At 46.8% G+C, this 115,343-nt stretch carries 87 protein-coding genes (2 of these 87 only partly in view); 2 read left to right on the top strand and 85 right to left on the bottom strand.

The annotated features are described in order from the left end of the window. The 10 genes from BR62_RS0116375 to BR62_RS0116330 form a co-directional block, all read right to left on the bottom strand. Positions 1-7,787, bottom strand: the 5' portion of a protein-coding gene (locus tag BR62_RS0116375) for a type I polyketide synthase (RefSeq protein ID WP_032871523.1). The gene continues 5,641 nt to the left of window position 1, outside the view; 7,787 of the gene's 13,428 nt are visible here — the first part of the coding sequence; its start codon is at positions 7,785-7,787; the stop codon falls past the left edge of the window. Between the two features lies 1 nt (position 7,788). Continuing rightward, positions 7,789-22,740: a non-ribosomal peptide synthetase gene (locus tag BR62_RS0116370; protein WP_032871521.1), complete on the bottom strand. Its 14,952-nt coding sequence runs from the start codon at positions 22,738-22,740 to the stop codon at positions 7,789-7,791. A 39-nt stretch (positions 22,741-22,779) separates the two neighbouring features. After that, the gene (locus BR62_RS0116365; RefSeq protein ID WP_003154094.1) at positions 22,780-23,529 is read right to left on the bottom strand and encodes a polyketide synthase; all 750 of its coding nucleotides are present in this window, start codon (positions 23,527-23,529) and stop codon (positions 22,780-22,782) included. 9 nt (positions 23,530-23,538) lie between these two features. Continuing rightward, a complete protein-coding gene (locus BR62_RS0116360; protein WP_032871520.1) occupies positions 23,539-24,312 on the bottom strand; it encodes an enoyl-CoA hydratase/isomerase in 774 nt (257 codons plus the stop codon). Then, the gene (locus BR62_RS0116355; protein ID WP_032871519.1) at positions 24,309-25,571 is read right to left on the bottom strand and encodes a hydroxymethylglutaryl-CoA synthase family protein; all 1,263 of its coding nucleotides are present in this window, start codon (positions 25,569-25,571) and stop codon (positions 24,309-24,311) included. Before BR62_RS0116355 ends, BR62_RS0116360 begins: the two co-directional genes overlap by 4 nt. A gap of 51 nt (positions 25,572-25,622) precedes the next feature. Further along, positions 25,623-25,871, bottom strand: a complete 249-nt coding sequence (locus tag BR62_RS0116350; protein WP_007409841.1) for an acyl carrier protein — start codon at positions 25,869-25,871, stop codon at positions 25,623-25,625. Positions 25,872-25,936: 65 nt separating this feature from the next. Next, complete coding sequence (gene fabD, locus BR62_RS0116345; RefSeq protein ID WP_032871517.1) at positions 25,937-28,177, bottom strand: ACP S-malonyltransferase; 2,241 nt, start codon at positions 28,175-28,177, stop codon at positions 25,937-25,939. A gap of 1 nt (position 28,178) precedes the next feature. Beyond that, positions 28,179-29,153 (bottom strand): acyltransferase domain-containing protein, encoded by a 975-nt coding sequence (locus tag BR62_RS0116340; protein WP_012117590.1) that lies wholly within the window; start codon positions 29,151-29,153, stop codon positions 28,179-28,181. Positions 29,154-29,289: 136 nt separating this feature from the next. After that, entirely contained in the window at positions 29,290-30,159 is an 870-nt protein-coding gene (fabD, locus tag BR62_RS0116335) for an ACP S-malonyltransferase (protein WP_020955843.1), read from the bottom strand. Positions 30,160-30,473: 314 nt separating this feature from the next. Next, a complete protein-coding gene (locus tag BR62_RS0116330) occupies positions 30,474-31,151 on the bottom strand; it encodes an MBL fold metallo-hydrolase (RefSeq protein ID WP_032866035.1) in 678 nt (225 codons plus the stop codon). A gap of 963 nt (positions 31,152-32,114) precedes the next feature. On the opposite strand from BR62_RS0116330, the gene BR62_RS0116325 reads away from it, so the two are divergent. Then, positions 32,115-32,324, top strand: a complete 210-nt coding sequence (locus tag BR62_RS0116325; protein WP_020955841.1) for a hypothetical protein — start codon at positions 32,115-32,117, stop codon at positions 32,322-32,324. A gap of 1,224 nt (positions 32,325-33,548) precedes the next feature. Here the strand turns inward: BR62_RS0116325 and BR62_RS0116320 are convergent. Next, positions 33,549-33,851, bottom strand: coding sequence for a hypothetical protein (locus tag BR62_RS0116320; RefSeq protein ID WP_007409833.1), 303 nt, complete (start codon positions 33,849-33,851; stop codon positions 33,549-33,551). A 437-nt stretch (positions 33,852-34,288) separates the two neighbouring features. Between BR62_RS0116320 and BR62_RS0116315 the strand changes: the two genes are divergently transcribed. Then, a complete protein-coding gene (locus tag BR62_RS0116315; protein WP_050498187.1) occupies positions 34,289-34,906 on the top strand; it encodes a site-specific integrase in 618 nt (205 codons plus the stop codon). Between the two features lie 51 nt (positions 34,907-34,957). Here BR62_RS0116315 and mutL read toward each other — a convergent pair whose 3' ends face one another. The 74 genes from mutL to fliY all read right to left on the bottom strand — a co-directional run. Further along, a complete protein-coding gene (gene mutL, locus BR62_RS0116310) occupies positions 34,958-36,832 on the bottom strand; it encodes a DNA mismatch repair endonuclease MutL (RefSeq protein ID WP_032871514.1) in 1,875 nt (624 codons plus the stop codon). Between the two features lie 15 nt (positions 36,833-36,847). Further along, a complete protein-coding gene (gene mutS / locus BR62_RS0116305) occupies positions 36,848-39,433 on the bottom strand; it encodes a DNA mismatch repair protein MutS (RefSeq protein WP_032871511.1) in 2,586 nt (861 codons plus the stop codon). Positions 39,434-39,550: 117 nt separating this feature from the next. Beyond that, on the bottom strand, positions 39,551-40,096 hold the full coding sequence (cotE, locus tag BR62_RS0116300) for an outer spore coat protein CotE (RefSeq protein WP_003154111.1): 546 nt from the start codon (positions 40,094-40,096) through the stop codon (positions 39,551-39,553). A 252-nt stretch (positions 40,097-40,348) separates the two neighbouring features. Further along, on the bottom strand, positions 40,349-40,780 hold the full coding sequence (locus BR62_RS0116295) for a regulatory iron-sulfur-containing complex subunit RicA (protein ID WP_003154113.1): 432 nt from the start codon (positions 40,778-40,780) through the stop codon (positions 40,349-40,351). A 2-nt stretch (positions 40,781-40,782) separates the two neighbouring features. Next, positions 40,783-42,312, bottom strand: coding sequence for a tRNA (N6-isopentenyl adenosine(37)-C2)-methylthiotransferase MiaB (gene miaB, locus BR62_RS0116290; RefSeq protein WP_007409828.1), 1,530 nt, complete (start codon positions 42,310-42,312; stop codon positions 40,783-40,785). 142 nt (positions 42,313-42,454) lie between these two features. Then, a complete protein-coding gene (locus BR62_RS0116285) occupies positions 42,455-43,633 on the bottom strand; it encodes a glycine C-acetyltransferase (RefSeq protein ID WP_113629803.1) in 1,179 nt (392 codons plus the stop codon). Positions 43,634-43,645: 12 nt separating this feature from the next. Further along, positions 43,646-44,692, bottom strand: a complete 1,047-nt coding sequence (gene tdh, locus BR62_RS0116280) for an L-threonine 3-dehydrogenase (protein WP_032871509.1) — start codon at positions 44,690-44,692, stop codon at positions 43,646-43,648. A gap of 257 nt (positions 44,693-44,949) precedes the next feature. Beyond that, entirely contained in the window at positions 44,950-45,210 is a 261-nt protein-coding gene (gene spoVS, locus BR62_RS0116275) for a stage V sporulation protein SpoVS (protein WP_003154135.1), read from the bottom strand. 199 nt (positions 45,211-45,409) lie between these two features. Beyond that, positions 45,410-46,204, bottom strand: a complete 795-nt coding sequence (locus BR62_RS0116270) for a TIGR00282 family metallophosphoesterase (protein ID WP_003154137.1) — start codon at positions 46,202-46,204, stop codon at positions 45,410-45,412. Positions 46,205-46,264: 60 nt separating this feature from the next. After that, entirely contained in the window at positions 46,265-47,824 is a 1,560-nt protein-coding gene (gene rny / locus BR62_RS0116265) for a ribonuclease Y (RefSeq protein WP_003154140.1), read from the bottom strand. A 292-nt stretch (positions 47,825-48,116) separates the two neighbouring features. Next, positions 48,117-49,298 carry a serine hydrolase domain-containing protein gene (locus BR62_RS0116260; protein ID WP_007409824.1) on the bottom strand — a complete coding sequence of 394 codons (1,182 nt, stop codon included), beginning with the start codon at positions 49,296-49,298 and terminating at the stop codon, positions 48,117-48,119. A gap of 167 nt (positions 49,299-49,465) precedes the next feature. Continuing rightward, complete coding sequence (gene recA / locus BR62_RS0116255) at positions 49,466-50,509, bottom strand: recombinase RecA (protein WP_003154145.1); 1,044 nt, start codon at positions 50,507-50,509, stop codon at positions 49,466-49,468. A 170-nt stretch (positions 50,510-50,679) separates the two neighbouring features. After that, positions 50,680-51,930 carry a competence/damage-inducible protein A gene (locus BR62_RS0116250; RefSeq protein ID WP_007409822.1) on the bottom strand — a complete coding sequence of 417 codons (1,251 nt, stop codon included), beginning with the start codon at positions 51,928-51,930 and terminating at the stop codon, positions 50,680-50,682. A gap of 17 nt (positions 51,931-51,947) precedes the next feature. Beyond that, positions 51,948-52,529: a CDP-diacylglycerol--glycerol-3-phosphate 3-phosphatidyltransferase gene (pgsA, locus tag BR62_RS0116245; RefSeq protein ID WP_007409821.1), complete on the bottom strand. Its 582-nt coding sequence runs from the start codon at positions 52,527-52,529 to the stop codon at positions 51,948-51,950. Between the two features lie 72 nt (positions 52,530-52,601). Then, on the bottom strand, positions 52,602-53,498 hold the full coding sequence (locus BR62_RS0116240) for a helix-turn-helix domain-containing protein (RefSeq protein WP_007409820.1): 897 nt from the start codon (positions 53,496-53,498) through the stop codon (positions 52,602-52,604). 18 nt (positions 53,499-53,516) lie between these two features. After that, a complete protein-coding gene (locus BR62_RS0116235; protein ID WP_007409819.1) occupies positions 53,517-54,308 on the bottom strand; it encodes a DUF3388 domain-containing protein in 792 nt (263 codons plus the stop codon). Positions 54,309-54,435: 127 nt separating this feature from the next. Then, positions 54,436-54,693 (bottom strand): DUF3243 domain-containing protein, encoded by a 258-nt coding sequence (locus BR62_RS0116230; RefSeq protein ID WP_003154150.1) that lies wholly within the window; start codon positions 54,691-54,693, stop codon positions 54,436-54,438. Positions 54,694-54,768: 75 nt separating this feature from the next. After that, the gene (gene ymfI / locus BR62_RS0116225; protein ID WP_007409818.1) at positions 54,769-55,497 is read right to left on the bottom strand and encodes an elongation factor P 5-aminopentanone reductase; all 729 of its coding nucleotides are present in this window, start codon (positions 55,495-55,497) and stop codon (positions 54,769-54,771) included. A 59-nt stretch (positions 55,498-55,556) separates the two neighbouring features. Then, positions 55,557-56,843, bottom strand: a complete 1,287-nt coding sequence (gene yfmH / locus BR62_RS0116220) for an EF-P 5-aminopentanol modification-associated protein YfmH (protein ID WP_007409817.1) — start codon at positions 56,841-56,843, stop codon at positions 55,557-55,559. After that, on the bottom strand, positions 56,840-58,120 hold the full coding sequence (gene yfmF / locus BR62_RS0116215) for an EF-P 5-aminopentanol modification-associated protein YfmF (protein ID WP_007409816.1): 1,281 nt from the start codon (positions 58,118-58,120) through the stop codon (positions 56,840-56,842). The genes yfmH and yfmF overlap by 4 nt, the downstream gene beginning before the upstream one ends. A gap of 151 nt (positions 58,121-58,271) precedes the next feature. After that, the gene (locus BR62_RS0116210; protein WP_032871506.1) at positions 58,272-61,391 is read right to left on the bottom strand and encodes an MMPL family transporter; all 3,120 of its coding nucleotides are present in this window, start codon (positions 61,389-61,391) and stop codon (positions 58,272-58,274) included. Further along, positions 61,391-61,846, bottom strand: coding sequence for a MarR family winged helix-turn-helix transcriptional regulator (locus BR62_RS0116205; RefSeq protein ID WP_003154157.1), 456 nt, complete (start codon positions 61,844-61,846; stop codon positions 61,391-61,393). Before BR62_RS0116205 ends, BR62_RS0116210 begins: the two co-directional genes overlap by 1 nt. A 106-nt stretch (positions 61,847-61,952) precedes the next feature. Further along, a complete protein-coding gene (locus BR62_RS0116200) occupies positions 61,953-63,182 on the bottom strand; it encodes a bacillibactin exporter BcbE (protein WP_032871502.1) in 1,230 nt (409 codons plus the stop codon). Positions 63,183-63,293: 111 nt separating this feature from the next. Beyond that, a complete protein-coding gene (locus BR62_RS0116195; protein WP_007409813.1) occupies positions 63,294-64,019 on the bottom strand; it encodes a GntR family transcriptional regulator in 726 nt (241 codons plus the stop codon). Between the two features lie 124 nt (positions 64,020-64,143). Then, a complete protein-coding gene (locus BR62_RS0116190; RefSeq protein WP_007409812.1) occupies positions 64,144-66,504 on the bottom strand; it encodes an FtsK/SpoIIIE family DNA translocase in 2,361 nt (786 codons plus the stop codon). A 134-nt stretch (positions 66,505-66,638) separates the two neighbouring features. Further along, complete coding sequence (locus BR62_RS0116185; protein WP_003154161.1) at positions 66,639-66,848, bottom strand: YlzJ-like family protein; 210 nt, start codon at positions 66,846-66,848, stop codon at positions 66,639-66,641. Next, positions 66,845-67,582: a ClpP family protease gene (locus BR62_RS0116180; RefSeq protein ID WP_003154162.1), complete on the bottom strand. Its 738-nt coding sequence runs from the start codon at positions 67,580-67,582 to the stop codon at positions 66,845-66,847. The genes BR62_RS0116185 and BR62_RS0116180 overlap by 4 nt, the downstream gene beginning before the upstream one ends. A 115-nt stretch (positions 67,583-67,697) precedes the next feature. After that, positions 67,698-69,365, bottom strand: coding sequence for a ribonuclease J2 (gene rnjB, locus BR62_RS0116175; RefSeq protein WP_007409811.1), 1,668 nt, complete (start codon positions 69,363-69,365; stop codon positions 67,698-67,700). A 178-nt stretch (positions 69,366-69,543) separates the two neighbouring features. After that, positions 69,544-70,413, bottom strand: coding sequence for a 4-hydroxy-tetrahydrodipicolinate synthase (dapA, locus tag BR62_RS0116170; protein ID WP_003154166.1), 870 nt, complete (start codon positions 70,411-70,413; stop codon positions 69,544-69,546). Positions 70,414-70,443: 30 nt separating this feature from the next. Continuing rightward, positions 70,444-71,658 (bottom strand): aspartate kinase, encoded by a 1,215-nt coding sequence (dapG, locus tag BR62_RS0116165; RefSeq protein WP_003154168.1) that lies wholly within the window; start codon positions 71,656-71,658, stop codon positions 70,444-70,446. A gap of 87 nt (positions 71,659-71,745) precedes the next feature. Then, positions 71,746-72,786, bottom strand: coding sequence for an aspartate-semialdehyde dehydrogenase (asd, locus tag BR62_RS0116160; RefSeq protein ID WP_012117572.1), 1,041 nt, complete (start codon positions 72,784-72,786; stop codon positions 71,746-71,748). Between the two features lie 134 nt (positions 72,787-72,920). Then, entirely contained in the window at positions 72,921-73,511 is a 591-nt protein-coding gene (dpaB, locus tag BR62_RS0116155) for a dipicolinate synthase subunit B (protein WP_015239869.1), read from the bottom strand. A 2-nt stretch (positions 73,512-73,513) separates the two neighbouring features. Beyond that, a complete protein-coding gene (gene dpaA / locus BR62_RS0116150) occupies positions 73,514-74,404 on the bottom strand; it encodes a dipicolinic acid synthetase subunit A (RefSeq protein WP_032871500.1) in 891 nt (296 codons plus the stop codon). Between the two features lie 157 nt (positions 74,405-74,561). Next, entirely contained in the window at positions 74,562-74,819 is a 258-nt protein-coding gene (locus BR62_RS0116145; protein WP_003154176.1) for a YlmC/YmxH family sporulation protein, read from the bottom strand. Between the two features lie 78 nt (positions 74,820-74,897). Further along, positions 74,898-76,133, bottom strand: a complete 1,236-nt coding sequence (locus tag BR62_RS0116140; RefSeq protein WP_007409807.1) for a M16 family metallopeptidase — start codon at positions 76,131-76,133, stop codon at positions 74,898-74,900. A gap of 39 nt (positions 76,134-76,172) precedes the next feature. Continuing rightward, positions 76,173-77,132, bottom strand: coding sequence for a polysaccharide deacetylase family protein (locus BR62_RS0116135; RefSeq protein ID WP_012117569.1), 960 nt, complete (start codon positions 77,130-77,132; stop codon positions 76,173-76,175). Between the two features lie 112 nt (positions 77,133-77,244). Then, positions 77,245-79,368: a polyribonucleotide nucleotidyltransferase gene (gene pnp / locus BR62_RS0116130; RefSeq protein WP_007409805.1), complete on the bottom strand. Its 2,124-nt coding sequence runs from the start codon at positions 79,366-79,368 to the stop codon at positions 77,245-77,247. Between the two features lie 174 nt (positions 79,369-79,542). Further along, a complete protein-coding gene (rpsO, locus tag BR62_RS0116125; RefSeq protein ID WP_003154182.1) occupies positions 79,543-79,812 on the bottom strand; it encodes a 30S ribosomal protein S15 in 270 nt (89 codons plus the stop codon). Between the two features lie 165 nt (positions 79,813-79,977). Beyond that, complete coding sequence (gene ribF, locus BR62_RS0116120) at positions 79,978-80,919, bottom strand: bifunctional riboflavin kinase/FAD synthetase (RefSeq protein ID WP_032871498.1); 942 nt, start codon at positions 80,917-80,919, stop codon at positions 79,978-79,980. A gap of 19 nt (positions 80,920-80,938) precedes the next feature. Next, complete coding sequence (truB, locus tag BR62_RS0116115; protein WP_017417788.1) at positions 80,939-81,868, bottom strand: tRNA pseudouridine(55) synthase TruB; 930 nt, start codon at positions 81,866-81,868, stop codon at positions 80,939-80,941. 84 nt (positions 81,869-81,952) lie between these two features. Further along, positions 81,953-82,306 (bottom strand): 30S ribosome-binding factor RbfA, encoded by a 354-nt coding sequence (rbfA, locus tag BR62_RS0116110; RefSeq protein WP_003154185.1) that lies wholly within the window; start codon positions 82,304-82,306, stop codon positions 81,953-81,955. Positions 82,307-82,322: 16 nt separating this feature from the next. Beyond that, positions 82,323-82,601, bottom strand: coding sequence for a DUF503 domain-containing protein (locus BR62_RS0116105; RefSeq protein ID WP_003154188.1), 279 nt, complete (start codon positions 82,599-82,601; stop codon positions 82,323-82,325). Further along, positions 82,598-84,748 carry a translation initiation factor IF-2 gene (gene infB / locus BR62_RS0116100; RefSeq protein ID WP_015417484.1) on the bottom strand — a complete coding sequence of 717 codons (2,151 nt, stop codon included), beginning with the start codon at positions 84,746-84,748 and terminating at the stop codon, positions 82,598-82,600. Before infB ends, BR62_RS0116105 begins: the two co-directional genes overlap by 4 nt. Before the next feature lie 19 nt (positions 84,749-84,767). After that, positions 84,768-85,070 carry a YlxQ family RNA-binding protein gene (locus BR62_RS0116095; RefSeq protein WP_003154192.1) on the bottom strand — a complete coding sequence of 101 codons (303 nt, stop codon included), beginning with the start codon at positions 85,068-85,070 and terminating at the stop codon, positions 84,768-84,770. A 1-nt stretch (position 85,071) separates the two neighbouring features. Next, positions 85,072-85,347, bottom strand: a complete 276-nt coding sequence (gene rnpM / locus BR62_RS0116090; RefSeq protein ID WP_032866046.1) for an RNase P modulator RnpM — start codon at positions 85,345-85,347, stop codon at positions 85,072-85,074. Positions 85,348-85,360: 13 nt separating this feature from the next. Continuing rightward, positions 85,361-86,482, bottom strand: a complete 1,122-nt coding sequence (gene nusA / locus BR62_RS0116085) for a transcription termination factor NusA (protein ID WP_003154195.1) — start codon at positions 86,480-86,482, stop codon at positions 85,361-85,363. 39 nt (positions 86,483-86,521) lie between these two features. Then, a complete protein-coding gene (rimP, locus tag BR62_RS0116080) occupies positions 86,522-86,992 on the bottom strand; it encodes a ribosome maturation factor RimP (protein ID WP_007409801.1) in 471 nt (156 codons plus the stop codon). Positions 86,993-87,231: 239 nt separating this feature from the next. Then, a complete protein-coding gene (locus BR62_RS0116075; RefSeq protein WP_025284735.1) occupies positions 87,232-91,545 on the bottom strand; it encodes a PolC-type DNA polymerase III in 4,314 nt (1,437 codons plus the stop codon). A gap of 111 nt (positions 91,546-91,656) precedes the next feature. Then, complete coding sequence (gene proS, locus BR62_RS0116070; RefSeq protein ID WP_032871496.1) at positions 91,657-93,351, bottom strand: proline--tRNA ligase; 1,695 nt, start codon at positions 93,349-93,351, stop codon at positions 91,657-91,659. A 31-nt stretch (positions 93,352-93,382) separates the two neighbouring features. Beyond that, complete coding sequence (rseP, locus tag BR62_RS0116065) at positions 93,383-94,651, bottom strand: RIP metalloprotease RseP (RefSeq protein ID WP_007611459.1); 1,269 nt, start codon at positions 94,649-94,651, stop codon at positions 93,383-93,385. Between the two features lie 6 nt (positions 94,652-94,657). Further along, the gene (gene dxr / locus BR62_RS0116060; RefSeq protein WP_032871494.1) at positions 94,658-95,809 is read right to left on the bottom strand and encodes a 1-deoxy-D-xylulose-5-phosphate reductoisomerase; all 1,152 of its coding nucleotides are present in this window, start codon (positions 95,807-95,809) and stop codon (positions 94,658-94,660) included. A gap of 55 nt (positions 95,810-95,864) precedes the next feature. Then, positions 95,865-96,662 (bottom strand): phosphatidate cytidylyltransferase, encoded by a 798-nt coding sequence (locus BR62_RS0116055; protein ID WP_007409796.1) that lies wholly within the window; start codon positions 96,660-96,662, stop codon positions 95,865-95,867. 3 nt (positions 96,663-96,665) lie between these two features. Continuing rightward, the gene (locus BR62_RS0116050; RefSeq protein WP_007409795.1) at positions 96,666-97,448 is read right to left on the bottom strand and encodes an isoprenyl transferase; all 783 of its coding nucleotides are present in this window, start codon (positions 97,446-97,448) and stop codon (positions 96,666-96,668) included. A gap of 125 nt (positions 97,449-97,573) precedes the next feature. Beyond that, positions 97,574-98,131: a ribosome recycling factor gene (gene frr, locus BR62_RS0116045; RefSeq protein WP_003154212.1), complete on the bottom strand. Its 558-nt coding sequence runs from the start codon at positions 98,129-98,131 to the stop codon at positions 97,574-97,576. A gap of 2 nt (positions 98,132-98,133) precedes the next feature. Then, the gene (gene pyrH, locus BR62_RS0116040; RefSeq protein WP_003154213.1) at positions 98,134-98,856 is read right to left on the bottom strand and encodes a UMP kinase; all 723 of its coding nucleotides are present in this window, start codon (positions 98,854-98,856) and stop codon (positions 98,134-98,136) included. Between the two features lie 145 nt (positions 98,857-99,001). Beyond that, a complete protein-coding gene (gene tsf / locus BR62_RS0116035) occupies positions 99,002-99,883 on the bottom strand; it encodes a translation elongation factor Ts (protein ID WP_007409794.1) in 882 nt (293 codons plus the stop codon). Between the two features lie 99 nt (positions 99,884-99,982). Continuing rightward, entirely contained in the window at positions 99,983-100,723 is a 741-nt protein-coding gene (rpsB, locus tag BR62_RS0116030) for a 30S ribosomal protein S2 (RefSeq protein WP_003154215.1), read from the bottom strand. A 143-nt stretch (positions 100,724-100,866) separates the two neighbouring features. Continuing rightward, positions 100,867-101,331, bottom strand: coding sequence for a DUF6115 domain-containing protein (locus BR62_RS0116025; RefSeq protein WP_032871491.1), 465 nt, complete (start codon positions 101,329-101,331; stop codon positions 100,867-100,869). 27 nt (positions 101,332-101,358) lie between these two features. Beyond that, entirely contained in the window at positions 101,359-102,123 is a 765-nt protein-coding gene (sigD, locus tag BR62_RS0116020; RefSeq protein ID WP_003154217.1) for an RNA polymerase sigma-28 factor SigD, read from the bottom strand. A 26-nt stretch (positions 102,124-102,149) separates the two neighbouring features. Next, the gene (cheD, locus tag BR62_RS0116015; protein ID WP_003154219.1) at positions 102,150-102,650 is read right to left on the bottom strand and encodes a chemoreceptor glutamine deamidase CheD; all 501 of its coding nucleotides are present in this window, start codon (positions 102,648-102,650) and stop codon (positions 102,150-102,152) included. Further along, positions 102,647-103,276, bottom strand: a complete 630-nt coding sequence (gene cheC, locus BR62_RS0116010; protein ID WP_003154222.1) for a CheY-P phosphatase CheC — start codon at positions 103,274-103,276, stop codon at positions 102,647-102,649. Before cheC ends, cheD begins: the two co-directional genes overlap by 4 nt. A gap of 15 nt (positions 103,277-103,291) precedes the next feature. Next, positions 103,292-103,765 (bottom strand): chemotaxis protein CheW, encoded by a 474-nt coding sequence (cheW, locus tag BR62_RS0116005; RefSeq protein ID WP_003154225.1) that lies wholly within the window; start codon positions 103,763-103,765, stop codon positions 103,292-103,294. A gap of 22 nt (positions 103,766-103,787) precedes the next feature. Beyond that, complete coding sequence (cheA, locus tag BR62_RS0116000; protein WP_007409792.1) at positions 103,788-105,806, bottom strand: chemotaxis protein CheA; 2,019 nt, start codon at positions 105,804-105,806, stop codon at positions 103,788-103,790. 5 nt (positions 105,807-105,811) lie between these two features. Next, entirely contained in the window at positions 105,812-106,879 is a 1,068-nt protein-coding gene (locus BR62_RS0115995) for a protein-glutamate methylesterase/protein-glutamine glutaminase (protein ID WP_007409791.1), read from the bottom strand. Then, complete coding sequence (locus tag BR62_RS0115990) at positions 106,876-107,769, bottom strand: MinD/ParA family protein (RefSeq protein ID WP_032871489.1); 894 nt, start codon at positions 107,767-107,769, stop codon at positions 106,876-106,878. Before BR62_RS0115990 ends, BR62_RS0115995 begins: the two co-directional genes overlap by 4 nt. Further along, on the bottom strand, positions 107,766-108,857 hold the full coding sequence (gene flhF, locus BR62_RS0115985) for a flagellar biosynthesis GTPase FlhF (protein ID WP_007409789.1): 1,092 nt from the start codon (positions 108,855-108,857) through the stop codon (positions 107,766-107,768). Before flhF ends, BR62_RS0115990 begins: the two co-directional genes overlap by 4 nt. Further along, complete coding sequence (flhA, locus tag BR62_RS0115980; protein ID WP_007409788.1) at positions 108,857-110,890, bottom strand: flagellar biosynthesis protein FlhA; 2,034 nt, start codon at positions 110,888-110,890, stop codon at positions 108,857-108,859. The genes flhF and flhA overlap by 1 nt, the downstream gene beginning before the upstream one ends. 33 nt (positions 110,891-110,923) lie before the next feature. Continuing rightward, entirely contained in the window at positions 110,924-112,003 is a 1,080-nt protein-coding gene (gene flhB / locus BR62_RS0115975; protein WP_032871486.1) for a flagellar biosynthesis protein FlhB, read from the bottom strand. After that, positions 112,003-112,782 (bottom strand): flagellar biosynthetic protein FliR, encoded by a 780-nt coding sequence (fliR, locus tag BR62_RS0115970; protein ID WP_003154233.1) that lies wholly within the window; start codon positions 112,780-112,782, stop codon positions 112,003-112,005. Before fliR ends, flhB begins: the two co-directional genes overlap by 1 nt. A 6-nt stretch (positions 112,783-112,788) precedes the next feature. After that, the gene (fliQ, locus tag BR62_RS0115965; protein ID WP_003154234.1) at positions 112,789-113,058 is read right to left on the bottom strand and encodes a flagellar biosynthesis protein FliQ; all 270 of its coding nucleotides are present in this window, start codon (positions 113,056-113,058) and stop codon (positions 112,789-112,791) included. 14 nt (positions 113,059-113,072) lie between these two features. Next, positions 113,073-113,738: a flagellar type III secretion system pore protein FliP gene (gene fliP / locus BR62_RS0115960; RefSeq protein ID WP_032871484.1), complete on the bottom strand. Its 666-nt coding sequence runs from the start codon at positions 113,736-113,738 to the stop codon at positions 113,073-113,075. After that, on the bottom strand, positions 113,731-114,384 hold the full coding sequence (fliZ, locus tag BR62_RS0115955) for a flagella biosynthesis regulatory protein FliZ (RefSeq protein WP_003154237.1): 654 nt from the start codon (positions 114,382-114,384) through the stop codon (positions 113,731-113,733). Before fliZ ends, fliP begins: the two co-directional genes overlap by 8 nt. Before the next feature lie 14 nt (positions 114,385-114,398). Then, on the bottom strand, positions 114,399-114,761 hold the full coding sequence (cheY, locus tag BR62_RS0115950) for a chemotaxis protein CheY (RefSeq protein WP_003154238.1): 363 nt from the start codon (positions 114,759-114,761) through the stop codon (positions 114,399-114,401). 26 nt (positions 114,762-114,787) lie between these two features. Then, positions 114,788-115,343 carry the 3' end of a flagellar motor switch phosphatase FliY gene (fliY, locus tag BR62_RS0115945; protein WP_032871481.1) on the bottom strand. It continues 581 nt past the right edge of the window, so 556 of the gene's 1,137 nt are visible here — the last part of the coding sequence; the start codon falls outside the window, past its right edge; its stop codon occupies positions 114,788-114,790.

Genomic DNA, 115,343 nt, shown 5'->3' with positions numbered 1-115,343 from the left:
TCTGCGTCGATATCGTCGGCATCCATATATAAAACGTCTGCCAAACTTTCGGTCAATACGGCACTTACTTTTTCAGCGGAAACCGCCGGACGGGAAGCGGGCTGTACGGTTCTTTTCGGTTTCGCGCCGCTCAAAGACTGCAGTGTAATATTTGACGGTTTTTCTTTGGCAGTCTCGTCGTGAAGAGTTGTTACTTCAATGACCGGTTCCGGGGCGGCCGCCGGTGCGAGCGGCGCAGACTGTGTTTCGGCCGGTCTTTTGACAGCTGCATCTGCTGATATGTCGATCCAATAACTGTCTTTTGCAAACGGGTAGGCCGGAAGACTGATTTTTTGCGGTCTGCCCATTTGATACAGCTTATCCCAATTCAGCGGAAGGCCCTTCACCCAAAGCTCTAATACCTTTGCGGCTTTGCCTTTTTCAAGCCACGTCTCAATGGTTTTTTCCATGTCCTCATCAGCCGCAAACAGCGCCATCGTGTCTTTATTCTGTTTGACTTGTCCGCGGTAGAGCTGGTCAATTGACTCCTTGCCGCCCGTAAATTCGTCAAGCTTCTCTTCAAGCTCGCGCAAATTGCTGACAATCATTCCGAGACGCTCTTCCATCGGTTCACGGCCGATTTGAAGCGTATATGCGATCCGGCTCAGATCTGCTTCCCGGTAACGCCCGCTCCGCAGTGCATCAAGAAGACGTTTCGCCTGTTTTTGAAGCCGTTGCTCATTTTTCGCAGAAAGGACGATCATCGACGGATGAGGCGCAGCATAAGCCGTCTCCTTATCCTCATCAGCGGAATATTCTTCGATGACAATATGAGCGTTGACGCCGCCGGCTCCGAATGAGGAAAGCCCCGCGGTTCTCGGCAATTCTTTATTTACTCCGTTTTCATTTATGACCGGTCTTTTCCACTCTTCAAGCGTCTGCTGCACTTTGAACGGCGTACTCGGAAAATCAATATTCGGGTTAAGCGTCCGGGAATGCAATGACGGTGCGAGCTGCTTATGCTTCATTTGCAGGAGCACCTTCGTCAGCCCGGCGATGCCCGCCGCGCTTTCACAGTGGCCGATATTGGATTTCGCTGAGCCGATGGCACAAAACTGTTTATCTTGTGTTTGTTCTGAAAAGGCTTTTGTCAGACCCGTGATTTCAATCGGATCGCCGAGTGAAGTCCCGGTGCCGTGGGCTTCGATGTAGCTGACCGCCCTCGGATCGGTTCCCGCGTCTTTTAACGCCTGTTTGATCACCGCGGCTTGGGCGTTCGGATTCGGTACGGAATACCCGTTTGTTTTTCCATCATGGTTCACGGCCGTTCCTTTGATCAGGCCGTAAATATGATCACCGTCCGCTTTCGCTTTAGAAAGCGGCTTAAGGAGTACGGCGCCCACTCCTTCACCGGGCACATAACCGTCTCCGCCTTCTCCGAAACTTTCACATCTGCCTTTGCTTGATAAAAATCTGTTCTGGCCGAGCATCAAATATTTATTCGGATGAACGGATACATTGACACCACCGGCAAATGCTGCCTCGCATTCCCCGTTCCGCAAGCTTTGGCATGCCAGATGAATGGCTGTTAAAGAAGAAGAGCACATCGTATCCAGAGCCATGCTCGGGCCGTTAAAACCGAATACATAGGAAGCCCTGTTCGCAATTGATGACGGATTTCCGGTCAGCGCAAGCGATTTTCCGCGCGCCTGTTCTTCGGCTCCGTAAAGCTGATATTCCTCGTACATGACGCCGACGTAAACACCGACATTGGCGCCAAGCAAATCACCCGATTTTTCCGTGAGCTTTTTGCGCGTGTAACCGGCATCTTCCATCGTTTCGTAGACACATTGCAGGAATAACCGCTCCTGCGGGTCCATCAATTTTGCATCCCGGGGCGAAATAGAGAAGAATTGCGGATCAAATTTGTCCACGTCTTTCAAAAATCCTCCCCATTTTCCGTACGTCTTGCCTTCTTTATCTTTATCAGCGTCGTAATAAAGACTGTGATCCCAGCGATCGTTTGGAATTTCGGTTATGCAGTCAGTGCCTTCACTCAAATTCTTCCAAAATTCCTGAAGATTTTCGGCCTGCGGATATCGTCCTGATATACCGATAATTGCGATATCTTCACGCTCTGTCAGCTGCTGATTTTTCCGCGTGTCTGGACGGACTTGCGCAAAGCCTTTTTTGCCTTCATTCCGTTTGAAAACGGGCTTTACTTTCGCTTTCTCAGACAGCGCAGGTTTGGCTGCAGGGGTTTCTTCTGTTTTCATCCCGGTCACTTCCAGCAGCGTGTCCCGGTGTGCTTTCATAAAATACTGCGCCAGCGATTCGATATTCTGGTACTCGAAAAACAATGTTTTTGATAATGAGCCGAAGCTCTTTTCCAGCCGGCCCGTCAAATGCATAATCATAATCGAATCAATTCCGTAATCTTCCATAGGCGCCTTGGCATCAATTTTGCCGACAGGAAGTTTGGTCACTTCCGAAAGCACTTGTTTCAAGAAATGCTCCGTTTTTTCTGCAAACATGTTCTCTCCGCCTGCTGTAAGACCTGCCGTTTCTTCCGTTTCGCTGCCCTTATCCGGCTGATCATCCGCTGATTTTTTCAGAAACGCCCGGATTTTTGCGGCGTAGCCTTCCGTCACCATGACTTGGGATGTGTTTGCCGCCCACCCGCGGTATAAAGCCTGAATGCCGTTTTCTGTTTGCATAGGGACCATGCCGCTTTCTTTTGTCAGCATGGCTTCCGTTTCAGCATCAACCGTCATGCCGCCGTCTTTCCAAAGCGGCCAGCAGATTGAAAGGGTATGTCCATAGCGTTCATTTCGGGCTTTTTTACGGTTTCTTTTTTCACTGAAGGCGTTCATAAACGCATTGGCCATCGCATAATCAGCCTGGCCCGCGCTTCCGGCGCTTCCGGCTCCGGAAGAGAAAAGAATCAGAAAATCAAGCTCAATGTCCTTTGCCGCTTCATCAAGATGAACCAGCCCGGAGACTTTCGGCGCCAGTACATCACGGATTTCATCTTTGTGTTTTTTCAGAATATAGTTGTCTTTTATCGTTCCGGCGCTGTGTATGATACCGTTTAATCCGCCGTACTGCCGACAGATGTCCGCTGTGAGCGATTGAACTTCTTGTTTTTCCGTTATGTCCGTTTGTTTGTACACGGCTTGCGCGCCGAGATCGGACAGTTCTTGAAGCTGGGCTTTTTTACGGTTATCCAACAGAGAACGCCCCGTTAAAATAAGAACGGCGTCTTTTGCATGCCGGGCGATTTCTTTGGCGAATAAAAATCCGAGTCCGCCCGCACCGCCTGTGATCAGATAAACACCTTTATCCTTCCACGGCTTTTCGGCGCCGAACTGTTCAAGCCCTGTTTCCTGCCATTGTGCCGTATAGCGCTTGCCGTTTTCATAGCGAATATGCTTGTCATCAGGATGAGCGCTGCATTCTTTTACATATCGTGACAGCGTGTCTGCCTTGACGTCCGGCTCCAATTCAATCAGCTGGCCGGTCAGGTTCGGGTTTTCAAGCGCCGCTGTTTTCAAAAGCCCCGTTAAGCCGCAAAGGAGCTGCGTATCCGCTTCTTGAGGCACGACAATCTGTATGAGCTCGCGCCCGCCGGAATTTGAAGAAAGGATTTTCTTCACTTCTTCGAACGCCTGAAGCGCACAAGCTTCAAACCGTTCGTCTTCACTCTTATGCTGATCACGGAGCACATGACAGCTGAAGTCCGTCTGTATGCTGTTCATTTGATCCGTAAACCTGTCAGATATCATCACGTGACGGGCTTTGAAATGGATCGGCGCTTTTTCATGTACAGCGGCCTTCTCTTCCCATACGTGTTCAAAAAATAGTGTATCTGATTTATCCGTTTCAATTTCCCGTGCGGAATAACCAGTCATTTTCACACATACATTGCCTTGTTCGTCACATACATCAATATCCAGCTTCTGCACGGCATCTTCAGGCTTGCTTTCGCCGCTGTACGCAATGGAAACCCACATATCGCTTTTACAGCTTTTCAACACATCAATCTGTTCGAGAGCAAACGGCAGCATCGGCCGTATGTCAGTCCCGTCTCTGTCAAGCATTAACCCGATTGTCGCGTGGAAGGCCGCATCCAAAAGGCTCGGATGGAGGACAAACTGATCTTTTGTATGAGAAATAGATGACGGGAGTGAGAGCTTCGCGAGCACTTTGCTGTCTTTTGCATAGATTTCCGTGACCGCTTTGTGAGCATCCCCGTATTCAATCCCCATCTGTTTGTATGCCTGATAGCAAGCGTCAGGTGTGATCAGACGGCGTGACTCTCTTAATTTGTCAATCTCGATTTTGGCCGGTTCGCCCGCTCGGACAAACGCTGCGCTTCCTTGCGCATAGAGTACGGGTTCTTCTTCCGAGGAAGCCGATTCACTGTAAACCGTAAATCCCATCTCTCCATTTTCTTCGTCATAAAGGCGGAGATACAGTTCTGAGGACTCATCCGCCGCTGTAAACGGACGTATCCATACGACATGTTTCAGACGGACTGTTCCTTCTTCCTTCGTTTCTGCCGCGTGTTCAACGGCCGCCCGGACCATTTCCAGATAAGCCGCGCCCGGTAACGTCCGCTCGTTTTTGACGACGTGATCTTTTAGGAAAAATTCTCCGCCGCTAAACGAGGACCGAAAACGGACGCCTGACATGTTTGATACATTTTCATGCAGGAGCGGATGCAGCATGCCTGCATTTTTTTGCGGCAGCGATTCTCTTTTCTCCGCCTTCGGCACCCAATACCGGATTTTTTCAAACGGATACGTCGGCAGGCTGATCCGATTCGGTTTGTTTTCACCGTACAAGAGATTCCAATCCATCGTTCCTCCGCCGGCCCACTTTTCGGCAATCATCTCCAGTCTCCCGGAAGAAAGCCATTTATGTATCAAGTCCGGAGCAAGCTCTGCCTGTTTGCTTTTATCGGCTCGGTTCCGCCAGCACCCGCTGACCGTTTTACCCGCCAGAAAGCCTTCCAGCCGCTCTTTGAGCTGTGTCATATTCTGAGCGGTGAACGCAACCCGCTCCTCCATCTGTTCACGGCCGATCTGAAGTGTATACGCCGCATCCTCAAGCGGCAGGCCGGGATGAATAAATGCAGACAGCTTCGCAACATACTCTTTTAGCCGTTCTTCATTCCGGGCTGAAACCGGGAAAATGAATGTCTGTTCTTCTGCCGGTTCAGCATTTGTTCCGTGTGATTCTTCAGGGATAAATTCCTCCAGAATGAGATGCACGTTTGAACCTGTCGCCCCGAAAGAGCTGATGCCCGCACGCCGGGGATATACGGTTTCGGTTCCGTTTTCCGTCACTGATGGCTGCTGCCATGCTTCGGTATGATGCTGGACGTAAAACGGTGATTGTTCAAAATCTAAATACGGATTCAGCTCCTCCGAATGAAGAGACGGCACCAAAGTTTTATGGTGAAGCTGCAGGGCAACCTTGCTTAAGCCGCTGATGCCCGCAGCCGATTCCGCATGGCCGATATTGGACTTCACTGATCCGATCGAACAGAACTGTTTGTCCTGTGTGTACTGGCGGAACGCCTTGACAAGGCCTTGAACCTCAATCGGATCGCCGAGAGAAGTTCCCGTCCCGTGCGCCTCAATATAACTGACCGTGCGCGGATCGATGCCCGCTTTGTCCAGGCATTCTTCAATCAAATCAGCCTGCGCGACAGGACTCGGCACGGAAATTCCGCTCACTGTCCCCACGTGATTGACGGCACTGCCCTTTATCACCGCATAAATCCGGTCGCCGTCTTTTACCGCCTCTCGCAGCGGTTTTAATAAAACGGCACCGATTCCTTCAGCCGGTACATAGCCGTCTCCGTCTTTCCCGAATGTATGACAAACCCCGTCTGTTGAAAACATGTCCCATAAACCGTATGTCAGATATTTATTCGGATGCAGCGACAAATTGACCCCTCCGGCAACCGCCGATTCACATTCCCCGCGCCGAATGCTTTCCGCAGCAAGGTGAACCGCAGTCAGCGAAGATGAACAGACCGTATCGACCGCCATGCTCGGCCCGTGAAAATTGCAAAAATATGAAACTCTGTTTGCGATTTGCGCATAATTAAGAGAAAGCGGGAATACATGATCTTCAGAAGAAGCTTCAGCCCCGACCAACGTATAATCCTTATGCATCACCCCTGCGAAGACGCCGACGCGCTGTCTCTTATTCCGTCCGCGCGCCTCTGCGAGCGACTTCGGCGTATATCCGGCATCCTCAATCGTTTCCCAGCATGTTTGTAAAAACAGCCGTTCCTGAGGGTCCATTGTTTCAGCTTCCCGCGGCGTAATCCGGAAAAATTGGGGATCAAAGCAATCCGGATCATCAATAAATCCGCCCCATTTTGAAATGCTCTTTCCGGAAGGCGACTTTACATTTTCAAACCGGCGCCAGTCCCAGCGAGACTCCGGAATTTCGGTGACACAGTTTTTTCCTTCTTTCAGGTTTTCCCAGAATTGATGAATATTTTCGGCCTGCGGGTAGCGGCCGGCCATGCCGATAATCGCGATATCTTCATCTTGCGGAACACTGCTTTTCCGTCTTCTCTCTGTTTGCGGCTCAACCGGCTTCTCCATTTTTGCCGGAGACGCGCTGAAATGGCTCCCGTACTGCTCAGTCAGGAAAGCTGCCAGCTCTGCTGCCGTCGTATATTCAAACAGCAAAGTCGGAGAAAGGGTTTCGCCGATTTTTTCGCTGATCGTTTCGACGACGTCAAGCAGTCCGGACGATGTCAGCCCCATTTCATAGTAGCCGACTTGAGAATCAATCTGTTCAAGCGGCTTGCCGATTTTTTCCGCCATCAGATTCATGACATACCGCTCTGCTTCCTCATGCGGGTGTCCGCCTTCAAGCGATGCCGCAACTTCCGGTAAACCGGCTTTTTCAGGAGACTTCTCAGCAGTCTTTCGTTCTGTATTGATCAGCTCGGCATCCCGCACGAGCTTGCTTGTGAAATCTTTCAGCTCGGCTACTTTTCGGCCGGATGCGTTAAAAAACTCCAGTGTAATGTAAATGAGCTCCTTTTCCTGCCGAAGCGACGAACGTTTGATTCTCGTGATGCAGCCGGCCTGCAAAGGTTCGGAAGCTGTAAAAGATTCGTAGAAAAGAGGCAGAAACAGCCTCTTTTCCCCATTTAACAGCGATGAGATCAATAGGTTTGCGCCGACGCCGCTTCCGTCAAGGAGAGTCGGATGGAACAAAAACCCCCCGGCCTGTCCCATCGCGTCTTTTCCGAGCGATACATCAAAGATGACGCCGTCCCGCTCCTCAAACACTTCTCCTTCTGCTTTCATATATCCGCTGTGAACCAATTCCTGGCTTCTGCATTGTGCATACAGCTCATTTAAATCGATGGTGCGTTCCGCCTCGCGTTTGACAGAGTCAAGATCAAGCGTGTCACTGAAAATTGCGGGTGCCGTCTCGTGCATTTCCGCTTTGACGTAAATACGTTCTTCCGGCTGTACTCGTCCGCCGCTGACCTCAGCCCCTTTTGCGGTAAGTTTCCAGCGCCCTTCTTTTACCTTTGTACATTCAACCGTAAGCTTGACGGCGCTGTCTTCTTTCGCAATAAGCGGCTGATATATGGATAAATGGCGCAGCTGAAGCCCGTCGTATGAATAGCCGCGCTCTTTGAAAATCTGATAAAACATATCAATATAAGCCAATCCCGGAAGGACTTTTTGTCCGTAAACGTCATGATGTAAAATAAACGGATTTTTCAGCGATAAAGTGATTTGCTTATTGAAGTTCTTCACGTTAAACCTCCACTTCATAGGTATCCCAGATGTTTGCCGCAGCTTTTTCGTTCGTTTCTTCTTTGCTGTCCGGCGAAATCAGCCGCTTATTTAATGCAGGCGGTGTTAAAGGATGGCGCTTGATTCGGCGCCCTTCGTCTTCCTGCCACGCTTCCACAATGACGTGAGCGTTTGTTCCGCCGTCGGCAAAGCAGTTAATTCCTGCCGCCGGCATTGGTGACGGCCAGTCTGCCAGAGTGCGGCTGAACTGAATATTGGCCTTTTCTCTATCAAAATGTGTATTTTCATGCTCGCCTGATAAAAACGGGATAAAGCTCTTTTCTTTCAGCATGAGAACAACTTTTATGAAACTTGCAATTCCTTCCGCGCAAAGCGGGTGCCCGATGTTCGGTTTCACAGATCCGATTCCGAGCGGGCCGGCGTCTTTTGAACGGTAGACGGATTGAATGGCCTTCAGTTCTAACAGATCCGTCACGACCGTGCCTGAACCGTTCGCTTCAATATGAGTAATGTCTTCCGGCTGTTTTCCGCTTTTTTCAAGAGCCGTCTTCATGACGGATTTTTGCGCTTCCAGACTCGGCGTAGCCGGGCCTGCCGTTCTTCCGTCATTATTGACGGATGCCGCCTTCACTACGGCATAAATAGAATCTCCGTCTTCAATCGCCTGAGACACGGTTTTTAATAGAACCATTCCGACACCCTCGCCCAGCACGACTCCATCGGCGCGTTCGTCAAATACATGGAACGACTGCGCTTTACTTAATATGCCGCGCTGTTCAAATAATTTATGGGTTTCTTCTGATTCAAACAGGCTCACGCCGCCGACGACGGCCGCTTTTATTTCTCCTGTTACAAGAGCCTGCACGGCCATATTCATTCCGACTAAAGCAGAAGAACAAGCCGTATCGAGGACAACACTCGGGCCGCGCATATCAAAGTATTGAGAGAGATTGGCGGCCAAATAATTCTGGCCAAGCGCGACGATCGGGTTTTTCGCGTCCAGCAGTTTCTCTTCACCCGGTCTGTGACGGCTGCGTCCGCCGAGATACACACCTATTGCTTCTCCCTTTATCTCATCCGGCGTATAGCCCGCGTGATACCACAGGTTAAGGCATTCTTCCAGAGCGGCCAAAGCTTGAGGGTCCATTGCCTTTACATCTTCTTCTGCCAGTAAAAAGAAGTCCGGATCAAATTGATGAATTCCATCAAGCATTCCCGCGTAATAAGGCGTCTTCAACCCCCATCGTTCAGCCGGAACAGGACCGATAGCCGAACGGCCTTCAGCCAAAAGCGACCAGTACGCCTCTAAAGAAGCCGCCCCCGGAAACCGGCAGGACATGCCGACGACCGCGATATCTTCCCGGTGAATCTGTTTTCCGTCCGGCTCTTCTTGCATCTTAACGGCTTGTGTTTCAATTACCGGCTCAGCCGGATTCTTCTTAACAGGCTCCGCCGCCAAATCAAACCGTTCCGACAAAACTTCTGTATATCCTTCGAGAAGCCAATTTGCGAAAGATTGAATCGTCGGATATTCATACAGAATGGACGGGTCAAGCGATGCCGAGAGATTCCGATTGATCCGCTGCAGAAGCTGAGCAAGAATAATGGAATCCACTCCGTAATCTTGGAATAATACGTCTGTCTCAAGCTGGTCCTGGTCAATCCGCAGCTCTTCAGAAAATAATTCTTTCAGCCATTCTTCTGTTTTCCTTGTTAATTGAGCGTTGTCTGCGGCAGCATAAGCGGTTTTTTCCGCCGGTTTTACCATAGCCGGACTCATTGGCTGATCCTGCCTGCTCCGCCGCAGGAATCGCTCCGGCTTCCACAGCTTAGGATTCAGAACGGCCGGCAGCACCGGGCCCCTTGCTGATTCAAGAAGTATGCCGTCAAGGAGCTGTAATCCTTCTGCATTCGTGATGCTGTATAGCCCGCTCTCTTTATAAGCTTTGTTCGTTACTTCGCCCATTCCGGTTTCTTTCCAGTTCGGCCACTGAATGCTTACGATCGGCAGCTGCTCTTTGTATGAGTTTGCAAAATAGTCCATATACGCATTGGCCATGGCATAGTCGGCCTGTCCTGCCGAAAGCGCCGGTATCGCAGCTGACACGGAAGAGAACAAGACGAAAAACTTCAGCGGCTCTTCGCTGAGCACACTGTATAACGCCTGAAGCCCGTCTACTTTCGGCTCGAGCACGCGCTGTATGTCTTCATCGGTTTTTCTGATGAATGCGAGCGTCTCTTTATCGGTCACACCCGCGCAGTGAATCACGCCGCCGATAGGTCCGAGCGTCTGTTTTATCTGACTCAGTTCCTGTCTCAGCCCGGCTTCATCAGCTAACGGGACTGACAAAACCTTCACTTGTACACCTTTGGATTCCAAGTCGAGAACAGCTTCAATTTTCGCTTTTACAGAAGCCGTCACCCCATTCAGTCCGCCTGTCCACTCACTTCGCGGCGGAAGGGTCTCACGTCCTGTAAGCACCAGTTTTTTCACTCCGTAATGTTCGGCAAAATGGCGTGCGCATAAAAGACCGATCCCTCTCGTCCCTCCGGTGATCAGAAGCACATGGTTGTCCGGAAAATCAATTCTCTCGCCTTGCATATTCATATTTTCTGAGCCGCTCAATACGGCGCGGTAGCGCAAGCCGTCCCTCCGGCAAACTTCCGCGTCATCAGTACGGGCATGAAACTCATCGGCAATCTGCTTCGCCAGTTTGTCATCAGAAAGCGCTCCTTCAAGGTCGAGATGCCTTGAAGACAGATGACCGTACTCACATGCCAGCATTCTGTACAGACCGGCCCGTTTTGCTCCCGTTATTTGATTGGCCTTTTTCCCCATTGACTCAAGGTCTTTCGTGACACAAAGCAGTGTTATCCCTTTTTTATGCCCATGCTCAATCAATTGCTGAAGCCATTTGATACCGGTCATATCTCCAGAAGCTTCTTCTTTCGCTGCGCCGAGAAGGTCGATGACTCCGCCAAACGCCTGCCAGTCATATTCACCGGTAAGGTCTGATGTTGTGATAATACGGTGATTCGGCATATGCGCTGCGATCTCTTCTGCGAGATTGATCGTGTCCCCGCCTGTCAAAATCGCAACGGAACGTGGGCACGGTTCACGCAGTTCGAGCGGGCTCGGTTCCCATTGTTTCGTCAGAATACGTTTCATCCGTTCCTCTGTATGGACCTTATTTTTGTCAGGATTCTCCGGTACCCAATACGTGTCTTTTGCAAACGGATAAGACGGTAGACTGAGTAAACGCGGCGTACCCTTTTCATACAGCCGGTTCCAATTCAATACGCCGCCTTTCACCCATACCTCTGCCAGCTTGGCGAATTTGCCTTTTTTAATCCAGGCGTCAATGACGATGTCCATATCTTCATCTGCCGTGAACAAGGCAAACGTATCTTTATTGCGGTGAGACTGGCCGGTATACAGCCCGGCGATGTTTTTCTCGTTTTTTGTAAATGCTTCCAGCTTTGTTTCCAATTCCGCCATCGTCGCTGCAAGAATGGCCAAGCGCTCTTCCATTTCGTCCCTTCCGATTTGCAGCGTATAAGCGACGCCCGCCAAGTCTTGATCTGTATACGGCGTTTGACGGATCGCTTTTTGCAGCTGCTGCGCCTGTTCAAACAGTTTTTCTTTTGATTTGGCGGACAAAAGGATGATTGCCGGATTTTCCGGGCTGTGCTCAGGCTGAGCGGCTGCTTTCGGGACATACTCTTCAATGATGATATGGGCGTTGACCCCGCCGATGCCAAATGAGCTGACCCCGGCCCGGCGCGGAATGGCGTTTCCGTTTCTATCTTTTGCTGCCGTCCATTCCTGATTTTCCCGCACGATGTAGAAAGGACTGTCATCAAGCTGAATGTACGGATTGATCGTCTCGCAATGCAGGCTTTTCACCAGCGTTTTGTGTTTCATTTGCAAAAGCACTTTCATGACGCCTGATACCCCCGCGGCAAGCTCTAAATGGCCGATATTGCTTTTGACCGAACCGATGCCGCAGCGGTGACCGGAGACTTCGGGCTCTTGATTTGTTTTCGCCAGCTCGTGAAACGCCGCTTTCAGACCGTTTATTTCAATCGGATCGCCCAATTCCGTTCCTGTACCGTGCGCTTCAATATACGTGACGGTGCTCGGGTCCACTCCCGCTTTCCGGTATGCTTTCACCAATAAATCAGCCTGCAGTTTCGGATTCGGCGAGGTTAACGTATTCGCCCGGCCGCCGTGGTTTTCAGCCGTACCGCGGATCACGCCGTAAATCGGATTGCCGTCACGTTCTGCATCTGTCAGCTTCTTGAGCATCAGAATTCCCGCGCCTTCTCCTCTGACATACCCGTTGGCATCTTTGGAGAAGGTTTTGCATTTTCCGTCTTTGCTGAGCATGCCTGCTTTGCTGTAGCTGATATGCGCTTCTTCCGTCAGAATCGTGTTGATTCCCCCGGCAATCGCCATGTCGCATTCTCCGTTTTCTATAGCGGATACCGCCCGGTGAATCGCCACAAGCGAGCTTGAGCATGCCGTTTCAATCGGCTCGCTCGGCCCGTGAAGATTTAACAAATAGCTCAAACGGTTCGGACCAATGGAAGGAATCATGCTGCCTGTCGCCGCATGTCCTTCCGGCGCAAGACCTGCCCTTGTGAACAAATCTTTATAACCAGTATTTCCGGTGCCGATAAAGACGCCCGTATTTGTGCCGGAAAGGCTTTCCGGCTTACAGCCCGCATCTTCTATCGCCCGCCATGCATAAGTCAATAACAGCCGCTGCTGCGGATCTAAATATTGGGCTTCCCGCGGTGAAATCCCAAAGAACAGCGGATCAAATTCAGCTATTCCGTCGATAAAGCCGCCCCACTTGATATTCGTTTTGTTCCCTTCAAGATTCGGGTCGCCATCAAACGCTTGCCAATCCCAGCGTTCTTTCGGAATGGTTGTGATCGAATCCTTTCCTTCTTTCAAATTGCGCCAAAATTCCTCTATATCCTTTGCACCCGGGAATCGGCCGCTGATTCCGACAATGGCAACCGGGTCCAAGCGTCGCGGCTCTTGTGTCGCTGCCGCAGCGTTCATTACCGTTGCGAAGCGCTTTTTCCGCTGCATTTTCGGTTTTTGGGCTTTTGGCTGCTCTTTTTTCGGAGACTCTTTCTTCTTTTCGCCGAAACGGCCCGGATGCTCTTTTGCCAAATATCCGGCGAGACCGCTGATCGTTCCGTACTCAAAGAAAATCGTCGGCGCCAGCTCCAGCTGATACGCTTCATTTAATTGATTCGTAAAGACGGTAAAGGATACGGAATCAAAACCGTATTCACTCAATTCCGTATCTGTCTCAATGTCCTCACGGTCAACTTTTAAAATGCCGCTTACCATGGCTGTCAAAGCGGTGTGAAGCGTTTGAAGAGATTCTTCTGCATCGTGTTTTTCTTCCGGCTGAGAAGGAAGGCCGGCTTCTGCCTCATCCGTCAAATACTCTGCTAAACTGCGGATCGTCCCGTGTTCGAAGAAGATCGTCGGCGCCAGCTCCAGCTGATACGCTTCATTTAATTGATTCGTAAAGACGGTAAACGATACGGAATCAAAACCGTATTCACTCAGTTCCGTATCAATATCAATCTCGTCTTGGCCGACTTTTAAAATTGAACTGACCAATCGGATAAGCGCACCGTGCCATTTGTCTCCCGAAACGGCGGATACAGGCTCTATACTCTGCACCTGCGGCTTTTCAGTTTCAGAAACAGATAGGAACGACTGTTTTAATTTTGCTGCGTGTCCTTCGGCTGCTAAAAGTTGCGGCTTTTCCTGAGCCATTCCTTCATAAAATGCAGCCAGGCCTGACGCCTTTTGAAGCGGAACCATGCCGAAAGCTTTTTTCATCATTTTCTCCGTCTCGTCTCCCGCCTGCATACCGCCATCTTTCCACAGCGTCCAGTTAAAGGCGACCGTTTTTCCGTGCCGAAGGCCATTCTCCGTAAGGGATTGCCTGTAAGCGGCGTATGCATCCATAAACGCGTTGCCGGCGGCATAATCAGCCTGCCCGACATTGCCGAGAACGCCAGAAACACTGGAGAACAATACGAAAAAGTCAAGATTGCAGTCTTTGCTGGCTTCATCTAAATAAGCGGTTCCGATGACTTTCGGGTCAAGTACTTCTCTGAACTCTTCCTTCGTTTTTTGCAGCAGGAAGCGGTCTTGTATCACTCCCGCAGCGTGAATAATTCCGTTAAGCTTTCCGAATTCCGCCGTAATCTCTTTGATCAGCGCTTCATTTTCCCGCCGGTCTGCCGCATTCAGCTTTTTGTAGACGACATTTGCGCCGGAGTGCTGAAGCATAGCAAGCTCACGCTGTTTGGCTTCTGCCAGATTTGAGCGGCCGGTCAGAATGATTTTCGGGTGTTTTACGCGACCTGCGATTTCTTTTGCGAACATCAAGCCCAGGCTTCCCGCGCCTCCGGTAATCAGATATACACCTTCGTCCTTCCAGACGATGCCGCCCCCTGCGGGATGCATTTCTTCCCAAGCCTTCACATACCGTTTTTCTCCTTTATAACGGATATGTTTATCATGCGGCCGATGACTGTCGTTTTTCAGTTTTTGAGCGACAGCCGGCATTTCGCCGATTGATTCCATTTCGATGAGCTGACAGTCAAGTTTTCCGTATTCCAGCTCGGCTGTTTTTAACAAACCTGTTAACCCCGCAAACAACTGCTGGCTGCCGTCTGCTGAGATAACGGTCTGAATCAGAATGCGGCCCTGCCTTTTTTCGCTGATGATCCGCCGGATGTGTTCGGCGATTGTCTGCGCAAAGCTTTGGAAGCGTTCAGCGGCTGTTTCACCCTCACCTTCTGCAATCAACAGTTCGGCGTCTTTCAGGCCGGATGCCGCTTCATCTTTTATACGGCAGGCATCTTCACAAAGTATGATCAAATGCTCATCAGCATGGACAGAAGCTTTCTCGGATGCGGCGGCTTCTTTCCAGACCGGTGCAAACAAGACCTTTTCCGAGCCTGATAGCCGCTGAGCCGATTCTGCATCGCCTTCAAGCACTCTCGTAGAGAATCCTCTCACCTTCACGCAAAGCGCTCCTGTTTCGTCGAACAGGTCAATGTCGGCTTTCTGCACGGAATCACCGGTTTGATATCCATCGCTGAAACGTGCATGCGCCCGTATAGTCGGCGTGCATGCTTTGATGACTTCAAGATATTCCAGCGCAAACGGCAGAATCAGCTTTTGTCCGGAAAACTCCTGCATAATGCAAATCGTCGCCGTCTGAATAGCCGAATCAATGATGCTCGGATGAAGTGTAAATTGTCCATTCGTGTGAGAAACAGAATCCGGAAGCTGTATGTCCGAGAGCACTTCTTTATCACCGATAAAGGCGGACTTAATGCCTTGGAAATCTCTTCCATGGAACATCCCCCTGCTCCTGCCTTCCCGATAAAAGGCCGCCGGATCAAGAATATCCGCTTTGCATCTGTTTTGTATGGCAGAAAGGTCGGCCTCAGGCTCTTGTTCAGCCTTAATGATTTCGGCCCGTCCTTGGCTGTGCAGCACTTCTTCGCCGTCAGCGTTTACGCTGTAAATGTCATATGAGATGATGCCGTCCTCTTCAGGGAAAAGCGCAATATGGACTTGGCGCTCTTGTTCGTGAACGACGATCGGTTTCATCCAGACCGTATGATGGAGCGTTATTCTGTCTTGGTCTTTTAATAAGCCGCCAAGCGCACGTTTTACCGCTTCATAAGACATTTCCAAATATGCCGCTCCCGGCAGCACCGCTTTTTCCCTGACCACATGATCCTTCAGGAAAAATTCTGAGCCTGTAAACCGTGAGCTGAACCGCTGAACGGCCAAATCTGACGTGTTTTGCTGCACGAGCGGGTGTAAAACTGAGACTCCGGTGTGTGCGGCAGATGTGTTCTTTTCTGCTTTTTTCGGCCAGTACGGCTCCTTTGCAAACGGGTAGACCGGCACGCTGATTCGTTTCGGATGCTTGTCTTTGTAAAGCTTGTGCCAATTGATGGCGACGCCTTTACTCCACATTTCACAGAGCTTCGGTCCTTTTCCTTTCGCAAGCCATTTCTCAATGAGTTCAGCGCTGTCATCATCATCAGAAAGCCAGGCAATATCTTTCGCCTGCTGTTTTTCTCCTCTGAAGCAGCCTGTTACTGCCGGCTTATCATTGATAAAATCGGCAAGCTGCCGCTTCAGCTCCGCAGTGCCGCTTGTGATAAAGGCCGCGCGCTCTTCCATCGCTTCCCTTCCGACTTGGAACGTGTAGGCAAGATCAGCGAGGTCTGTGTCCGTTTTTCTTTCCAGAAAAGCCAGCAGCTGTTTTGCGTACTCCTTCAGACGATCTTTTTTTCTGGCAGACAACGGAATGATGAACGGACCGGCAGCGTCTGCTGCTTCAGATGCATCCGGATATTGTTCAAAAATCGCGTGTGTGTTTGTCCCGCCAAGACCGAAAGAGCTTAAAGCCATGCGGTGCGCTCTGTTCTCACGGGTTAACTCTTTCTTTTCTTCCGCTACGTAAAACGGAGAGTCTTCTAAATGAAGATTCGGATTCGGCTCTTTGTAATTGATGCTCGGCGCGATTTCCTGATGATATAAGCTCATGACAACCTTGATGCAGCCCGCCATTCCGGCCGCTGTATCCAAATGCCCGAGATTTGTTTTGACTGAACCGATGCCGCAGTATTGTTTTTTATCTGTATATCGGCCGTACACCGATTGAAGTGCGGACAGTTCGATCGGATCGCCGAGTTTTGTTCCTGTGCCGTGAGCTTCGACGTACGCGATCGTTTCGGGATGTATGCCCGTCTGATCAATGACCTTCTGAATGACCTCAGCCTGTCCTTTGACGCTCGGCGCATAAAATCCGACCTTATCCGCTCCGTCGTTATTGACGCCGATTCCGCGCAGCAGCGCATAAATATGGTCGCCGTCCTTAACGGCATCCGACGCTTTTTTCAAGAGCACGGCGCCGGCCCCTTCACCGCCGATCATTCCGTCAGCATCCGCGTCAAACGCTTTAATATGCCCGTCGCTCGAAAAATTCAGCCCCGGCTGATGAACATACCCGGCGCTTGATTCCGTATGAAGGGTCGCACCGCCGACAAGGGCGTACTTGGCTTCGCCGGACTGCAGGCTTTGAAAAGCCGAATGCAGGCCGATTAACGAAGATGAGCAGTTGGCATGGACAAAATAGCTCGGCCCTTTCAACCCGAGTTTATGAGAAATCATCGTCGGAATCGTACCGCTTTGGGCAAGCACCCATGACACGTAGCCATCCGGCGTTTCCAGCTGTGCTGTCGTCTCCCCCGGCAGCAGGCTGCGGTAAGAGTTTGTGCTGGCAGACATATACACGCTTGTTTCCGGAATTTCTTTGGAGATATACCCCGCATCCTCGATTGCCTTCCATGAATGGAGCAAAAGCATTCTCAGCTGAGGGTCCATATATTCCGCATCTTTCGGTGAAAAGCCGAAGAAACCGGGATCAAACATTTCTTTCCCCTCTAAAACTGATTTAGCCGGAACGAAGCCGGGATGATCAGCCAGTTCTTCAGAAATACCGAATCGGCGGAGCTCTTCTTTTGAAAAGAAGGTGATGCTTTCTTTGCCTTCTTTGATGTTATTCCAAAATTCATAATGATCTTTCGCTCCCGGAAACTCACAGGATATACCGATAACCGCAAGACTGTCCTCGTAATAATCGGGAAATTCTCCCGCCGGGTGTTCCCGGTCTTCTGCATTCACTTTCTTTTGCGGCACAGGAGCCCAAACGGCTTCTTTCGGTTTTTGTTCAGCGATATACCGGCTGATGTCTTTTACCGTCGCGTATTCAAACAGCTCCGTTACACTGAATTCACAATCCAATTCCTGCGTCATCCGGTCAGTGACAGTCACGGCAAGAAGCGAATCTCCCCCCGCATCAAAAAAGCGGTCATCAAGCTCTATATCTTTGCTTTTCAATACATCCTGCCAAATCGCCAGCACCGCCTGCTGGATATGAGATGATGAAAATGTTTGTGTGTCCGGCTGCTTTTCCGTCAGATCGCGGGCAGCAAGAAGCTTGCGGTCCACTTTTCCGTTCGGTGTGAGGGGCAGCTCTTCAAGACGGATAAACGAAGCTGGCGTCATATAGGCCGGCAGCGCTTGTTTCAAATGATTGCGCAATTCCTTTGCAGACGGAAGCGGCTCTCCGTTTTTCAGGATATAAAATGCGCAAAGCTTTTCATTTCCGGAGTGATTGTTCACAACCACTACGCTTTCCTGTACGGCCGGATAGGCATTCAGCCGGCTCTCAATATCTCCGGGTTCAATCCGGTAGCCGCGGATTTTGACTTGGGTGTCCATCCGTCCCATGTATTCAATGCGGCCGCCGGGAAGAAAACGCGCCATATCGCCTGTTTTATAAAGCTTTGATCCCAGTTCGAGCCGGTGGCTGACGAAAGCTTTATCTGTCAGCTCAGGCTTGTTGAAATACCCTCTTGCCAATCCGTCTCCCGCAATACAAAGTTCTCCCGGCACCCCTTCTAAAACAGGGTTGAGACCGGAATCCATAATATACACACGGGTATTGGCGATCGGGCGTCCGATCGTAAGCGCGTTCTCATTTTCCGTTATCCGCTGCACCGCGGACCAGATTGTCGTCTCTGTCGGCCCGAACATATTCCAAGCCTCACTTTTCGTATCGAGAAACTGCTGCTTCAATTGTTCGCTAAGCGCCTCTCCGCCGCAAAGGATTTTCACATTTTCTTCATTTGACCATCCGGAATGAAAGAGCATTTTCCATGTAAACGGGGTCGCCTGCATGATCGTCGGTTTGTACTCTTGAATCAGCTCTTTCAGCTTCCGTGCGTCTTTTGTGACTTCTGTCTTACAGATGTTGCACTCCGCTCCTTTGATTAAAGGAAGGTAAAGCTCCAGTGCCGCGATGTCAAAGCAATATGTCGTGACGGCAAGCAGTTTGTCTTCGGACGAAAGCCCCGGTTCATTCGCCATCGAGAGTAAGAAATTGGTCAGCGCCCGGTGCGGAATCATCACGCCTTTCGGTTTGCCCGTGCTGCCCGACGTGTAAATGACATACGCCAGATCGTCAGGTGTCACTAACCGCTTCAGCGACGTTCTTTCCGCGGCTGTACTTTCAATATGAGACCAATCGCGGTCAATGGCAGTTGTCTGCACGCCTCCCCAGTTCAAAGAGTGCTCTAAATCAGCTGTCGTCAGGCACATTGAAATCCTGCTGTCGGCGATCATATATTCCAATCTGTCAGCGGGATAAGAAGGATCAAGCGGCACATACGCTCCCCCGGCTTTTAAAATGCCGAGAAGGCCGACAGCCATATGCAATGAACGGTTTGTATAAATGCCGATGAGATCATCAGGGCCTGCACCGTGCGCCTGCAAATAGAGCGCCAGCTTTGTGCTTTTTTCATCAAGCTCACGGTACGTCAGCTTTTGCTCTTCATACACGACCGCACAAGCGTCCGGCGTTTCTGCCGCCTGACGTTCGAATAATTCATGGAAGCAGGCATCCGGATATTCACGGCTTGTCTCATTCCAAGTATTAAGAATCATGTGCTCCTCTCTTTTTGTCATGAGAGAAACGTTCTCAAGCGGCGTATCCGGATTCGCCGTCAAAGCTTCAGCAGCCTGTACAAATTGGCTGAAAAGTCTGGCCGCCCCTGCTTCGTCGAATAATTCGGTGCTGTATTTAATCGTAAGATCCATGCCTGATGCTTCTTCCCACATTTCAAATACAAGATCATATTCCCCCTCTTGATGAATGTCTTTTACAAACTCACAGGAGAATTCCTTGTATTCATCAAGCATCGATTGATAGCTGGAATGCTGCAGAAAGTTCTGATAGAAAAAGGCATTGCTGAAAACAGGCGAACCGTTCTGCCGGGGTTTCGCATGCACATCACGCACCATTTTCGGAAACGGATAAAATGAGTGATCCAGTCCGTCCAGAACGGCATCCTGCACCTTTTGAACAAAGTCAGCAAATGTTTCTTTTCGTCCGGCTCTGCTCCGTATGGGAAGCATGTTGAGGAAATGGCCGACCACTCGGTCAAAACGTTCTTCGGGTCTGACCATTGCAGGCATGCCTGTCACAATATCTTCCTTATCCGTATATTTGCTTAAAAGCACCATATAGCAGCTCAGCATGACGGTAGACAAATGAATCGAACGGGATGCGGCAAACGCCGTTATATTATTCAGCAGCCGTTCGGGAAGACGGCGTGTCAGCGTATCTTCTGTAAACTCCGGAACACTGCTGTCCGTGCGCATCGGCGGAAGCTGAAGGTCAGGCAGATCGCCCTCGAGCTGTTTCATCCAGTAAGCGCGGGCAGCTTTGCTTTCTTCACCCGCTAAATACCGCTTTTCCCAAGCCGCGAAATCGGGATGAATACCGGGAGCGGCAGCTGTAAACTCTTCTTTTCCCTCCAGCAGCGCCTGATAATGATCCAGCAGACTGTGAATAAATGTAATGGATGAAATGCCGTCAAACACGATGTGGTGAATGACCGTCAAAAGATAATGTTCCTCGGCGGATTTTGAAAGCAGCTGCACGCGCAGCAAAGGCCCGCCTTCTTTGACAAACGGCTCTTTCACTTTTTTCCGTATCAGAGCGGATATTTGTGATTCATTGACGTCAGAAATATCTTCTTCCGAGAATACAAAAGGATCTGCCGCTTCTATGAAATAAAACCCGCCGTCTGTTTCATTCACGGCGCTTTTGAGCATCGGATGCTGCTTTAATACGAGCTGAAACGCCTGTTTCAGTTTCTCTTTGTCGATTCCGGATGTGAATCGGAAACAGAGCGGGACATGGTATGCAGTCGTTTCAGGCGACATTTTCTGCAATGTCCACAGCCCTTTTTGGACTTCTGAAAGCGCTGGCGCCGTTTGCCGTCTCTCCCGTTCTGCCGGCGGTTCGGCTTTTTGGGGATGATGGTCCGCTGACATGTTTGCCGCTTTTTCAGCAGTATAAGCCGCTAAAGCGCCAATCGTCGGATTTTTGTGCAGCTCTCTTGCCGTCAGCCGGATGTGATACGTTTTTTCAATTGATCTGGCGAGTTTCATCATCTTGATGGAATTGACGCCAAGACTTTGAAACGGCGTATTTGGATCAACGAGCTCATCCGCGATGGAAAGTTCCTCTTTCAGAAAACGGATAAAATCCCGTTCAATTTCTTTCTCTGCAGAAGCCGTGTCTGAATTGCTGCCTTCTTGTCTGTTATTATGTAATGAATCAAATTGCCCTTGTTCAAATGAATGTTTCAGCTGAGTGCGCTGGATTTTCCCGATCGCCGTCTTAGGAATGTCTTCTTTTGCGACCGGAAGCAGATAATCAGGGGTAACGCCGATTCTCTGTGTCACGTGCTGGTGAATGTGATGAAGAAGCTTCGTCATGCGGTTCTCATCCAACGGAACAGATGTCACAAAGAAAATCGCCAGCTCATCTGTCGTGCTTTGATTCGGCCGGACGGCGCATGCCGCTGTATATGACGTTTCAATTTCCGGCAATTCCTCAACGGCTGATTCAATGGCATGGCTGTAATAATTCACACCGTTGATAATGATGGCATCTTTCGTGCGCCCCGTTATCGTCAGGCGGCCTTCACGCAGAAATCCGAGATCTCCCGTTTCAAACCAGCCGTCTTCTGTAAAGACACTCTCGTTTAAGTCCGGGCGCTCATAATATCCGCTCGTTACAGTCAGACCCGACACTTGGAAGCGGCCGATTTCTCCTTCTTCCACCACTTGATTGCGGTCATCCGTAATTCTCATATTAAATCCCGGGATCGGCAGACCGATCTCGACGAAACGATCGTCGTCACTCGTGTTTTCCAGTGTAAACTCATCTGAGAAAATAACGCCCGAAGACGTTTCGGACATTCCCCATGCGGGACGGATGGCATTAGCCGGCAGACCGTGCGGCTCTAAAAGCTCCATAATTCTGCGTCCGACTTTCGCAACCGCGGCCTCCCCGCCGTTCAGCATGTAACGCATGGAAGATAAGTCCCATTTCCGCGTTTGAATCTCTTCTGCAAAATCAGCAAGCAGCCCAAAGGCAAAATTTGGGGCCCACGTGACCGAAGCGCGGTAATGATCAATCAGGTCGAGCCATTTTAAAGGGTCCATCAAAATGGATTCGCTCGGTATGTTGATTTCCTCACATCCGAGATAAACATCACGCAGATGAAGCATTCCGATGCCGCCGACATGGTCAAAAGGCATCCAGTTAAACGTGACATCCTCACTTGTATAGCCCTGCATCTGAATATTTCCTTTGACCATGCAGACGATGTTTTCATGGCTGAGCATCACGGCTTTCGGCGTGCCTGTGCTTCCCGAGGTCAAAAGCAGCATCGCCAAATCTTCCGGACGGGGATGATGACAGTCCGTATCCATTTCATGCGCACTGAGATCTTCTGCCGCCAAAGCGCAAAACCCGGAAAGCTCCTGCTCCTCCGCCCATTCAGTCATCTCCGGCAGCACGTCACGGCTTGTGATGACATACGGCTGATTCAAAAGCGTCCAGGCGTCTTTCAGTTTTTGCGTCCCGCTGTTCATTTCTGTATAAGCCGGAGCGGCCGCAAGCGGAACCGGGATCGCTCCTAAAAAAACACAGCCCCAAAAAGCAGGAATCAGCTGGGAATTGTCACTGAGCTGTAATATGACTTCATCCTGAGCCTTCACTCCTGATTGGCGGAGCCCTTTCACAATCGAAAGAGCGATCTTTTTCAGGCCGCTGTAAGTCTGGTACACTTTGGTGCCGTCAGGCTGTATATATGTGATGCCCTTTTGATCTCCCGCTGCCGCGGCGGTTTTGTGCAGGACTTCAGGAATCGTCATCGGCTGATCCGCTGAAAGCCGCAATGATTTTCCATAGCTGACAGATGGCTTGAGTAACCCGCTTGCCTTCATATCACTTTTCATAGAGCTGCCTCCATTTCATCTGTATGTAAGATGTATGTCTTATACTCCGTACATCGTCGTGATTCGTTTTTTCACTTCATCATCATGAAACGTCTCATCGTGCATGATTAACTCCTTCTCAATGACGGCCGGAAGCTGCTCGCGAAACGGCGTCACCAAGTGCCTTTTCAATGTAATTAAAGAGTTTCTCGGTTTTTCCGCAAGCTCACGGGCCAATTCCTGCGCATAGTCTAGTACTTCCTGCCGAGGAAGCACCGGAAAAGGCACCCCTCTTTTCTCCAGGTCACCGCCGCGGTAGTGGCCGCCGTTTAACAGCATTTCATGGCCGAGGCTTGCCCCAAGCTTCTCCGGAACGATAAAGGTAGCGCCCATTCCGGGGGTGAAACCGTATTTCATAAAGTTTGCGGTATACACGCTTTCTTTGCTTAAAATGACAAAATCACTGAAAAGCCCCATGACAAACCCGCCTCCGATTCCGTGGCCCTGCATGGCGGAAATGACGGGGATATCACATTCCAGCGCCAAAGAGTACATGCGGTCTTCCGTAAACTTCGTGATGCCCTGCTGAATCCTGAGCAGGCCTTCCTGTGTGCCTCCGGAAGCAAAATAATGGCCGTATCCTGTTAAAATCACAGCTTTATAGACTGACGATTTTTTTATACGAGTGAATGCTTCCATCAATCCATCCGTCAGTTCTTTGGAGAAGGCGTTTTTATGGGCTTTATCCTGCATTGTCACTTGGATAATATCCGGTTCAATTTCGAGCAGTTCAACTGCGGCGTTCGGCATGATATCCTCCTAACTGTTCTCCGTTTCCCAAGGAAGCCGCCCCGTTTCTGCATAACGGAAGATGGCTGATTGGTTATCCGGATCTGAAAACATCGCTTGATTTTCGGCTAGAGCAATGGATTTCGAACGATGAACAAGGTCGTTTAAGGAATCCATGTATTGTTTATAGCGGATGACTGCTTTTTTCGACAGTGGGCGGAGGCGCAGCAAATGCTTTCTCAGCTCTGTTGCTGAGTCCGGGACGCATACGTCACAAAGTCCCCATTCAAGCGCCTGGCGTGCCGGCACGGGCTTTGTCATGATCGTCATATAATGCGCCTTTTGAAATCCGATTCTTTGAATTAAAAACGGCAGAACGCAGGCCGGATAAAGTCCGAATAACAGTTCAGATAAACTGAACGAAGCATTCTCCTCTGCTATGACGATATCGCACGCGGCGGCAAAACCGACACCTCCCGCATTTACTTGTCCGCGGACGCGGGCGATTGTAATGTACGGCCCGGATTTTAATGCCAGCCACAAACGGTAAAGCGGCTCCTGCGATTCCGCATGCTGCATTCCCTGCCTCATTTTCCGGTACATCTCATCAAAATCCGCCCCGAAACAAAATACCTCCGGCTGCCCTTCAAGCACTACGGAGGTCACGGAGTCTTCACATTCAGAAAGAACATGCAGGCATTCCTCCACTAAACGCTCATTAATCGTATTGTTGGCTTCAGGCCGATCAAAGGTGATGAAGCAGACATTTTGCTGAAAACGGACGTTTATCGTTTCATAGGTCACGATATCCACCTGTATTTCCGATGAAATTCCGTGATTTCTTCCAAATATAAACGGGGGCTCCCGGCATGATGGTCTAAAATGTTCGGAACCATATTCATATCCAATTTGACATTCCGGGTACCGAACTTCACCAAACCGCTGCCTTTAAACAGTTCTTCATATTCTTCCATGGACAGCCTGTACCTGTTGTTCAGATGCTCTTCTATTTTGAAAGAATGCTGCCGCGCTTGCCCTTCAGGCGTCACAACGCCGCTGTAAAATTCCGAACAGCATCCGGAGCCGTAGGAGAAACAGCCGATCCGCTTAGAAGTGCCGAATGCCCCTTGGTCAATCGTGCTTGCAAGAGCCAGTAAAGAGGCTGCCCCCATAATGTTTCCGACTCTTTGGCAGTAGCGGAGCCCCGGCTCTACTCTGGTTTGAAAATCTTGTTCGATCTCAGCGTTTTTCGCTTTTGCAAGCTTGCGCATCATCGTCCGGTGGGCCCCTTTGACCATGCCGCCAAACGGTGTATGGAAGGCAAGATAGTGAAACGTCTCTTTGTAGTCAGCGCCCGGCACACGGTTTTTGTACTCGCGAAATGTCTGTTCACAGCAATCGAGGTAAGACATCAATGACAAATCGGCGTCACCGGCTTCACTGTCCGGGATCGGACGGCATGTATCCATCACCTCATAGCCGTAGTAGCCGTTAGCGCCCGCATCCGCCTGAAATACGATTGGATTTTCACCGATCAATAAGGCGACGGCACCCGCTCCGGCGCTCGGTTCTGCGTAAGACCAATCCTCGCTTAACGCATCGCCGCCTTCGGCAATTAAAAACCGGGAGATATCCGTCGCGACGACAAGCGCCTTCGCTCCGGGGGATGTCTGCGACAAAATAAAGTTAAGCGCCATCTGCAAACCCGCCGTTCCTGAATAACAGGCTTGTTTCAGTTCAAATAAACGGCAGTTCCGGTTGAGGCCTAAGTAATCATGAATATATGTACTGAGTGATTTTCCGAAGTCGATGCCGGACTCCGAGCAGGTAATCAGCAGCTCGATTCTGTCTTTTTCAGCCTCTGTCAATCGGTCGATAATCGGCTTTGCCGCGTTAACGCCGAATGTAACGGGGTCTTCGTACGGAAGCGCCACCGCTTTTTCTTTCATCAGTAAATTCTCAAATCTGGCAGGGTCTAAGTTTCTGTACTCCGCCAGCTGCATGACATCAAGGTATGCTGTCCCGCCAAACACATTTATCGCTTCTATTCCGGCAGCCGCCATGAACTTCGCCTCCAATATGAATTTTGAGTTTCCGATTATTTCACCGTTTTATCAGACAGCCTGTACCTTTTCATAAAGCTTTGCCGCCAATTCGCCGATGTTTGACACTCCCGTCAGCTCAACACGCGGGATCTGCAGTGATAATTCTTCAAGCATCATCGTGATAATTTCGGCGCGGTCCACTGAATCCGCCCCCAGATCAACTAACCGGTCTTCCTGCGAAAGCTGTTCGCCTTCTAAATCAGGTAAAACCTCGTAGATTGTGTTCTGCAGCAATTCAAAGATTCTTTCTTTACTCATTGTCAGTTCCTCCCTGTTTCATCTTTTATGAATATTCCATGTTTTCAATCTATCATTTCGTCTTGTCAACACGTTTGCAAAAATGAACCTAACTTCTGATTCAAAAGCGAGGCCGTCTCTTCCATAAGCCGCATGCCGATACCATCGGCATGGCGGTTTTTCCAGGACTCCAGCTCCGTACCTTTCACCCATTGATTAAAGGCGCCTAATGCCGGGCCGCAATGAATCTGGAAGTCTACCTTGGCATCCGGGTCTCCTTTAATCGCCGAAGCAGAGCTTTGCCTGAAATACCATTTGAATATGAGCGCCATTTTCTGTTTCGGATTCCGTTCGGCTTTTGAAATGTCTTCATTCGAATAATGAGCCTTCACTTTGTCATAAATACTGCTTACACTTGCCTTAAAATACTTCTCTTCTATTTGTCTGAGTGTCTTTTCATCAATTTCTTCAATTGAGCGGTGACGCTGATACAGTTCATGCAGCTTAGAGGCGCGGGTCGGAAAGAACAGCCCTTTCTTTAATACCTGCACCTTGCTGCCTGATTCAAACATATCGCCGGCCGGCGCGTAGGCCGTGTCCTGTACATTCATCTGCTGTAGGAGGTCCTTTACGAGGCCGCTCGTCGCTGCTTCAACGGTGCATTGGTTAATAGATCCGGTCACAATAAAATCAGCGCCGAGCATAAATGCGGCCATGGCAGCCTCGGGCGTTCCGATTCCCCCTGCGGCTCCGATGCGGACAGTTTTGCCGTATCGGTATTTTTTCATCATGTCATCTCGTAAACGGATGATCGCCGGCATGAGACTGTAAGCAACTCCGCCGTCAGTGTGGCCGCCTGAATCAGCCTCTACGCAGATGTCATGCGCAACGGGTATTTCTCTCATCAGACTTGCTTCTTCAGCGGTAATTTTGTTTTCGGCTGCAAGTTTCTGCAGAATGTGATCAGGCGCCGGGCTGAGAAACGCTTCCGCTACTTCCGGACGGGACAGCTTGGCGATAATCCGCTGACGCGCTATTATTTGTCCGCCGGCACCGCGTTTTAACCCCTTAGCGCGAAACCTTACTAAAGCGGGAGTAACCGTTAAAAACGCTGATGCTTCCAAGTTCTGAATCCCATGCTTCAGTAAAAGATCAATCATTTTTTCTTCTGAATCTGTATGCTTCATGTTATGTACAACATTTATGCCGAAGGAACCGCCGTCACGAAGCTCATGCTGAATTGACAAAATGGCGTCCTCAACGTCCGCGATGTTCAAACCGCCCGTTCCGAAAAAGCCCATCATTCCTTTTTCAGCCAGTTTGACGACCATTTCCTTCGAAGAAATTCCGCGGTACATGCCGCCGGCCAAGTAGGCGTATTTCAATTGATAATCGCGCTTAAACTCTTCATTTCCTAAAGACGCCGCCGTAATTGAGCTTTTTCCAGCCTCAGCCGGGACTTTGATTTCATCTGTTATCGGCTCCGCTTCAGCCGTAATTCTTTGTATCAGCCCCGTCAGCACTTTTCCGGGGCCGATTTCCTCAAAGCTCATGTTCTTTCTTCCCATTAAGAAACGGATGCTGTCTGTCCAGTTCACCGATCCCGTTATTTGTCCGGTGAGTGTCTCTTTCAGCTCTCTTTGCTCATAGGGTCTTGCCGTCACATTTGAAATGACCGGGATGGACAGCGGCTTAAAATGGAAAGATTCAATAAACCGTGAAAACTCTTCCTTCGCTTCCAGCATGTATCTGGAATGAAAGGCGCCGCTGACATTTAAGCGGTGAACCATTTTTACGCCGTTTACGGCTTCAAAAACGGATGCTGCTTTTTCAATATCTTCTTTATATCCGGAAATGACAATTTGCTGCGGTGTGTTCATGTTGGCGATATCAATCATATCCAAGTGATTTTCTCTTAAAACATCCGTCACCTGCTCATGAGTCAGGCCGATCACCGCTGCCATGCCGCCTCCTTTTGCGCGGCTCATCAGTTCGCCCCTTTTTTTGACCAACTGTAAGCCTTCTTCAAAATCAAAGGCGCCCGAAGCGTATAACGCGTTATATTCGCCCAAACTGTGTCCGGCGGTAAAATCCGGTTTCAATCCGGTTTCTTCTGTTTTTTTCAAATAACTGAGGGCATTGACGACATAGAGCGCCGGCTGAGTGAATTGAGTCTGATTGAGACGTTCTCCGTCCCGGCACAGCTCCTGAATGGAATATCCGAGAATGTGATCGGCCTTTGCGGTTAATTCAGGATAGCGGCCGAACAGGTCCTCCCCCATCCCTATTCTTTGCGAGCCTTGGCCTGGAAAAACAAAGCTGATCATCTTACAGTCTCCTTCCGGGCGGTGATAAAATGCTATCTTCTATTTGCTGCAAATGGGTTTGTTCTTTATGAAACGGCGTCATAATGGCACGGATGCGTTCAGCCGATCCTGCAGGAAGAATCTGTTTGGCAAATGCGGCCAATGTTCCGGAAGGCCCGGCATCGATATACAATCCTTTTTGGCGGCTGTCTGCGAATTGAAGCGCTTCGCGGAATCGAATCGGCTTTCTTACGATATCCCAGAAAAAGTCCGCTTGTATATCGGTCTCAGCCTCTCCGGTCGCACTGGAGATGTACGGTATAAACGGAGTCCGGATTGATTTCTGAGCTAAAAAGCGCTTGTACGGCTGTTCCGCCTGATCAACCAGCGCTGAGTGAAACCCGTAAGATACCGGCAATAGCTGATGAGGAATCTGCTTTTCTCTCAGATCGTCCATGATCTTTTTGATATGTTCCCGCTCTCCCGAGATGACAAAGTGAGAATGATAGTTTACAGATGCCAATTCACTATGTTCGCCGAGCAGCGGATCATCTTGATATAAAGCCGGATCACCCAGTATCGCAAGCATGCTGCCGTTACGGCAAGTTTCCGTAACGATTCGGGCCTGTTCCAGCACGCAATCTAAAGCATCCTCGGCGCTCAGCACGCCCGACACAGCGGCCGCTGCATACTCTCCGAGGCTTGCTCCGATCACATAATCGGGACGTATGCCTCTTTGCTCCAAAGCATATGCAAGTGCGTACTCAGCCATAAAAATGGCAGGATGGCTGAAAAGAAGGCGGTCAAATGGATCAGACAGACGATTGCCTGTATGATACATCTCTTTAAGGACAGAGTAACCGAAACGGCTGACTGCAAAATCGTCCAAGTCAAGCATTTTCTGCCGAAAAGCGGCGTTATGTGCAAACAGCTCTTTCCCCATTTGATAGTATTGGGAACCCTGTCCAGAAAACATGAAAACAATTGGCTGGTTCATTTGTTCTCCTTTTTGCTCTTTATTTTTTCAAAATATTGATTTGTGAGTTTTTCGTGATGTCGTGTGCAGGTGAAGTGGTCGTGATGTTGTATGGCTGGCACTATTGTGTGAGATAAGAATTTTGACTTGCGTTCCGCTACATGGCGGGTGAAGCTTCAGTTTCTTTTTTGATGCGGTGAATAAGTCCTGTCAGCACATGGCCCGGTCCGACTTCTTCAAATTCCATCCGCCCTTTGTCCAGCAGATAGCGGATGCTGTCGTTCCATCGCACTGAATGGTCGATCTGATCGGCCAGAACGGAGTGGATTCCGTCTTGCTCATAAGGTCTGGCATGCACATTAGAAATGACGGGAATTGATATAGCAGAAAAATGAAATGACTGTAAAAATTTTTCGAACTCTTGTTTTGCTTCACTCATATACCTCGAGTGAAAAGCGCCGCTTACGTTTAACGGATGAAACATCGTAACGTCTTTTAATCCTTCGAATACGGTTTTGGCTCTTTCAATGTCTTCTTTGCGTCCGGATATGACAACTTGGTGAGGAGAATTCATATTAGCAATATCAATCGTATGTAATCCGTGCGTTTGAAGGGCGTCTGACACTTGAGCTGCAGTTAACCCCATAACAGCGGCCATTTTTCCGTCAGTGGCCATACTCATTAATTCGCCTCTTTTACGGACAAGCTGCAGGCCGGTAATAAAATCAAAAGCACCTGCTGCAAACAGCGCATTATATTCTCCCAAACTGTGGCCGGCCACATAATCCGGCTTTATGTCATTGTCTTGGATTTTTTTCAAATAGCTTAACGCGTTTACAACATATAAAGCAGGCTGGGTGAACTGCGTCTTGTGAAGGTTGGAATACGGATTCTCAAGACAAAGCCGTTTCATGGAATATCCGAGTGTTTCATCAGCCTGCTCCGTTAAGTCTTTAAATTCATCAAACAATGAGCTCCCCATTCCCTGCTTTTGAGAACCTTGTCCGGGGAATAAGTATGTGATCATTTTCTCAGCCATCCTTTCTCGGATTCAGATAAGAAGCATGTTCAAGTTGATAGTAACTTCACAAAAATACCATGTCAAGTTAATTTATCCTATGTGAACTCCTGAATAATGCCTATTTTTCCCTGTCGAAAGGCGGACTCAGGGCTTTCGGAACAGGCGTAAGCAGAATGTCCCATCCGGCCTGCCCGGCGTTCTCTTCCGCAAACTCCCGTTACTCAGCCATTCATCACCAGAAATCTAGTAATAACTTCCATTCCATTTCAGAAGTTCCTTGCCTCAAAAGAAAAGCTAGTTAGATAGAACTAAATTACACATTACTTAAAATGAAACAGCCCTTTTTGATTTTTTCTGTTGCGGAAATTCACAAAATGTTCTTTTTTTTCAATCTGAAAGTAAATATTGTTTTTCAAAAGACTCTCCATTTTTTGACCCGGCTTCTCCCCGAAGGAGTGCCCCGGATACACACGCACATGCGGCGGAATGGAGGCTTTGATCCTCTGTATACTGTGAAACATATCTTCAGCTGAGCTGCCCCTGTCCTCACATATACCGCACCCTTCTGTAAACACGGTGTCACCGGTAAAAAGATGATCAGATAGCAAATAGCACATTCCCCCGGCCGTATGTCCCGGGGTCAGTATACTTCTGATGATAAACCCTCCGGCCGCAAAGGTTTGGCTGTCTTCAAGCGCTATTAAGTTTCTGCACCGGAATTGATAGAAATCGATTTCCGCCGACGACATGTATATATCAGAATGATAGATTTGCTGAAGCGGCTCCGCCAAGTTTACATGGTCATAATGCGAATGTGTTAATAAAATAGCTGATAAATCAACATCCAATTCATGCAGTTTATCGGTTATTTTATCTATTTCCCAGGACGGGTCCACCGCTATCGCAGATTTTTTTGAGCGGTCTGCGATAATATAACAATAGTTGGACCACATCTGGTGATAAGTTTTGATTTGATGCACTTCATATGTATGATCCATTGTCACCATTCCCATTTAAAAGATCCGGGCAGACTGCTGCCGCCGCCCAGCCGACTGTAACCACTTTACCAGATGACACCACGTTTTTCCATGGATTTTCCGGTAAAGTTAAAAAAACTTTCTGCTCCCGCCAAAAGCACCAGTCTGGACCTTTTTTACAATTTGCTATGCTGATATATAAGGAAATCAGAATATTAATTTAGATGAATTCTTTAGGGAATTTTATTCAGAAAATGAAGGATGAATATGGGTTTCGGATAAAAAGAAAACAAATTGAGCTTTTGTTTTGAAAAGCAATTGCCGAAGCGGTCGAAGGGGATAATCAGTTTTTAGAAATGATCCGCAATCAAGATTATTATTTCAATCCTTTTCTTCAAGATAAACTAAATCATACGGGCTCTCGAAATATATCAGAATACCTTAGTTCTTACACCGAATTCAACGTTATGTTGACATTAACATAATTGAACTTAGAAAAGTACGGCGGAATTTACACTCTTTTCAAATCAGCCCTAGCTGCAACAATTCACGAAAGCGTCGCGCAGCTTTTTACTGTGCAAAAACAAAACTAACATAAAATCATTAAGTGTAAAAAGTAAATATTAATCATTAGACAAATAGACTATGTTATATGGGTCGGAGTTTACTGCTCAAGGTAAATTGCCCTGGGATGCAAAAGCACTAAGAGCAGATTGGGATGCAATACCTGCTAAAGTTAAAGCTGCTATGGGCGGAATCGGCGTTTTGAAATAATTCTTAATACGATCGACAATTTTACTGGTGCAGTTGAAGATGCGTGCTATGCGGGTGCTCTAAAAGAACTGGCAACCCAACAGCCGCTTGGTGGATTACTAAAACTCTTAAGCTTTTCATTTAAACGGGGCTATTGTTGGCGTTTAACAAATTTATCCTGTGTTAAGCTTTAAAGTGATTATTTCTAAAGTGTTAAGACAGGAGGTAACTATGGAAGATAAAAGTAACGCTGAACCGAGCCCAAAAGTTATAAAAATTCTAACTTACATTATTCCTATAGTTTTAATAGGGCTTATCCTTGTTCTTAAGAATATTAATACCGCAGCAGCAGAAATTTCATTTTATATCGTTGCTATCGGTGCGGTTCTCTTAGTGGTTTTCAGTTTGATCAAAAATAGAAAAAACCGCAGGAAGAACTAAATGTAAGGGGGGCTAATTACTAGTCCCCCTTGACTAACTTGCGGATAGTATAACCTGCCAAATTCGAATTTTATTTAAATTCCCCCTCCATCTCCTCCCTGTGAATTTGGAAAAGCAGGTACCCATCTATATAACTCAGGGTAGTCACCTGGTTCTTCACAGATAACTTTAAGATTTTAAGGAATCGCTTTCTCCATTATTTCACTATTAATGCAGTGACATATAGACGGTTACACCAAACACAAGATGCTGCGCTGTCACCCCAAATACTATCCATAAACAATTTTTATATGAAAGAAAAGCAGCTGGATGTTAAACAAATTATTTTCATGATTTACGGCATACAGATGCAACAATTATACCAGAAATTAAAAAACTCAAAAGTTTTCTCTGACAGGCTGGGTCATTCAAACTAGTAAGGCTACTTGTGGGCAAATAACGGTTTAGTCTCACATAAATCATTGTTCTTGCATCACACGCTTAAACATCTTCTCCATCTCATACGTACTGTTATTTTTAGTTTTTTGACAATAAACCATGATTACTCAAAACATTGATATTTCAGAGCTTCTAATAGTTTTCCGGGTAAATATTTTTATTAAATTAGCATGGTTAGACATAAAGAGAGCAGCCTCCTTTTTTGATGATAATAAATATGATGATGAGTGGACCGAGAATGGTTACAAAATTAAATTTAAGCGAACCCCTATTATAAATATAGCGGATGTTTATATATCTAAGAAATAGTCTTAACTTTTAATTTAAGGGAATGAAAGATATGCTGACTCAGAAAGGAAATATACCGTATTATACTTAACATGAGCTACCGATGTAAAAGGCCAGTTAAAGAGAAAAACAGGAAAAAGCGAAATAGATTTACGTGCAGTTGTAAAAAGTCTCATGCGACAAGGAGAGGTTCCGTAAGACAAAATACAAAATTGCATCATCTAAAAAAGCCCAAACTCTAAAAAGTTGGGCTTTTAATTTAAGCGGGGAGAAAGCGATTTGTAGCCTTAAAATAAAGTTTGATTAAATGAACTTAATAAACCTTGATAAAAGTACAAATAGAAAAAACGTGTTTTGAAAAAAAGATTGATCAAAACACGTTTTTTCTATATTCATTTCAATCATCGTTTTATAAAAAAGTTTGATCATTTTATGTCTAGAATCTTCAACAAACGCGCAGTCTGAGGAATAGTACCTTATAATAAAAACTGCTGAGTGCTACCTAGACTGAATACTCCACCCATGTGTTTTAAGCTTTTTTATATAATCTTCAACACTAATTTTTTCAACTTCAATTGCTAACGGCGTCAGTGAAACAAGGCACTCATTTGAAGTATAATTTATTGTAACTTTTACCACCTCGTATCCATTATGGAAACCTGAATCAAATCCAGGATCGTCAATTATATCTCCTACTTGAGGGCGAAAGTCAGATTCAAATGTTTTCACTAATGTTTGAGTATTTTCCTCTGTAGGTTCTTGATTAATTGATGAGACAAATAATATTAAATTTATATTCAAAGCATTTCCCCCCTTTCTATGCTGTTTAAATAATCTTTAGTTTAATTCTATTGTTATTGATGATAACAAATTTTAACTTGCATCACAAATTAATTGTGCCATTAAATGGACCGTTTGTTGAATTCTAAAAATCTGTATTGTTAATGTGATTCTATCAAACTTTTTTATAAATTATCGGACTTTGTTTTACATAATCAATCTTTATTTTAAAGCTACACGATTAAGTTTTTTAGTCCTCCCCTGTTTTTCTTTTATTTGATTTTACTACTATCCCCGTAATTTGCACAAATGGAAAAACCGCAATATGATTGCGGTCTGCTGTGAATCTGTATTTGAAGTTATTCAGTCCGCTCATCAGCTTGCGGCTTTAGTAAGATGGTTAAGACAATTCCTGATAATATCAAAACATTTCTATAAAAAAAGATTCGGATTATAGAATGCTTAAAGACAATTACCTGGACAAGGAACAAGTATCTGTCTTTATGGAGGCAGCAAAATCTTCTAAATATCATCATTACATGATCGCTTTAACTCTTTTAAGGACCGGCTTAAGAAAAGGTGAACTCATTGCTTTATATTGGTCCGATATTGACTTTAATAACAAAACTTTAAGGATTGCTAAATCTAAGAACGAGTTTGGAATCATAGCACCTAAAACCCGTAAAAGTGTTAGAACTATAAGCATCGATGACACTTTAATTAAAGAGATGAAAAAGTTTAAGGAATGGCAAGAAGAAAATAAAATAAAACACGGTGATAATTATAACCAGTCTCCCTTTTTTATTACCAACCATAAGGGAGATGACCTTGGACCGTTTGGAATTGATAAAGTCATAGATTCCTTGCTAAAGAAAACTGATCTGCACCACATTACTCCACATGGTTTGAGACACACACACACCATTATGCTGCTAGAAAGTGGTGCAGATATCAAATTTGCAAGTGAGAGACTCGGTCATACGGATGTGAAAATGACAGCTGATGTCTATATCCATATCTTGCAGAATCACAATCAAAAAAGCATTAATCGGTTTGATGAATACCTAAACAGCTAAAATCAGTGGGCAAAATGTGGGCACGAGAGATAAATCCCTCACAGAATCCTTCTACATCACACGCTTAAACATCTTCTCCATCTCATACGTGCTGTGATGAATTATGATCGGCCGGCCGTGCGGGCATGTGAACGGGTCTGTCGTTCGGCGCAGGTCATCCAAGAGCGCTTTGATTTCGTCGTTTCGCAAATGGCGGTTCGCTTTGATTGAGCCTTTGCAGCTCATCATAATGGCCGCTTCCTCCCGCAGTTTTTTAATATCGATCTGTTTGGCGTCAAGCACCTGCTGAATGATTTCTTCAATCAGTTCAGCTTCTTCCCCTTTTGGAAACCAGGCCGGATGGCAGCGGACGATGTAGCTGTTCGTGCCGAATGCTTCTAAAAATACTCCGACGCTTTCAAGCTCATGCTGATGCTGGTCAATGATCAGCGCCTCATTTGCCGCATAATGAAAGGTGAGCGGCACGATCATATCCTGCACTTCAGGCTCGACCTGCCCGACTTTCTCCCGGAAATATTCGTATTTAATCCGTTCTTGTGCAGCATGCTGGTCAATGATATACAAGCCGTTTTCGTTTTGGGCTAAAATATATGTCCCGTGCATTTGGCCGATCGGATACATCACCGGAACTCTTTCTTCCCGTATTTCTTCAGCGACAGCTTCCGGTTCCGGAGTATCGGAAACAGGCGCTTCCGGTTCCGGCATGCCGAGCTCCGGCGGCACATCGTGATCCGCTTCATTCGGGAGGATCTCTTCTTCTATTATTACCGGCTCAGGCTCTTTTACGACCGAACTCAGCTTCATTGGTGAGTAAGACGGCTCCGGCGTTTTTTCAGGAAGTTTCCGCTCAGGCGCGCTTTCCTCGAATGTCATAAATTGCTGTTCGTTTTTGGCCGGTGCCGGCGCGGATTTTTTCGGGAGCTGGGCGCTCGGAATCAGCCTCTGCTTTTGAAACACTTCCTTTATCCCGTCACGGATCAGCTCATGCAGCTCCGTCTCTTTGCTGAGGCGGACTTCAAGCTTCGAGGGATGGACATTGACATCGACCAAAATCGGGTCCATCGTAATTTCGATAAACGTAATCGGATGGCGGCCGATCGGCAGAAGTGTGTGATAGCCCTCATGCACCGCTTTTACAAGCGGGAAATTCTTAATGTATCTTCCGTTAATGACAGATGACATGTAGTTTCTGGATGCACGCGTGATTTCCGGAAGCGCAATGTAGCCCTTGACTTCAAAATCAAGCGAGCTGACATGGAGCGGTATCATTTTTTTCGCAACCGCCGTCCCGTAAATTGCGGCCAGCACATGGCGCACGTCCCCGTTACCGTTTGTCTGCAGCAGATTTTTCCCCTGATGGCGGAGACGGATCGATACTTCCGGATGCGCAAGAGCGATCCGGTTGACGACATCCGTAATATTGCCGAGCTCCGTATGCACGGTTTTCATATATTTCAATCTGGCGGGTGTATTGAAAAACAGGTTGGTAACGATAATCTCCGTTCCTTTTCTGCTGGAGGATTTCTGTTCAGAAATGATATTCCCGCCCTGAAGAATGAGATGGGTTCCCGCTCCCTCGCCGATGCTCGTTTTGATTTCCAGATGAGAAACAGACGCGATACTTGGCAAAGCTTCTCCGCGGAAACCGAGTGTTCTCACCCGGAACAGGTCGTTTTCATCTTTGATTTTACTGGTCGCGTGGCGGCGGAAAGCCCGCTTGCAATCATCGGTTTCCATCCCTTCGCCGTTATCGAGCACCCGAATCGACGAAAGCCCCGCTTCCTCTATGTCGATTTCAATGACTGTGCTGTTTGCGTCGATGGCGTTTTCCACCAATTCTTTAACGACTGAGGCAGGCCGTTCGACCACCTCGCCGGCCGCTATTTTATTCGAGAGTTCATCTGACAGCTGGATGACTTTTGCCAAGTCCGTCACCTCTTTCTATTTTAATTTTTTTTGCAGCTTGTACATTTCATTCATCGCCTCAAGCGGCGTCATATCGAGAATATTGATTGACTTAAAAGCTTCAAGCACTTGTTTTTCTTTATTAGAAACAGCCGGTGCCTTCTGTTCTTTTTCACCGTCAGCAAAAAAGGACAGCTGTGCCGGTTCTTCTCTGACGGCGGACTTTTTCTCAGATACCGCCGGAAGCTCCGGTTTATCTCCCGTCTGCTCAAGCTGTTTCAAAATCTCCTGCGCGCGGCTGATCAGATCGTCCGGGAGCTCGGCAAGCTGGGCGACATGAATGCCGTAACTTTTATCTGCGGCTCCTTCTTTGATTTGATGGAGAAACACGACCGTTCCGTTATATTCCTCTGCGCGCACATGAACGTTTTTCAGCTGAGGAAGCTTATCTTCAAGCACCGTCAGCTCATGATAATGCGTGCTGAACAGTGTTTTAGCGCCGATATGATCATGGACATATTCAATAATCGCCTGTGCCAGCGCCATTCCGTCGTACGTTGATGTCCCGCGGCCGATTTCATCAAACAGGATCAGGCTATCTTTTGTGGCGTTCACAATCGCGTTTTTCGCTTCCAGCATTTCCACCATAAAGGTGCTTTGTCCGGAAATCAAATCATCCGCTGCCCCGATTCTCGTGAAGATTTGATCAAAAATCGGCAGAATCGCTTCTTTCGCGGGCACAAAACAGCCGATCTGGGCCATGATCGATAGAAGTGCGATCTGTCTCATGTACGTGCTTTTACCTGACATATTCGGACCCGTAATCAGGAGCATTTCCCGCGAATCGCCCATCAGGCAGTTGTTCGGGACGTATTCTTGACTGTCCATCACCTTTTCAACGACGGGGTGTCTCCCTTCAATGACTTTTACTTCATTATCAGAAAAGACGGGCTTTGTGTAATGCCTGTTTTCACTGATCGTAGCAAAGCATTGCAGTGCGTCCAGCTCACTCATTTGTTTGGCAAGACGCTGCAAGCGCGGAATAAATTGTTTCACCTTTTCACGCAGTCCGGCAAAAAGCTCATATTCCAGCTCGCAGATGTTGTTTTCCGCTTCTAAAATAAGCGCTTCTTTTTCCTTCAATTCCGGCGTAATGTACCGTTCGGCGTTTGTGAGGGTCTGCTTCCGCTCATACCGCCCGTCCTCAAGCAGATGAAGGTTTGCTTTTGTGACTTCAATATAATAGCCGAACACTTTATTAAAACCGACCTTTAATGAACGGATGCCCGTATAAGCGCGTTCCTGCTGCTCCAGTCTGGCAATCCAGTCTTTACCGTTTTTGCTGGCGTCACGGTACTCATCGAGCTTCTGATGATAGCCGTCTTTAATTAAGTTGCCTTCTTTTAACGATAACGGCGGGTTTTCATGAAGGGCTTCTTCTAACAGGTCAAGCAAATCTCCGCACGGATCAATCAAGCCGGCGCGTTCTTTTGCTTTTTTATGGTTAAGAGACCCTACAAGCTCTTTAATGCTCGGCACTTGTTTTAAAGATTCTTTCAGCTGGATTAAATCCCTTGCGTTGACGTTTCCGAATGCGACCCGGCCCGCCAGACGTTCTAAATCGTATACTTCCTTCAGGCGCTCGCGCAGATCTTCACGCTCAAACAGATGATTGATCAGCGTCTCGACCATTTCCTGGCGTTCTTCGATTTGGGATGCCCTGATCAGCGGGCGGTCAATCCATTGTTTGAGAAGCCGGCCGCCCATTGCTGTTTTCGTCTCGTCTAAAAGCCAAAGCAATGACCCTTTTTTGCTTTTCGAACGGATCGTTTCCGTCAGCTCAAGATTCCGTTTTGAATACAGGTCAATTTTCATCGCTTCTTCCAATTCATATACTTGAACCGGCTGCAGATGATCCAGGCTCCGTTTTTGCGTTTTCTGCAAATACGTATATAAACGCATAAACGTCTCTGTCAGCTCTTCGCCCGGCAAGTGCTTTGCGATTTCAATGTGTTCTGTTATTTCCCCGTCTTCGATGGAAATCGTTGCGCTGCACCGTTCTTTCAGCTGAGCAGCTGTATGTTCGTTAAACTTGCTTGATACGACAATTTCCTTTGCGCCGACTGAGTAAATTTCTGACATGACATCTTCAATCCGCTCAATAAATACGGCCAGGTTTTCTCCAGTCGTTAAGTCCGATAAAGCGAGACCGTATCCGTCACGGAATTCGGAAACGGAAGCGATAAAGTTGTTTTCCGACTCGTGGATGCCTTTTCCATCCATCACGGTTCCCGGTGTGATCAGCTGGACGACTTCTCTTTTTACAACGCCTTTAGCCGCCTTCGGATCTTCCGTCTGTTCACAGATCGCCACTTTATAGCCCTTTTTAATCAGCTGTTCAATATAAGCCGCCGCGGAATGATACGGCACGCCGCACATCGGAATTTTATCAGCCGAACCTCCGTCTCTGCTTGTCAGTGTAATTTCAAGCTCTTGTGACGCTTTTTTTGCATCTTCAAAAAACATTTCATAAAAGTCACCAAGCCGAAAAAATAAAAAGGCATCTTGGTGCTCTGCCTTTATCTTCAAGTATTGCTGTATCATAGGCGTGTAACTAGCCATCATTTAATCCCTCACTATGTATCTTCTCTTATCCGAATCCCATTATAACATAAACAAAAGAGTGATATCTTTATATATAAAAAAGAGACTTGGGGTGTTAACTCCCCTAGCCTCAACTTATTCTTCAGGATCTCCGACTAAAAATTCAGGGTTAATGTCCTCTAATTCTTCGTCAAGATCGTCTTCCCAATCATCATCATCGTCTTCTTCCCAGTCAGGATTGACTTCGACGACGACTTTCGTTTCACCGACCACTTCTGCTAAAAATTCTCTCTCTGCCTGGACCACGATTTTATTTCCGTTAGGAGAAATGGTGACTTCAAGACAATTCGGCTGCTGCAGCACTTTGGCAATGACTTCGTGTTCGTCATCTAAGTAATTTGTGTCTCTGTATCTGAGTTTAATCACATCGACATACTTTACTCTCTCGGTTACAACTTCCGTTTTTGTATTATCGGCGTAAGAGTACCAGACGTTTATATCATAATACCCTTCAATTTCTACAGTCTTCCCGATCTTTTCGGCATCGTACTTGTGGTTGATAATCCAGCCGCCCAATATACTTGACGGTTTTTCTCCAGGTGAGATCGTGTTGGTGCATTGGGTGAATTTTCTTCCTTTCGCAACTACCGCTTTCGTAATAATTTCCCTGTATTCAGACATTCCGGCAGGCCTCCTTGTTCTTCTTCGTGTTATCTTATGCTGGGCATTTGTCTCATGTGCATTTTTATAATAAAAATATAAAAATACAAAGTTTCTGTTTCATTGTATGCAGCCCTGCCCAGAAACTTTACTTTTAAGTATGATAAAACTTTCCAGTAAAATGGGACAAAACGGTGAGTCAATGAAAATTTAGTACATATTACAATTAGTTCTCAAACAGCAAAAAAACACGGGCCGATGAAGGCCCCGTGTTTAAATAGAACAGCTGTTATTCGAATGTTTTACTTTTGAACCGGTTTCTCCCGTCAGCAGGTTGCCTCCGGTAGATGTAATGATTTCGTTTGTCACCTGATTTGAGATCGTATGTGCGACAAGCTGAAGAAGGTCATTGACCTCAATCTGGGAATCTCTGAATTCCTGAATGATCGGAATCCCTTCAAGCTCTTCCTGCAGGGCGTCAATTTTACTTTCCACTTGTTTCAGCGCTTCAAGCTTTTCGTAGTGCTTCAGGTTAACGGCTTGCTTTTGCAGGGTTTTAATCTGATTAATAATCGCAGAGACTTTTTCATTTTCGTTAATCTGCGCCTCGGCGCGTTTGAAAAAATCAACTTCTTCTGTTTCAGAAATCATTTTCGCAAGGTTCCTAGCCTGCTGTACAATGTCTTTCTTTGAGTAAAGCGTCATTATTATTTCACCTCGATTGCTTCTCCTGCCATCACACCGTCAAGCGACCATGTTTTCGCCTGTTCGATTTTGACGCGTACAATCTTGCCGATGGCGTCTTTCGGCCCTTTGAAGTTGACGAGCTTGCTTTTTTCCGTATAGCCGGCAAGAATGTCAGGGTTATTTTTGCTTTCTCCCTCAACTAATACTTCGACAGTCCTGCCTTCATATTCCTTCATTTTTTTGGCTGAAATTTCTTTCACCAAATCATTGAGGCGCTGAAGACGTTCTTTCTTGACCCTCATCGGAACATTGTCTTTCATCTTCGCTGCCGGCGTGCCTTCACGAGGAGAGTAAATAAACGTATATGCGCTGTCAAATTCCACTTCGCGATATAACGAAAGCGTTTCTTCAAATTGTTCATCGGTTTCATTCGGAAAACCGACAATAATATCGGTCGTCAGTGAAGCGTTTGGCATCGCTGCTTTAATTTTTCCGACAAGCTCCAGATAGCGTTCTCTGTCATATTTGCGCGCCATCATTTTTAACATCGCTGAGCTTCCTGATTGAACCGGAAGATGGATATGGTCAAGAAGGTTGCCGCCTTTGGCGAGCACTTCGATCAGATGATCATCAAAGTCACGCGGATGACTCGTCGTGAATCGGATTCTCGGAATATCAATTTTACGCAGTTCGTCCATTAAATCACCGAGACCGTACGTCATATCCTCAAAATCTTTTCCGTACGCATTCACGTTTTGACCGAGCAGTGTGATTTCTTTATAACCTTCGCTTGCAAGTCTTCTGACTTCCTGGATAATTTCCTCAGGACGGCGGCTTCGTTCTTTTCCGCGGGTATACGGTACGATGCAGTATGTGCAGAACTTGTCACAGCCGTACATAATGTTGACCCAGCCTTTAATTTTTCCGTTGCGGACTTTCGGAAGGTTTTCAATGACATCCCCTTCCTTCGACCACACTTCAATGACCATCTCTTTTGATAAATATGCCTCTGATAACAGTTCCGGCAGACGGTGAATGTTGTGCGTGCCGAAAATCATATCGACAAACGGGTGCTTCTTAAGGATGCGGTTTACGACTGATTCTTCCTGTGACATGCAGCCGCAGACGCCGAGAATCAAGTCCGGGTTATTTTTTTTGAGCGCCTTTAAATGGCCGAGCTCGCCGAACACTTTGTTTTCAGCATTTTCCCGGATAGCGCAAGTGTTTAATAAAATAACGTTCGCGTCATCAACCGAATTTGTCGCTTCATAACCGAGCGCCATAAAAATACCCGCCATGACTTCCGTATCATGCTCGTTCATTTGGCATCCGTACGTGCGGATATAAAATTTCCTGCCTTCACCGAGGCCTTTAAATTCTTCTGAGATTTTAAAATCGTTATGATATTGAACGGATTCTTTGCCCCGTTTTTTCGCATTTTTTAAAGAAGGCGGAATATATACGGCTTCAAAATACTTGCTGTAATCCTTTTCGGATGTTTTGTCCGCCGGATTCACTTGTCCGCTTTCCTGCTTTTGCTTTTCATTCATGTTCGAATGTCTCCTTTCAACCGAAACTTCCACCCTCAAGTATACTGGTTAAAAGCGTTTGGCACAACCGCCAGCCTATTATTGTACACCTTATTGAGAATAAGAATCAATAAGAAATAAAAAAGAGGGAATCATTTCCCCCTTACACAAGCTGAAGCTCTTTTGCGGCTGAACGGATTACTTCCAGGGCCCGGTCAAGCTCCTCTTTTGTATGCTCCGCCGTAATAATGGTGCGGATTCTCGCTTTTCCTTGGGCGACCGTCGGATACACGATGCTTTGTGCAAACACGCCGCGGGTCAATAAAAGGTCTGATAATGCCTGGGCTTTTTCTTCCTCCCCTATTAATATCGGCACGATCGGTGTTTCGCTTTTTGTGAGGGTCAGCCCCATTTGAACCAGTCTGTCTTTGAAATACGCCGTGTTCTCCCATAGCTTTTCCATATGCTCAGGCTCTTCCAGCAGGACGTCAATGGCTTCTATGCATGCGGCCGTTACCGCAGGCGGATGAGAAGTGCTGAATAAGAAAGGACGCCCTTTATGGCGCAGGTAATCGATCAGAACCTGCGACCCTGCGGCATAACCGCCAAGCACTCCGATGGCTTTGCTTAATGTGCCCACCTGTATGTGGACTCTTCCGTCAAGCCCGAAGTGATTAACCGTTCCCCTTCCGTTTTTTCCGAGTACGCCGGAAGCATGCGCGTCGTCGACCATCACAAAGGCATCGTACGCCTCTGCAAGTTTGACGATGTCAGGCAAAGGAGCGATGTTGCCGTCCATTGAGAATACGCCGTCGGTGACGATCAGGCGCATGCGGTAATTCATTGATTTTTTCAGCACCCTTTCCAAATCGTCCATATCAACATGGCGGTACACCTTTTTATCTGCTTTCGTCAGCCTGATCCCGTCAATGATGGAAGCATGGTTCAGTTCGTCAGAGATCACGATATCCTCTTTTGTAAGAATGCTTGATAGGACACCCTGATTCGTTGTGAACCCCGATTGAAAAACAAGTGCCGCTTCTGTTTTTTTAAAGTTTGCCAATTTTTTCTCCAGCTCATTGTGCATTGTGAATGTTCCGGCGATTGTCCGGACGGACCCCGTACCCGCTCCGAATTCTTCCGCGGCGCGTTTGGCCGCTTCGACAAGCCTTGGATGCGACGTCAAACCGAGATAATTGTTCGATGAAAGCTGTATCACGTTTTCCCCTTTGACTTCTACCGACGGACCCTGCTTCGTTTCAATTTGTTTCATTTGCTGCCACGTTTTATTTTCTTTCATTTTATCAAGCTCGGCTTTTAGAAATTCAAATTCTTTCATTATAGAATCCTCCCCTTATGGAATCAAAATGACTTTGCCGCACTGGCCCTTTCTCATCAGGTCAAACCCTTTTTCAAAGTCTTCAAGCGGAAACTGATGCGTGATCACCGGCGTCAGATCAACAAGGCCGGATTCAAGCAGGTGCGATACCTGCCGCCATGTTTCAAACATTTTTCTGCCTGTGATGCCTTGGACGGTAAGTCCTTTAAACACCACGTCATTTGTCAGGTCAACCGTCACCGGACGTTCCGGCAGACTCAGCATGTGGAACCTTCCCCCGTTGGCCGCCATCTTTAATCCTTGTGTTATAGCTGCCGGGTGGCCTGACATTTCGCAGACAAGGTCGATCCCTTCTCCGCCTGTTAAAGTGTCGATCACCTCAAGCGGATCTTCCTTATCAGCTGAAATGGTGATCGTGGCTCCCAATTTCTTCGCAAGAGCCAGCCTGTAATCATTTTTATCAATGGCCGCAATACGGGATGCACCGGCCGCTTTAGCCACCGCCACCGCCATCAGCCCGATCGGTCCGCAGCCGATAATTGCAGCGGAACCGCCCGCAAGCTGGCTGCTTTCCAGCACTGTATGCACCGCGTTGCCAAGCGGCTCTTGAACAGAAGCGACGGCGGGGTCCATATCAGCGGGATTTTTCCAAACATTTCGAGCCGGCACTTTGACATATTCAGCGAAGGAACCGGCTGTATCTACGCCGAGGATCTTTGTATGGGTGCACACATGATGTTTTCCTGTTAAACAAGGGACACAAGTACCGCAGACGAAGTGGGTTTCAGCCGAAACGTAGTCACCTATTTTGACATTTGTGACGTGCTTGCCCGTTTCCGCTACGATACCGCTGAATTCATGTCCGAATACTTGAGGTGTTTTGATTCGTTTCTGCGCCCATTGATCCCAATTATAAATATGCACATCTGTACCGCATATAGATGCGGCCTGTACTTTAATGAGAACTTCATTCTCATTAATGGAAGGTATGGGAATTTCTTTCAGAGTTGCTCCGAAAGCGTTTTCATTTTTGACGATAGCTTTCATCTTTCCTCCCAACACGTACACTCCTCCTCGAAAAAACACTGTAATAACTGGATTGTAACATGATATAAAAAGGAGGTAAATACCAGTGTCCACTCCAAGAAAACAACTGCTTCCGTCCGGAAAAATGGGCGGGATTTTTTTTGAATATTATATGAATAAAGCCATTTATCATCTCTTCGTACTATCAATATAATATTGTGAGAAAATATGACAACAATAAAAACAACCCGCTCGCCTTACGCAAGCAGGTTGAGAATATCATGTTTTTGTTTTTAACGGGGTTCGACGATTAACTTAATCGCCGTTCTTTCTTCTCCGTCAATCTGTATATCTGTAAAAGCCGGAATACAAATCAAATCTACGCCGCTTGGCGCGACAAAGCCTCTGGCAATCGCAACCGCTTTAACAGCCTGATTTAAGGCACCCGCCCCAATTGCTTGAATTTCGGCGGCTCCGCGTTCCCTCAATACACCGGCAAGCGCGCCTGCTACTGAATTTGGACTTGATTTTGCTGAAACTTTTAAGATTTCCATTTCTGCTCCCCCTTAGTTTTACAATGGATAAGTGAGTGTTCATTAGAACAATCATTATTAGATGTTGCTATCCAAAAAGCCATCCCCACAATGCTTTTCAAAAATAGCGGGCTACCTTCCATTTTTACTATATTCACTAAGAAGTTGCTATATTCCTGCTTTTCCTTTTAATATTTTTATAAAATAAACACATGATCACCTATTCAAAGAACATATGGTCATCATTGATTAATATCCGTTCGATATTTACGGCCTTTTTCGTTTGATCGTCGATGTCAATGAGCACTCCGCTCAGCGTAGTTTTACCTTCCGCCACCGTAAACCGGACAGGAAGATTGGTTTTAAACCGCTTGATGACCGTTTCTCTGTCCATACCGAGAATTCCGTCGTACGGACCCGTCATGCCTACATCAGTAATATATGCCGTTCCTTTCGGCAAAATGCGGTTATCTGCCGTTTGCACGTGTGTATGGGTGCCTACCACGGCAGAGGCTCTTCCGTCTGTGTACCAGCCGATCGCAATTTTTTCGCTTGTCGCTTCGGCGTGAAAATCAATAAAAATGTACGGCGTGCGCTTTTTCGCTTCTTCTATTAATTCATCCGCTTTAGCAAACGGATCATCAAGCGGCGGAAGAAACGTCCGCCCCTGTAAGTTAATGACGGCAAGCTCTTTTCCGTTCGATTTAATATAGGTAATGCCTTTGCCCGGCGTACCTTCCGGGAAATTCGCCGGCCGGACAAGATGCGGCACATCATCAATAAAGTCGAAGATCTCTCTTTTATCCCACGTATGGTTTCCCATTGTAATGGCATCTGCTCCCGCTTCCATCAGGCTGTGGTAGATCTTTTCTGTCAGTCCTTTTCCGTGTGCTGCATTTTCTCCGTTAATAATTGTAAAATGCGGTTTATGTTTCGCTTTCAGTTTCGGGACATATTCTTTTACCATGTCGCGGCCCGGGGAACCGACAACATCTCCGATAAATAAAATTCTCATACATTCCATTCCTTCCTTTTCAGGGACTCAAAAAAATAAAGTGATGCGCTAAGCATCACTTTATTTTGCATACTCTACGGCTCGAGTTTCTCTGATTACGGTCACTTTAATGTGGCCCGGATAATCAAGCTCGTCCTCAATTCGTTTACGGATATCACGTGCCAAACGATGGGCTTCTAAATCATTAATGGAGTCCGGCTTCACCATGATGCGAACTTCACGGCCGGCCTGAATCGCAAATGATTTTTCAACACCTTCGTAAGACTCGGAGATTTCTTCAAGCTTTTCAAGTCTGCGGATATAGTTTTCGAGCGTTTCACTTCTCGCGCCCGGTCTTGCGGCTGACAGTGCATCAGCGGCAGCGACCAAAACGGCGATAATGGAAGTCGGCTCTTCGTCTCCGTGGTGTGACGCAATACTGTTAATGACGACTGGATGCTCTTTATATTTGGTCGCAAGCTCCACTCCGATTTCCACGTGGCTTCCTTCCACTTCATGGTCAATTGCTTTTCCGATGTCATGCAGAAGACCGGCCCGCTTGGCAAGCTTTGCATCTTCTCCAAGCTCGGAAGCCATTAAACCTGCTAAAAACGCAACTTCCATAGAATGTTTCAGTACGTTCTGCCCGTAGCTTGTACGGAATTTCAACCGGCCGAGGATCTTGATCAGATCCGGGTGGAGGCCGTGAACGCCGACTTCAAACGTCGTCTGCTCACCCATTTCCCGGATATAGTCATCTACCTCACGGCGGGATTTTTCAACCATTTCTTCAATGCGCGCCGGGTGAATACGGCCATCCTGAACGAGTTTATCAAGAGCGATTCTTGCCGTCTCCCGTCTGATCGGATCAAATCCGGAAAGAATGACTGCTTCAGGTGTGTCATCAATAATCAGGTCAATACCTGTAAGCGTTTCAAGCGTACGAATGTTACGCCCTTCACGGCCGATGATACGTCCTTTCATCTCATCATTCGGAAGATTGACGACCGATACCGTCGTTTCGGCAACATGATCTGCTGCACAGCGCTGCAAAGCAAGCGACAGAATGTTTTTCGCCTTTTTATCTGCCTCTTCTTTCGCACGGTTTTCGGTTTCTTTTGTCATGATGGCGATGTCATGTGAAAGCTCATTTTCAACCCGGTCAAGAATGATTTGTTTCGCTTCATCCCGTGTCAGGCTCGAAATGCGTTCGAGTTCTGACTGCTGCATACGAATCATCTCATCCACTTTGCTTTCCATCTCTTCAATATGTTGTTGTCGTTCATTCAGAGAATGATCTTTCTTCTCCAACATCGCTTCCCGTTTATCAATTCCTTCATGTTTACGGTCAAGATTTTCTTCTTTTTGAAGTAAACGGTTTTCTTGTTTTTGAAGCTCATTTCGTCTTTCACGAACTTCCTGTTCAGCATCTATTCGAAGTGTATGGATTTCGTCCTTTGCTTCAAGCAGAGCTTCTTTTTTCAGTGCTTCAGCATCACGCTTTGCATCTTCAAGGATTTGCTCGGCAGCACCGCGTGCGCCCGCAATCTTTGCTTCGGCAATGGTTTTACGAACATAGTAGCCAACAACTAAACCGAGCAGAGTCAGCAAAATGGAGATGAGAACCGTCATTGGGGTCATACTTTCACCTCCTCTTGCTATGAACTTGGTTTTTGCTTAAATAAGTGCCGGCATGTACATTGTGTGATTTTCTCAACATACAGAACCTTCACAGGGAATGAGTCTCTCATGCCCTTGTCAAGTTTAAATGGTTTAACAATCATGTTAAAAAAACAAATGTTACAACTTCATTGTAATTGTGTCGGAAATACTTGTCAAGCTTGCCAGCTTAACGATTCGCCTTCAGCTCGGATCTTCGCCCATGTATATATCATACCATACCTTAATCCGCTTTTCGTGAATGACGGCTCTGTCAGTCCGGCTGGTTAAGCAATTGGTAAATTCTATTGTTTACCTGTCCTAATTTGGCGTTATTCTGAATGTTTGACAGTAATATGACATATTTGCTTGCCGAATGGCTGAAGCTGTTCAAAATGTTGTAACCGGGCATAACACCGTGATTGGAATAGCTTCCCGGATCAATGTAAAACCCCATGCCGTAAGCGGCACTGCTTCCTGCTGTAAACATTTTTGTGAAGCTTTCTTTTGAAAGGAGCGTGCCGTTTACGATCGCTTTATCAAATTTATAGAGATCTTCAGCGCTCATATACATGTCGCCCGCCCCGTACAGCTGCGATAAGTCCAAAAGGTGCGGCGTTACAAGACTGCCGCTCTCATCGACTTTGTAGCCGACGGCAGGATATTTGGCTTTGGCAAATGTTTTGTAAAATCCGGCATGCTTCATTCCGGCCGGTTTGAACACGTGTTCTTTTATATATTGTTCATAAGACTCCCCGCTGACCTGAGATACGATATAAGCAAGCACTGAATAGTTGGAATCCCTGTAATCCCAAACCCCGGGCTGCCGTTTAATTCCGCGGTATTCTATATCCTTGATTAAATCAATTGGAGAAATCGGTCCCTGTCCCTCAATATGCCCGTTTATGCCGGACGTATGATTGAGCAGGTTTTTCAATGTAATGCGCGTGCCGTTAGGAAAATTCGGCAAGTATGTACTGACGGGGTCACTCGTCTGCAGCAGCCCTTTTTCTTCAAGCTGCAGGACAGCCGTCGCGATTAACGCTTTTTGTGAAGAACCGATATAATATGATGTCTCCGGATTGTTTTTAATTTTTTGTTTTCGGTCCGCATAGCCAAAGCCTTTTTTCAGCACAACTTTTCCATCTTTTACGATCATTGCTGTGCCGCTGAACCCGATCTGTTGCAAGTAATTGCTGATCTGTTTATTGTGATCGATTGATTTAGGTGTTTTCTCTTTTTGCGTCTTTTCTTTTTTCTGTTGAGTCTGGTCTTTTGAAGTATCAGATTGAGCGGCGGGAGCGTTTTTAACGGATTCCTTCTCCCGGTGATGCGCTGTGACGGTCCAGATCATAATAAAAACAGTGACAAGCAGCAGAAAAAGAAACAGCCCTCCCGTTTTCATCAGCTTCTTCTTTCTTTTTTTATTTATTCTTGTGCGGCGGGGGCTCGTCATCTTTTTTCCTCCTCAGATATAATTTCAACTTTCGCCATGATGTTAGACGAGTGAAGGGTGAAAAAAGTTGTAACATTCCAGATAAAATTTTCCGAAACAGCCAGTGTTTTTTTGAAACACACAAAAAAAGAGCGGAAATTGCTTATTCCGCTCTTTTGATCGTGTTTTTATTCTTCTAATTCCATCTCTTCCTGAACTTCTTCCGCTTTGTCCGTTACACCGTTATTGTCTAAACCGTAATATTCACGGATTTGTTCCTGAATCATCAGCATGATGTCTTTATTTTCTTTTAAGAACTGCTTGGCGTTTTCACGGCCCTGACCGAGACGTTCTTCTTCATAAGAATACCACGAACCGCTTTTTTGCACGATATCCAGTTCAGTTCCAAGGTCGATGATTTCCCCTTCTTTGGAGATTCCTTCACCGTACATAATGTCCACTTCAGCCGTACGGAACGGAGGAGCGACTTTGTTTTTTACGACTTTAATTCTCGTTTTATTCCCCATCACGTCGTTGCCCTGCTTTAATTGCTCGGCACGGCGCACTTCAAGGCGCACGGAAGAATAGAATTTCAGCGCGCGGCCGCCCGGTGTCGTCTCCGGATTTCCGAACATAACGCCGACTTTTTCACGAATCTGGTTAATAAAGATTGCGATTGTTTTAGATTTATTGATGGCGCCGGAAAGCTTTCGGAGCGCCTGAGACATGAGACGCGCCTGTAAACCGACGTGTGAATCACCCATGTCACCTTCAATTTCAGCTTTTGGAACAAGCGCCGCAACAGAGTCAACGACCACGATATCAACAGCTCCGCTTCGCACCAGCGCTTCAGCAATCTCTAGCGCCTGCTCTCCCGTATCCGGCTGAGAAAGCAGAAGCTCTTCGATATTGACACCGAGCTTTTGCGCGTAAACAGGATCAAGAGCATGCTCAGCATCAATAAATGCTGCCTGTCCGCCTTTTTCCTGAACCTCAGCGATTGCGTGAAGCGCTACAGTCGTTTTACCTGAGCTTTCAGGTCCGTATACTTCAATAATCCGTCCGCGCGGGTATCCGCCTATTCCGAGAGCGGTATCAAGTGCAAGGGAACCGCTTGGCACCGTTGAAATTCTTGTATCTGTTTTTTCTCCGAGCTTCATGATGGAACCTTTGCCGAATTGTTTTTCTATTTGCTTAAGAGCCATATCTAAGGCTGCCTGACGATCACTCATTTATTTTTTCCTCCTTTATCTTGCCACTACATATACTATACCTTGTTTACTGGCATTTGCCAAGAAAAAAGCGAACGCATATTCGGATTTTTTCCGCGTTCGCTTTTCTGCAAAAGAGCATAATTTCCCTTATAAAACTTAAAAATCAGAGAAAACGGCTCTTTAAAACTTTATTTTTGATCCAGCATTTTTAAAATGAGATGGCAGCCGTATTTAGCGGCGCGCTTTCTGATCCCGGTTCTTGAGCCGGCAAAGTTAAATTCGTGCACCTCTTCTTTTCCTTCCGCTGAAATGCCGATAAAGACGCGGCCCGGCGCATGCCCTTCCTGCGGGTCGGGACCCGCAACCCCGGTAAAGCTGATGCCGATATCGCTTCCGGTCAGCTTTCTCACACCGGCTGCAAGCTCTTTCGCACACTCTTTGCTGACCGCTCCGCTTTCTGCGAGCGTCTCAGCTTTCACGCCGAGCACATGCTGTTTCACGCTGTCGGAATAGCAGACAACGCCCCCTGCAAATAGTTGAGACGCACCGCTTAAATCAGTCACCCACTCTGAAAACAGGCCGCCTGTAAAGCTTTCGGCAGAAGAAATCGTAATTCCGTTTTGTCTGCATGCTTTTGAAAGCTCCTTCACCAGAGACGTATCATCATATCCGTAGAAAAATTCACCGACACGTTCTAAAATGGCGGCTTCCGTTTCTTTTAAAAGCCGTTCTGTTTCTTTTTCGTCGGCATGTTTCGCCGTTAAACGCAGCGTGACCTCTCCGTCAGCAGCGAGCGGGGCAATCGTCGGGTTCGTCTGCGCATCAATGATATCTTCTAAATCAGCTTCAAGCTGGGATTCACCGATTCCGAAAAACCGCAGCACGGTTGAAACGATTTTCTCATTAGAACCGAGCTTTTTAAGAAGCAGCGGCTTCGCTTCATTTTCAAACATCGGACGCAGCTCGCTCGGCGGCCCGGGAAGCAGCATATAAAGCCTTGAGCCGTGCTCTGCAAGCATTCCCGGCGCCATGCCGAAATGATTCGCCAAAACGTCTGAGCCCTCAATGACGAGCGCCTGTTTGCGGTTATTCGGCGACATGGTCCGTTTTGTTTTCGCGAAATATTCTTCGATCGACCGGAACGCTTCGTCATTCAGAACGAGCGGGCGCCCCAGTGTGTTTGCAATGGTTTCTTTCGTCAAATCGTCCTTGGTCGGTCCGAGGCCGCCTGAAAAAATAATCAGGTCTGAGCGCTCTTCGGCAATGCGGATGACTTGCTTAAGCCGCTCCGGATTGTCACCGACAGCGGTATGATAAAACACGTTTACACCGATTTCCGCCAGCTCTTTACTGATAAACTGCGCGTTCGTATTGGCGATCTGGCCGAGCAGAAGCTCCGAGCCGACTGCAATGATTTCTGCTTTTTTTGCTATTTCCATCTTTAAGTCCTTCTTTCTTAGTTAGATGTTTTTAACGCATCCCAGTTCTTCGCAAAATAATCCCAGCCGGAAATGACTGTGAAGAGCACGGCCACCCATAAAGCGATATCGCCGAACGGGAAAGAAACGAGCTCAAACGGAAGATTATGCAGCAAAAGCGCGGCAACAGCGATGATCTGAGCCCATGTTTTAATTTTCCCCAGCATATTGGCGGCTACAACTTCCCCCGTTCCCGCCAGCACAAGTCTTAATCCCGTTACGGCAAATTCGCGGCTGATGATGATGATGACCATCCACGCCGGCGCAAGGTCAAACTGCACAAGCGTAATTAATGCCGCGGACACCAGCAGTTTGTCAGCCAGCGGATCTAAAAATTTCCCGAAATTTGTCACGAGGTTCAGTTTTCTGGCGTAGTAGCCATCCACCCAGTCAGTCGTTGATGCGATAATGAACAAAACAGCTCCCGTAAGATGCGCGACCGGAATCGATTCATCCCCTATATGAACGCTGCCCCACTGAAAAGGAACAAGCATGATAATCATAAATACAGGAATTAAAGCGATTCTTGCCAGTGTGATTTTATTCGGTAAGTTAAACATAAAGCCCCTCCAATATATGTACTCGGACGTGAAGAAAAAGTCATCTTAATCGTTCAGATGACTTTTCCCCTTTTATTTTTTCATCTTGATTGTGATGGTCTGCGCCATCACATCATGCGGATTGAGTTCATAGGACAGAACCTCTCCGTTGATTTTAATTTTCAGGTTAGGGGCATAGCCCGTGCGGATTTCAATCTGCTTTTGATCCGTGACGTCTTTTTTAAAGGTTTCGCCTTTTTGCAGCGTTCCTTCTTTTAAAGAACCGCCGCTGTCATCACGGACGCGGATCCATGCGCTGTCAGAAGCAATCAGTTCAAGCTTATACTTATCTGCCCCGGAGACGTTGTATGAAGAAGCCGAGCCTTCCGTTCCGGCCGCTTTGATCTCCGTCTTTTCACTGCTTTTTTCTTTCTTCTGCTCTGACGCTTTTGTGTCCTTTTTGTCTTTTTTGCTGTCAGATTGCGCTTCGTCATTTGTATTGCCGTCGTTTTTCAGCGCAGAATCCTTAGGAATCTCATACTTGCTCTCACTTTGGGTGACGGCCTTATCTCCGTCTGTCTGCCCGGATTTGCTCATTCCGAGCTGAATAATCGCATAAATGATCGCGATGACGATAATGACACCGATGACGACAAGGACGGTCGGAAGCCATTCCGCCGCCTTTGAAGCGGACTTAGGAAGCTCCCTTTGCATGGCGAGACCGGAGATTTTTTCCGACACATCGTCATGGTACGTGTTAGGGATGTCTTTTTTATATTCTTCAAATAACTGATCTGAATCAAGCCCGACAGCTTCAGCGTATTGCTTGATAAACGCCCGCACATAAAAATTGCCGGGAATGACGTCATAATTGCCTTCTTCCAGAGCGGTTAAGTATCTTTTCTGAATTTTCGTCGCCGCCTGGAGTTCATCCAATGACATCCCTTTTTCCTCTCTGGCTTCTTTAAGCCGGATTGCTAATTCTGTCACAACAAACACCTTCCAATATTAAAAATCAAAGCTTGAAAAACCGGTCTGATCAAATATTTGCGGTTCTTCTGCATGTTCATATGTAATAACTTCGTCAGGATCATTTCTGAGTTCGATAATATAATCGAAATCATCGAGCGTATACTCCGAATTTTGAACAAAAATATCGGGGTGCTCCACGACCTTTGTCGCCGGAAGCCGCATAATTTCACTGACGAGCTGAAGATGGCGCTCAGATCCCCGTCTTGTCGAAACGATGCCGTCGAGGATAAACACGTTTTCCGTGCTGTATTCATCGGCAACCAGCTGGCTCCGGATCGTTTGTTTTAGCAGCGTTGATGATACGAAAAGCCATCTTTTGCTGGCACAAACGCTTGACGCAACGATGGACTCCGTTTTTCCGACCCTCGGCATTCCCCGGATTCCGATCAGTTTGTGTCCTTCTTTTTTAAACAGCTCGGCCATAAAGTCAACCAGAAGACCGAGCTCGTCCCTTTCAAAACGGAAGGTTTTTTTGTCATCGGCATCACGCTGAATGTATCTTCCGTGGCGGACTGCGAGACGGTCGCGAAGCCTCGGTTCTCTCAGCTTCGTTACTTTAATGGTCTCCATTGTTTTTAAAATTGATTCCAATCGTTTAATTTGATCTATATGCCGGCATCTGAGCAGCATTCCCCTTCTGGAAAGGTCGACACCGTTAATTGTGACAATATTAATTGACAGCATCCCGAGAAGAGATGAAATATCCCCGAGCAGGCCGGGGCGGTTCACTTGAATTTCATATTCAAAATACCATTCGAGCTTTGCCAAATGATATACCCCCTCCATTGTGGCAAATTTTTACCTTCCTTTATCATAAAACATTTTTCTCTAATTAGAAAGAAGAATGTTGCTCTATAGAGGAAAACATAAAAAAAGAGAGGAGAAATCCCCCCTCTTAATGAGTGCTGTTATTTTCAACAAGCTTCACCATCATATTTGCGATGGCGCGCTGTTCATCTTCAGAAGCAACGCTCCAAAGATCAGCAAGCACTTTTTCCTGATGGTTTTTCGAGTCGACTTCGTTCGCAAGGTAACCGCCGATTTCTGTAGCGAGGTCAGTGATCGTTTCATCACTCATCCCTTTTTCCTGCGCATAGTTCAATCTGTCGCCAAGGAAATTCTTCCAATTATCCCAGTTTTCTAATACTGACATGTTGGGTTCCTCCATTTCATCTGTTGTTACAAAATTATTTTGTCCGTACAGATGCAAACTATACACACATTTTTTTCAGCAGTGCCAGCCGCCGTTTACGGATAATATATGCCCCGTAATATAGGAAGCCTTGTCCGATAATAAAAAGGCCGCCGCTTCGGCGATTTCCTCCGGCTTTGCCAGCCGGCCCGCGGGAATTTCCTCTGCCAACGCTTCTTTTTCATCAGACGTGAACTGATCAAGCATATTTGTATCAACGGCACCCGGCGAGACTGCATTCACGCGGACGCCGCTCGGAGCAAGCTCTTTGGCAAGCGCTTTGACGAACGAATGCTGCGCTCCCTTGACCATGCTGTATAATACCTCGCACGATGCGCCTGTTTCTCCCCAGACGGAACCGATCGCGACGATGCCCCCGCTTTTTTTCCGGATCATGCCGGGCATCAGATTACGCGCCAAAAGAAACGGACTCGTTACATGCAGCTGCACCATCTCCCGCGCCGTGTCATCCGTAACGTCCGTAATCAGGCCGAAATGACTTTTGCCGCTGTTTAATATCAGAGCATCCACAGGCTGCTTAACGGAACGGCTGAGTGTCTCCGCGCCATCCGGTGAGGACAGATCCGCCTGAACAACGGAGGCTTTTACGCCGAATGATGCGCTCAGCCTTTCCGCAAGCCTGTGTGCGGCTTCCTTATTAGAATGATAATGCAAAAGGACGTCATACCCGTTTTTTGCGAGGACTTCACTTATACTTTGTCCGATTCCGCCGCTTGCTCCGGTTACGAGCGCTGTCTGTTTCATCAATCAATACTCCTTCTTTCCCCAGAAAAACATCCCTCAGGGCGTGAGGGATGTTTTTGTTATGATTTTGGCACGACTTTGCAGACTGTCAGCCTGTCTTCTGATAGTTCTTCTTTAATGACCCGCTTTACGTCATCCAGCGTAATCTGCTCCAGTACGGTTACGACATCAAACAGACTCATATCTAAAAAGGCGTAGCGTGTGAATTGGTTGGCGATATATTCAGGCGAATTGAGCGCTTTTAAGAATGACCCGATCTTCTTTTTTCTCGCAAGATCAAGTTTTTCCGCAGTCACGGCTGATTCTGCATCAAGCAGCATGTGTTTTAATTCGTCAGCGAGCTTATCCGGCTCCGGTGTATCTCCTCCGACAGAGGCAAAACCGAATCCGTATTCAGCCGTGTAATCAAAGCTGAAAGTTTCATCAATGTAGCCTTTGTCGTACAAGTCACCGTAATGCGGTGAGCTTTTTCCGAAGAGACATTCAAGCATGAGGTTCATGCTGAGCTCGTGCTTCAACAGCTCCTGCCCCGTTTTATAAGGGTCTTTCGCCTTTAAGCCGACAAGACATTTTGAGCCTTGCACGTTCATTTTTAATTCCTGCTCCCGGCGGAAAACCGCTTCCTGCTCCTGAACTTCTTCACGTTTGATTTCGGGCTGGTCTGTAAACGGCTTTTTCTCCTGGTTTTTCCGCACCTGGCTGATGACCGCTTCAGGATCTACGGGACCGACGATAAAGAGCAGCATATTGCTCGGGTGATAAAACGTTTCGTAGCACTCATACAGCAGATCTTTCGTAATATGTGAGATGCTCTCCACCGTTCCGGCAATGTCAATTTTCACGGGGTGGTCTTTATACATATTTTCGATAAGGCCGAAAAACAGCCGCCAATCCGGATTATCATCATACATATTGATTTCCTGGCCGATGATGCCTTTTTCTTTTTCAACTGATTTTTCCGTGAAATACGGGTCCTGAACAAAATCCACGAGTGTTTCCAGGTTTTTCTCCACATTAGAAGTGCTGGAGAACAGATAAGCGGTTCGTGTAAATGATGTAAAGGCATTTGCCGACGCCCCCTGCTTACTGAAGTCCTGAAACACGTCGCCGTCCGCTTTTTCAAACAGTTTATGCTCCAGAAAATGCGCGATTCCGTCAGGGACGTGTACCATTTCTTCCTTATTTAAAGGAACGAATTGATTGTCAATGGAACCGTACTTTGTCGTAAACACGGCGTATGTTTTATTAAAACCCTGTTTCGGCAGCACATAGACATCAAGGCCGTTTGCCATTTTTTCATGATACAGCGTTTCCTGAAGCTGTTCGAAGTTTATCGGTTTAGTCAAGATGCTCCCCCCGTCCCTTTTAAGAAATAAGTCGTATCCAGCTTAATGTTCTTTCCGACATTGATAATGTCCTCTTTTGTCACTTTCTCGATATTGTCAAGGAATCTTTCGATCGGTATCTCTACTTGGGCTGAGGCCTGCTGATACAGAAATTCCGCTAAACCGTATGCCGTATCAATGGTTTCTAATACTTGATTTTTAATAACGGCTTTCGTTTGGGCGATATCATCTTCTGAAAAGTCACCGTTTTGCATAGCCTGAAACTGTTCTTCAATGATGGTGACGGCCTGCTTGTAATTTTTCACCTCAATGCCCGACATGACCATCAAAAGCCCTTTGAAACTTTCCACCCTTGAGGCTGCATAATAGGCGAGGCTCGCTTTTTCACGGACATTTATAAACAGCTTTGAATGAGAGAACCCCCCGAACAGCCCGTTAAACACCTGCAATGCCGGATAATCCGGATCTGTATATGTCGTATTGGTCCGGAATCCGATATTCAGCTTGCCCTGCTTGACGTCCTCTTCATCAATGACTTCCTTCGGATCGGGCTGTTCATTCGCCGCGCTTCTTTCAAAAGGCTGCAGCTTCCGTTCTTCCGTTTTAAAATACGTATCAACGGCCGTTTCCACCTGATCTGTATCAACATCGCCGATGACGTACAGGTCCAGCTGATCTTCGCGTATGGCTTTTTGATAGGCTTCATACAAATCATGCGGTGTAATGTGTTCAACATCATCGAACTCACCGTTGACGTGAAGGGCATACGGTTCGCTTTTGCACATTTCCTGAACGAGACGCAGATTAGAATATCTCATCTTATCATCATATACGGCTTGAATCCGCTGTTTAAGCGTCCGTTTTTCCTGCGTGACATAAAGGGGCAGGAAGGCGCCGTTTTCCAAAGCGGGCGAAAAGACAAGCTCTGATAAAAGCTGAAGGCCTTTTTCCAATAACGGTGTGCGGTCCTTCAGATACTTTTCATTAGGAATCTCAAGTCTGAACGTAATGACATGACGTTCTCCCTTTTTTGTCAGATCAGCTGAAACGGATGTGCCGTACAGCTCATCAAAATAAGACCGCAGATCAGCGGTTTTCGGGCGGCTTTCTGTTCCGCGCAGAAGCACATGCGGAAACAGCGCCCTTTTTGTTACGAGCTCTTTCGTTAAAGGAGCCAGCATTTTAAACGTCAGCGAAACGGTTTTAAATTTCTCGGTCTTTACGATGTGGGCGGTGATCCCGCCGTGCTTTGACTTCATTTCATTTACGTAAGTCATGTGAAACCTCCTTCGTTCATTCTTTCATAGTATGTATTATGACCAAATTTCAGCATTCGCAAAAAAGAGTGCGCAGATGTAATTATATCAACTGGAGGATTTATAAGGAAACAAAAAACCTCTGCCCGAAAACAGGCAGAGTCATTGAACGTTATTTTTTCAAATTGAAAGGCCACCAGTTGGCTCTTCCGAATATTTTCACCATGACCGGTACAAAAAACGGAAGGACGACAATTGCGTACATGAGAAGGCCTGTTAATACCACGGTTGCAATCTGTAATAAGGAAAGAACGCCTGACGGCAGCATGGCCGCAAAGGTTCCCGCTAAAATAATGGCTGCAGAAATGATGACGGAACCCATATTTTTCATACTGCTGATCATTGCGGGTTCCGTTCCTTCTTTTTTAAGCTCATTAAAGCGGTCCATTAAAAAGATGGAATAATCCACGCCTAGAGCCATCAAAATGACAAAGCCGAAGAACGGCACGGCCCAGTTTACGCCCGGATACCCGAAGAAGTGTGTAAAGATGTATTCCGTCACGCCGATGGATGCGAAATACGTCAGTACGAGCGACGCCACTAAATAAACAGGCATAATGAGGGAGCGCAGCATCACGATGAGAATCAGAAAAATTCCCGCCAGCATAAACATGGCCGTCCGTTTGAAGTCTGAATCCGATACTTCTTTCAGATCGGCATTCATGCTGGAGACTCCCGAAACGCCGAAAGAGGCATTCTTCAGATCCGTGTTCGGAATGGCCCTTTTTACGCTCGCTTTGATCGCTTGAATATCTTGAATGGCCGTATTTGAGTAAGGATTGTTATCAAGAACGACGGTCAATTCTGTCGTTTTTCTGTCATCTGACATGTACGTATTAAACACGCTTGTGAAATCACTGTTTGTCAACGCGTCTTTCGGCACAAACCAGCCTGTCATTTCTTTGTCTGACGCCTTGTGAAGCTCACCCAGGTAATCATTCGCCCCCATCATGCCGCTTGATACTTTCTTAAGCCCTTTTACACTATCGTTAAGGCCTGAAGAAAGATCGCTGAGCCGGGAAGAAAAATCACCGAGACCGCTCTTCATTTTTTTCTGGCCCTCCGCGAGCTGTCCTGCCGCCGATTCAAGGCGCGGCATTTGTCCCGCGAGAGCCCCCTGTCCGTCTGACACTTGCTGCAGACCGTTTTCAATACTGGTCAGACCATTGATCATTGCGTTAATTTGAGTGTCAATCTTCTTCTGAGCGGCTGCCAGTCGGGCAAATTGTTTTTCCGCTTGCTGCAGATGAGCCTTTTGACTGTCGACCTGTTTAGAAAACGCTTTTGCATCCGCGTTTGCCTTGGAAACGGCTGACTGTACACCCGTAAAGGCCGATTTGATTTCTTGGTAAGAGGGATCGGTTTTGACTGACGGTATTGACGCTTCCAATTTTGCAAACGGCAGCCGGGCAAGCTGCTTGTTCAAATCGGCAAGCTGTCTGCTGGCTTCATCTTTCATCGGCAGGACGGTTTTTACCAATTTTAAAGCGTTTTGCGTTTCTGAAGCGAGACCGCTGTTTTGTTTGAGCTGTGAAGTCAGCATTTGTTTTTGCTCTTCAATCTGCTTTCTCATCTGGGCGACGCCGGCTTTATTCTCGTTCACGCCAGCCTGCAGTTTATTCAGGTTTTCTCCTATATCAGAAAGCCCGGATTTCAGAGACAATGTTCCGTCAATAAGCTGATTGACGCTTTTCCCCGACTCTTCGATCTGCGGCTGTGAATCAGCTAACGACTTTGCGGCATGCCCTAATCCGTCCGTGATTTTTTCAAGTCCTGTATTGCCTTTATCAAGCCCTTCTTGAAGCTGCTTTGCCTGATTTGTGACAAATAATTGATTCAATCCGTTTCCAGCAGGGCGCGTGGCGCTTCTGACCGTTTTTACACCCTCTGTTTTTTCAAGTTCTCTGCTGATTTTTTCGATATCAATCAGGTGTTTTTCGGTATTTAATGTCTCATCATTTTTGATGACGACTGTGGCCGGAAGAAGTTCTCCCGGGCCGAATGCGTCTGAAATCGTATGAAACGCGCGCACGGATTCATATTTATCCCCGATTTCGTCAAGACTGTTGTAAGACAGCGAACCTTTGTAAAGAAGGATAGGCGGGACGGTGAATACCGCAACGATTGCAAGACTGATGAGCGGCCTTTTAAATGAAAACCGCCCTGACGTTTCCCATGCTTTGCTTTGAGGATGCGAAATATCGCCCTTAACAGGCCAAAACAGGCTTTTTCCTAAAACAGCCATAAAAAACGGCACGATCGTCATGAGCGCAAGCAGCAGCACCGCGACACCGACCGCAACGGCCGCTGCCGACTGATACAGCTTAAATGTCGCAAATCCGATGCAGGCAAATCCGATCAGCACCGCACCGCCGCTGTACAAAACCGTCTTTCCGGCCGTTTTGTAGGTGACGACGATCGCTTCTTTTATGTCAGCGCCATGCGACAGTTCTTCTTTAAATCTGCTGAGAAGCAGAATGCAGTAGTCTGTGCCGATCCCGAACATAATCGCAACCATAAAAATCTGCGTAAAAGTTGAGAGCGAAAAATTCAGCTGATCGACTAAAAATGCGACAATCGACTGGCTGACTAAATAAGATATCAATACTGATAAAAGCGGCACGAACGGAGCGACCACTGACCGAAATACAAGGATCAGCACGATCAGGATAAAAGCGACCGTTATATATTCAGTCTTTTTCAAGCCGTCCTGTGAGCTTTTTAACACATCTTCGTCGATCAGCGATTGGCCTGTAATGCCGTATGATACGCCGTACGGTTTCAGCTCTTTATCAATTTTATTTTTTATTTCGATGATATCGTTTTTGGATGTATCAAGCTGCAGCTGAACGAGCATCGTTTGTCTGTCTTTTGACAGCAGCTGTTTTTTAATGTCGTCATTTTTCTCCCCGAAGTATGAAGTCACCGTTTTAATCTGAAGCGCTTTTTTATGTTCAGACAAAGTGCTGACGGCTTCTTCCAGACGATCTTTTTTGTCTGTCATTAAGCCTTTTTCGTGAAATACGATGACGGCAGAAGAAGACGGTGCATCGGAATCAGACATTTCATCAAGCAATTCATGGGCGTAAGAAGAGGAATATCCGTCCGGTACGGAAATCTGCCCTTTCTCCCGTGTCAATTCAGCCATATCAGGCGCTGTAAGCATAAATATCACCGTTGCGGCGACCCACACCGCGGCGATGATCCAGCGGGCTCGGATAATGTTTTTCATTATGTCTGCTGATCCTCCTCAGTCATCATCAATCGATATAATTTTTCATATGTATTCACGAACATCTCCGCCTCGTCTTCATCAAAATACATAATATATGATCGGACGAGTTCCTCAATCCGCCGCTCCACACGGTGAAATACTTCCGTCCCCTTTTCCGTGACATTTAAAAGTATGCTCCGGCGGTCGCTTTGGCTGCGTTCTCTATTGATGTAGCCTTTTTCATACAGGCGGTTCGTCATAGATGTAATGGCGCTTTTATTGACGTGGCACACCGCGGCCAGTTCAATTGATTTGCAATCGGGATTGAGCATAATATAGCGGAGGATGTAATATTGATCCAATGTCAGTTCTTTGTTCACTTTTTCAGCGATAATGCTGTCAATTTTTTTTAAGACGTGCAGGTATACATCGGAATAACGCTGAATCAGCTGCTTTACTTTTTCTTCATGCACCTTTTCCCCCTCCTTCCGATAGTTAATATGTTTAACTATTAAAAAGGATAACGACTTGACGGTATCATGTCAATCTTCAAAATAAAATAAAGAAAGACAGTGCAGATTACACCGTCTTTAATGATTCCTTTTTTTCTTTTGCTTGTGATGAGATATTTAACAGCGCTAAAAATACAGACACAATGCCGCAAAAAGCGGATAAAATAAAAATCAGCCAGCCTGCATTTGACATCAGGGCAGCAAAGATCGGCGGTCCCGCCGCTACTCCGATAAACCGCATGCTGTTATAAAATGAGGTAATGGTTCCCGATTCCTCGTTGTCTACGCCTTCTGTGATGACAGCGTCTAAAGCCGGCAATGCCATTCCGATACCGATACCGCTGACACACAAAAAGATAAATAATAAATAAAAACTGTGATTCCACCATAGGCCGATAAACGACAGTGTCACGGCACTCATTCCGAAAACGATGCAAAACTTCATTTTGCCTTGGTCTTTTCCGATTTTCCTGCCTGCTATATATGAACTGACGGATAGAAATAAAAGCGGGATTGCCAAAAGCGCTCCTTTAGCCACACCGTCAATGCCGTATTTCTTCTCCAGTGAGTCTGATAAATAAAAAAGAACCCCGAACAGCAAAAACATAATCACGCAGCCGATGATAAAAACCGTAAAGAGCCAGCGTCCGTCACGCTTAAATATGCGGCCGACATTTTTCACAAATTCGGAAATAGAAGGCGCTTCTTTTTGTTCCTCCGGCTTTGCCACCAAAAACAATACGAGAAAAAAACTGATGAGCGAAAAAAACGGAATGAACCAAAATGGCATAAACCAAAACCATGCAGCCAAGAGCGAACCGAGAATCGGGCTTATTACTTTCCCGGCAGTGTTAGACGTCTCAATATCGCCGAGCCCCGCGGTAATCCGCTCATCATCCCCTTTGAATAAATCACCGATAAACGGCATCACTACAGGAGCCGCCCCTGCCGAACCGATTCCCTGCAGCACCCGCCCCGCCAAGATAATGGGATAAGGATGCTTGAACGCGGTGGAAGCTATCGCGGCAAGCGCTCCGCCCGCACCGGCTATGAGAAGACAAGGCAGAAGAATCTTTTTTCTTCCGAATTTATCGGACAGATATCCGGCAATCGGAATACAAATAATCGCCACAATCGAATAGACCGTTATAATTAACGATACTTGAAAAGACGATATGGACAGCTTCTTTTCAATCATCGGAAGCACAGGAATCAGCATGGAATTCCCGAGTGTCATCACGAGCGGTACAGAAGCCAGAGCAATGATATTTTTCGTTCCATTTTTCTTCTTACTCAACTTATTCACCCATTCACTATACTTGGTTGTTTCCTGTTTTATTGTGCCTTGCAGAAAACAAAGTATGTACTGAAACGGCAAATAAAAAAACAGACACATGACGCGTCTGTCTTAAAAACGTTTTCTTACAACATGAAAACTGAACTTATCAGCCCGGAAATAATTTAATGAATACAGCACAGGTTCATCATTCTGATTATAGTGGGTTTGCTTCAGCAATAAAAGCGCCGTCTCCGGCTCGCATTCCAAAACCGGTGAAATCGTATCGTGATATCCGATCGGTTCGATATCAGCAACGGCATAGCTGATCACAGACCCGGAGTTTTTTTCCAAAAGATCAAAAATAGATTCCTGTTCATGACAGAAAGAATTCGGCAGAATGTGCATCGGAATCGTATCTAAACAGTAAACGACCGGAGTGCCGCTTGCCGTTCTCACGCGTTCCAAATAAAAAAGCTCCTGCTCAGGCTCAAGCCGGAATCTAGCGATATCTTCATCAGACGGCGTGATGACCTGAGACGACAAAAAAATCGTACCCGGCACCATGTTCGCCTGCTGAATCGTTTTCGTCACGCTGTTGAGCTGTTCAATACCTGAAAGAAACAGCGGTTTTGTATGGACGAAAGTGCCCACACCGTGCCTTCTGATAATCACATGCTCCTCTTCAAGGATACGCAAAGCTTCACGCAGAGTTGCCCGGCTGACACCCATTGATTTTGAAAGCTCAAATTCAGAAGGAAGCTTTTCCTTTTCGGTGTAAATTCCGTTTTGTATATCCTCTTTGATTCGCTCAATCACTTTTAGATACAAGTGACGATTGTCAGCTTTTGTAGACATGTTTCCCCTCCGTAAACCACTTTCATAAATTATTGAACAATTGGGACAACTATATCATGTTTTAATAAAAAAATAAATAGGAATGATTTTGGTGATATCATTTTCAGTGAAAACTCTCTCCTTTTTAAGAAGAGAGCTCATCATATTGTTCCTTAGATAATAGTACTTCCCTCGGTTTGCTTCCTTCATACGGCCCGACGACGCCCCGTTCCTCCATTGCGTCAATCAGACGGGCAGCTCTCGTATATCCGATTCTGAACCGCCTTTGGAGCATGGAGACTGATGCCGTCTGCATGCCGATAATCAAATCGACCGCTTCGTCATAGAGATCATCCGTTACTTCACTGTGTGTTTCCGAAACTTCTTCCGGAATCATCTCTTCTTGGTACTGCGCTTTTTGCTGCGTAATGACATGATCAACGACATGCTCAACCTCTTCATCGGATAAGAATGCCCCTTGCACACGCACCGGCTTATTTGCGCCTACAGGCAGAAACAGCATGTCTCCGCGCCCCAGAAGCTTTTCAGCGCCGCCCATGTCTAAAATTGTCCGTGAATCGGTCTGAGAGGAGACACTGAAGGCGATTCTTGACGGGATGTTGGCTTTAATAACACCGGTAATAACGTCGACTGAAGGCCGCTGTGTCGCGATAATCAAATGAATTCCCGCCGCCCGCGCCATCTGTGAAAGTCTCGTAATTGAATCTTCCACGTCGGAAGAAGCGACCATCATCAGATCGGCAAGCTCGTCAACGATGACGACGATGTACGGCAGCTCAGGCTGCTTGACTTCTTCTTCGGCATTTGACCGCTTAATATGATCGTTATAGCCTTCTATATTTCTCGTACCCGTATGGGAGAACAGCTCATAGCGGCGCTCCATCTCATTGACGACCTTTTTCAAAGCCTGCGAGGCCTTTTTCGGATCTGTCACGACCGGCGCAAGCAGATGAGGAATGCCGTTATACACATTCAGCTCAACCATTTTCGGGTCAATCATCATCATCTTCACTTCATGCGGTTTGGCCCTCATCAGAATGCTCGTAATAATACCGTTGACACAGACGCTTTTTCCGCTTCCCGTTGCCCCCGCTACGAGCAGGTGGGGCATTTTGTTCAGTTCGGCAAGCACGGCTTCCCCGGAAATATTTCGTCCCAAGCCGATCAGAAGCTTCGCGTCCGGCTTGTCATTGAGCTTGGATTCAAGCACTTCTTTTAACGAAACCATCGCAACTTCAGCATTGGGCACCTCGATGCCGATTGCCGATTTACCCGGAATCGGCGCTTCGATCCGGATATCCTTCGCGGCAAGCGCGAGCGCGAGGTCATCGCTCAGATTCACGATTTTACTGACTTTGACCCCGACGTCCGGATACACCTCATATTTTGTGACCGCCGGACCGAGATGAACCTGCGTCACTTTCGCCTTTACGCCGAAGCTTTGAAAAGTCCGTTCGAGTTTTCTTGCATTCTCGTAAATGTTTTTCTTATCGGTCTGCTGGCCGGTATGTTTCGGGTCAGCCAGTATGTCCAGTGAAGGCATTTGATAATCTTTATTTTCAAGCTCTGTAAACGTCATCGGCGGAGCCGCAGCCGTTTCGCCACTGTCTTGAGCGCCGCCGGAAGGCTCATCTTTTGCCGCTTGTGCAGCCTCCTGCGTTTTTTCCGGGATCAGCGGTTCGGCGGGCTCTTCCTGACGGTCTGAAAAGCTTGAAATAATCGGCTCTGAATGGATGATCGGCGAAATGATTTCCTCATCCTCTTCCTCCGGTTCAGGCTCTTCTTTTTTCTTTTGAACCCGTTTTTGTTTTTTGCCCGATTTTGTTTTTGTTTTCGGCGAAGACATGTTCGTTCTGACTGTTTTCATATCCTCAAGAAATGCCTGCCATTGACTGCGGATAAACCGGCCGACGGGGCTCGTCCACTTTTTGAGCGTTTCCTGCAGTGAACGGCCCGTTACAAGAATCAGCCCCATTAAGATCAGCACGATCGCCATGATCTGTGAACCCGTTGATGCAAATAAAAAGTGGGAAGCTGCAAACAGTACCGCGCCGATCATGCCGCCGCCCAAATCAGGGGAAGCAGCCTGCTGTTTCATGTCAATCATAAACAGCTCCCACGTGTTGCCGATGACACTTGCCGACCGAATCGACCCGTGATAAGACAGATTTTTAAAGAGCTGCACGTGAGACAGCAGCAATATACTGGCGATAATACAGTACAGCCCTGCCTTTCTTCTCGTTAAAAGGCTTGGACTCTTCTTTTTCCAAAACAGCGAAATTCCGAGAAGGAAGAGCGCAATTAAGCATAAAATAAACCACTCTCCGGCAAAAAAACGGAACAAGTACACAAATGTCTGTCCCACAACGCCGAGCTGCAAAACAGCAATAATCGAGATTGCAACACAGAGCAGTCCGCTTAGTTCGTATTTTAGATTGAGCTTACTCTCTTGTTTCTTTTTAGATTTCCGTTTTTTCTTTGCCACACTCATCACCTTACTGCGTTAAAAAATGTAAAATCATACATCATGAAGAAAAGCAGCCTTTTGCCGGCTGCATTTTTCTGTAGGATTCCCCTATTATAGCATATTTTGCCCCCGAGAAACGGACTGAATGCCGGTTAGATTTTCAGCTTGATTTTTTGTCCCGGAGCGATGTCCGGATTCAAGAAATCCATCGGGTTCGTACTTAAAATCTGTACGACTTCAGCTTCATTTCCCTTCATCTCAACTAGCAGCGGCACGCCGGCATAATCTACCTGTTCATGCACGCTTTGCTCTATATCCTGACCGTAAACGACTTCTTGGGGCATGACGGTATAAAGGATCATTGAATCATCCTTCCTTCCTCGCCCTTTCGTTCCTCAATCAGCTGATTCAGCTTTTTTATCGCCTGTCCGACGCCGCCCACGGCATCAATTAATCCGTAATCAGCCGCATCTTTCCCGACTACGTTCGTCCCGATGTCCCTGGTTAAGTTTCCTTTTGAAAACATCAGCTCTTTGAATTTTTCTTCGGAAATATTTGAATGATGGGTCACAAAGTTGACGACCCGCTCCTGCATTTTGTCCAAGTATTCAAATGTTTGCGGAACCCCGATAACCAGACCTGTAAGCCGAACGGGGTGAATGGTCATAGTCGCTGTTTCCGCGATAAAACTATGATCACATGACACGGCGATCGGCACACCTATCGAGTGTCCCCCGCCGAGTACGATTGAGACGGTCGGTTTTGATAAGGATGCGAGCATTTCCGCAATCGCAAGCCCCGCTTCCACATCGCCTCCGACGGTGTTTAAGATGATCAGAAGTCCTTCGATTTTCGGATTTTGCTCAATGGCGACGATTTGCGGAATGACGTGTTCATATTTGGTTGTTTTATTTTGCGGCGGGAGCTGGACGTGCCCCTCAATTTGGCCGATGATCGTCAGGCAGTGAATATTGGTATCTTGGGACATTTGCGGCAGAGATGTCTCTCCCAGCTGCTGAATTTTGCTCATAATGCTGTCTTTCGCATCTGATTTTTCGGGCTGCTGTTCTTCGGTGTTTTCCATACGATGATCCATTTTATCTTTCACCCTTTCCGAATGTCTCTTTGTATTATGAACAAAGATGATGATTTCCATCCGGGACATGAACAAAAACACAGCCGGAGCATCATGCGCTCCGGCTGTGTATACATTATACTTCCATAATGATCGGAATGATCATCGGCTTGCGTTTTGTTTTTTCATAAAGGAATTGATTCAGCGCATCACGCATGGCTTGTTTCAGCGTGGACCATTCTACGGCAGATGTTTCCGTCGCTTCAGTCACGATAGAGCGGACGAGCTCAGTAGCTTGTACAATTAAACCTTCTGATTCTCTGACATATACGAAACCGCGCGTAATGATCTCAGGACCTGATACGAGGTTCTTTTTCTGCTTATCGAGTGAGATCACGACGATGAGAATGCCGTCTTGTGATAATAAGCGGCGGTCTCTCAGCACGATGTTGCCGATGTCGCCGACTCCGAGGCCGTCAATCAACACGTTTCCGTACGTGACTTTATCCCCGATTTTCACATTCTGGCCGCGGAATTCAACGACGTCACCTTTTTCAATCAAGAAAATGTCGCTGCGTTTCATGCCGATCTCTTCTGCGATTTTGGAATGCGCTTTTTGCATTCTGAATTCACCGTTAACCGGAATTAAATATTTCGGTTTCAGCAAATTAAGCATGAGTTTCAATTCTTCCTGCGAACCGTGACCGGACACATGCACGCGTTTTTGGGCGAAAATGACTTGAGCGCCGGCTCGGGCAAGCAGGTTGACGGTTTTGGAATATATCAATTCATGCCCCGGAATCGGTGTTGATGCAATGACAACGGTGTCTCCTTCTTCAATGTTAAGCTGCTTGTGCGCCTGCTTGGCCATCCGCGTAAGAGCGGCCAGCGGCTCACCATGGCTTCCGGCTGTAACAATTGCCACTTCCCGCTTCGGATATTTTTTCACATCCTGCACAGGAATAAACATTTCATCTTCGGCTTCAATATAGCCGAGCTTGCGCCCAAGCTGAAGCACGTTTTGCAGATTTTTTCCGGCGATTGCAAGTTTGCGGCCGTTCTGGACGGCAGCCTGTATCACTTGCTGGATCCGGTTGATATTAGACGCGAATACAGCAATGATGACACGGTTTTCTGAATTGTTCATCGCATCGGAAATTTCACCGCTTACATATGCTTCTGACGGAGTATACCCCGGGCGCTCCGCATTGGCGCTGTCAGAAAGCAGGGCGAGCACGCCGCTGTTTCCGATTTTGGCAATTTCGCCAATATCACATGATTGGTGATAAGCAGGCGTCTGGTCAAATTTAAAGTCTCCCGTGCATACAATAGAGCCAAGTGATGTTTTGAAGCTGACTCCCACTGAATCCGGAATACTGTGAATCGTTTTAAAGAACGATACTTTCGTTGATTCAAATGTAATGACTGATTTAGAGTGAACTTCACGCAAATCAGCTTTTCGATTATGCCCGTACTGCTTGAGTTTTTCTCTCAGTAATGCAAGCGTAAGCTTCGTTCCGTATACCGGCACCGACAGCTTGTTCAATAAATAAAAGACGCCTCCGATGTTTTCATCGTGCCCGTGTGTCAGAAAGATGGCCTTCACGCGGTCAGCCCGTTCTACTAAGTAGGAAATATCCGGAATGACGACATCAATACCGAGCATTTCATTTTCAGGGTGCATCAGCCCTGCATCCACTACAAATATGTCTGAGTCAATTTCAATGACATATAGGTTCTTCCCAATTTCTCCGACGCCGCCAAGGGCGATAATTCTGACGTTTTCTGTATTTTTCTTTTTCAAAATCTGTATCCTCCTAGTCTCATACCCGTCCATCATCACTTGTTCCTATTATAACTGATATCAATTTTAGAAAACAAGAAGAAGCGGAAGGTTTAGGGAAAACCAATATGTATACAAAACGGTCAAACTCACGATAAAAATGAGAATGACCGCGTATTTTAACTGTATAAATTTTTTCTTACAGTTCGCTGATGACGCTGCTCAGGCTCAGACGTTCATCTTCATTCAGCGGGATAAGAGGAAGACGCACAGATCCGACATCAAGGCCTTTCAGCTGTAGCGCCGTTTTGACCGGAGCCGGATTAGGCGCTTTAAAGAGCTCCTTCATGATCGGCAGAAGCTTCTGATGAATCAGTGCCGCGGTTGCCGTCTGCCCGTTCGTATAGTTTTTAATCATCTGCTGCATGTCAGAACCTACGATATGGCTGGCCACTGACACGACTCCTCTTCCGCCGACTGCGAGAATAGGAAGCGTTAACCCGTCATCACCTGAATAGACGTAAAAATCTTCCGGTGTTTCGGCAATGATTTTCGTAATGGCATCAAGATCGCCGCTCGCTTCTTTAATCGCAGAGATATTCGGTATCTCCGCAAGTCTGATGGCCGTTTCCGGCGCAAGCGAAGCGACCGTTCTGCCCGGCACGTTGTAAAGCATCACAGGAAGAGACGTTTCTTCAGCTATGGCTTTAAAATGACGGTACATCCCCTCTTGGGAAGGCTTATTATAATACGGCGTGACAAGCATAACGCAATCGACGCCGGCTTCTTCAGCTTTTTTTGTCAGTTTAATGGAGTCTTTCGTATTGTTGCTTCCCGTACCCGCAATAACAGGCACGCGTCCGTTCACTTCTTTGACTGTAAATTCAAAGAGTGCAATTTTTTCTTCCGTTGAAAGTGTCGGAGATTCGCCGGTCGTGCCTGCGACGACTAAAGAATCCGTACCGTTTTTCAACAAATAGTCGATTAATGTAGACAGTTTTTGAAAGTCTACATTCCCTTTACTGTCAAAGGGGGTAATCATCGCTGTAGATATATTTCCGACATTCATTTTTTTCACCTCATCATGATTCAATCACATTTACTTTGAAAGTTCAAACACTTCATGCAGCGCATTTACGGCCGTTACCATATCTTTTTCATGAACGAGCACCCAGATCGTCGTATGGCTGTCGGCAGATTGCAGAATCGGAATGCCTTTATCAGAAAGTGCGGAGACGATTTTTGACGTGACACCCGGAACACCCATTATCCCGGCGCCGACCGCTGACACTTTCGCACAGCTCTCCGTCACTGTCGGCTCATATCCTAATTCAGCCAAAATGCTGCGCGCGGCTTCCGTTTTACTGCCGGCTACGGTATATACGATTTCACTCGGCGTAATGTTAAAGAAATCTACGCTGATTCCGGCATTTGCCATTGCTTTAAAGACTTCAGTCTGAACGTTGTATTGCCCCATTTTGGCGGGAACCTTAAATTGCGTCACATCTTTCACATGGGCGATCCCCGTGATCAGCCGTTCGAATACATCGCTGCCGATGTTAGACGAATGATGGGACGTCACCAAAGTGCCTTTGTCTTTTGAATAAGTGGAGCGCACGCGGATCGGCACCTTTGCCTGCATGGCGATTTCCACCGCGCGCGGATGAATGACTTTCGCGCCTTGATAGGCAAGGTTGCAGATTTCCGTATATGTGACGTTCGGAAGCGGCTTAGCATTTTCCACGATTCTCGGATCGGCTGTCATAACGCCTTCCACGTCCGTAAAAATGTCGATAAACTCAGCATCAACCGCCGCGCCGAGCGCCGCTGCTGAAGTATCGCTTCCTCCTCTGCCGATTGTCGTCGTGTCGCCTTTTTCAGTCGCTCCCTGAAATCCTGCGACAACGACAGCGTCATGGCTGGCAAGTGCAGCGAAAAGCCGCTCTGTTTTCATTTCTATAATTTTGGCGTCAGTATGCTGGGCATTGGTTAAAAAGCCGGCCTGGGCTCCTGTTAAAGCTGCGGCTTTTATGCCGTTTTCCTTCAGCATGCTGGAAAAAACAACGGACGAAATCGTTTCTCCGCAAGACAGAAGCATATCCTGCTCTCTCGGAGAAATGTCGGACTGGCTGCCGTAAAGGAGCCCGATTAAAGAATCTGTCGCGTACGGGTCTCCTTTTCTTCCCATCGCCGATACGACAACGACAACTTTATAACCTTCACTGATGGCATCTTTAATGTGTGCTAGCGCAAGCTTGCGGCCTTTGTCATCTTTTACGGATGTTCCGCCGAATTTTTGAACAATGATCTTCACTATTTTCACTCCAAATTAGTCTGACGTAACAGAAGAGAGCAGGCAGAGCCTTACTCTCTTCTGTTCGCCTATAGAAAATACGTTTGTTTATACGAGGTTCAGTTTTTGCAGGCTTTCCGCGATTTGGACTGAGTTCCAAGCGGCGCCTTTTAACAGGTTATCAGAAACAACCCACAAATGAAAACCGTTTGCTCTGTCCAAATCTTTCCGGATTCTTCCTACAAATACATCGCGTTTGCCGACGCAATCAGCAGGCATCGGGTAAAGCTGCTCCGCCGGATCATCCTGAAGCGTAACACCCGGAGCTTCTTTTAAAAGCTGTTTCATATCTTCAACGGTTGCGTCATCACGGTCAAGCTCAATGTAAACAGATTCTGAGTGCCCTGTTTCAATCGGCAGTCTGACACATGTCGCAGCCACTTCCAGATTCGGCATATGCATGATTTTTTTCGTTTCATTAATCATTTTCATTTCCTCAAACGTATAGCCGTTATCTTGGAATTTATCAATTTGCGGAATGGCGTTAAATGCGATTTGATAATGCTTTTTGTCGCCTTTAACCGGCATAATGGACGGTTCTGCGGGTTCATTGTTTAAAATCGCCTTTGTCTGGCTGTACAATTCCTTCGCCGCTTCATTGCCGGCCCCGGACACAGCTTGGTAAGTAGATACAATGACTTTTTTCAATCCGTACGCTTTGCGGATCGGTTCAAGCGCAGCCACCATCTGAATCGTTGAACAGTTAGGGTTGGCGATAATGCCGTTATGTTTGTGCAGATCACCTTCGTTCACCTCAGGCACCACGAGCGGTGTATTTTCGTCCATACGGAATGCGCTGGTATTGTCAATCACGATGGCTCCCCGTTTTACAGCCTCAGGCGCCAAGCTTTGTGATACGCTTCCGCCGGCGCTGAATAACGCGATATGAACGCCTTCGAAGCTTTCAGGAACAGCTTCCTGCACTGTATATTCTTCGCCTTTAAACGTTACTTTCGTACCAGCAGAACGCTTTGAGGATAGTAGTGTGAGTGTTTCGATTTCAAAGTTTCTGTCTTCCAGTGTTTTCAGCATTTGCTGTCCTACGGCTCCCGTCGCTCCGACAACTGCTACGTGTAATCCTCTTCCCATCTGTAAAACTCCTTCCGCCAATTAAGCATCATTTGTTGAATTGACTTTGCATTTTACGTTTTATTTTACCATAGAATAGTCACGGATTGATCGAATTTTTTTATTCCGGAATGATTTTCTGTCATCATGATTTTTTATTCTTGGTGGTGTACGAGCACCGGCTGAACCTGCTGGTGCAAAAGAGCTTTTTCTACCGTAATCGGAAGGAGATCCATTCTGGCGACGAGCGATGTCGGTTTTTTCACGTGGTCGTCCTGGCCGAACGGGATGAAATATATGTTTTTTGCGGACATCAGCCTCATTAAGTTCGTTCCGTTTAAACCGAGTCCGTCGTTTGTCGAAATTCCGAGCACGACCGGGCGGCCGTTGCGGATCGTGGCTTTCGCAGCCATAAGGACGGGGCTGTCAGTCATCGCATTTGCGAGTTTGCTCATTGAATTTCCGGTTAAAGGGGCGATGACCATGCAGTCGAGCGGAAGTTTCGGCCCGAGAGGCTCCGCTTTTACGATGGAATCAATCGCCTCAAAGCCTGTTGCTTCTTCAATTTTTCTGACCCAATCTCCCCCCTCCCCAAAGCGGGTATCGGTCGATTGAACGGTTGATGTCACGACCGGCCGGACTTCAGCTCCTTGACTGATAAGCGCCTCTATTTGCGGAAAAACTTCCTCATATGTGCAATGCGAGCCGGTTAATCCGAATCCGATTCTTTTCCCTTTCAGAGACATGGTTATTTCCCCTCTTTCTTTAAGTCTGCCAAAAGCTTGCTCAATACGTTCGCAATAATCTGTCCGGCTGTTTTCGGGGCCACAATTCCCGGAAGACCCGGAGCAAGCAGCGCTTTAATGCCTTGTTTTTCAGCATATTTGAAATCCGTTCCGCCCGGACGGGATGCTAAATCCAAAATCAAGGTCTTCGGCGTCATACGCGATAAAACGCTTTGATTCAGAATCAAGCTCGGTACGGTGTTAATGCAGATATCAATATCATTTACATGTTCAGTAAGCTCTTCAAGTTGAAAAGGAGAAAGCCCCATTTCCGTTATACGGGCCAAATGAGCCGAACTCCGCGCGCCCACTTTTACCTTCGCTCCTAACGCCGCAAACGTCCGGGCGATCGTCATACCGGTGCGCCCCATGCCGAGAACGGCGACATTTGATCCGTGAATGGTATAATCCGTATGCTGAATCGCCATCATGATTGTTCCTTCAACAGTGGGAATCGAGTTGAATATCGCGATATCGTCCCGTTCAAATAATTTCACAAGTTTGCGGCCGGCTTCGCTGGCGATCCCCTCAAGATACGCGTTGGAGATGCCTGAATAAATGACGCAATGCTCCGGTGTCCGCTCAAGATAGCTCTGCTTTAATACCACTTCTTCATTTGAAAAAACCGTGGAAACAACGCCTTTTCCGGTCGTTGCCGATACGGGCAGGATGATACTGTCTATTTTTTGAAAGGGAATCTCATCAATTTTGCATTTGACGGTTCCTGTAAAACCGTCATCCAATTGGTCAAACCCTGCAAGATAAATATCGGCATGCTGTTCTGTCAGCTTTCTTATAATCTCAAGCTGTCTTGCGTCACCGCCAATGATCGCAATTGTCAATCCGGTTAACATCTGAAACGTTCACCTTCTTTACAGTTACTGGATCTTTTAAGTGTCATCCTCCTCTTCATCGTATGTGCAAAGAGAAAGGGCGGTGAATGTACAGCGTTCTTTTTCATGAAAAAAGCACCGGCTGTATGAGCCGGTGCTTGCAAAAAATGAATAAGATCTACTCTTCGGGAGGCGTGATCTCCCCCGGAACGTCTAAAATGATCATGTCTGACCCGATTTTTTGGATATGGTTCCAGGGGACGCGGATGTCGTGGCCTTGTTTTCGCAATCCGAACCATTTTACCGTCGGTATCAACAGCGCGGTAATTTGTCCGTCCTGTTCATTAATTTCCAAATCGGTCTGGCCGAGCACGCCGAGCCGCTCTGCCCGTTTAATGTCCACAATTTCTTTACCTGAAAGTTCACTGAGCCTCATGATAGCCACCCCCTTGTACTATATGACCCGGAGCAAAAAAAAATGCCTGCCCCGTATAGAGGCAGACTGCTTTTCCGATTAAGACGAGGCCGGCATATTGCCGGTCGGGCTGATGAGCGATAGTGCGTAATCATCCGTAAATAAGCGGCGGCTGAGGCCGTTGACGCTTTCCAGGCTGACCGCATTTAATTCAGTGATAATTTCATCCATGGTCTTATGCTTTCCGAGCAGGAGTTCGTTTTTCCCGTTCCGGCTCATTTTGCTGTTTGTGCTCTCTAAGCTGAGCATTAAGCTCCCCTTCATTTGCTCTTTGCTGTTTTCCAGCTCTTTCGGAGTGATACCCTCACGTTTTAGAACCGATAACGTTTCCTGAATGGTTTCAGACAGAAGTCCGAGCTGATTCGCGCCGGTGCCTCCGTAAATCGTCAGCATACCGCTGTCTTCATAGGAACTGTGATAACTGTATACAGAATAGGCCAGTCCTTTATCTTCGCGCACATCCTGGAAAAGACGGCTGCTCATGCTTCCGCCCAGCACGTTGTTTAAGACGATCAAATCGTAAATGTCCGGATCTCCGACTTTCAGGCCTTTGAAACCGAGACAGAGATGCGCCTGTTCGGTGTCTTTTTTTCTGGTCAGCTTTTCATAATGAAACTCAGGCTCGCTGATGCCGCTTGCTTTGCCCTTCGCTTCGTATGTACCGAACCATTTCTCCACGTCTTTAATGAATTGTTCCGTTACATTTCCGGCGACAGAAATGACGACGCGGTCCGGCGTGTAAAAGTCATCCATATGCTGTCTGAGAGAATCGCCGTTAAATGACGAAAGCGTTTCCTCCGTCCCGAGAATCGGGTAGCCGAGCGAATGATTGCCGTATGTCGCTTTGCTCAGCAGATCGTGGACAATGTCATCCGGCGCGTCTTCATACATTTTGATTTCTTCATATACGACGTTCTTTTCTTTTTTGAGCTCATCTTCGTCAAAAGCAGAATGAAAGAACATATCAGCCAGCACATCAAGTGCGTAGTTTGCATGCTCATCCAGCACTTTGGCGTAATAGCACGTATATTCTTTTGAAGTGAAGGCATTCACTTGGCCGCCTATCCGATCGAAGGATTCTGCGATTTCACGTGCGGACCTGGTATTTGTTCCTTTAAAAAACATATGCTCAAGAAAGTGCGAAATACCGTTTGTATCCGGCGTTTCATGACGTGATCCCGTCCCGATCCATACGCCGATTGCCACAGACCGCACCGTTGGATTATTTTCAAGCACAACTCTTACACCGTTTTGGCATGTATAGCGTTTTATCAAGTCTGTTCCTCCTATTCAAAGACAGGCAACTGCCGCCTGCTACTTCATCAGCCTGTTTTCATCCATTAAGTCAGACACTGAGCCGAGCGCGTAGCCTTTTTCTTTGATTTTTGCAATCAGTGTATCCAGGCTTTTCGCAGTCGGATCAGTCGGATGCATTAAAATCATGGCTCCATTATGTATTTTGCTCAACACCCTTGTTTGTAAAACAGCCGGAGACGGTTTTTGCCAGTCAATGGTGTCCACGGTCCACATGATGGTGCCCATTCCTTTTTCCGCCGCAAGATCGACCACGGCTTTTCTGAAGCTGCCGCTTGGCGGCGCAAACCATTTCGGCTTTATGCCGAGCGTCTCGCTGATTTGTGCATTGGTTTTGTCAAGCTGTTCGGAAATGCTTCCTGAAGTCAGTTTGCTCATATCAGGGTGATTGTATGAATGATTTCCGATTTCATGTCCGTCTGCCGCTATTTTTTTCCCCAGTTCCTGATTGTTTTTCAGCCATTTCCCTTCAAGAAAGAAAGTTGCTTTGACCTGGTGCTGCTTCAGAATAGGCAGCATTTGCTCCACGTATTCATTTCCCCAGGCGACATTTATCAGGAAAGCGACCATCGGTTTGTCGGGATTTCCTTTATAAATGGGTTCGGGCGCGAGAGAATCAAGATGGACTTTCGGTTTTACCTGCTCATAGACAAGGCCGTCTTCGTGAAATTCTCCGTCCTTTTTCATTTGTTTATAGGATTTTTCCACATTGACTTTTAAACCGTTATATCCCGGTATACTCTTCCATATTTTATCAATCCGCGCGTCTTGCGGCTTCACTTCATACTCTGACGCTTTTTGCAGTAATTCTTCATAGAGCGGATCTTTTGATGCTGACACAGTTACAGCGTCTTTTTTCATTGCGTCTATGTAATCAACTGTATACGGATTTTTTAACATTTCAAACGAAACAAAAAAAAGAAATAAAAAAACGGCAAACGGCACGAATTTTTTCAACATGTCCTTCCCCCCTCACCACACATTATGTATGAGGAGGACAAGGTAGAACCCGTCTGTTGTCTTTCTCAAAATAAAGAAGCCGGGTCTCCCAGGCTCCTTGTTAGGTTTTCATTTAAGATTGTTGTTGTTCCTGTTCTTTTTCTTTCTCTTCGCGCAGCACTGCTTTACGCGACAGATTCACTCGTCCCTGTTTGTCAATTTCAGTTACCTTCACAAGGATTTCGTCACCGATTTTCACAATATCCTCAACCTTGCCGACCCGTTCGAGCGCTAGTTCAGAGATGTGAACGAGACCGTCTTTTCCGCTGAAGATTTCAACGAAAGCGCCGAATTTCTCAATCCGTTTGACTTTACCGAGGTAAAGCTGGCCGACTTCGACTTCTCTGACAAGATCTTCGATGATTTTTTTCGCTTTTTGGTTGCTGCTTTCATCAGTAGAAGAAATAAAGATGGTGCCGTCTTGTTCAATGTCAATTTTAACACCGGTATCTTCAATGATTTTGTTGATTTGTTTACCGCTCGGTCCGATAACGTCACGGATTTTATCCGGATTAATGTTCATCGTTAAAATTTTCGGCGCATATTGAGAAAGTTCTTTTCTTGATTCACCAAGCGTGCTGAGCATGCTGTTTAAGATTTCCATTCTTCCTTTTTTCGCCTGCTGAAGCGCTTCTTCAAGAATTTCTCTTGAAAGGCCTTCAATTTTAATGTCCATTTGCAGCGCTGTCACGCCTTTTTCCGTGCCGGCTACTTTAAAGTCCATGTCACCGAGGGCGTCTTCCATCCCTTGAATATCCGTTAATACCGTATAGTACTCGCCTGATTTCACAAGTCCCATCGCGATACCCGCAACAGGGGCTTTAATCGGAACACCTGCGTCCATCATGGCAAGCGTACTCGCGCAAATGCTGGCCTGTGAAGTGGAACCGTTTGATTCAAGCACTTCGGATACGAGGCGGACCGTATACGGGAAGTCTTTTTCATTCGGAATGACCGGCTCAAGCGCACGCTCTCCAAGAGCACCGTGACCGATCTCACGGCGTCCCGGTCCGCGCATCGGGCCTGTCTCCCCTACGCTGAACTGCGGGAAGTTATAATGATGCATAAAGCGTTTTGATTCTTCCACGCCTAAACCGTCAAGAATCTGAACGTCCCCAAGGGCGCCTAATGTACATACGCTGAGCGCCTGCGTCTGTCCTCTCGTAAACAGCCCGGAGCCGTGCGTTCTCGGCAGAAGGCCGACTTCTGAAGAAAGCGGGCGGATCTGATCAACGCCGCGGCCGTCCGGACGGACTTTTTCTTCTGTGATCAAACGGCGCACTTCGTTTTTCACGAGTTTAGACAGTGTCTGTTTCACTTTTTTAATCGTATCTTCATCATGCTCTTCTTCTTCGAATTTCGCGACAACTGCATTTTTCACTTCATTGATCGCGTCTTCGCGAGCATGTTTTTCGTGAACCTGAATGGCGCTGAGAAGATCCGGCTCCGCAAGGCTTTTTACTTTTTCGCTGAGCTCTTCGTCAATTTCATACAGTTCGATTTCTGTTTTCTCTTTGCCGACTGCTGCGACGATTTCTTCTTGGAATGCGATCAGGCGCTTAATTTCTTCGTGACCGAACATAATCGCCTCAAGCATGATTTCTTCAGGAACTTCATCCGCTCCGGCTTCCACCATGTTGATGGCGTCTTTTGTGCCTGCAACGATGAGGTTGATATCACTTTTTTCAAGCTGGTCAACCGTCGGATTGATGACGAATTTTCCGTCAATGCGGCCTACCGTCACACCCGCGATCGGGCCTTCAAACGGGATATCGGAAACGCAAAGAGCGAGTGATGAACCGAACATTGCAGCCATTTCAGATGAGCAGTCCTGATCAACACTCATGACAATGCTGATGACCTGTACTTCGTTACGGAATCCGTCTGCGAAAAGCGGGCGGATCGGACGGTCGATCAGACGGCTGGCTAAAACAGCCTTTTCACTTGGACGGCCTTCTCTTTTAATAAAACCGCCCGGAATTTTACCTACTGCGTATAATCTTTCTTCATAGTTAACGGTAAGCGGGAAAAAATCTAGCGGTTTCGGTTCTTTTGATGCGGTTGCTGTGCTGAGCACTGCAGTATCGCCGTAGCGGACCATGACAGCGCCGTTTGCCTGTTTGGCAAGCTGGCCGGCTTCTACTGTAAGCTGTCTGCCGGCCCAATCTATGGTAAAGACATGTTTCTCTTGTCCCATTCGATTACGAGCTCCTCTCTTAATGTGTGAAATAATCAATTACTCCTATTATGAACGAAATGAATTGAACATATCAATGTCAAAGTAGTATGTAAAAGGATTTCATTGTTTTTTTATCATTATTTTTTTCGCTTTAATACGATAAAAAAGCGGGAATCCTCCCGCTTTTTACGATTATCGACGTAAGCCTAGTTTGTTAATTAACTCACGGTAACGAGTTACGTCTTTATTACGCAGATACGTAAGAAGATTACGACGTTTACCTACCATTTTAAGAAGACCGCGACGTGAGTGGTGATCTTTCTTGTGAGTACGCAAATGCTCGTTCAAGTTGTTAATTGAGTCTGTTAGGATAGCGATCTGAACTTCTGGAGATCCAGTATCAGATTCGTGTGTTTTGAACTCACTGATGAGTTGATTTTTACGCTCTTGAGTAATTGCCATCCTGTTTCACCTCCATATCATAATTAGCCCCAGTTACCTAGCAACCGTCGGTGACTTCGGATTGCCAAGCAATGGTTTTAAGACTACGAAACATATGATACTAAAAATCGCGCCCATATGCAAATCTTTTAGAAGAAAATTTGTGTACTTTTGATGTTTTTTCCGTTATTTGCTGAAAAAACGGATCGCTTCTTGTTTGTCTTTCCCGATCTGAGCCGTCAGTTCTTCGATGCCGTTAAACTTCCGTTCGCTTCGGATTCGTTTGTACCACTCGATTTTAACGTCTTCTCCGTATACATCCTGTTGAAAATTAAACAAATGTACTTCAATTGACGGCTGATCGGGACGCTTTTCATAAAAGGTCGGTTTGTAGCCGATGTTGCAGACGCCTTCATACACCTCGCCTTTTATTTCGGCTTTCACTGCATACACGCCTGTCGGCGGCACGATATAACTGTTGTGCAGGCCGACATTCGCGGTCGGAAAACCGATGGTGCGGCCTCTTTTGTCTCCGTGAATCACAGTGCCCCGGACAAAATACGGCTGGCCGAGAAGGGTGTGCGCAAGTTCAACGTCACCATCCTGCAGCGCTGACCGGATATAAGTGGAGCTGATCTTTCTGTCCTGCTCGGTCTGTTTCTCGACAGTCGTGCATCCGGCCTTGCCGTTTAAATCGTCCGGCAGCGTCTCCATCGTGCCTTTTCCGTATTTTCCGTACGTAAAATCGAAGCCTCCCACAGCGTGCCGCGCGTTTAACCCTAAAATATACTCCTCGGCAAACTGTTTTGGAGACAGAGACGCAAACGCTTCATCAAACTTTACGACATACAGCACATCAGCGCCTAAACGCCCGATCTGGCTGATTTTATCTTCAAGCGGCGTAATCAGATCCTTTGGCTCTTTGTCCCTGCCCAACACATGGGAAGGGTGGGGATGAAACGTCATAACGGCCAGCGACAGGCCTTTTTCTTCGGCTATTTGTCTGGCTGTTCCGATTACTTTCCGGTGTCCCAAATGAACGCCGTCAAAGTAGCCGAGCGCCATGACAGACGCCGGCTGCTCTTCTTTTTGTAAATGATGCGGATGAGAAATATGTATCGTCTTCACAGAACGGTCACCTTTTTTCTTATTGTTCGCTTTTTTGCATGAGCACTTTAGCCGGTTTCAGCAGTCCTTTTTTTGAAGGATGCGGCATATAAATGGCCACACATTCTCCGTCTTCAGTACAGACCGCTATACGGGCGTCAGCTGTCATTGCAGAAAATTCCGCCGGGATGTCAAACACTGACCCGTTTTCAGCTTTCTTAGCTAATGTATCACTTATGACCCATTTCGGCAAATGATTGAGCGCTCTTTCAATCGGCACGGCATGCTCTGCAACCGTTCCGTCTGAAACCTGCTGTTCAAGTTCCTCAAACGTGAAACACTCATCAAGGCTGAAATCGCCGGAAGCGGTGCGGATGAGATGCGACATATGCGCGGGATAGCCGAGTTTTTCACCGATTGTCACCGCCAATGTTCTCACGTAAGTGCCCTTTGAGCACGTGACTGTAAAGCGGAATGATGCTGTGTCTTCTTTATAAGTGACAGGGGAAGTGAGCGCGATATCTTCAATCGTGATATTCCGCTTCGGCCGCTCCACTTCAATACCGGCTCTGGCGTATTCATAGAGCTTTTTCCCGTTGACCTTTACAGCGGAATACATCGGCGGCACTTGCTCCTGCGGTCCCTTCAGTTCGTCTAAAACGGCTTTGATATCCGCTTCTTTCAGCGGCTCCTTGACAGGTTTTACGCTGACCGTTTCTCCAGTCTGGTCTTCGGTCGATGTGGAGAAGCCGAGAGTGATCTCAGCATCGTACGTTTTTGACTTGTCGGTGACGTACTCAACAATCTTTGTGGCCCGTCCGACACAGATCGGCAGTACGCCTGACACTTCCGGATCAAGCGTTCCCGTATGTCCGACTTTCTTTGTTTTTAACAGCTTTCTTATTTTCATTACACAGTCGTGAGAAGTCATGCCGACCGGTTTATGTAAAAGGAGAACTCCGTTAACCATATGTCTTTCGCTCCTTTGTTATCAATTGTATCCCGTAAAACGCAGAAAAGAGGACAGACGACACTCGCCCATCCTCTTTCCTTGTTATTCAGACGGTTTATCTGAATGCAGTTCGTGAATCAATGTTTCAATACGGTTGCCGTACTCAATTGATTCATCAAATTCAAATTCAAGCTCAGGCGTTTTGCGGAGTCTGATTCGGCTGCCGATTTCGGAACGGATAAATCCTTTCGCTTTCTCAAGCCCTTTCAGCGCCTCCTCTTTCTTTTTCTCTCCGCCGAGAACGGAGATATACACCTTCGCTATTTGTAAATCACCTGAAACACGTACGTCTGTTACAGTGAGAAATCCGATTCTCGGGTCTTTCAGCTTTCGGCTGATAATATCCCCGAGCTCTTTTTTCATCTGCTCGCCGACACGGTTTGCTCTCATACTCAATTCAATCACCTCTAAGTTAAAACCACTCTGTTCTAGTGATCGTCCGTTCTATTTCGGGAAAGGAGTCAATAAACGCGAGTACACGCTGGATCTCCTTTTCCGCCTGAACGTGAGAGGAGGAGACGACGGCGATTCCGAAGCTGGTCCGCTGCCAAGTGTCCTGATAGCCGATTTCTGCGGCCGACACGTTGAACTTATTCTGAACCCTCGTTATAATCCGCTTCAGAACGGCTCGTTTCTCCTTTAATGATCCCGCATCATAAATGATGCATTCACATTCCGCAAATCCGATCACTTTCTTTCGATTTCCTGCATGACATACGCTTCAAGGATGTCGCCTTCGCGAATGTCATTGTATTTCTTAATTGTAATACCACATTCATATCCTTGTGAAACTTCTTTCACATCATCTTTGAAGCGTTTCAGAACGTCTACTTCCCCTTCGAAGATGACCACGCCGTCACGGATCAGGCGGAGTCCGCTGTCACGTGTAATGTGGCCGTCTGTTACATATCCGCCGGCAATCGTGCCGATTTTCGACACTTTGAATGTTTGGCGCACTTCAACCTGGCCGATGACTTTTTCTTCGTATTCAGGATCAAGCATTCCTTTCATCGCCGCTTCAATTTCTTCGATGACTTTGTAAATGATACGGTGAAGACGGATATCTACATTTTCAGCTTCAGCCGTGCTCTTAGCATTTCCGTCTGGGCGCACATTAAACCCGATAACGATTGCATTTGAAGCAGATGCGAGAATGATGTCTGATTCCGTAATCGCACCGACGCCTGTGTGAATGATTTTCACTTTTACGCCTTCTACTTCAATTTTTTGGAGAGCGGCTGTTAACGCTTCGGCTGAACCTTGAACGTCAGCTTTTACGATTAAATTGATGTCTTTGACATCGCCTTGTTTAATTTGTTCAAACAGATCATCGAGGCTCAGCTTCGCTTTGTCGCTGCGCTGTTCTTCCAGTTGCTTGGAAGCGCGTGCTTCACCGACAGAACGGGCTGTTTTTTCGTCTTTAAAGACGAGGAATTGATCGCCAGCCTGCGGTACGTCGTTTAAGCCAGTAATTTCTACAGGTGTGGACGGTCCGGCTGTTTTCACGCGGCGGCCGAGATCATTGACCATGGCCCGCACGCGGCCGAATGTATTTCCGACAACGATCGGATCTCCGACATTCAATGTTCCCGTTTGAACGAGAAGTGTCGCGACAGACCCTCTTCCTTTATCGAGCTCAGCTTCAATAACCGTTCCTTTTGCCTGACGGTTCGGATTGGCTTTCAGCTCTTCCACTTCACTGACAAGCAGAATCATTTCGACAAGCTCGTCAATTCCCTTGCCTGTAAGAGCGGACAGAGGAACGAAAATCGTTTCTCCTCCCCATGCTTCAGGAACGAGTCCGTATTCAGTCAGCTCCTGCATGACACGGTCAGGGTTCGCGCTTTCTTTATCCACTTTATTCACGGCAACGATAATCGGAACCTCAGCCGCTTTCGCATGGTTGATGGCTTCGACTGTCTGCGGCATAACGCCGTCATCAGCCGCTACGACTAAAATGGTAATATCAGTTACTTCCGCCCCGCGCGCACGCATTGTTGTGAACGCCGCGTGTCCCGGAGTATCTAAGAACGTGATTTTTTTGCCGTTTTCTTCGATCTGGTAAGCCCCGATATGCTGGGTGATTCCGCCGGCTTCACCTTCAACAACTTTTGTTTTTCTGATGCTGTCAAGCAGGGTCGTTTTCCCGTGGTCAACGTGGCCCATGATCGTCACGACAGGCGGACGGATTTGAAGATCTTCTTCTTTGTCAGCCTCTTCATATTTTTCAAGCTCAGTTTCTTCAAGCACAATCACTTCTTCTGTTTCTACACCGTATTCAGATGCGATCAGTTCGATTGTGTCTTTGTCAAGCTCCTGGTTAATGGTAGCCATTACGCCCAGAAGCATCAGTTTTTTAATGAGTTCAGACGGCTCTTTGCCCAGTTCCTCGGCTAAAGCTCCGACTGTTAAAGAGCCGGAAAACGTAATTTTCTCAGGAAGCTCTTTTTTTGGCTTCAGCGGTTTTTGCTGATACTGATTTTTGTTGTTATGATTGCGTTTGTTTTTGTTTTTGTTGTTGTTGTTATTCTTCTTGTTTTTGTTAAATTGATTATTCTGCACGTCATTCTTCTTTCCGTCTCGAATTTTGTTTGGTTGATTCCCAGCAGGCTGCTGATTAATCCCTTGCGGCTTGTTTTTGTTCGTTTCCGCAGGCTTCTGAGATGTAACGCCGGCGCCGCCTTTTTTAAATTTCGCATCAAGCTGCTTAATGGTCTTTTCTTCAAGCATTGCCATATGGTTATTTACTACTATATCCATGTTTTTCAGCGCAGTCAAAATTTCCTTGCTTGAAACATTGATGGCTTTTGCATATTCGTAAACTCTCATTTTAGCCATTCGTTCACCCCCAAAAATATTAATCGAGCAAGCTGATCAGCTTATTCGCAAAACCTTGGTCAGTGACGGCGACAACGACACGTGATTCCTTGCCGATAGAGCGGCCGAGATCAGCGCGGCTTTCGACTTTTTTATAAGGCACTTTATAATAATTGCATTTATCGGATACTTTTTTTGCAGTATTCGCAGATGCATCTTCTGTCAGCAGAACAAGTTTTGCACGCGCATTTCTAATTTCTTTTATAACCAAGTCCTCGCCCGACACGACCTTACGAGCTCGATTGGCCAGACCCAGCAAGGGAAACCATTCCATTCCAGACATGTTATTTTTTCACCTTTTCCGCCAGTTCCAGCAATTCTTCGAAAATCTGGTCATCGATTTGTGATTGAAATTGATTTTGCAATGTGTTTCTCTTTTTCGCAGCTAAGATGCATTCTTTCTCAAGGGTGATATAGGCACCCCGCCCGTTCTTCTTTCCGGTCGGATCGACTGAAATCTCTCCTTCTTTAGAACGGACAATTCGGATCAGTTCCTTTTTAGGCTTCATTTCCCCCGTTACCACGCATTTGCGCAGAGGAATTTTTTTTCGCTTATTCACCTAAAGTCACCTCTTATTCATCCGATTCGGCTGTTTCAGGCTCCATAAAGAGCGGCTCTAAATCGTCATCTTCTTCATGCTCTCTCGGATAGATGCCAAGGTCTCTTGCATCCGTTTCACTTTTGATATCGATTTTCCAGCCTGTCAGTTTCGCAGCTAAGCGGGCGTTTTGCCCTCTTTTTCCGATTGCCAGAGAAAGCTGGTAATCAGGAACGATGACAGTCGTGGCTTTTTCTTCTTCGCTGACGATGACATCCAGCACTTTAGACGGGCTGAGCGCATTGGCAACAAATTCAACCGGATCATCAGACCAGTTGACGATATCAATTTTTTCGCCCTTCAGTTCATTGACAATCGCCTGCACGCGCTGGCCTTTAGGACCGACGCATGAACCGACCGGATCAACGTCAGGGTCATCAGTGCGGACGGAGATTTTAGAGCGGTCGCCCGCTTCTCTGGCAACGGATTTCAGTTCGACCGTTCCGTCATAAATTTCCGGCACTTCGATTTCAAAAAGACGCTTCAACAGACCAGGATGCGTTCTTGATACATAGATCTGAGGCCCTTTTGTCGTTTTTTCGACCTTTGTGATAAATACTTTAATCCGATCGTGCGGTTTATAGCTCTCATTCGGCATTTGTTCATTGACGGGCAGCAGCGCTTCAATCTTGCCGAGAGACACGTAAATAAACTTGCTGTCTAAGCGCTGTACAATTCCCGTCATGATGTCTTCTTCACGATCGATAAATTCTGAGTAAATCACGCCGCGCTCAGCTTCACGGACACGCTGCGTCACCACTTGTTTCGCCGTCTGCGCAGCAATGCGGCCGAAGTCTTTCGGCGTTACTTCTATTTCAACGACATCTCCGACAAGGTAGTTCGGATGGATGTGCTGGGCGTCGTCAAGCGAGATTTCAAGTCTTGAATCGTATACCTCGTCTACGACATCCTTTCTTGCGAACACGCGGATCGTGCCCGTCTCACGGTTCAGATCGACCCGTACGTTTTGCGCCTGGTTAAAATTTCGCTTATACGCGGAAATTAAGGCAGCTTCAATTGCTTCGATGATAATGTCTTTACTGATGCCTTTTTCTTTTTCAAGAATAGTGAGAGCATCTAATAGTTCACTGCTCATGTTAGCGGTCTCCCCCCTTAAACACTAATACTTCATTCATTAAAATGTTACAGCTAATCTTGCGTTAGCTATTTTTTCATACGGAATATTGACCCGTTTCTTTCTTGTTTTGACCGTCATCTCTATTGTAACAGTTTGTCCATCGAATTCAGCCAATTTGCCTTCAAACACTTTTAAACCGTCAATCGGTTCGTACGTTTTCATGTACACATTTTTGCCCAGTGATTTTTCGAAGTCGGCTTTTTTCTTTAATGGACGCTCGGCTCCAGGAGAAGATACTTCAAGAAAGTAGTTCTGGGTGATCGGATCGGCCTCATCCAGCTTTTCGCTTAACGCTTCGCTGACTTTGGCGCACTCCTCAATATCAACACCGTTCTCGGAATCAATAAACACGCGAAGGAACCAGTTTTGACCCTCTTTGACAAATTCAATGTCTACGAGTTCAAGCTGAAGGTCATCCAGTATGGGCTGAGCCATTTCTTGAACGGTATCAGTCACTTTTTTGCTCATGTTTTTCCTCCTTGTGCTGTCGATATCATATCAGCCGTTCCTCTGCATAAAAACCCTGCTTCAAAAGAGCAGGGGCATTGAGAAAACGATGGACATGTCGAGGCAAAATTGCCTGTTCAATACAAAAGAGCGGGTTTCCCCACTCTTTGCCTCGGTAATCGTTAGCATTTCCAATAAAACTATACCATAACCATATATTTAATGCAAATCAAACTCCGCCCGGAGGCTGTGCACAAAGCTTAAAACAGAGACAGCTGATTTTGGTCCGGAAGCGACTCAAGACAGCCGTGACGGTCTAAATACTCTAAAATGGTTTTTGACACTTTTCCGCGTTTTTGAAGATCCTCTTTTGAAAGGAACTCCCCTTCCTTCCGCGCTTTCACAATATTGAGAGCGGCGTTGGTTCCGAGTCCCGGAATTGAGTTGAACGGCGGGATGAGACTGTTGCCGTCAATGATAAATTCCGAAGCGCTCGAACGGTATAGATCGACCTTCTGGAAGGAATAGCCGCGCTCACACATTTCAAGCGCAAGCTCTAACACGGTAAGGAGGTTTTTCTCCTTCGGCGAAGCATCAAGCCCTTTAGAGCTGATATCATCCATCACCGCTCTGATGGCAGTCGAGCCTTTAATCATTGTATCAATGTCAAAGTCATCTGCGCGGACGGTAAAATACGCAGCATAATATAAAAGCGCGTGATGCACTTTAAAGTATGCAATCCGCACCGCCATCAGCACGTATGCGGCGGCGTGGGCTTTCGGGAACATGTATTTGATTTTTTTGCATGAATCAATATACCAGTTCGGCACATTGTTCTTTTTCATTTCTTCTTCCCATTCCGGCGTCAGGCCTTTGCCTTTACGGACGAATTCCATGATTTTAAAGGCCAGTGAAGGCTCAAGGCCCTGATAGATCAAGTAAACCATAATGTCATCACGGCAGCCGATCACTTCGCTCAGTTCACACGTATTGTTGTGTATCAGTTCCTGCGCATTGCCGAGCCATACGTCCGTTCCGTGAGAAAGCCCGGAAATCTGGACAAGCTCGGAGAACGTCGTCGGCTTCGTATCCTCAAGCATCTGCCGCACAAATCGCGTCCCGAATTCAGGAATGCCGAGCGTCCCCGTTTTACAGCCGATCTGCTCTTCAGTAACGCCGAGCGATTCTGTGCCTTGGAAAATCTTCATAACTTCCGGATCATCTGTCGGAATCGTCTTCGGATCAATTCCGCTTAAATCCTGGAGCATCCGGATGACGGTCGGATCATCGTGCCCCAATATATCAAGCTTCAGCAGGTTGTCATGAATGGAGTGGAAGTCAAAATGAGTCGTTTTCCATTCAGACCCCGTCGCATCTGCCGGGAATTGTATCGGTGAAAAATCGTAAATATCCATGTAATCCGGGACAACGATAATCCCCCCCGGGTGCTGGCCGGTCGTTCTCTTAACGCCGGTGCAGCCTTGCACCAGACGGTCGATCTCCGCGCCGCGCATGTGTAGGTTGTGATCGCCCGCATAGCCTTTCACATATCCGTAAGCCGTCTTTTCCGCGACGGTGCCGATCGTTCCCGCGCGATACACGTTATCTTCACCGAACAATACTTTCGTGTAGTTATGGGCATGCGGCTGATACTCACCTGAGAAGTTCAAATCGATATCGGGTACTTTGTCACCTTTAAAGCCTAAGAACGTTTCAAACGGGATATCATGTCCGTCCTTTTTCAAAGGGGTGCCGCAAGACGGGCAGCTTTTATCCGGAAGGTCAAAACCGGAACCGACTGATCCGTCATTAAAGAATTCGGAATATCGGCAGCTCGGGCACACGTAGTGCGGAGCGAGCGGGTTCACTTCAGTGATTTCCGTTAAGGTCGCCACAAGCGATGAACCGACGGACCCCCGGGAGCCGACGAGATAACCGTCATCCAGAGACCGTTTTACAAGCTTATGAGAGATGAGATAAATAACGGCGAATCCATGACCGATGATACTTTTTAATTCTTTTTCTATTCTCGCTTCCACAATTTCGGGAAGCTCTTCACCGTAAATGCTTCTGGCGCGCTGATAGCTCATTTCACGGATTTCTTCATCGGCCCCGTCAATTTTCGGCGTGTACAGATCGTCTTTGATCGGTTTGATCTCATCGATCATCGAAGCGACTTTCTGCGTATTGTCAACCACGATTTCTTTCGCTTTTTCCGCACCGAGGAAGGAGAAAGCCTCCAGCATTTCATCTGTCGTTCTGAAGTGCACTTTAGGCAGTTCGTGTCTGTTTAACGGGTTGGCGCCGCCTTGGGAAGATATTAAGATCTTCCGGTAAATTTTATCCTCATCGTTTAAATAGTGGACATTTCCCGTAGCCACGACCGGCTTATTCAATTTTTCTCCGAGCTTCGTAATGTTGGCGATGATTTCTTTCAGCGCTTTTTCATCCCGGACGAGCTCAAGCTGCAGAAGGTGTCTGTATACTTCCGGCGGCTGCACTTCAAGATAATCATAGAAGGATGCGATATCTTCAACCTCTTCAGGAGATTTTTGCATCATGCCTTCAAAGACCTCACCCCTGTCACAGGCAGAGCCGATTAACAGACCTTCTCTGTATTTATTAAGCTGCGACCTCGGAATGCGCGGCACTCTGTAGAAATATTGAATATGAGAAATGGACACGAGCTTAAACAGATTTTTAAGGCCGGTCTCATTTACGGCAAGCAATGTAGCGTGATAAGGTCTTGATCTCTGATAAGCATTGGATTGTCCCATATTCTCATTCAGCTGATCATGATAAAAAATGTCTTTTTCAGCGGCATCTTTGAGCATTTTCAACAGCAGGTAGCCCGTTGCTTCAGCGTCAAAAACCGCTCGGTGATGCTGGGTTAATTCGATATCAAACTTCTTACATAACGTATTTAAGCGGTGATTTTTAAACTCAGGATACAGGAAACGCGCGAGTTCCAGCGTATCAATGACCGGATTTTTCGCTTTTTCCGTTTTCAAAAGACGCTTGTACGCCACATTTAAAAATCCCATATCAAAGCTGGCGTTATGAGCCACAAGCACGTCATCGCCGATCCATTCTTTAAAATCCCGGACGACGTCAACGACATCGGGAGCGTCGCGGACCATGTCGTCCGTAATCCCGGTAAGCTCTATCGTCGTTGCTGACAGCGGATGGTGCGGATTGGCAAACGCTTCGAATTTATCGATAATTTCTCCGCCTCTTATTTTGACTGCGGCAAGCTCAATGATGGTGTCATACACTGCGGACAGACCTGTCGTTTCAACGTCAAAGACAACGTATGTGTCTTCTTCCAGGAGACGGTGAGCTGGATTGTATGCGATCGGCACGCCGTCATCTACGATATTGGCTTCCATTCCGTAAATCATTTTAATGCCGTGTTTTTTCGCGGCGGAATAGGCATCCGGGAAAGACTGCACAACGGCATGATCAGTTAACGCAATCGCTTCATGTCCCCATTTTTTCGCCTGTTCGACAAGCTTTCCGATGCCCGTTACAGCATCCATTTGGCTCATCGGAGAATGCAGATGAAGCTCAACCCGTTTTTCGCCTTCAGGAGCGGTGTCTTCACGGGTTTTGGCTTTTATTTCATTCACGTCATTTGCAATCATAACGAGGTCTCTAACGAATGTATCGTTTTGAATGCTTCCCCGCGCCTTCACCCACATGCCTTTTTTCAGCGTTTTCATCAAAGCGGCGTCTTCTTTTTCTCTGGCGAACATTTTTACTAAAATGCTGTTTGTATAGTCCGTGATTTTGAAAATGCAGAGCGTGCGTCCGCTTTTCAGCTCGCGTGTTTCAGCATCAAACACAAACCCCTGCACCGTAATTCTTCTTTCTTCATCCATGATGCTGTCTAGCGTCCGGATTTCTTCGTTCTCTTTAATTTGATAGCCGATGACAAGCGGTCCGGACGGTGCCTGATCCTCATCGCCCTCTTTTTCCTTCTTCTCCATCTCGATAAGCGCTTGCATCGCCCGCTCCTGATCTTCAGCAAGCTTTTGCTCGCGGAATTTCTGGACTTCTTGGTCAGATACGAAAATTTCGGTATCCAGCTGAAGTTCCGGAAAGCCGAATTGGCGGTAGCTGTGCTGAATCAGTGCGCTGTATTTATTTTTGAGCGCAGATGCTTCTGTATCTGTTTTTGTTTTCACGATCAGTTTGTTTCCCTTGAGCTTCGGCTTCTGCTGATTCAAAAGAGCCACCATCGGCGGCGAGGTTCCTTCAAGCTCTTCAATACAGCGTGTCCAATAATCCTGTACAAGCTCCTCTGTCACTGTAGGGTCGATGACCTGAACAGACGATGTGACACGGGCGATGTGAGCAAACGATTGTGTTAACCTCATCATGAATGAGTCATATATTTGATAAGGCAGAAGAGCCTTAAAGCGAAATTGGAAATGCCAGACCTTTTCTGCTTTATGGATTGTCAGTTTATCAATCTCTCCGTCTTCAAAGTATGTCATGAAGGTATCATCTGTCATATTAAGCTGCTGCAGAAGAATCTGAAACTGTCTTCTGTTTACTGATAACTGTTCCATTCAGACAGTATCCCTCCCTTAAAACATCATAAGTGAAGGTACCTCCGCAGGTGATGAGGTACCTTCTTTTTTCTCTATTTTAACATGATTTTGTATGATTCGTTATGGTGTTTACTTCGTCTTAATAAATTCAGAAAGCTCATCCACTGAAACTTCGGCAGATTCACCGGTTTTGCGGATTTTCACTTCTACGATGCCTTCATCGGCACGTTTTCCGACAGTGATGCGGATCGGAAGGCCGATCAGATCAGAATCAGCAAACTTCACGCCTGCGCGTTCAGCGCGGTCATCGTATAATACCTCATAACCTTCCGCCTGGAATTTGCCGTAAAGCTGTTCAGCAAGCTCTTTTTGCGCTTCGTTTTTCATATTCAGCGCCAAAATATGAAGGTCATACGGAGCAACGCTTTTCGGCCAGATCAAGCCTTTTTCGTCGTGATGCTGTTCAGCGATGGCTGAAAGCATTCTGGACACGCCGATTCCGTAACATCCCATCAGCATCGGCTGCGCACGCCCGTTTTCATCAAGGTATGTCGCATTCATCGCTTCAGAGTAACGCGTGCCGAGTTTAAAGACTTGTCCGACCTCAATCCCTTCAGCGAAACGGATCGTGCCTTTTCCGTCAGGTGACGGATCGCCTTCCTGAATGATTCGAAGATCGGCATACGCTTTTACTGACACGTCACGTTCGATGTTTACGTTTCGGTAATGACGGTCTTTTTCATTCGCGCCGCTAACGGCGTTTACCATTACTTTTACGGCTTGGTCGGCATAAATCTCAATGTCGCCGGCAGCGCCGATCGGCCCCGCAAATCCCGGCTCCGTGCCAAGTTTCTCTGCTACTTCTTCATGAGACGCAAGCTCAACCACTTCCGCGTTCAGAAGGTTTTTCACTTTCACGTCATTGACCTCATGATCGCCTCTTACTAACACGAGAACAAATCGGTCATCAGCTTTAAACAGCATTGATTTGATGCAGGCGCTCGGCTCGATCTGCAAGAACGAAGCGAGCTCTTCAATGCTTTTGACATTCGGCGTATCAATTTTCTCCAATGCCTCGGGTGTTTCATCTGACGGCTCGCTGTTCATGACAACTTCCGCCATTTCCGTATTGGCTGCGTAAGAGGATCCATCAGAATAAGCGATGGTATCTTCCCCTATTTCAGAAAGAGCCATAAATTCATGCGTGTCTTTTCCGCCCATCGCGCCCGAGTCGGCAATAACGGGACGGACGTTTAATTCACAGCGTGCGAAAATGCTGCTGTATGCGCCGTACATATTTTGGTATGTTTCCTCCAGACTTTCTTCAGAAGCATGGAAAGAATACGCATCTTTCATGATGAATTCGCGTCCGCGCAATAAGCCGAAACGCGGGCGTTTTTCATCTCTGAATTTAGACTGGATCTGGTAAAGAGTGAGCGGCAGACGCTTATAAGATTTCACCTCATCACGCACGAGAGAAGTAATGACTTCTTCATGTGTCGCGCCTAAAGCAAATTCACGGCCGTGGCGGTCTTTCAGACGCATTAATTCAGGCCCGTACGTATACCACCTGCCTGATTCCTGCCATGTTTCAGCCTGCTGAAGGGCCGGCATCAGCATTTCCACCGCGTTGATTTTTTCCATTTCTTCACGCACGATCTTCTGAATGTTTTGAATGACCCTGTAAGCCAGGGGCATGTAGCTGTAAACCCCGCTCGTATTTTGTCTGATAAATCCCGCTCTCAGCAGAAGCTTATGGCTTTTTGCTTCAGCATCAGCCGGCACTTCTCTCAGGGTCGGAATAAGCGTCAAACTTTGTCTCATGTCTTCGCACCTCTGATTTTTTACTAGTCAATTATAAGAATAAACGCTGGATATCGTTCCATGTGACAACCAGCATAAGAAGCATTAAGAAAGCTACGCCGATAAATACGACAAATGCTTCCTTGTCACGGTTTATCGGCTTGCCGCGGATTGCTTCAATGAATAAAAACAGCAGCCGCCCGCCGTCAAGCGCCGGTATCGGCAGCAGGTTGACAATTCCCAGGTTGATGCTTAAAAACGCCGCAAACTGGAATAGGTTGATAATACCGGTTTTTGCAACTTGATCCGTCATATCATAAATGCCGACAGGACCCGAAAGCATATCAAGCTTAAACTGGCCTGTCACAAGTTTGCTCAGATTGGTCAGAATCGCTTTTGTGACATCAACGGTAGATGTCGCGCCATAGGCAATCGCTGCAAGCGCGCCTTTTTCAGTCGGCGCATAAGAGCCGAAGCGGCCGATTGTTTTTTTATTTTCATCTTTTACAGCTTCAGGTGTAACCGAGATATGAAACGATTTGCCGTCCCGTTTGACGGCGACATCGATTTTTTTTCCGGGATTTTCTTTTACCGCTGTCACGATGTCGGTCCATGACCTCATTTTTTCACCGTTAATGCTCTGGATATAGTCGCCTTCTTTTAAACCGGCAGCCGCTGCGCGTCCATTGTCTGTCAGCTTCCCGAGCTCAGGCTGATTCGAAGGCACGCCTTGAATGAATCCAAGCATGACGAGAATGACATACGCTAAGATGAAGTTCATTATCGGACCGGCAGCAATCGCCTTAATCCGCTTCCATACGGGTTTAGACCCGAATTGTCGATTGTAAGGCGCAATCTGCACTTCTTCTCCGTCTACGATAAAAAAAGAGGTCTGACTGACAGTAAAGCCCGCCAGTTCATCTTCTTTCCCCTGCTCGTACCCGGTAATCTTCATTTCGTGCTCAAGATCAGCCGTCTCCACCTCGATAATTAAAGCGTCGGGATATTTTTCCTTTTGATTAATGATGACTTTTTCCACTTCGTCATCTTTATTAAAAAGAAGCCCGACGGTATAACCGGGTTTGACTTCGATCATCTCCGGGTCTTCACCGGCCATGCGGACGAACCCGCCGACCGGAAGGAGTCTGATCGTATACACGGTTTCATTCTTTTTAAATGAAAAGATTTTAGGGCCGAAGCCGATCGCAAATTCACGGCAAAGGATTCCCGCTCTTTGGGCGAGCAATAAATGCCCCAGCTCATGGAAAAAAACGAGCGTTCCGAAAATAATAATAAACGCGATAACTGTATTCACGAACATACCACCTTATGTGAGTATTGAATTAACGTATCCCCGGGTGTCTTTGTCCACTTCTTGGATATCCGCAAGACTCGGATCCTGAATTACGCTGTGGCGGTCCAATGCTTTTTCAATCAGGTCCTCAATCGATAAGAATGAAATCCGTCCGGCAAGAAAAGCGGCAACGGCTTCTTCGTTGGCCGCATTTAAAACCGTCGGCATCGTTCCCCCTATTTTACCTGATTCAAAGGCAAATTGTAAGCAGCGGAACCTTTCAAAGTCAGCTTTCGCAAAATGGAGGCTTCCGATCTCCCATAATTCAAGCCTTTTTGTTTCAGGCAGAGGCAGCCGGTCCGGATATGTCAGCGCATATTGAATCGGCACCCTCATGTCCGGATTTCCGAGCTGGGCGATGACGCTTCTGTCGTGAAATTCAACCATCGAATGAATGATGCTCTCCTTATGTAATACAACGTCAATCTGTTCATACGGAATGTCAAACAGCCAATGCGCCTCAATGACTTCAAGTCCTTTATTCATCATTGTAGCCGAGTCAATCGTAATTTTTGCGCCCATCGACCAGTTCGGGTGGTTAAGGGCGTCGGCAATCGTTACAGACTCAAGCTCCTGCCGCGTTTTATCTCTGAAACTGCCGCCGGATGCCGTAATGACCAGGCGCTCGATATTTTTGCACTGTTCGCCTTGCAGCGCCTGGAAAATAGCGGAATGTTCGCTGTCGACCGGAAGAAGAGGAACACCGTATCGTTTTGCGTGTCCTTTCACTATATGCCCGGCAGTGACGAGAGTTTCCTTATTTGCAAGCGCAATTGTTTTTTTCTGTTCAATCGCTTTCAAAGTCGGGATTAAACCGACGCTTCCAAGCAGCGCATTGACCACGATATCGACTTCGTCCATGACTGCCGCTTCAATCAGGCCTTCTTCTCCGATGCCGATTTGACATTCATGAGAAAAAGACGCTTCTTTCACTTTTTGATATGTATCCATGTCGCCGACTGCTACATATTTCGGCTGAAACGTTCTGATCAACGGGATCGCTTTCTCGGCGTTTTTACCGAAAGTCATCGAGACGAGACGGAACTGATCTTGATGCATGCGCAATACGTCTAACGTCTGCTCCCCTATTGATCCTGTTGCTCCTAAAAGACAAATATTCTTCAAAATGCCACTCCCATTCTATGCGTCCAGATCGGTCTTATTTTCATATTAGCCTTTCTCATGAAAAAAGCGCAAGCAGAAAGTATAAGAACGGCATGACAAACAAAAAGCTGTCAAATCGATCTAAAATGCCGCCGTGCCCGGGAAGGATTTTTCCCGAATCCTTCACATCATAGTGTCGCTTAAGCGCTGATTCAACCAAATCCCCGATCTGTCCGAACACAGACAAAACAAGCGTGATGACCAAAAGAACCGGGTATGAAATCGGAAGGTGCGCAAACAGCTGAAAAACAGCCGTAAAAATAAGGGCGATGACAATACCGCCGAGAAACCCTTCCACCGTTTTGTTGGGACTGATTTCGGGCCACAGCTTCCGCTTCCCGAGCGACTTTCCGACGAAATATGCGCCTGAGTCCGTTGACCATATGACAACGCAGGCATAAAAGATATACAAAAGCCCGTTTGTTTCAATGTTTCTGATTTCAATAAAATAATGAAAACACAGTCCGATATATACCGTCGCGAGAACGATAAACCCGACTTCGTCAAACGTAAAGGTGTTTTTCACGAGCACCGTATAGCTGAGCAGAATCAATACGGCGAAAATCGTTACTTCCATTTTCGCATCGAAAAAATGATACTTGTCCGGCATCATATACAGCCATAACAACAAGAGGCTGATCAGACCCGGAAAAGAAAAAAATCTGAGCTTTTTCATCCGCAAAAGCTCAAAAAGCGCTATACTTCCCATCACGTAAACAAATACGGTGAACGGCAATCCTCCGAAAATAACCAAAAATAAAAATAATGCCGCTGCCAGAACACCTGTTAACAATCTTTGTTTCATTTCCACCATCCTCTAAATTCCGCCAAACCTCCGGCCCCGCTGCTGAAATTCTCCCACTGCCTGCAGAAAGTGATCTTCTTTAAAATCGGGCCACAGGACATCTGTAAAAACAAATTCACTGTAAGCCACCTGCCAAAGCATAAAGTTGCTCAATCTGATTTCTCCGCTCGTTCTGATGAGCAGCTCCGGGTCCTGGAGTGATTCTGTCATTAAATGCCCGGAAAAGAGCGCTTCATCAATGTCTTCGATATTCAGCGTGCCGCTTTTCACCTGTTCAGCCAGTGCTTTTGCCGCATTGACGATTTCCGTGCGTCCGCCGTAGTTCAAAGCGAAATTGAGAATCAGCCCGTCATTTTGTTCTGTATCTTTTACGGCCTTCTCAATCGCCCTGTACGTATGAGAAGGGAGCGCGGATTCATCTCCGATAATTTTCACCTGTACATTTTCCTCTATTAATTCAGGAAGATACGTATTCAGGAACTCTTCCGGAAGCTTCATCAAAAAGTCGACTTCCATCTTCGGGCGCTTCCAGTTCTCCGTTGAAAACGCATAAAGAGTCAGAACTTTAACGCCGAGCTGACTTGCGAGCTTTGTCACCCTTTTTACCACTTTCATTCCTTCATGATGTCCTGCAATCCGAGGGAGTGAGCGCTTCTTCGCCCAGCGTCCGTTTCCGTCCATAATAATGGCAATGTGTGCGGGAATTTCACCCTTCAGTATGTCTTCTTTTGTATACCGTTCTAAGTTGGAAGCCGCATTCTGCTGATTCTTCCAATTTTTGAGTATGTTGAGCATGAGATTCCTCCGTCACCCAAAAAGGTTGCGTTGCTGATGATCAATGTAATCAACAGTATTAACAAAAAAACCCCCTGTAAACATGAGAGGGTCTTTTCACATTATCTATTGTACATAGTTTTTCATTAAACTTCCATGATTTCTTTTTCTTTGTCCTTCGTGACGCTGTCAATTTTTGACACATATTCATCTGTCAGCTTTTGAACGTCTTCACTGGAAGCACGAAGCTCGTCTTCTGTAATGTCTCCGTTTTTCTCAAGTTTTTTGAGGTCATCGTTGCTGTCACGGCGGACATTACGGACTGCTACTTTCGCTTCTTCCGCGTATTTTTTCACGACTTTGACAAGTTCTTTACGTCTTTCTTCCGTCAGAGCCGGAATCGCGATGCGGATAATTGTGCCGTCACTTGTCGGCGTTACGCCAAGATCAGCTTTCAGGATCGCTTTTTCAATATCGCCGATTGCCGTTTTGTCATACGGTGTGACAACAAGCATACGCGCTTCAGGCACATTGATGGAAGACAGCTGGTTTAAAGGTGTTTGGGCACCGTAGTATTCTACTGTCACTTTATCCAATAGAGATGGGTTGGCACGTCCTGCGCGGACTGACGCCAATTCACGTGAATAAGCGGCAACCGCTTTTTCCATGCGTTCTTTTGTTTGTGTTAATACTTCGTTTGACAACGTTATTTCCCCCTTACGATCGTTCCGATTGATTCGCCGATTACGGCACGCTTAATATTTCCTTCTTCCATAATAGAAAAGACGATCAGCGGAATATCATTATCCATACATAGTGAAGAAGCCGTAGAATCCATGACTTCCAGCCCGTCTTTTAACACATCGAGATAAGATAATTTTTCGTATTTAACGGCTGACTCATCTTTTCTCGGATCAGCATTATACACACCGTCGACATTATTTTTCGCCATTAAGATCACGTCCGCTTCGATTTCAGCGGCACGCAGCGCTGCGGTTGTGTCCGTAGAGAAATAAGGGTTTCCTGTTCCCGCGGCAAAAATAACAACGCGTTTTTTCTCCAGGTGGCGGATGGCTTTTCTTCTGATGTAAGGCTCAGCGACCTGACGCATTTCAATTGATGTCTGCACTCTGGACTGAATTCCGAGCGTTTCCAGGCTGTCCTGCAGGGCAAGTGAGTTCATGACAGTAGCAAGCATGCCCATATAATCGGCCGTCGCACGGTCCATTCCTAAGTCACTGCCCGTTTTTCCGCGCCATAAGTTGCCGCCGCCTACGACTACGGCCACTTCGACGTCAAGCTCAGCGATTTCTTTTACCTGTTTAGCGATGGATTGGATGACAGTCGGATTAATGCCGTTTCCCTGCTCTCCTGCCAATGCTTCTCCGCTAAGCTTTAAAACGATACGATTGTATTTTGGTTTTTCCATAATAACCTCCAAGTGTAAACATTGCCGTTTCCTATTATGCAAGAGAAAAAAAGGTTTGTAAATATAGTTTTAAAAATAGGGAACACAAGTAGTGTCCCCTATACTGCCTGAAAAGCCGCGAAAGATTCGCCAAGGCTTTCCGCCATTATTTTTTCACTTGGTTCATAACTTCTTCAGCAAAGTTTTCTTGGCGTTTTTCAATACCTTCTCCAACTTCGTAGCGGACGTAAGTTTTAACAGATGCGTTTTTCGCAGCCACAACTTGTTTCACTTTTTCGTCTGGGTTTTTAACGAAAGCTTGGTCTAATAAGCAAATTTCTTCGAAGAATTTGTTCAGACGGCCTTCAACCATTTTAGCTACGATGTTTTCCGGTTTGCCTTCTTGAAGAGCTTGCTGAGTCAGAATCTGACGCTCATGGTTTGCTTCTTCTTCAGACACTTGGTCGCGGGAAATGTAACGAGGATTTACCGCTGCAACATGCATCGCGATGTCTTTTGCAAGATCTTCGTCAGTTGTTCCGCTAAGAACGGATAATACGCCGATGCGGCCTCCCATGTGAAGGTAAGCACCGAACGCTTCGCTGTCTTCTTTTGTAATAACAGCAAAACGGCGAAGAGTGATTTTCTCTCCGATTTTAGCAACGTTGCTTGTGATGTATTCTTCAACAGTAGAACCGTTTTCCATCTTTTGACCCATTGCTTCTTCAAGATCAGCAGGAGCGTTTGCAAGAAGGTGGTCAGCAAGCGTGTTCAGAAGCTCTTTGAAGCCTTCGTTTTTCGCAACGAAATCAGTTTCAGAGTTTACTTCTAAGATAACGCCTTTGTTGCCGTCAGTTTTAATAAGAGTAGAACCTTCAGCAGCGATACGGTCAGCTTTTTTAGCTGCTTTCGCAATTCCTTTTTCTCTCAGAAGGTCGATTGCTTTGTCCATATCTCCGTCAGTTTCAGTCAATGCTTTTTTACAGTCCATCATACCAGCGCCTGTTTTTTGACGCAGTTCTTTTACCTGCTGTGCAGTAATAGCCATTTGAATTCCTCCTTATATGTGTAAACAAGATATGTATAGATACATTTTTCTTGAAAAAAGGTGATAAAAGGCAGTCCCTCTTATCACCTTTTGATTAGGTTACGCAGTTGTCGTTTCTGTTTCAGGTGCAGTCTCTTCAGCAGCTTCCGCTTCTTCTTCGCCTTGCTTCGCTTCTAAGATAGCATCTGCCATTTTAGAAGTAAGAAGTTTGACAGCGCGGATTGCGTCATCGTTTGCAGGGATTACGACATCAATTTCATCAGGATCACAGTTTGTATCTACGATTCCGATGATAGGAATGTTCAATTTGCGAGCTTCCGCAACAGCGATGCGCTCTTTGCGAGGATCGATGATGAATAATGCATCAGGAAGATCCTTCATGTCTTTAATTCCGCCGAGGAATTTTTCAAGACGCTCTAATTCTTTTTTCAATTGAACAACTTCTTTTTTCGGAAGTACTTCAAATGTACCGTTTTCTTGCATTTTCTCGATGTCTTTCAGACGCTTAATGCGTTTTTGGATTGTTTCGAAGTTTGTCAGTGTACCGCCCAACCAGCGTTGGTTGACATAGTACATGCCAGAGCGTACAGCTTCTTCTTTAACAGAATCCTGGGCTTGTTTTTTTGTGCCGACGAAAAGGATTTTTCCGCCTTCAGCAGCAAGGTTTTTCGTGAAGTTGTAAGCTTCCTCTACTTTTTTCACTGTTTTTTGAAGGTCAATGATGTAGATTCCGTTACGCTCCGTGAAAATGTAACGCTTCATTTTTGGGTTCCAGCGGCGTGTTTGGTGGCCGAAGTGAACACCAGCTTCAAGCAATTGTTTCATAGAAATAACTGACATGTGATTTCCTCCTAATAAAATGGTTTTTTTCCTCCGCTTAGGTCATTTTTGTGCAGAACTGCCGTTTGCAGCACCCTCTGCATAAATCGTTAAGCGTGTGTATTTAACACCAAGACATAATATAACACAGCTTTATGCGACAATCAAGAATCCTTTACAGCTTTGCCGCGAAATTTTAAAAACAGCTCGATTTCTGTCTTTCCGCTCTGCATCCGTTTGGCGATTTCCGCGGGGGTGAGCCCTTGTTCATATAATTCTGAAACACGTTCTTCAAACGAATGCGCACCGTTGTTTTCATCACTTTCAGCCCGTTCCGTTGCACTGATGAGCTTTTCCATGTGGTCCGGAATATCAGGCTCTTCTTTCGGTTCCGGCCGGGGTTCGGCGTCTTCGTCCGGCGCTTGACGGCTTTTTGCGTCTTCGAGTCTTTCATTTTCTTCTTTCAGCTCAAGCAGAAACGCTGCAAGGGTGTTTTCCGTCTCTTCAAGAATCTTCTTCTGCTGGCGCTCCGTCTCCTTGAGGGCTGAAAACCTCGTGTACAGAATAATGACGGCATAAAGCAGTACGCCGTGAAGCACAAAGCTTAAAAGCCATAATAGTGTTGACATGTTTTTCACTCGCTAACCATGAGTTCATTATTGAATTACTTTTTCAAGCAGATGTTTTAATTTAAACAGCGCCTTTGAATGAATCTGTGAAATCCGCGACGTCGAAAGGTTCAGGACTTGTCCGATTTCGGTCAAAGTCAGTTCTTCTTTATAGAATAAACTGACGACAAGCTGCTCTTTTTCAGAGAGCTCGTGAATTTTGCCCGCAAGCTGAGCGATCAGCTCGTCCTTCATGATTTTTTCTTCCGGCGGCACATTTTTGTCATCTCTGATCATCACTTGAATATTCTCACCGTCATCCTGGTCGTGAAGCTTTTCATCAATTGATAAGAGATTGGCAAAAAACCCTTCATTCATCGTTGATACTACGTCCTGCTCCGTCATCCCCAGCTCTTCTGCGATCTCTGAAGGCGTCACATTCCGAAGGTAGCGCTGTTCAAGTTTTTCGATCGCCGCTTCGACTTTTTTTGTCTTCTCCCGTGAAGTTCTGGGCAGCCAATCTTCTTTACGCAGCCCGTCGATGATTGCACCGCGAATTCTAAACGAGGCATAGGTATCAAATTTTAAATCCCGGCCGGGGTCAAATTTTTCCAGGGCATCATATAAACCAAGCATACCAAGGCTCATTAGATCGTCTTTATGCACCGATTTCGGCAGTCCGACGGAAATTCTGCCGACATGATATGTGACCAGCGGCATGTAACGGCGCATTAAATCATCACCGGCTTTAGGATCTTTCCACTCTTTCCAGCGCGACCAAAGCACCTGATCTTCATAATTCAAGGATTGCATTGTTATCCCCCTACCTCATACCTTTATTAAATCGTTGTTTCACCTTGTTTAACAGTTCGAATGTGCAGCATGCAGGACTTTGGCTCAAATTCAATCGTCCGGCCGCTTGAGCCGCCCGTATCTTCACTGATGACCGGAATGTTATACAATGAAAGCTGCTCTTTGATGGCCGCTACATTCCTCGGACCGATTTTCATCAGGTCGTTTGTCATTTTAAACTTAAACATCTCCGCTCCCCCGGCGAGTTTTGCCTTCAGGGCAAACTTGCGGCAGCCGGCTTTCAAAAGCATATCAATCGTCATCTTAACGGCGGTGTCCGCGTATTTTGCACGGTTGAGCTCCGCCGTTTTTGATAAACCGGAGTCCGGCAGCATGACGTGAACCAGTCCTGCCGTTTGTTTGTCTTTATCGTATAAAACCAGCCCTACGCATGAACCGAGTCCCGAGGTCCGGATTTTATCCGGGTAACGCGCGACTTGAACATCCGCAATCCCCACTTTAACGACTGCGGCTTCCGCACGGCTCATAAAGCCGCACCCAATGAGACGAAGAGCTTTTCAAAAGAATCATAGTCCGGGAGCATAAACATGTGGGCTTTGAGCTCCTGCCGGCTGCCCTGGTCAAAAATAGAAGTATCCACGACAATGGCATGCTCTCCGACTTGGCTGAGTTCCATCAGCCCTTCACTGATAACCGCGCCGAACATATCAAGTGAGATTTCCGGCACGCTCGGGTAAATCTCAAGCTTTGTCAAATCAGCCAATGCCGTTAAATAGGAACCTGCTAAAATATTGCCGAACTCATGTAAAGCAGAAGAACTCAAATGATCTTCGCCCAACTGGTCAATATCAAAATCCGGATTTCCGATCAGCTCTCTGATAAACTGTTCCGCCTGATGAAAAGGCATGATGAGAAAGATAGAGCCGGTCATGTCGCCTTCCATTCTTAAAAAGATACTGGCGACCGGCGTTTCAGCCCCGCCGAAAAAATCAGCGAGCTCATCAAATGTCAATAAAGTCGCAAACGGCACTTCCATGTCTATCTTTCTGTTCAGCAGCTGAGCCATTGCAGAAGCCGAGTGACCCGCCCCGATATTTCCGACTTCCCGCAAAATATCCATCTGCTCTTCTTTGATCGCTTCAAACTTACTCATGTTGTCTTTTCCCCTTTAAGCATTAGGCTCTCCGGACGCAGATGCCGAAGCACCTTTATCCAGCACCGCATGCGCATCGATAATATTGAGGAGCCTGTTATCTTGCTTGACGATCTGTTTAATCCACACATCCGTTTCCTTTGTCTGGCTTTCAGGCGCGGATTCGATTTCATTTTCATGTACGGTGATGACGTCATTGGCCTCATCCACGACCCATCCGACATCGGCGTCACGATAAGAAATGATGATAATCCGAGTCTCTTCTGTGATGTCCTGTTCAGGCTGATTCAGACGTTTTCTTAAATCAAGAACCGGGGTAATCACTCCGCGCAGATTGATAACGCCGCGGATATAAGATTCCACACCCGGGACCCTCGTCGGTTTTTGCCACTTTTCAATTGATTTCACCTGGGAAACTGAGATAGCGTATTCTTTCCCGTTTATCATAAACACAATCATTTTTTCACCTGTCTTGATTTCAGCAGTCATTCGGGCACCTCCTCGTGTCGTTTTAGTAGATCAGCGCATTGCAATCAATAATCAGCGCCACTTCTCCGTTTCCGAGAATCGTAGCGCCGGAAATCGCAAAGACGTTCGTCAAATAGTCGCCGAGTGATTTCAGTACGACTTCCTGCTGTCCGATAAAAGAGTCCACGACAAAAGCAGTGGATTTATCGCCCTTTTTCACGACGATTACATGGAACTGATCGGCATCCTGTTTTGAATCCGTAATGCCGAATTCTTTTTTCAGATAGACGATCGGAACGATTTGGCCTCTGAAATCAATCACTTCTCTGTCATGCGTCTGCAGGATATCTTTCTTATCAATAACAGCCGTCTCTATAATAGAAGAAATCGGTATCGCAAACGTCTCTTCTTCCAGTTTAATGAGAAGAACGGATATAATTGAAAGTGTCAGCGGAAGCTGGATACTGAAAAGAGAACCTTGACCTTCCGCGGATTTGACACTGACAGAGCCGCCGAGTGATTCGAGTTTATTTTTTACGACATCCAGGCCGACGCCCCGCCCTGAAATGTCAGAAATTTGATCGGCAGTCGAGAAGCCCGGAGCAAAAATAAGCTCGTAAATCTCATTATCTTCAAGCGTTTCAGCATCACGTTCGGTGATTACACTCCGCTCGAGCGCTTTTTCAAGAATTTTCTTTCTGTTCAGGCCGGCCCCGTCATCTTCAACCTCAATAAAGACGTGGTTGCCGCTGTGATATGCCTTAAGCACGACATGACCTGATTCCGGTTTTCCTTTATTCACCCGCACTTCAGGCGATTCAATGCCGTGATCGATGCTGTTTCTGATTAAATGGACAAGCGGATCGCCGATTTCATCAATCACCGTGCGGTCCAGCTCCGTTTCAGCTCCGATGATGGACAATTCGATTTTCTTGTTTAATTCCTTTTGAAGCTGGCGGATCATTCTCGGGAAACGGTTAAAGACGGTTTCTACCGGCACCATCCGCATATTAAGAATAATAGACTGAAGGTCGCCCGAGATTCTGGTCAGGCGTTCAACAGTTTCAGTCAGCTCATTGTGGTCAAGCTCTTTGGCGATCTGCTCAAGACGTCCGCGGTCAATGACAAGTTCTTCAAAAAGGTTCATTGAAGAATCCAGTCTTTCAATGTTGACGCGAATCGTTTTCGAGCCGCTGTGATGCTTCGGCTGTTCTTCCGTTTTCGCTTGCGGCTTAGGCTGTTTCTCAGCCTTTTTAACCGGAGCTTCCTTCACCGGTTCAGCCGCTTGCGGTTTTTCGGCCGTTTTTAACGGCGCACCGGCAGAAATTTCGACATTCTCCACTTCTGAAATGCCGCTGATGAGTTCTTTAATTTCTTCAGCAGGCTGCTTTGTCAAGAAACACACCTGAAAATCCGTTCCGAAATCTTCCGTCTCAAGCACTTCCGCGGCGGGTATTGTTTTTGCGACTTCCCCGGCTTCATTCAGCTTTTCAAATATCATGTACACGCGCACGGCTTTGAGCATGCAGCTTTCATTCAGGGAAACCGTTATTTCATAGCGGCTGAATCCTTGCTCTTCCGCCTCTTCAATAACAGTCCGTTCGAACTCATCATAATTCCATTCAGTTGAAGCCTGTTGTTTTGAAGCCGGCGGTTCTGCTGTTTCGGCTGAAGCCGCAGTCTCATGCACCGCATTTACGTCGAGCTTCGCACTCACTTCAGAAATATCACGTTTGCCGTCTCCTCCGTCAATAATGGACTGCACCATCTCTTCAAGATGATCAAGCGCTTCAAACAGCACATCCAGCCAATCTGATGTAACGGGCATTTCTCCGTTGCGGATGGCGTCCAGCACATTTTCCATCAGGTGGGTTAAATGCGCCAGATCTGTATATCCCATCGTTGCGCTCATGCCTTTCAGCGTATGGGCAGCTCTGAAGATGTCATGCACAAGCTGAAGGTCTGCCGGATCTTTTTCCAACAGCAGCAGCTTTTCGTTACATGTCTGTAAGTGCTCTTTACTTTCATCAATAAAGACATCTAAATATTGATTCATATCCAATTGATTCACACCCTCTCTTTTTTCACACATCCGGTGATGGATGCCGCGATATCTTCCACATGTTTAATCTCATGAATGAGGCCCGCCTTTATCGCTGACTTCGGCATTCCGAACACAACACAGGATTCGTCCGATTCCGCAATCGTTTTAACGCCGCCTGTTCTGAGCATTTCTTTTACGCCCTCGGTTCCGTCGCTGCCCATGCCGGTCATAATGACGGCTACCTTTTCGTAATCGGATAAGCGGCTTGCCGACCGAAACAAATAATCGGCCGAGGGTTTATGCCGGCTTTCCGTATCATGAACGTCAAGAATGATGCGGAGCCTTCCGCCTTCCTCTGCAACCGTCATATTTTTTCCGCCGGGCGCGATGTACACCCATCCGTCTTTCGCTTCTTCACCGTTTTCCGCTTCTTTGACCTGAATATCTGACAAATGGTTGAGTCTGTCTGCAAGTGAAGCGGTGAAGCCTTCAGGCATGTGCTGAACGACAAATACAGGCGCCTTTAAATCCTTCGGCAGTTTCGGAATCACCTTTTGCAGAGCCCGCGGTCCGCCTGTAGAGGTCGCGATGAATACGGCCTGCTTGGCGGATTTTGCTTTCGGTCTTTCAAATCCCGCCAAAGCCGGACGTTCCGGGATAGAAGACTCTTTCACTGCCGCCTCAGGTTTTTGTGCGCGGGACAGCCCGGCTGCAATCACCCTCTCAATCAGCTGCTCTTTAATTTTATAAAGATCAAGTGAAATCGCTCCGGAAGGCTTGGTGATAAAATCAAAAGCGCCCATTTCCAGGCAGTTGATCGTTCGGTCCTTCCCTTGCTGTGTCTGGCTCGATACCATGATTACGGGAAGTTTATATATGCTGATGATCTTCCGCAATGTATCCGTTCCGTTCATGACCGGCATTTCAATATCAAGCGTGACAACATCCGGTTTGAGAAGCTCTATTTTCTTCAGCGCCTCTTCCCCGTTTCTGGCTGTCCCGATGACTTCTATCTGCACTTCCGCAGCCAGAAAATCGGTAATCATCTTTCTCATAAAAGCTGAGTCATCAACGACAAGCACACGAATCACTGTAAAGTCCTCCTCAATAAAAAAGAAGATAATCTCTCAATAAATGCCGGTTTCTCTTCTCTTGGTTTGTTTTCTTCCGTTTGAAACAAGACATCCGTCAGAAGACGGACGGACCTGCTGGCTTTTGCGTGAGGACTTTTTATTAAAAAAGGCACCTGGTCAATGACGGCTTGACTTACTAACGGGTCATCGGGTATGGAGCCGGCGAAACGCACCTCCGCGCCTAAAAACGTGTGAATCGCATGAGAAAGGCGGTTGTACGTGTCCAGCGCCTGTTTTTGGGCGCGGGCGCGATTGACGGCAATGTTTACGGTCAGCCGTTCATCCGCGAGCAAGAGATGTTTGATCGCGCTGTAGGCATCCATAATGGCCGTCGGCTCAGGCGTTGTCACGGCGAGAATGTCTTCCGCCGATAAAATAAACGGCAGCTGTTCTTTTGAAAGTCCCGCTCCCATATCAAACAGAACGTAATCAAAATCGCTTAATACAGCGGAAAGACCATTCATAAAAGCCTCCCACTTCTCTCCGTCTGCTTGATAGATCGCCTCAAGCCCCGTTCCTCCGGATATGTAGCGAAGGCCTTTCGGACCGGAGGACAGTGATTGCGCCAATGCGTGCCGATTCTCCATCACATCAATAATGGTGCGGGAAGAAGCAGCGCCGATCAGCACATCAATGTTGCCCATTCCGATGTCAAGATCAATGATGAGTGCTTTTTTTCCTTTTTCCTGCAGGGCAACTGCCATGTTTAATGTTAAATTAGATTTTCCGACGCCGCCTTTACCGCTGATGACGGCTAATGTCTTCGCTTTTTTCTCATAAAGCTCCGGCTTGATCATTTGCCGCTCTCTCATTTTCCTTCTTAATGACTCTGCCTGATCGGGTTTCATGTCAAAAGCATCCTTACAAACTCTTTTGGTGAAGCCGATAGGATGTCTTCAGGCACATCCTGTCCATTTGTCAAATAGGCGGCGCCGATTCTTGATTCCGACAGCACTTGAAACACGGAGCCGAGTGAGGCGGTTTCATCCGTTTTCGTGAAAATGAATTGATTGACCGGCACACCTGAAAACTGTTTCAGCACCTGTTTCATATCGTCATATTTTGCAGATGCCGATAATACGAGAAAGGATTGTAAGCCTGATTCAAACGGAATCATCTCTTGTAATTCCGTAATATACTGCTCTTCTTTAAAGTTTCTACCGGCTGTATCAATGAAAACATGGTCATATTCAGCGAATTTTTCCAGTGCCTTCAGACATTCTTCCTTTGAATAGCATACTTCAAGAGGAGCCTGAAGCAGCTCCGCATATGTCTTCAGCTGCTCGACCGCGGCAATCCGGTAAGTATCCGTCGTCATAAAGGCAATTTTTTTATGCTCTGTCAGCATTGATGAGGCCGCGAGTTTCGCAAGTGTAGTCGTTTTGCCGGCCCCGGTTGAACCGAAAAGCACGACGTATTTTGATTGAATCCCTTCCTGCCACCTGTCTGCCGAAGGGAGTTTTTTCACTAACAAATCCTGCAGTTTGGAGCTGACATTATCTTCAGTTAAATCTCCGGAAACAATTGAAGAACGGAGCAGTTCACTGAGTACGGCGTTTTGCGTATGATCAGGAAGCCCGGCTTGCTTCAATAGTCTCTCGGCTTTTTTTAATGGTTCAGGGAACACTTCTTTAAAATGCGCCAGTTCGCCGGAAATACTTTGATCCGGAAGGCGCGGCGGCTGAACAGGCTCAGCTTTCTCCGCCGTTTTCGTCTTTTTCATTTCTTCAGCGGCAGCCGGCGGCGTTTTTCTCGCTTCCCTGACGTCACGATCTAAAACCGCTATCACTTCGACGGCCTGCTGCGACCGCAGCCCCAGCCATTTTCGTTTCTTTACTTGTTTGGAATGTAAAATAACGGCATCATTGCCGAGTTCCTTTTTGATTTGCTTCGCGGCATCCTGCATTGAAGCGGCTGTAAATTTTTTTATTTTCATTAAATATCCACCACTCCAATGCTCTGTACTTCAACATTTGCTTCCAGCTCATTATAAGAAAGAACCGGAAGATCAGGGAAATACCGTTCTAACAGCTGTTTTACATACATTCTGACAGCAGGCGAGCAAAGAAGAATCGCCGACTCCTGGCGGATGGAAAGCTGCTCGGCCTCTTTAGCGACAGAACGGATGATGCTGTCTGAAACCTCAGGGTCGAGTGACAGGTAATTGCCCTGTTCAGTCTGCTGTACCCCGTCTGCAATCGCTTTTTCCACCCGGCCTGAGCATGTGATGACCTTCAGCGTTTCATGCTCTCTCGCATATTGTGCCGTGATTTGTTTGGCAAGCGACTGTCTCGCGTATTCTGTCAAAAGATCTGAATCTGTCGTTAATCTTCCGTAATCGGCAAGAGTTTCAAAAATGGTCACCAAGTTCCTGATTGAAACTTTTTCTCTCAGCAATTTGGCAAGCACCTTTTGAATATCGCCGACAGAAAGAGGGTTTGGCGTGACTTCCTCAACAAGCACAGGATAATTTTCCTTCAGATGATCGATCAGCTGCTTGGTTTCCTGTCTGCCGACCAGTTCATGGGCATGCTGCTTAATTTTTTCTGTAATATGCGTAGATACGACTGACGCCGGATCAACAACTGTATACCCCAGCATGTCCGCTTCATCTTTTGCAGCTTCGCTGATCCATTTTGCGGGAAGTCCGAACGACGGCTCTATCGTTTCAATTCCTTCAATGACGTCATCTTCAGGCGTCGGTGACATCGCTAAGTAATGATCCAGCAGGAGCTCTCCTTTAGCGACTTCATTGCCTTTAATTTTCAATCTGTATTCATTCGGCTGGAGCGCGATGTTATCTCTGATGCGCACAACCGGAATAACAAGTCCCAATTCAAGCGCAAGCTGACGTCTGATCATGACGATGCGGTCAAGAAGATCACCGCCCTGCCCCGCGTCTGCAAGCGGCACGAGTCCGTATCCGAACTCAAATTCAATCGGATCAATATGTAAAAGCTGCACAACGCTTTCCGGGCTTTTCAGTTCATCCGCCTGAGCCTCTTCTTCAAGAATTTCTTCCTCTTCTTCGCTTGGCTTATCCGCTTTGGACAGCATGTAAGCGCCGAATGCAAGCAGACCGGCGATCGGCCCCGTCAGCAGAATGCCGATCGGTGTAAGAAGACCGAGCAAAAGTACAGTTCCCGCGGCTACATACAAGAGCTTCGGATAAGCAAACAGCTGGCCTGTAATATCATGACCGAGGTTTCCTTCAGATGCCGCTCTCGTCACGACAATCCCTGTAGCCGTTGAAATGAGCAAGGCCGGCATTTGAGAAACGATACCGTCACCGACCGTCAGCATTGTAAAGTGAGACGCAGCTTCTTGTATGCTCATCCCCTGCTGCAGCATGCCGATTACGATTCCGAAAATAATATTGATCATCACGATAATGATACCCGCGATGGCATCCCCTTTGACGAATTTGCTCGCACCGTCCATGGCGCCGTAAAAATCCGCTTCCCGGGCGACTTTTTCACGTCTGTGCTTTGCATCCTGCTCCGTAATCATGCCGGCATTTAAATCCGCGTCAATACTCATTTGCTTTCCGGGCATCGCATCGAGCGTAAATCTCGCCGCCACTTCCGATACCCGCTCGGCGCCTTTTGTAATGACGATAAACTGAATAATAATCAAGATAATGAAGACAACAAGCCCTACCAGCACATTTCCGCCGACAACGAAATTCCCGAATGTCTCAACAACCTTTCCCCCTTCTCCGTGAGAAAGAATCGAACGTGTCGTCGACACATTGAGCGAAAGCCGAAACAGCGTCAATAACAGCAGCAATGACGGGAATATCGAGAATTGCAGCGGTTCTTGCATATTCATTGTGGTGAGAAGCACGATCAACGCAAGAGAGATATTAATGATGATCAAAATACTTAACAACCATGGAGGGAATGGAATCACCAGCATTGCCACAATGAGGACAACACTTATTAAAACCGATAAATCTCTTGTTGACATGCTGTTTTTCTCTCCTTTTAAATCTGAAATTCACTATACTTTTTGTTTCGTTTTATATACATAAGCCAAAATTTCCGCAATGACTTTGAAAAACTCTTCCGGCACGGCCTGGTCAATGTCAACCTGATCATATAACGCACGCGCGAGCGGCCTGTTTTCAATCGTCATGACATCGTGTTCTTTGGCGATCTGCCTGATTTTTAATGCGAGATGGTCCACCCCTTTGGCAACAATGTAAGGGGCGTCCATTTTCTTTTCATCATATTTTAAAGCTATCGCATAATGGGTCGGGTTGGTAATGATGACATCCGCTTTCGGCACTTCCTGCATCATCCGCCTCATCGCCATTTCCCGCTGCTTCTGCTTAATTTTGGACTTGATTATCGGATCACCCTCCGATTTTTTGTATTCATCTTTTATATCCTGCTTTGACATTCTGATATTTTTCTCATAATCAAAACGCTGATATAAGTAATCAAGCCCGGCCAGCACCATTAAAGCCCCTGATCCCGCAAGCCCCATCCAAAGAGTGAGCTTGGAAACGAAAGTGAGCACTTCCGCAGGAGTCAAAAGCGGAAGGCGAAGAATATCGCCATAATGCAGCCAGAGCACCATAAAGGCGGCAAAACCGACCACAGTAATCTTCAAAATGGATTTGACCAGTTCAACAATCGCCCTCATGCTGTAAATCCGCTTAAATCCTTTCAGCGGGCTGAGCTTATTCAAGTCAGGCTTGAGGACTTCCGCAGAAAACAGAAAACCCACCTGCATGTAATTGCTCACGACACCTGCCACAAGCGCGACCAGCATAATCGGCGCGAGGATGAGGCTGATATCTTTCACCGTATCCACGAACAGTTCATGCACGGCAGATGCAGACAGATGTAATGATATCGATTTCGTATAAAACGTTTTAATAAAGGACAGCAGCCTGTCCCGCATATAAGGACCGAGCGCGATCAGCGAAAGAAAGATAATCAGTAAAGAAACGGCTGTATTCACATCCGTACTTTTCGCGACCTGTCCTTTCTTTCTTGTATCCTTCCGTTTTTTCGGCGTGGCTTTCTCCGTTTTTTCACCGGCAAAGAATTGCAGATTCAGTCTGAGCCTCATCATGTCACACCGACCAATGCCAATAGATTCCGCATGGTTTCAACGGTAAGGCTGAAGATGTTGCGGACAACGACAAACATCACCGCCATACAAACGATCAGCATAATAAAGCTCACGGCTATTTTCAGAGGAAGCCCGACAACGAAAACATTCAGCTGCGGCACCGTTCTCGCCACAATACCGAGCGCCAAATCAACTAAAAACAGACTGGCCACAACCGGCGCAGACATTTGAAAAGCGATAATAAACATGGCATTGAAGCTTTTTGCGATAAAAAGTCCAAAGTGATCATTTCCAAACGACGGAAATGCCTGATCAAGCGGGATATACTGAAAGCTGTAATAAATCCCGTCCAATAAAAGATAATGGGCGTTTACGCTGAGCATAAATAACAGCGCCAGCGTATAAACGAATTGTCCGATCAGCGGGCTTTGCGTTCCTGATTGCGGATCAATGACATTGGCGATGGAAAAGCCCATCTGAAAATCAATAAAGGAACCCGCTATCTGAATGGCTGTCATCATCATGAAAGCAATCAGCCCGAGGCTCAAGCCCACAACGGCCTCTTTTATGACAAGCAGCATATACTGTTCCCCTATTTCTATTTCCGGCGCATGTTTCAGCGTGCTGAAGCAGATCACCGAAAGAAAAAAAGCAAAGCCGATTCGGTGAACCGCCGGCAGATTCCGATGTCCGAACACCGGCACCGTTACAAAAAAAGCAGAGATTCTGATAAAGACCAATAAAAAAGCGGGAAATAAATCAATGATGGAATTCATTTGATTCTACCCTGCAAATCGGTTCAGATGAGAGAACAGATCAGTTGTGAACGAAAGAATCGTCGACAGCATCCAAGGACCGAAAAAGATCAGTCCAAGCATCACCGCCACGATTTTCGGAATGAACGCAAGCGTCTGTTCCTGGATTTGAGTTGTCGCTTGAAAGATACTGACGAGCAAACCGACAATCAGCGCGATCGCAAGCAGCGGCCCGCTGATCATTAGTGTTACATATACGGCTTTTTCCGCCATGGAAATTACAAATTCTGAACTCACAATTAGCACCTACCCTAAAAGCTGTCAAGCAAAGATTTCACGATTAAATACCATCCATCGACCAAAACGAAAAGCAATATTTTAAAGGGCAGAGAGATCATAACCGGCGGTAGCATCATCATTCCCATTGACATTAAGACGCTCGCCACGACCATATCGATAATTAAAAACGGAATAAAAATCATAAAGCCCATTTGAAAAGCGGTTTTGAGTTCTGATATCGCATAAGCGGGCACCATCGTCGTCAAAGGAATATCCTGAATCGATTCAGGTTTTTTCATTTTGGCATAGTTCATAAACAGCGCCAGATCCTTCTGCCTTGTATGCTTGCTCATATACTCTTTAATCGGCTTCTCGGCTTTTGTATATGCTTCATCGAGACTGATTTTATTGTCCATCAGCGGCGTTAAGGCTTCCTTATTAACCTCTGAAAAAGTCGGCGCCATAATAAAAAACGTCAAAAACAGCGCAAGGCCGATTAAAACCTGGTTGGGAGGCATGTTCTGCGTCGCCAGTGAGGTTCTTACAAAAGACAGGACGATGACGATTCTCGTAAAGCAGGTCATCAAAATCAGAATCCCCGGCGCTACTGAAAAGACAGTCAAAAGCAGCAGTAATTTAACAGTGGAGCTGACTTCGGTCGGACTGCTTGAATTAAAAAGATTAATAAATTCATTCATGATGATAAGGGCCTTTCTTCTTTCCTTCAGAACGGCTTTGTTTCAGCTCGTTCAGCTGTTCTTTCAGCGCTTTTGAAAACGACGGAAGCATCGTTTGCGGCTTTTTTTCTCCATCCTTACGCGGATTTACGAGCTTGGTCCATTCCACTTTTGAAGACATCGACTCTTCGTATTGGCTCAGAATCGCCTCGCGCTCTTTTTCATCTTCAATTTCTTTTAAAAGCTGTATCGTTTCGCCCACACCGACTACGAGAACACTGTTTCCCACTTTAATCAGCTGCACGGAACGGTTTTGGCCGACTGATGTTCCGCCGATATTTTCTACATATTGAAACGGCTTCAGCAGACGGTTTCTTCTATTCATCAGTTTGACAAATCCATAGATCAGCAGAATGACGAATAATAACGCCCCAATCATCTTTACAAAATCAAAAGCGGAGACAGAAGATGCAGAAGCATCCCCTATCTCTTGATCAGCCGTTTGTTTCGATGTATCGCTTTTTTTCTCTGTTTTGTTTGTTGATTGTTTGTCAAACCATTCGTTGACGGTGGAATTGTCAGACTCCGCCGCAAAAGCAGGGAACGGATGTACATTGAGTAAAACGAAACAACAAATCAAAGCTAGTAAACCATGACTCTTTTTCAACAGTCGTACACCCTTTAGCTTAATGTTTTATTAATGGCTTCAAGCACGCGGTCCGCTTGGAACGGTTTCACGATAAAGTCTTTTGCGCCGGCTTGAATCGCGTCAATAACCATTGACTGCTGGCCCATAGCCGAACACATGATGATTTTCGCCTGCGGATCGATTTGTTTAATTTCCTTTAGAGCTGTAATCCCGTCCATTTCAGGCATTGTAATATCCATTGTCACTAGGTCGGGGGAATGCTCTTTGAATTTTTCGACTGCCTGCGCTCCGTCTGAAGCTTCAGCTACAACGTCAAAACCGTTCTTCACTAAAATATCTTTGATCATCATTCTCATAAATGCTGCATCGTCTACAATTAAAATTCTGTGTGCCATAATCTGTTTCTCTCCTCTATGTTCGCTTATTTTAAATTGTTAAGGCGGTCTGCCTGACTTAAAATATCAGTGACTCTCACGCCGAAGTTTTCTTCTATGACAACGACCTCGCCCTTTGCTACGATCCGCTGGTTGACCAGGATGTCAACAGGTTCACCAGCCAGCTTGTCAAGCTCAATAATGCTTCCCGCAGAAAGTTCAAGGATTTCTTTGACGCTTCTCTTCGTTCTGCCGAGCTCAACCGTAACGGAAAGCGGAATATCCATCAGCATATCAAGGTTATTCCTTGATCCTTGCGCCGCTTCGTTATGATCAAATGCCTGGAATTCTACCGGAGCGACTTGAACAGGAGCAGCTTTTTTTGCGGTTCCCTGTCTCTTCGAAAGCTCGGGTTTTGCCTGCGGCTCCGGCTGCATGGCAGGTTCCGGCTGCGGCGTTTCGTATGTTTCCTGTGGTACTGATACGGTTTCTGCGGCCTCTGACTCATGCTGGTCTGCAGTCATCAGGTCTGCGATCAGATCTTTCGCAAACGTAATCGGATAAAGCTGCATGATACTCGAATCGATTAATTCGCCGACTTTC

The sequence above is a fragment of the Bacillus sp. UNC69MF genome, from assembly GCF_000746035.1.
GTDB classification, from domain to species: Bacteria; Bacillota; Bacilli; order Bacillales; family Bacillaceae; genus Bacillus; species Bacillus velezensis.
Note: the sequence above shows the minus strand (reverse complement) of the source record. Positions and strands in the feature narration are given on the sequence as shown.

Excerpts from the sequence above, each read along its gene's own strand:
- cheC (WP_003154222.1), bottom strand. The coding sequence starts at position 103,276 with ATGAGTAAGTTTGAAGCGATCAAAGAAGAGCAGATGGATATTTTGCGG.
- BR62_RS0116260 (WP_007409824.1), bottom strand. The coding sequence starts at position 49,298 with ATGACGAGCCCCCGCCGCACAAGAATAAATAAAAAAAGAAAGAAGAAG.
- BR62_RS0116095 (WP_003154192.1), bottom strand. The coding sequence starts at position 85,070 with ATGTCTGGAATGGAATGGTTTCCCTTGCTGGGTCTGGCCAATCGAGCT.
- cheY (WP_003154238.1), bottom strand. The coding sequence starts at position 114,761 with ATGGCACACAGAATTTTAATTGTAGACGATGCAGCATTTATGAGAATG.
- yfmF (WP_007409816.1), bottom strand. The coding sequence starts at position 58,120 with ATGACTTACGTAAATGAAATGAAGTCAAAGCACGGCGGGATCACCGCC.
- rseP (WP_007611459.1), bottom strand. The coding sequence starts at position 94,651 with ATGTTCGTGAATACAGTTATCGCGTTTATTATTATTTTCGGAACGCTC.
- flhF (WP_007409789.1), bottom strand. The coding sequence starts at position 108,857 with ATGAAAATAAAAAAATTTACAGCCGCTTCAATGCAGGATGCCGCGAAG.
- cotE (WP_003154111.1), bottom strand. The coding sequence starts at position 40,096 with ATGTCTGAATACAGGGAAATTATTACGAAAGCGGTAGTTGCGAAAGGA.
- BR62_RS0116350 (WP_007409841.1), bottom strand. The coding sequence starts at position 25,871 with ATGAGTAAAGAAAGAATCTTTGAATTGCTGCAGAACACAATCTACGAG.
- dpaB (WP_015239869.1), bottom strand. The coding sequence starts at position 73,511 with ATGTCTCTGAAAGGGAAAAGAATCGGATTCGGATTAACCGGCTCGCAT.
- BR62_RS0116370 (WP_032871521.1), bottom strand. The coding sequence starts at position 22,740 with ATGAAAAGTGATATGAAGGCAAGCGGGTTACTCAAGCCATCTGTCAGC.
- BR62_RS0116295 (WP_003154113.1), bottom strand. The coding sequence starts at position 40,780 with ATGACGCTTTACTCAAAGAAAGACATTGTACAGCAGGCTAGGAACCTT.
- BR62_RS0116180 (WP_003154162.1), bottom strand. The coding sequence starts at position 67,582 with ATGGATCATCGTATGGAAAACACCGAAGAACAGCAGCCCGAAAAATCA.
- rpsO (WP_003154182.1), bottom strand. The coding sequence starts at position 79,812 with ATGGCAATTACTCAAGAGCGTAAAAATCAACTCATCAGTGAGTTCAAA.
- BR62_RS0116075 (WP_025284735.1), bottom strand. The coding sequence starts at position 91,545 with ATGGAACAGTTATCAGTAAACAGAAGACAGTTTCAGATTCTTCTGCAG.
- dapA (WP_003154166.1), bottom strand. The coding sequence starts at position 70,413 with ATGAATGTCGGAAATATATCTACAGCGATGATTACCCCCTTTGACAGT.
- BR62_RS0116185 (WP_003154161.1), bottom strand. The coding sequence starts at position 66,848 with ATGATCCTTTATACCGTCATGCCCCAAGAAGTCGTTTACGGTCAGGAT.
- dpaA (WP_032871500.1), bottom strand. The coding sequence starts at position 74,404 with ATGTTAACCGGATTGACAATTGCGATCATTGGCGGTGACGCAAGACAG.
- flhB (WP_032871486.1), bottom strand. The coding sequence starts at position 112,003 with ATGAGGCTCAGACTGAATCTGCAATTCTTTGCCGGTGAAAAAACGGAG.
- truB (WP_017417788.1), bottom strand. The coding sequence starts at position 81,868 with ATGGTTAACGGAGTTCTCCTTTTACATAAACCGGTCGGCATGACTTCT.
- pgsA (WP_007409821.1), bottom strand. The coding sequence starts at position 52,529 with ATGTTTAACTTACCGAATAAAATCACACTGGCAAGAATCGCTTTAATT.
- BR62_RS0116250 (WP_007409822.1), bottom strand. The coding sequence starts at position 51,930 with ATGGAAATAGCAAAAAAAGCAGAAATCATTGCAGTCGGCTCGGAGCTT.
- asd (WP_012117572.1), bottom strand. The coding sequence starts at position 72,786 with ATGGGAAGAGGATTACACGTAGCAGTTGTCGGAGCGACGGGAGCCGTA.
- pnp (WP_007409805.1), bottom strand. The coding sequence starts at position 79,368 with ATGGGACAAGAGAAACATGTCTTTACCATAGATTGGGCCGGCAGACAG.
- BR62_RS0115990 (WP_032871489.1), bottom strand. The coding sequence starts at position 107,769 with ATGAAACCCGATCAGGCAGAGTCATTAAGAAGGAAAATGAGAGAGCGG.
- BR62_RS0116025 (WP_032871491.1), bottom strand. The coding sequence starts at position 101,331 with ATGTCAACACTATTATGGCTTTTAAGCTTTGTGCTTCACGGCGTACTG.
- BR62_RS0116145 (WP_003154176.1), bottom strand. The coding sequence starts at position 74,819 with ATGAGGCTCAGTGAACTTTCAGGTAAAGAAATTGTGGACATTAAACGG.
- BR62_RS0116055 (WP_007409796.1), bottom strand. The coding sequence starts at position 96,662 with ATGGTGGAAATGAAACAAAGATTGTTAACAGGTGTTCTGGCAGCGGCA.
- recA (WP_003154145.1), bottom strand. The coding sequence starts at position 50,509 with ATGAGTGATCGTCAGGCAGCCTTAGATATGGCTCTTAAGCAAATAGAA.
- mutS (WP_032871511.1), bottom strand. The coding sequence starts at position 39,433 with ATGGCTAGTTACACGCCTATGATACAGCAATACTTGAAGATAAAGGCA.
- BR62_RS0116230 (WP_003154150.1), bottom strand. The coding sequence starts at position 54,693 with ATGTCAGTATTAGAAAACTGGGATAATTGGAAGAATTTCCTTGGCGAC.
- tsf (WP_007409794.1), bottom strand. The coding sequence starts at position 99,883 with ATGGCTATTACTGCACAGCAGGTAAAAGAACTGCGTCAAAAAACAGGC.
- BR62_RS0116050 (WP_007409795.1), bottom strand. The coding sequence starts at position 97,448 with ATGCTCAACATACTCAAAAATTGGAAGAATCAGCAGAATGCGGCTTCC.
- BR62_RS0116210 (WP_032871506.1), bottom strand. The coding sequence starts at position 61,391 with ATGAAAAACATTATCCGAGCCCGCTGGATCATCGCCGCGGTGTGGGTC.
- BR62_RS0116365 (WP_003154094.1), bottom strand. The coding sequence starts at position 23,529 with ATGCCGAACGCCGCAGTTGAACTGCTCGAAATTGAACCGGATATTATC.
- fliP (WP_032871484.1), bottom strand. The coding sequence starts at position 113,738 with ATGAATGAATTTATTAATCTTTTTAATTCAAGCAGTCCGACCGAAGTC.
- BR62_RS0116325 (WP_020955841.1), top strand. The coding sequence starts at position 32,115 with ATGGAAGATAAAAGTAACGCTGAACCGAGCCCAAAAGTTATAAAAATT.
- BR62_RS0116195 (WP_007409813.1), bottom strand. The coding sequence starts at position 64,019 with ATGTCTACAAAAGCTGACAATCGTCACTTGTATCTAAAAGTGATTGAG.
- pyrH (WP_003154213.1), bottom strand. The coding sequence starts at position 98,856 with ATGGAAAAACCAAAATACAATCGTATCGTTTTAAAGCTTAGCGGAGAA.
- infB (WP_015417484.1), bottom strand. The coding sequence starts at position 84,748 with ATGGCTAAAATGAGAGTTTACGAATATGCAAAAGCCATCAATGTTTCA.
- fabD (WP_020955843.1), bottom strand. The coding sequence starts at position 30,159 with ATGATCACATACTTATTCCCCGGACAAGGTTCTCAAAAGCAGGGAATG.
- BR62_RS0116330 (WP_032866035.1), bottom strand. The coding sequence starts at position 31,151 with ATGGATCATACATATGAAGTGCATCAAATCAAAACTTATCACCAGATG.
- rny (WP_003154140.1), bottom strand. The coding sequence starts at position 47,824 with ATGACCCCAATGACGGTTCTCATCTCCATTTTGCTGACTCTGCTCGGT.
- sigD (WP_003154217.1), bottom strand. The coding sequence starts at position 102,123 with ATGCAATCCTTGAATTATGAAGATCAGGTGCTTTGGTCGCGCTGGAAA.
- spoVS (WP_003154135.1), bottom strand. The coding sequence starts at position 45,210 with ATGGAAATCTTAAAAGTTTCAGCAAAATCAAGTCCAAATTCAGTAGCA.
- fliR (WP_003154233.1), bottom strand. The coding sequence starts at position 112,782 with ATGAATTCCATCATTGATTTATTTCCCGCTTTTTTATTGGTCTTTATC.
- BR62_RS0116355 (WP_032871519.1), bottom strand. The coding sequence starts at position 25,571 with ATGGCGGCTGCCGGAATAGAAGCGATAAATGTGTTTGGCGGGACAGCA.
- ymfI (WP_007409818.1), bottom strand. The coding sequence starts at position 55,497 with ATGAAACAGACAGCGCTCGTAACCGGAGCAAGCGGCGGAATCGGACAA.
- fabD (WP_032871517.1), bottom strand. The coding sequence starts at position 28,177 with ATGATCAGCTTTGTTTTTCCAGGCCAAGGCTCGCAAAGAATAGGGATG.
- nusA (WP_003154195.1), bottom strand. The coding sequence starts at position 86,482 with ATGAGCAGTGAACTATTAGATGCTCTCACTATTCTTGAAAAAGAAAAA.
- BR62_RS0116270 (WP_003154137.1), bottom strand. The coding sequence starts at position 46,204 with ATGAGAATTTTATTTATCGGAGATGTTGTCGGTTCCCCGGGCCGCGAC.
- miaB (WP_007409828.1), bottom strand. The coding sequence starts at position 42,312 with ATGAATGAAAAGCAAAAGCAGGAAAGCGGACAAGTGAATCCGGCGGAC.
- rpsB (WP_003154215.1), bottom strand. The coding sequence starts at position 100,723 with ATGTCAGTTATTTCTATGAAACAATTGCTTGAAGCTGGTGTTCACTTC.
- BR62_RS0116340 (WP_012117590.1), bottom strand. The coding sequence starts at position 29,153 with ATGAACCAGCCAATTGTTTTCATGTTTTCTGGACAGGGTTCCCAATAC.
- BR62_RS0116135 (WP_012117569.1), bottom strand. The coding sequence starts at position 77,132 with ATGTTGAAAAAATTCGTGCCGTTTGCCGTTTTTTTATTTCTTTTTTTT.
- cheW (WP_003154225.1), bottom strand. The coding sequence starts at position 103,765 with ATGACTGCTGAAATCAAGACAGGTGAAAAAATGATTGTGTTTATGATA.
- cheD (WP_003154219.1), bottom strand. The coding sequence starts at position 102,650 with ATGAGCCGTGCGGAAGCCGCAGTCGTTAAAGTGGGGATTGCGGATGTT.
- flhA (WP_007409788.1), bottom strand. The coding sequence starts at position 110,890 with ATGTCAACAAGAGATTTATCGGTTTTAATAAGTGTTGTCCTCATTGTG.
- proS (WP_032871496.1), bottom strand. The coding sequence starts at position 93,351 with ATGAGACAAAGTTTGACGCTTATTCCGACCCTGAGAGAAGTGCCGGCT.
- rimP (WP_007409801.1), bottom strand. The coding sequence starts at position 86,992 with ATGAGCAAAAAAGTGACTGATACCGTTCAAGAAATGGCTCAGCCCATA.
- BR62_RS0116315 (WP_050498187.1), top strand. The coding sequence starts at position 34,289 with ATGCTTAAAGACAATTACCTGGACAAGGAACAAGTATCTGTCTTTATG.